We start from the raw sequence: 115,343 nt of genomic DNA, 5'->3' as shown, positions 1-115,343 counted from the left end.
TTTAGGTAATTCATAAATTCACTTTTGTATTCTGGATTTGTCGGCACTTGGTATTTGTGTTTCATACAATTATTTCCAGTTATTATATGAATATTATCTAGTTTTTCTAAGGCATAAATTGTAGATAGATAATCAATGCTTAAATTTAACTCACGCATGATTTTTTTGTTAAATCTTAGCTTATCAGTTATTCCACCCATAGCTACAAAAGATTTTACTTTTTTAGGATCCATTCCCAATGCAAGGGCTTTTTGGGTGTTGGTTGTTGATCCTAAGGATAAAATAATTATATCTTCATTCTTCTCAATCTCATTTTTTATAGCCTCTCCTGCATCATGGATATACAGGCCTCCCTTTACCAAAGGAATATCAATATTTAAATCATCTAGCATTTTTTTTGTAGCATTATAGGTTACTTCTTCATTGTTGTTACCAAAAGTGGTCGTGATTAGTCTTACATCTATCTCTGGATGGGCTATCAAATAAAGAATTGCAAAGGCATCATCAAGGTCACAACCTTTTACATCTATTGTACAATCTGTATCAATTATTACTTTTTTCATCTTTCTCATCCATAATTTCTTCTGTAATATCAATTGCAGTTGTTATACATTTGCCACAAACCCTTGCTAATAGATCATTTTCTAAAGCATAATTAAAGCCTTCATCAGTGTTAACATCTACTTTTAATAAGTCAGCACACTTTGTATGGCCCATTCTTTTTTCAAATTCCTTATCAAGTTTATAAATCATCTTTGCTAGTTCAATTTTTTCGTAAGGATCAGTAGAGCCATATTTAAGACCAAGGGCCATATAAGATGCAGTTAATGCCCCGCAGATGTCAGATTTGTACATACCCATTTCAAAAGGGGTTGAGATTTTTACTGCTATTTTTTCATCTAAGCCCAAATCGTCTGCAAAATAAGCAAAAACTGTTTGAGAGCAATTGTAGCCTTTCTCCATAAAATTCTCTATTTTTTTATTGTCCATAAAATTTCCTATAAAACTTCTCTAACATTTCTAAAAACTCTAAACTTAAAAACTTATTAATTTTTAAAAGCGTATCATCATTAGATAAAAATCTATCTTGTTCATATTCTACCTTTGCCATAGAGCACCAGGTTACACCCCTTAGGGAGTTAAACATCAAGTACTTATAAAATTTTTCATAATCTACTTTTCTATATTTTTCATAAATTTTTAAGAAAGTCAGCATCTGATCTTCAGTCAATATTGTTTCAGTTTTCCAATTTGTAGTAGTAGGTACTAAAAAGTGTGCTAAATCTTGTTCGCACTCACCAATAATTGGTTTTTCCCAGTCAATAATGACAGATTTTTCTCCAATTATAAAATTTCTATTATTTAGCTCAGTATTTATAATACATGGATTTTCAATGTTTACATCTAGACCAGATTTTTTGGCGATTTCTAAAAATTCTAAAATCTTTTCTTCAACAATAGGATCTTTATTTTCATAGTTTTGATATTGGGCAAACATATTTATAAATTCCTCATACATAGCATAAAAAGGTTTATTTGCCCACAAGAAATTATCAAAATTTACATCTAAATTATGAACTGAACTTAATAATTTTGCTGCAATATCCATATCCGTTTGATAATTTAAGTGCCTACCCTCTATATATTCCATAGTGAAAAAAGATTTAGCTAGGTACTCTCCTTTTTTAAAATAAGAATAAACTTTCGGTGTGACTTTAGATTTTTCTAAAGTTTTTAGTGCTTGAAATTCATATTCTAATTGTTGATCACCCAGTCCTATTTGAGAAGCTAGATTTATCCTAATTACTTTATCATTATATTTATAATTTAGATTATATTCACCATTACCAAGCTCTGTAATATTTTCATCGTCAAACTCAGCAATTATTAAATCCTTTATGGTATCTATATCACGAATTGGATTAAGTAAATAATATGATTTACCAAGGTTTTCTATTTTCTTGATAGTATCATCTAATACATTGGGAGTGGAGTATTGTATATCTGAAAATATATCCAGTTTTTCTTTCAAAGCTATTAGTCCATATCCTCCATCAATGCTTGGCGCTATGACTACATCATATTGATCTAATATTACAAAAGCGTTATTAACATGGTCTTTACTTAAGTTTTCCAAATCTGATCCAATTAATACAACTTTATTATATGAATTTAGTTGATCAAAAATCGCATTTCGCATTTTTTCGCCCAAATCATTACCTGATTGTTGAATTTTTTTTCCATCTATAAAATCCAAATCAGATTTTTCTCCATCATAATATATAATTGGATATTGATTTTCATTTTCTATTAAATTATAATTTTGACCAATGAGCTTTCTCATCAATTCTAATCGTTCTTTTTTAGATAGAAAATTTTTTAGCCTTGTTTTGCTATTATTTAGATTAGGTGCTTTTGTAAACAATATTACTCTATTCATTTTAGTTTTCATTACTATTTTGTTAAAAAATTTATTTATTACCTTAAAAAAAAATGCCATATTTACATATGGCATTTTTTGGTAATTAATTTTTAACCTTATTTACCAGCAAGTCTCTTATATGTTTCGTATCTGTCGTTAGCAGCTTTTTCTGCTTCAGCATATAATTCATCTGCTGTTTCAGGGAATGATCTCTTAAGTGATGAGTATCTTACTTCCCCTTGAAGGAATTCTTGGAATGATTCGCTTGGTTCTTTAGAGTCTAATTGGAATGGATTTTTGCCCTCTTCTGCAAGTCTTGGGTCAAATCTCCATAAGTGCCAGTAACCAGCTTGAACAGCTTGTTTTTCTCTAAATTGTGATTTACCCATACCAACTCTAATTCCGTGGTTGATACATGGTGCGTAAGCGATGATTAATGATGGTCCATCGTAGCTTTCAGCTTCTTTGATAGCTTTTACTACTTGGTTTTGGTTAGCACCCATAGCAACTTGTGCTACGTAGATGTATCCGTATGAAGTCATCATTAAACCAAGGTCTTTTTTACGTACTTTTTTACCTGATGCAGCGAATTGTGCTACTGCAGATAATGGTGTAGCTTTAGATGATTGTCCACCTGTATTTGAGTAAACTTCTGTATCGAATACAAGGATGTTTACATTTTCTCCACTTGCTAATACGTGGTCAACACCACCAAATCCAATATCATAGCTCCATCCGTCACCACCGAAGATCCATAATGATTTTTTGATCATATAATCTTTTAGGTTATAGATATCTTTAAGAATTGCTTTTCCTTCTTCACTGTCAACTGTTTCATTTTCTAGTGTAAGAATTTTAGCTGTTGCTTCTTTTGATGCGTTTACATCTTCTTTACCTTCTAACCACATTTTGAATGCTTCATTTAATGGTGTATCAATGTTTAATTCTAAGAATGAGTTCATTCTTGTTTCTAGAAGTAATTTATTTGATTCTGCAGCTAATTTGATACCGTATCCGTATTCAGCAGCATCTTCGAATAATGAGTTACCCCAAGCTGGACCTTTGCCTGATTCTTGGTTGATTGTGTATGACATAGCTGGTGCACTTGCTCCCCAGATTGATGAACAACCTGTAGCATTTGCAACGTACATTCTGTCACCGAACATTTGTGTAACAAGTTTTGCATATGGAGTTTCACCACAACCTGCACAAGCTCCTGAGAATTGAAGTAATGGTTGTTTAAATTGGCTTCCTTTAAGTGTTTGGTCATCCATAACATCTTCTTTGTAACCAACTTCTTCGTGAGCGTATTCCCAGTTTTCTTTTTGATTTTCAACTTGTTCTTCGAATGGTTTCATTAGAAGAGCTTTTTCTGGAGCTGGACAAATATCAGCACAGTTTCCACAACCTGTACAGTCTAGTGGAGAAACTTGAATTCTGAATTCATATTGTTCCATTCCTTTACCGATAGCTTGTTTAGTCTCAAAGCCTTCAGGTGCATTAGCCTTTTCTTCTTCTGTTACTAGGAATGGTCTAATTACAGCGTGAGGACATACGAAAGAACATTGGTTACATTGGATACAATTTTCCATTTGCCATTCTGGTACATTTAGAGCAATACCACGTTTTTCGATTGCTGTTGTTCCTGATGGGAATTCTCCATTTTCTAAGTCAAGATCAACGAAAGCAGATACTGGAATATCATCTTCTTTTTGTTCGATCATTGGTTTTAGAATGTTTTTAACGAATTCTGGCATATCTTTTTGTTCAGCTTTTTCATCATCTTGAGCGTTTGCCCATTGTTCTGGAACTTCAACTTTTTTAGCTGCTTCTAAACCTGCATCTACTGCTGCATAGTTCATGTTTACAATGTCATCACCTTTGTGACCGTAAGCTTTAACTATAGAATCTTTTAAGTATCCAACAGCTTCATCAATTGGAAGTACTTGAGATAAGTTAAAGAATGCAGCTTGCATAATCATGTTTGTTCTTGAACCTAGTCCAATATCTTGAGCGATGTGGCTTGCATCGATAATATAGAAGTTGATATTGTGTTCAGCTAAATATCTTTTTACTTTCGCTGGAAGGTGTTGGTCTAAGTCTTCTTCTTTCCATGTTGTGTTAAGAAGGAATGTACCACCATCTTTAAGTCCTTTTAGTACATCATATTGGTGTAGGTATGCTTGTTTTGAAAGTGACATAAAGTCAGCTTCGTCTAATAGGTAAGTTGATTTGATTGGTTCTTTACCAAATCTTAAGTGAGACATTGTAAGTCCACCAGATTTTTTAGAATCGTAGTCGAAATATCCTTGTGCATACATGTCTGTGTTATCACCAATGATTTTGATAGCTTGTTTGTTAGCACCAACAGTACCATCAGATCCGAATCCCCAGAATTTACATCTTGTAGTACCTTCGTGACGAACTTTGAAGTCTTCTCTTTCTAAAGATGTGTTTGTAACATCATCTGTGATTGAAAGTGTGAAGTTATCTTTTGGTTCATCTTTTTTAAGGTTTTCATAAACTGCTTTGATATCTCCAGGAACAGTATCTTTGCTTGAAAGTCCGTAGATACCGCCATAGATTTCTGGAGCATTTTCAACACCATAGAATGCTGATTTAACATCTAGGTATAATGGTTGTCCTTCAGCACCTTGTTCTTTTGTTCTATCAAGAACAGCAATTTTCTTAACTGAGTTTGGAATAGCTTTTAGTAAGTGTTCTTTTGAGAATGGTCTGTATAGGTGAACTTCTACTAAACCAACTTTGTATCCGTCTTTTGAAAGTTCATCAATTGTTTCACGAATTGTTTGGTTTACAGAACCCATAGCTACGATAATTTCTTCAGCGTCTTCTTGTCCGTAGTAGTTGAATAGTCCGTAGTTTGTACCAATTAATTCGTTGATTTGGTTCATGTAATCTTCTACAACACCAACAATATTTGTGTATGCTTGATTTCTAGATACTGTTCTTTGGAAGAAGATATTTTTCTCAGCTGTACCCATGTGTTTTGGTCTTTCTGGGTTAAGTGAGTTATTTTTAAATGCATCAACTGCATCGAAATCCACTAAATCTTTTAGTGTTTCGTAATCCCAAACATTAATTTTTTGGATTTCGTGGCTTGTTCTAAATCCGTCAAAGAAGTTAACAAATGGAACTCTTCCTTTAATAGCAGATAAGTGAGCTACTGGAGATAAGTCCATAACTTCTTGAACAGAGTTTGAACAAAGCATAGCACAACCTGTTTGTCTTGCTGCGTAAATGTCTGAGTGGTCTCCGTAGATAGATAGTGCGTGAGTAGCTACTGTTCTAGCTGCAACATGGAATACACCTGGTAATCTTTCTCCAGCAACTTTATACATATTAGGTATCATTAATAATAAACCTTGGCTTGCTGTATATGTAGTAGTAAGTGCTCCTGCTGCTAAAGCTCCGTGAAATGCTCCTGCTGCACCAGCTTCAGATTGCATTTCTTTAACCATAACTTCTCTATCGAAAACATTTTTACGTCCATTTGATGACCATACATCAATAGATTCTGGCATTGGTGAAGATGGTGTGATTGGGTAAATGGTTGCAACGTCTGTAAATGCGTATGATACGTGAGCTGCAGCGGTATTACCGTCCATAGTCTTCATCGCTCTAGTAATTGTCATTTAGACCTCCTAAAATAATTAATAAGCAATTATCGTTAACACTAATTTAAGTATAGTTAAGATGTTTACGAATGTCAAGAGCCATTAGCAAATAATATCAAAATTGTAAATATTCTTAAAATTTTCACCAATATTTCTGCAAACAAAATAAAAACGATAAACTTATTCAAAGTCATCGTTTTCATTAACTAATTCTTTATGAAATATTTTATTAGTCATTACACGGGCTGCATTATAGCCAAAATTTTTCTCCCTTTGGTTCATAGCCGCTACTTCTACAATCATCGCAAGATTTCGTCCTGCCCTGACTGGCACTACTATATGAGGAAGTTTTACATCTAGCAATTCGATATAGTGATCATCTAGACCCAACCTATCATATTCATAATCTTCTTTCCATTGTTCTAGCTCAATAACTAGATCTACTTGAGAAGATTCTTTTACTGAACCAGTTCCGTAAAGTCTTCTTACATTTACAATTCCAAGTCCCCTAATTTCCATATAATGTCTTATATTATCTGGAGATTCGCCGATAACTTTATTATCAATAGCCATAATATCAACCATGTCATCAGCAACAAGCCTATGACCACGATTGACTAAATCTAGGGCAGTTTCACTTTTTCCTACTGATGATTTGCCCATAATCAAAACACCTATACCAAAAACTTCCAAAAGTTCACCATGAACGTTACTTCTTGGTGCTAGTTGGTATTCTAGCTCATCTGAAATATCAGAAATTAATTTGGTTGTCTTTGCTGGTGACCTTAGGACGGTTTTATCATAATAGTCGGCCAAATCCAAAATATCTTGGTTAATATCTACATTATAAGAAAAAATTACAGCAGGGATACTGTATGAAAGTATACCCCTAAATCGTTCATATTGGAGCTTGCTATCAAGTCCAGTCAGATAAGTGTATTCTACTGATCCTATAACTTGTAGCCTTTTGTAGGGAAAATCTTCCAGGTATCCTGCCAATTGCAAACCAGGTCTATTGACATCAGCACTTAAAAGATTTATTTCATGGTAATCAGAAGACTGGTGGACAATTTCTAGACCTAATCTTTCTACAACTGTTTTAAGCTTTATAGTATTTTTTTCCTGACCTAACTTAAGCTCTTTAGATATAATCTCCCTTTCAACTACCGACTCAGTTCCTGCATCATCCATTATTTCTCTGTTTTCGTCCATTATCTACTCCTTTTAGCCTTTTAGCCTAAAATACTTATAAATTTCTAAGGCTTGGGCCTTTCCAACTAGGGGTACTTCCATTAATTCTTCTACACTTGCTTTTTTAATATTTGAAATGCTTTTAAAATGCTTGTATAAATTTGTTCTGGTTTTTACTCCTACACCCTTGATATTATCTAGTTCTGAAGTTTTCATAGTGTTTTGCATTAATTTTCTATGGTAGTTTATGGCAAACCTATGGGCTTCTTCTTGGATTTCATAAATTAATTTATAAACTGGATCCCTGCGGTTAATAAATATTTCTTTTCCTTGGTAGACAATAGCACGGGTGGTGTGCTTATCATCTTTTACAAGGCCAGCAATTTCTATATCTAATTTAAATTCTTCAAGAATTTCAAGAGCAGATGAAACCTGTCCCTTGCCCCCATCCATTAATATTAAATCTGGCATATTTCCAAAACCTGTTGTGGTATTACCATTTTCCATTTCTTTAATGCCATTTTTAAATCTACGAGTTAAAACTTCTTTTAAAGAGCCATAGTCATTTGGTCCTTCAATAGTTTTTATCTTAAATTTACGATATTCTTTTGGATTTGGATGACCATCTTCAAAAACAACCATTGATCCAACAGATTGAACCCCAGATGTATTTGAAATATCGTAGCATTCTATACGTTTTATCTCAGTCATTTCTAAAATTTCTTTAAGCTGATTAATGCCAGCAGATTTTTTGCGGTCTTTTTTTTCTGCTTGTTTTTCGTATTTGATACGCATATCATTGGCATTTGTAAGAGCCATATTTACCAAATCTCTTTTTTTACCTAGTTTTGGCTTGTGGATTACAACCTTACTTCCACGTTTTTGATTTAAGAATTCATTGATTGTACCTAAATCATCAGGTTCAGTTTCTAATAAAATTTCTTTTGGTATATACATAATGTCTAGGTAAAATTGCTTGATAAAAGATCCCATTATGTCCTTATCACTTTCGGCATAGTCATTTTTTATTATAAAATGCTCCCTTTCTACAATTTTTCCCTTTCTCATTAGAAAAACTTGCATGACAATTGCTGTAGTTCCCTTACTCATAGCAATTATATCCATATCTTCGCCGCTAGCTTCGGTTACTTTTTGTCTTTCTGAAATGGTCGATAAGGCCCTATAAAAATCCCTGTATTTCATAGCCATTTCAAAATTTAGTTTATCACTTGATTCATTCATTTTTTCTAAAACCCAGTCAGGGATTTTATCAGACCTATTTTCCAAAAAAAGTTTTACATCGTTTAAATGCTCCATGTAACGAGATTCATCCTCATCATGGATACATGGGCCATTACACTTTTTAATAAAATAATTTAGGCATGGCCTATCTAAAGTTTGCCCCTTTTCAAAATCTAAATTGCAAGTTCTAAAGGGATAATACATGTGGAATAAATCTATGGCATCATTTACTGCATAGGCATCTGGATAGGGTCCATAATAATTTGCTTTATCATTATAAATTTGCCTTACTTTTTGTATCCTAGGGAATTTCTCATTTGTAATTTTTATATAAGGGTATTGTTTATCATCTCTTAGGACGATATTATATTTTGGCCTGTTTTTCTTAATTAGATTTGATTCTAAAACCAAGGCCTCTACTTCATTTTCCACGATAATATATTCAAAGTGGTCGATATGGGAGACCATGGCCAAAACTTTGGCTCCCTTATTCTTATTGTTGTCAAAATATTGGCGGACTCTTTTTCTAAGAGAAATTGCCTTACCGACATAGATTATTTCATCATCGGCATTTCTCATTATATAAACCCCTGGTAAATCAGGTAGTTCTTTGAGTTTCGCCCTTAGTTCTTCTTTGCTCAAATTTGCCTACAACTCTCTTTCAAATACTCTAAATCTGCACCTTCTAGGTGTGGTGCTAAAACTTCTTGGCATTTTTTATTGTAATCATTTATCCAATTAATCTCATCATTTGTCAGCATATCAACGTTTATTGGTCTAGTGTCAATTGGAACAAATGTTAGATTTTCAAACTCTAAGAATTTTCCAAATTCATTTTCTAATGCTTTTTGGACTACAGCTTGGTTTTCAATTCTTATTCCGTGGCTGTCGGTAATATATAAACCTGGTTCGACTGATGTGAACATATGATCTTTAAATTCTATTTCTGATCCAGGCCCCATACCTAATCTTTGTGGTCCTTCATGGACTGTTAATAAATATCCAACTCCGTGTCCTGTCCCGTGGAAAAAGTCTTTGCCAGCTTGCCACAATGGATATTTAGCAATTGCATCTAATCTTGCACCTGTTGTTTTTTCTTTAAATTTAGCTAAGAATAGGGCAATATGAGATTTTAATACTAGGGTGTAGTCATCTTTTTCTGCTTGGCTAGTATTTCCAAGGGCTATAGTTCTAGTAATATCTGTGGTTCCTTCTTTGTAGTGGGCACCTGAATCTATTAAAATCATTCCTTCGGTAGTAATAGTCTTTGAACCAACATTTGCTGGTGCGTAGTGGACAATTGCAGCATTATCCTTAAATCCAATAATAGATTCAAATGATTCTTCTACAAAGCTTTCGTTTTCTGCTCTAAGTTCATGAAGTTTTTTGCTAGCTACATATTCGTTTAAAGTTCCAGTTGTAGCTCCTACTTCTAGCCAATTAAAGAATTTTACTAAAGTTACACCATCAATAATGTAAGCTTGTTTTGTATTTTCAATTTCTTTTTCACTTTTAATTGCCTTCATATTTGTAGTAATATTAGTACCTGTTGAAACTTTTACATTTGAATTTATGGCATCATAGATCGCTACATTTGTGCGTGCTGGATCGAGGAATATACGATTTTTACCTGGTATATCTTTTAAAAGTGTAAAAATATAATCATAAGAATGAAGTTTTATTTTGTTGTTGTCTAAGTATTCTTTAACTTCCCCATCAAGCTTATCTTGATCAATGCATAGATATGCCCTATCTTTTGAAATTAGCATGTAAGAAAGTACAACTGGATTGTAATCAATATCGTTACCACGAATATTTAACAACCAGCAAATATCCTCAACTGCACCGATAAAATAATAATCGTATCCATTTTTATCCATATGTTCACGAACACGGTTTAATTTTGATTCGGCACTTTCACCTGTGTATTCTTCACCAAGGACCCATACTTTATCTTTTCTTAATTCTGGGCGGTCTTTCCATAGATTTGAAATATAGTCAATATCTGAAACAAGGGTACGAGATCCCATTGATTCACTGAGTTTTTTGTATTCTTTTACTGAAAATAGATTGCCGTTAAAGGCAATTTTTCCAAATTCATTGACATTTTCATCTAGATATTCTTCAACTGTCGGATAATCTTCATCTCCCATTTTCATAAGTTCAAATTCGGATGAAGAAAGTTCCTTAGCTGCTTGTAGAAAATATCTGGAATCTGTCCATACTTTTGCCTCATTTGGTGTAATGACTGCTGTTCCAGCTGAACCTGTAAAACCAGAAATAAATTGTCTTTCCTTATAATAATCAGGCAAATATTCTGACTGGTGTGGGTCAGATGTTGGAATTATGTATGCGTCTATTTTTCTATCCGCCATCAATTTTCTTAAATTTTCTAATCTTTGATCAATATTCATATAAACTCCCTCAAATTTTTAAAAAATAACTTTATTGAAATGTTAAAATTCCTTGATTTCATACCTTAACTATACCTTTTTGGCCTCTTTTTGGTAGCATATCAGTGATTGAATTTTTTGGCAAATCAATTATAATAAATACAATCGTGTAAAAATAATAGAGGGGTGATAAAATAAATGAAACTTGGAATTGTAGGTTTACCAAACGTTGGAAAATCAACTTTATTTAATGCTATTACAAAGGCTGGTGCTCTGATTGCAAATTATCCTTTTGCTACAATTGATCCAAATGTGGGACTAGTAAATGTGCCTGATGAAAGACTTGAAGTTTTATCAAAAATCAGCGAATCTAAAAAAATTGTTCCAGCTGTAATTGAATTTTATGATATAGCTGGACTAGTAAGAGGTGCTTCCAAAGGTGAGGGTCTTGGTAATCAATTTTTATCAAATATTAGAGAAACAGATGCTATTGTTGAGGTCTTAAGATGTTTTGATGATCCAAATGTTACACACGTTGATGGATCAGTTGACCCAATCCGTGACATTGAAACAATCAATTTAGAATTAATTTTTGCAGACCTAGATATGATTGAAAAAGTATTAGAAAAACGTAGAAAAGTTGCAAGAAATGACAAGGAAGTTGCAAAAGAAGTCGAAGTTTTAGATAAAGTTAAAGCTGTTCTTGAAGAAGGGAAATCAGCAAGAGTCCTAAATCTAACTGACGATGAGAAAAAATTGCTCCGTTCTTACCAACTTCTTTCAACAAAGCCTATCATCTATGTATGCAATGTAAATGAAGAAGATGCATCAAATGATGGCGTGGACAATCCTTATGTTGCAAAAGTTCGTGAATTTGCTGCAAATGAAAATGCAGAAGTTTCTATAGTATCTGCTAAAATTGAGCAAGAAATCTCAGAACTAGACACAGATGAAGAAAAGGCAGATTTTTTAGAAATGTTAGGTTTAAACGAGTCTGGCACTGATAAAGTTATCAAAGATAGTTACAAAACCCTAGATTTAATTTCATTCTTAACAACAGGTGAAATGGAAACCCGTGCCTGGACTATAAAAGATGGTACAAAAGCAGTTGATGCAGCTGGCAAAATCCACACTGATATCTCCCGTGGTTTTATCAAAGCAGAAATAGTTTCATATGATGATTTAGTAAACAGCGGATCAATCAATGCTGCCCGTGAAAAAGGCCTTTTAAGAATGGAAGGCAAGGACTATATCATGCAAGATGGTGATGTTGTAAACTTTAGATTTAATGTATAAGGGTAAAAAATGAAAAAACAAGGAAAACTAATAGTTCATACAGGATCAATGTTTTCAGGAAAAACCACTTCCCTATGGAGAGAACTATATAGGATGCGCATTGCAAATTATAAAATAGCTGCATTTAAACCAGCCATTGATAATCGTGATGATGATAAAAAAATAGTTTCCCACGACAATTTAGAACTTGATGCAATCAAGGTTGAAAATCTTAATGATGTCCTAGATTATGCTACTAAACACGAACTTGATGCTATCGGCATAGATGAAGTTCAATTTTTCCCAAATGACCCAACAGAAGTAATCGATATTTTTAATGAGCTAATGGCAAAAAATATTACAATTGTAGTTTCTGGCTTAGATATGGATTACAAAACCAGACCATTTGAAATAATAAAAGAAATAATGCCAATTGCAGATGAACTAACAAAACACCATGCCATTTGTGCATCATGTGGAGAGGATGCTTGGGCCTCATATAGAAAATCAACAGATGAATCAAGAATCCAAATCGGTTCAAAAGATAAATATGAACCACTATGCAGAGAATGCTACAATCAAATGATGAGTGAACGCGAAAATACCAAAAATCAAATCTCACTTGAAGAATTGGGCGAATAAACCTAATTCTTTTTGTTTGTTAGCAAATAATTTATTATATTAACGTTTTAAAAGGAAAAGTACATATGAAAGTTGCATTAGTATACGCAGAATACGAAAACATGACAGAAGAAATCAGACAAGTAAATCCAAATGCTGATAGGATTATGAAAAATATGCTATCATCAATCAAAGAGGCTTTGGAATTCAATAACCATGAGGTTTTTGAAGTACCAGCTAATATCGATATGATGAGAAATATTATGGAAATTGACGGATTGGATGTAATTTTTATCCACTATGATCCATTAGAAAACTTAAAATTGCAAGGAAATGTATTTGCAGCCTTAGAATTACTCGGAATTCCAATAGTTGGAAGTGGCATGCTTGCTCAGGCTATAGCCCTTTCAAAAGAAACAGCAAATCTTATTTTAGCCTCTCATGGTTTACCAATTGTTAAATCACAAATAATATTTTCAAAAGATGATGAGCTTAAGGAAGAGTTAAAAGAATCATTCCCACTATTTGTAAAACCAGAATCTGAAGCTGTATCAGTAGGTATCAGAAATGATTCTTTAGTTGAAAATGAAGAGCAATTAGAGAAAACTTTAGAAAGAATTTTCTCAGAAGTTAACCCACCTATTATCATAGAAGAATTCTTGCCAGGTAGAGAATTTACAGTTGGTGTTCTAGAAGATATGGGTGAAATAAAAGCATTGGAAGTAACAGAAATTACTTTTGATAAAGAAAGCGGAGTAAATTTTAGGACCAAAGATGTTGTTAAGAATAAATGGACCATCAAAACAACACCAGCAGAAATTGATGAAGAATTAGAACTAGAGATGAAATATTTAGCTATAAAATCATTTAAGGCTCTGAATTGTAATACTTATGCAAGAATAGATATAAGACTAAATGCCGATGGCGAGCCATATATCATGGAAATAAATACTATGCCAGGTTTATCAAAGACCTCTTCTCCATATGTCTTAGAAGCAAATGCAACAGGCATTAGTTACGAAGAACTTATAGATATTTTAGTAAAATCAGCCTATCACAAGGGTGCTGATAAAAAAATGCTAGGTATCGGGAAATTTTAATGAATAAAGGCAGGCTTTTATTAGCCTGCTCTTTTTGTTTTAAATTATATATTTTTTAACTATAATAAATTTCTCTTAAAAATTCTTTAGGAGTAGCCTACTCCAAAGATCCGCCTCAGGAAGATCCCGCTCCTGCTGTACAACTATAACAATGATTAGCAGTAGCAATAGGCCTTTTTTCTAAATCTTTAGCAGTGATTTCAAAAATATTTTTATTTTTGGACCTTATCCCCATGCCAAGGGATAGGTTAAAATCACAATCATGTAAGTTTCCATCATAATCAACTGATAAAGTTGACCTGCACATGACATCATCTACAATTTTATCATTAAAGGCATTATAAAGCCTTTTCATATATCGGTCTAAATTATTAGACTTATCAAGCCACTTTCCAAAGTTTCCAATTGGTGAGTTTGTAATAACAAATAAATCATTAAAAACTATGCCATATTCTTCTAGTAATTTTGTTCTATATATAGCCTCTAGCTCTTGTTCTGCCTGAGGAATTATAGCACCAGATGGATTGTAAACTAGGTTTAAATTTAAATTAGGATCCCTAGCATATCCCAAATCATTTAATCGTCTTAAAACTCTAATAGAGTCTTCAAAAACCCCAAGTCCCCTCATTTTATCAGTCTTATCTTTTTCATAAAAAGGAAGACTTGCTATTATATCTACCTTGTGATTTTTCAAAAAAATAGGTATATCTTTGTATTTCTCATCATTGTATATGGTTAGATTTGACCTAATCATAACATTTTTGCCGAGCTTAGTGGACTCTTCTACTAGATATTTAAAAACTCCACTCATCTCTGGAGCTCCACCTGTAATATCTACCGTCTTAAAATTATATGACTTTAACAAATCAATACATTTATTAGCTACATCTTGGCTCATATCTTCTGTGCGATTTGGATGGCAAGATAGATGGCAGTGTTTGCAGGATAAATTACAGGTTCTTGTAATATTTAATTGTAGGGTATCGATTTCGTTTTTTGTTTTAAGTTCGTATCCTACCCTCTCATCAAAGCTAGGAACTGCTTGGTTTACTTTTTTAAAATAATCCACTTAAAATTCCAAATCATCTATCATATTTTTCATCTGAACGCCTGTTACTAGGGTAATTCCAGCTTGCATAGCACTTGCTACATGAACTGCTTCCATCATCTCTTCTTTACTTAATCCTAAATCCAAGCATTTTGTTGTATATGCATCAATACAATACGGGCATTTTTCTGCATGAGCTACTGCTAGAGCGATTAGGGCTTTTGTTCTTACTGGAAGTTTACCCTCAGCCATTACATTTGCATAATAATTTAGAAAATTATCCCAATGTTCTTTGTGTAATTGTCCTAAATCTCCATCATTAAATTTATCTAAGTCTGATTTTTTAAAGTATTCGCTCATCATAATCTCCTTATAAATTATATATTATAATAAAACTATACAATTTGGAAAACTTTTATCTAATCAAAACAACATTTAAATTTGCAATAAAAAAGACCCTAGTTAAATAATCTAAGATCTATTTTATACGTTTTATATTTTCATTTATGAAGTCTTCTTCAAATATATTTAAATAGGTATCAAAATATTCATCTAGACCCGCATCTTTGGTGGTAGACATTAATTCCATCTCAATACCAAAATAATTTACACTTGCATCCAAAACCTGATATCCGTTTTTGATATAAAATGCTTTTCTTTTATTTCTTATAGCATAATCATCAGCATCTTTAAACTTTGTACTTTCAATTTCAATTATCAAATCATCATATTTTTCTTTTAAGACCCCTAATCCAGAACTTCCATATCCCTTTCCCCTAAAAGATTTTTCGATAGCAAAATATGAAAGCAAATGAATGTTGTGATTTAAATATATGACAGCTAATCCAATATTCTTATCATTTTCTCTTAAAATATCAATTTCTATTAAATTTTCTTCTATAAGATTATACAAAGTATCTATCTCAATTCTTTCCTCAATTGGAAATGCATTTTGATAAAGTTTTTCAAAGTAGTTTTTGTCTTCTAAGGTTTCGATTGAACTTAATTGCAAAACTAAACTCCACTAAAATTTGTAATTGTTGATAAATTCCATATCTTCTTGAGTGAGAGAATATTTTCTTTGGTCCGTTATTACTTCTGGCCCATTTTCATGAATTATTAACTGGTGCTCAAATTGGCAAACATTTGATCCATCTTTTGTTTTTGCTACCCATCCATTATCCTCAAGCTCCATAGGCCAGTTACCACTTGCAATCATTGGCTCAATTGTAAAAACCATACCTGCTTGGATGCGTGGACCACGGTGAGCTTTGCCATAGTGTGGGACTTGTGGGTCTTCGTGCATTTCTTTTCCAATGCCATGGCCTATAAAATCACGAATAACTGAAAAATCATTTTCAACTTCGGCATATTCTTGAATAGCATGACCTATATCACCTATTCTATTTCCTACTTTTGCCTGCTCAACAGCTCTTTCTAAGGATTTCAAGGTTACATCCATTAGTTTTTGATCTCGTTCTGATAATTGGCCGATTGAATATGACCAGCAAGAATCAGCAAGACCTCCCTTGTATTCGATAACATTATCTATAGAAACTATATCTCCATCTTTTAGGACGTAGTCACTTGGAAAACCATGACAAATTTCATCATTTACAGATATACAAAGTGTGTATGGAAATCCTCCATAGCCTAGCTGGGCTGGTATAGCCTTTTTATGCTCTACTATAAATTTATTTGCAAAGTCATCAAGTTCTTTGGTTGTCATACCCGCTTTTATAACTGCTTGGATAGCTAGATGAGTTTGGCATAAAATTTCTGCTGCTGCTCTCATCTTTTCAAAATCATTTTCTGTGTATAATCTAATCATTTTTACCTTCCAATTAAAATAAAGCGACTAAAAGTCGCCCTATCTTTACATTTTCTTAGTAGCTATATATGTGTATTTATCAGATGAAATTTCTGGATTGATGTCCCATCCACTTGTCATTGCTAGGGATTTTCCAAGTTCATCTACATAATACATTATTATACCAGCATCGATTAGATTTACATCTCCCTTAAAGTTTTCGATGTATAATTTGATTTCATCATCTATAATTACAAATCTCCAAGGTTGTTCATTGTGAGTTGATGGAGCAAATTTTGCATAGTCAAAAATATCGTTTAATCCTCTTTGTTCTAGGTCTTCATCTGTTGCTGGTGTATCAAAATCTCCTAGGAATACTAAATCTTCAGTAGCTACCCTATCATCATATCTACGTTGACGCACTTGCTCATCTAGTGGATAGCCCACTGCTAAAAGTAAATTTACATCACCATCTGTGAAGTTAAATGCAGATTGTTTTACTGTTGTTTCTACATCATTTACTGTAATCCAGCACGATCCAAGTCCAAGTTCGTTAAGTCTTGTAATAATTTCTTCCATACCGTAAGCACCTTTTACAATCGATGCAGGATTTGTATTTAAAGAATTAAGTGCAATATATGCTGGAGCTTTTATCATGATTCCACGGTAGCCAGCTACACCTTCTAGGGCTTTATAAATAGACTCCCCATCAGTATTTACTAAAAAAGATAAATCATCTTTGCCAAGCTTTTCTGCCTCAGCATCTACGATTTCAAATAATTTCTTTCTAGTAGCTTCATCTATAGCTGTATCTTTATATTCTCTAGTTGATGTTCTTGATTTTAAAAAATTTGTTGTAAGCATTGTTACCCCCATATATGTATTCTCTTATAATTTTACCATATTTTAATAAATTTTAATATGGTATGATATTTATATGAAACTTACAGAAAAACAAATTCAAGCTGCAAACCATAAAAATGGTCCCTGCTTGGTTCTTGCAGTGCCGGGAGCTGGCAAGACTACCATGCTTTTAGAAAGAATAAAAATATTAGAAAATCAAATAGATCCTAAAAATATTTTATCACTCACATTTTCCAGGACCCAGGCCCTTGATATGAAAAGTAGATTTGAATTAGAAAATGAAAATAAATCAAATTTCATGACCATTCACGCCTTTTGCTATTTAATCATTAGAAATTACTATAAAAAATCTAAAAGAGAATTAAAAATATTGGAAAGCGATGAAAGCTACAATAAATACAATCTCATACAAAAAATTTATTTTGATATAAATGGCAAGTTAATGTCATCAGAAGATTTACGAAACTTTTTTACAGAAGTTGGTTACATGAGAAATAGCATGGCAGATCTTTCTTATCTAAAAAAATCACAGATAAAGAATGTTGAGAAAATTTATTATACTTACGAAAACTTCAAAAAAGAAAATTCTTATATAGATTTTGATGATATGCAGACCATAGCCCTAAGACTTTTAAATGAGCATCCGAATCTTTTAAATTCTGTAAAAAATAAATACAAATATATCCAACTAGACGAGGGCCAGGATACTTCTCTATTGCAATTTAAGATCATAGAAAAAATTATATATCCAGAAAATAATCTAATGGTAGTTGCTGATGATGATCAGTCCATATATTCTTTTAGAGCTGCAGAACCGGATTATCTCTTAAATTTTAAATCAATATTTCCTGATTCCAAAATAATTACCATGGATGAAAATCACAGGTCACAAGCAAATATTGTAAAAGTTTCAAATGATTTTATAAGGCAAAATAAAAAAAGGTACGAAAAAAACTTATTTACAAATAAAAAAGCAACTAGCAAGGTTCATAAAAACTATGCCAAGGATAGTATGGATGCCTTTTCTTATATATTAAAAAATATTGAAGCTAATAAAACAAATGCGATTCTTTATAGAAACAATATTTCTTCCCTAAATCTAGTTAGTTTTCTCATGGATGCTGAGATTGATTTTGCGATAAATAATGGATCTAGAGATTTTTTTGATTCTAAAATTTTAAAAGATATGGTGAATATTATTAATTTTTCCAATGATTTTTATAATGTAGAGCTTTTTACAGAAATTTATTATATGGTAAAAACTTATTTATCACGTGAGGAAATTGAAAAGCTAGTATTAAAACCAAAAAATTATACAGTCTTTGACTACCTCCACGAATACATAGATGATGAAAAGGCCTATGGACTTTTAAGAAAAGAAAAAGAATTTAAAAACTTAAGAAATATGTCTGTAGACAAACAATTTGCTTATATTTATAAGACCATGGGTTATAGAGAGTATATCAAAATGTTTTCTAATAAATATTATGAAGTTGTGATAAATAAGGATTTGTATATGGAAAGCATGATTAATTTTTCCAAAGGATTAAAAAATTTGGATGAATTTTATAGCAAAATAGAAGTTTTTGAAAAAATATTAAACAGAAGAAATAAATCAAATATTATATTATCCACCATTCACAAGTCTAAGGGTCTTGAGTATGACAATGTTTTTATCGTTGACCTAGTAAAGGGTGAATTTCCAATGATTTTTGATTTTAATAGCAAAAACGATCAATTGGAGGAAGAACGCAGAATGTTTTATGTAGCAATGACTAGAGCACGTGAAAATCTACATCTAATATCATTAAAATTTCGAAACGACCATAAGGTCGAGGCTTCAGAATTTTACAATTTTATTAAAAATATATAATTCGGGTAAATATACAATAACGTTGATTATAGAATTCTAAAAGGAGGCTTTAATGAAAAAAATAGCAATATTGGTTGAAAATAAATTTGAAGAAAGTGAATTAATTTACCCTTACCATAGATTTAGAGAAGATTATGAAGTCGTACTTGTAGGTACTGAAGCTGAAACAGAATACGAAGGAAAAGCAGGAGTATACAAGGTAAAATCTGACATAGCAAGTTCTGATGCAAAAGCAGATGAATTTGATGCAGTTTATGTGCCAGGTGGATTTTCTCCAGATGGGATGAGAAAATGTGAAGCTACAGTTAACTTTGTAAAAGAAATGAATGAATCCGGAAAAATAATCGGTGCTATATGCCACGGACCTTGGATACTAGTTGAAGCTGACATTTTAAAAGATATCAAAGCAACATCAGTTAAAACTATTAGTACAGATGTTAAAAATTCCGGAGCAAACTGGGTTGATGAAGAAACTGTAGTAGATGGCAACATAATTACAGCAAGAACTCCAGAAGATTTGCCAACTCACGTCACAACATTTGTAAGAGAACTTGAAAAATAAGATAAAATTTTAGCCCCTCTTAGGGGCTTTTTAATTTTCTAAATTTCTCTTTCAAATATAATATTGTAGTAGTTTATCATAAATAAACCAGCTTTTTCTTTAGAACAACTAAAACTTGGACCAATCTCCAACCATTCTTGGCATGATCTGCTATTGCTTTTTCTACTTGCTCCATATTATTATCTTGACTTTCTTTTAAACCATTGCTTATAACCACTTTTTCAAATTTATACTCAAACATAAGACCTCCTACTAATATTTATGTTATAATATTAGCATGGAAAGAAATTATAATCTAGATAAGTGGCGTGGTTTTACTATTATTTCCATGGTGCTTTTTCATTTAATGTATAACATAAATTATTACTGGCAAATTGATTGGTATGATGGAACAATTTTAAATAAAATATGGCAATTATCAATAGCTTGTTCATTTTTTATCATATCAGGTATCACATCAAATTTCTTAAGCCCTAAAAAAAACATAAAACGTGGAGTAAAAACAAGCCTAATTGGTTTTGCAATCACACTAATTACCTATGTTGCAGCACCAAATCAATTTATTCTTTGGGGAGTTTTAAATGGACTGGGGGCTTGCATGATAATTGTAGGGCTAATTGAAAATTATAAGGATATTTCACCAAAACGGGCTGTTATTTTTTTAATCCTTTTTATAATTTCATACAAAGTTCCAAGAGGAATCCTCTATGATAATCAATTTTTTAAAAATCTATATGACTTAAATTTTTTCTATCTTGGTTTTCCATCAAGTGATTTTCATTCAACCGATTATTTCCCGCTTATACCGTGGATTTTTATATACCTATATGGTTTTTACTGGGGTAAGTCATTAAAAAACAAAAATTTTTATGATAGACATGGCAGGGATAGCACGCTCGCAAAAATTGGTAGATACGCCATGCCAATTTATATAGCCCATCAAATAATTTTATATCCCCTTGTTACAATTATTTATAATTTTGCAAAATAAAACTAGGAGCATTTAACTCCTAGTTTTTATTTAACACTGACAGTGTAATCTTCTTCTATTATTGGATTTAGTAATAAAATATCTTTTACTGCCTTTAAGGTTTGTTCTTTTGCCTCATCAAGCAGACCCTTATCTATAGCTTCTTTTTCTACTTTTGCTTCTTCCTCTTTTCTAAAGTTTGAATAGTCCTTCATTTCTAGGGGATTAAAAATAGAATTTTTTTCATCATAAACCATTACACTATTTTCATCTATATCATGACTTAGTATTTTTGTCTCTGGTAATGTAACATTTATGGTTTTAGCCTCTTCATTTATATTTATCTTTGCCTGTTCAAGGTCAACTCCAGCATGGATTTCACCTTCATAGGTATATAAAAAGCTTTTTTTAGTAAATGGAATGGTCATTCCTTGAAATTGTTGGCTATTTTCAAATGAAGCAATATTTTTGTAATGGTATTTTAAAGTTGTCAGCTCTTTTGCTTCTTTAAGGGCTGACTCTACAGTTTCTGAAGATATTTTGGTTTCTTCTTCTACATCAAATATGCTTTTTGCATATAAAAAAGCAGCTATAATCAGTCCTGCAACAATCAAAGCACTGATTAATCCTTGCCAAAATTTATTTTTAGATTTATTCATATTAATTCCTTTATTTATTATTTAATAGTATTATACTACATCTTTTAATAAATTAAAGTTTAACTTTAATAATGTCAATATAAATTACTTAAATCTAGCTTTAGCATAATAAATAGGCTTTTGGCGGTCTCTCCATTTTCTTTCATATTCTGTGACTATAGATTCTTGTTCAGCTAAATCAAAGTTTGATTCTAGAATTTCTAATCCATATTCCTCATAATATTTTAATGAGTCTTCGAAAAATTCTAGGTCATCTGTTTTTTGTTCGATAATGCCTTGAGATTTTATAATTTTCTCATACTTTTCTAAAAATCTTGGATGACTCAATCGTCTTTTGTGGTGTTTTGTTTTTGGCCAAGGAGTGGAAAAATTAATGTAAATATAATCTACTTCATCTTTATCAAATGTTTCTGTTAACTCTTCGCCATAATCTACTAAACCGATGACATTTGTAAGCTCTTCTTCTATTATTTTTCTACTCGCAATTACAAAGGCATTTGTATTCATCTCAAGGGCAATAAAATTTATATCAGGATTAGCTTTGGCTTTTTCTATGATAAAGTCTCCTTTTCCTGCACCAATTTCTAGGTGGATAGGATTTTCGTTATCAAAAACTTCATGCCACTTGCCCTTCATATCTCTAGGGTAAAAGAATATCCTGTCATTTTCTTTCATCTCTGGAATTGCATTTGGTTTAAATCTTAATCTCATATTCTCCTCACAAAAAAGGCAAGCCTTGCTCGTTAAAGCTACTTGCCTGTAGTGTAAGTTATTTTACTTTTTTTTGTGTTTTTATCAATGATATATCCTATTATATAACCAATTGCTGCTGGTATTACCCATCCAAATCCTAATTCAAAACCTGGCAAAAATTTATTTGGCAGACTTAGAATATTTGTTACAAAGGCACTATGTGATATGCTTTCTGGCAAATTAGCCAATAAATCAAAAAATGCCGCAACAGCTGTTAGTGCTAAAGTCCATTTATATATTATTTCCCTTTTGCCCGTTTTTATTGAAAGCATAGATAAAAATATTAGGGCGATTGAAAGGGGATATAAGAACATCAAAACTGGTATGGACAGAGAAATAATTTTACTTAATCCTAGGTTTGCTATTAAAAATGAAACTATGGAAAAGATTATGCAGTACTGTTTGTAAGTAACTTTAAATGATAGCATCTCACTAAACATCTCAGAACAAGCTGAAATCAATCCAATTGCAGTTTTTAAACACGCAAGAAATACTATTAGACTTAGTAAAATATGTCCTGCTGAACCTAGATAGTGGCTAGCTATTTTTGCTAAAATTATAGCTCCATTTTCTCCCCCATCCACAATATGGGCAGAACTAGATCCTAAAAATGCTAATGATGAATAAACGATACCCATACCTACCAAGCAAACCAAACCTGCCTTTAAGGTTTCGCGTCCAATATCAGCAGCTTCCTTTACTCCAAGGTCTTTGATAGCAGCTATAATTAAAACGGCAAATGCTAATGATGCTGGTGCATCTAAGGTATTATAGCCATCTATGATTCCAACTGTAAAAGGATTAGATTGATATTTTTCAGTAGGATTTATGGCTGCTGCTGGCCCCATAGGTTTTACTAAAGCTAATATTGCAATAATTGCAAGCAAAACTAAAAAAATTGGTGTCATATATTTGCCAATTATATCTATCAAATTGCCTTTTTTTACTGCAAAATAATAAGCTAGTAAGAAAAATACTATTGAAAAGACCAGTAAATAAATAGTATCATTAGCCCCAACCATTCCCTTAAGAGCTACCTCATAAGAAACTGTAGCAGTACGTGGTATGGCAAACCCTGGCCCAATAGTTAAATAAAGCAAAATAGTGAAAAAATATGCGAAAAAATCTCCAGCAGGTTTTGCTGAGTCAAATAATGAATCGCTATCACTAAGGCCTGTTGCGACAATCCCTAAGATAGGCAATCCAATTGCAGAAATCAAAAATCCAATTGTTACAGGACCAAGATTTACTCCAGATCTTTGACCCAATTCTAGTGGAAATATTAGGTTACCTGCCCCAAAAAATAATCCAAATAGCAGGGATCCCACTAGTATAACTTCTCTAAAACTTAACTTTTTTTTCATAAAATTCCTTCCTTTATCTGAATAATTATATCAAAAAAAGCAAAATTTTACAAAATATTTTTACACTTTAAACTGCCATTAGAATGGATATATTTTTTCTTCAATCATCTGTCCAATAATCTTAAATCCATCCACCTCTGTAGCTGTAAATCTATTTTTAATGGGACTATCCAAATCTAAAACTCCATAGACTTTACCTTGCTTAAAAAGTGGTATCACAAGTTCGCTATTAGATGCACTATCACAAGCGATATGATCAGCAAAATCGTGAACATCATCTACTTTTATAATTTTCTCATCTCTAAAAGATTTTGCACAAACACCCTTATCTAAGCTGAGTCTTGTGCAGGCAGGTAATCCTTGAAAAGGCCCTAAAACTAATTCATTGTCTCTTAAAAAATAAAATCCAGACCAATTTAAGTCTTTTATACAAGCCATTATAAAACTCGAAATATTGCTCATCAATGCAAGTGGATCACTTTCATCATCAAGTTGGATTTTTACAAAATTAATTAGCTCATCCATACGTTCTTGGTCTGACAATTTATCCAATCCTCTTAGTTCAAAACTCATTTTTCCTTCTTTCCAGTATTTAACTTATTAATTAATTCTTCATTTTCCTTTATTGTTTGCTCAATAATCCTATCCAAAAAATTATCAAAGGCATCTTGGCCATAAGAATCAACCATGTAGGTTTTTAAGTCATGGATTAATTCATAGTTATTGGCTGCATTTGGATTTTTTGTAACTAGGACGTCATAAGTGATAGCTACATTGTTTTTGCTATCTTCACTATCTCTAACTTTGGTATTTACAATTTCAAATTCATTGTCTTTATAGCTAATTTTGACAGGGTTGCCCTCTTGTTGCAAAAATATTTTTACATTATCACTTATTTTTAATTCCCTGTCGGCTGGATAAGTTTTTATTAGGCCTAGTATTTTTTCGCTTGTCTTTTGATTATAAAAAAAATTATTAATAGCTTCCTTATCTTGAGCAATTATATCTGATAATTCTTTGGTTGTATCTTCTAATGATTTTATATTTTCTGAGACCATGTCATTTCTGCTTTGCCTTTGTCTAAGGGGCAGAGTTTCTACAAAATAATATAAGATTAAAAGAATTATTAGATAAAAAATATATCTTTTAGTTTTATTTTCTATTTTAAATTTCATAGACTTTCTACATATTTTTTGACATCTGGTCCTACGAAAATTTCTCCATCATCTGTAAAAAGGATTGGTCTTTTTACAAGCATGCCATCTGTTGATAGTAAGTCATAAGCTTCTTCATTAGTCATTTCTGGTAATTTATCTTTGATATTATTTTCCCTATAAATTTTGCCTGATGTATTAAAAAATCTTTTGATTGGCAATTGTGTTTTTTCGTGCCATTGTTTTAGTTCACTTGCATTTGGGTTTTCTTCTTTTATATCCCTATAATCATAAGATATATTTTTTTCTTCTAGCATTTTTTCCACACCCTTGCAGGTTGTACATCTTTTATAACAAATTAATTTCATTTTTCCCTCCTAAAAATATAAGTATATGATATCATCATACCCTTATGATCTAGATTCTTTCTATTGAGTAGTTGGTAACTTCTACTGGATAATTCTTTTCTATTCTTATTAGCAAGTTTTCTAAGAATTCCTTTGCCCTATCGTTTTGATTTGAGATAGTCACAAAGCCTAGGTGGGCAAAATTTTTAATATCATTTGCTGAAATTTCTGCTGATGATATTTTTAAGGTGTTTCTTGCATAATCAATAATTGACTTTACAACCTTTCTCTTATCCTTTAGGCTAAAGCTATCATAAATCTTAATTTCTATATCTAAAAGATAAATAAACATTAGTCTCCCTCCTTTTTTGCAAGAACTTTTTCTACAGAATTATAGGAAAACCAGGCAAAGGGTAAGGCTAGTAAAGGAGCTCCCATAAATAAAATAAGAATTGGAACTTTCATAAATATTATTTCGATTAAAACTAGGCTTGCAATTATAGAAAATAATTCTAAGGGACTGCTTAGGCTTAGGAAAAAAGCTTGCTTAAAATATTCTTTAATTTTTAAATCAAATCTTAAAATACTAATCGGTAAATGAGTTATTAATATTAACATAAAAATAATTAAAATAAGTAAAACAATTTTAAGCACACCATTTTGCAAAATTTGTTTGTTTATATAATAATCGTAGATTAATAATCCAAAAAATAATATAGTAGGCCAAGCAATTTGATTGGCTATCTTAAAATTTTCCCTATATGCATTTTGAAATTCGTATTTCATTGCATCTGGATTTTCTTTGTAAAATATTGATGTCAAAACTTTTACCACAGCTAAAAAAGAAGGGAAGACACCAAGAATGATGCCTCCCCTCAGTGAGTATCCTATAAAATATCCTTGGAGAATAAATATATCTCCCAAAAAGTTTCCTATTTTAATCAATTTATTTTTATTATACATTATTTAATAGCTTTCCATCTATCATAAGCTGCTTGATAGATTTCTATTAGTCTTTCAGCTCCGATTTTATTCATTGTATCTATATATTCTTGCCATGTTTGATCATTTATTTCTTTAGATCCGTTTATAAATTGAGCTTCGTTTTCTTTCATATATGTTTCTAGCTCAACTGTAATGTCACTAACTTCTTCGTTTTCTTCATTTGTAAGGTAAGTTAATGGGAATATTTGCTCTCCGTTTGCTAGAATTTTTTCTTCAGTTTCTTTTTCAATAAAGTCATTGAATGGATTTTCTTTTTCACCACCAATTGGATCTAGTGGTACAGAGTAAGCTGGAACTGTGATTCCGTAAGATGGGGTTACAAATCCACGATATTTTTCTGGGTCATCAGAATTTTGTGCTGCTTCAGAGTATTCTTTTGCTGTTTTATCTTCATTCCATGTCCAAAATGAACCTTCTGGTCCATAATATAAATAATCAAAGCCATCTTTTGTGTAGAATGTATCTACCCAACGAAGGGATGCTTCAACTGATGGGTTTTTGCTAGAAATTGCAAACGAACCACGTTTGATACCAGGTCCTATTGGCATAAGTGGTGTTTTCTGATATTCACTTGTTAGTGGAGCAAACATCGGATCATTTACTGCATCTGCCTCTTCACGGCCTGTTATAAAGTATGAGAACCATTCTTGGAAAACTCCAACTTTATTTTCTTGACCCTTTGCTTGTAATTGCTCTTTTGATTGGGAGAAGATTTCTTGGTCGATTATTCCCTCTGCATAAAGATCATGCATATATTCCAAATATCCTCTAAATCCAGGGTCTGTAAATGAATATGAAACTTTGCCATCTTTTTCAAATGGACCCCAGCCTTTGATACCAAATGCTGGCAAGAACCAAGGGCGTAGGCCTGAGAAGTTTACATCTGAGATAGGAATTTCGTCAGCTTCACCATTGCCATTTGGATCTTCATTTTTAAAACGCAGCATTAGTTCTTTAAATTCTTCAGTTGTTTCTGGTAGTTGTTCTACATTTAAAGCCTTTAGCCATTCACCATTATACCAAATTGGACCCATAACCCATTTTGAAGTAGGACCTTCAGTTATATATGGTAAGGCATATATGTGGCCATCTGTTGTTGTAATTGATTTTTTGATTTCTGGATTTTCTTCCATAAGCTTATTAAAGTTTGGAGCATATTCTGGAATTAAATCTTCTAAGGGAGCCAATAATCCTTGGCTACCATAGTCTACTTCTGCAGCAGCATTTAAAGTATTTGGACCACCCGCATAAATAACGTCTGGTATATCCCCACTTGCTAAAGCAAGGTTTAGTTTCGTTTTAAATTCTGATTGTGGTGGTGTAGTAATATCTAGCTTAATATTTGTTTTATCTTCGTAGTCTTTGATAAAATCCATATCATTCCACTCATTGATTCCTAGACCTGGAGCTATCATCGACATTTCTATTTGATCATCTACTATTGGATAGCCTTCTTTATTTACTTCAATATTGCTAGTTTTTGCACCAGTATCAGCCTTTTCAGCTGGTGTATCTGAATTATTCCCACATCCTGCTAGGGCAAAGACCATTCCTGCTGCTAATAATATTTTTTTATTCATTCTCTCTCCTTAACCTTTCACTGATCCAATCATGACACCCTTTACAAAATATTTTTGTAAAAATGGATAAATAATTATGATTGGAAGTGTTGAAACTATCATAACCCCATATTTTATAACTTGGGCTAATTGTTGTTGGCTATATAAAAACTTAGCCATCTCACCTGACATTGACATATTTGGATTTGAGCTCATATCCTGGATTACCAAAATCTCCCTTAGAATCATTTGAAGAGGATACTTGCTCCTATCATCTATATATAAAAGAGCTCCAAAATACTGGTTCCAATGGCCTATACCATAAAATAAAGCCATAACAGCTAGAATCGGTTTTGAAAGTGGCAATACTATTTCAAAAAATATCCTAAAAAAGCTTGCTCCATCAATGACCGCTGATTCTATTAACTCCTCTGGGATATTGGTCTGAAAATACGTCCTTACAACAATTAAGTTATAAACTGAGACTGCTCCAGGTAGGATCAAGGCCCACATGGAGTTTTTAAGACCAAGTCCTGTAATTAATAAATATGACGGAATTAATCCCCCGCTGATAAACATTGTTACTAGGATAAATTTCATAAAGAAATTGCGACCCGGTAGTTCGCGCCTTGCCAAGGCGTATCCTGCTGGAATAGTAAATACAAGATTTACCAAGGTCCCCACCAATGTATAAATAATTGTATTGAGATATCCATTCCAAATATCTTTATTTCTAAAGATTATTTTGTATCCTTCCCATGTAATATCTTTAGGGAGTAAAAGCATTTTGCCAGAATTAACCGCAATTGGGGAAGAAATCGAAGCTGATACTATATATATAAGAGGGTACAAAACTACTATCAAAACTAATATGACAATAACATGGACTATGATATCAAAAATCTTATCCGAATTTTTCTTATTCATATGTCCTCCTACCACAAACCAATATTGGTGATTTTTCTAGTAATTTTATTTACTGTGAGTAACAAAATAGCATTGATTGCCGCATTGAATAATCCAACAGCTGCAGCATATGAGTAGTTAGCATCTATCAAACCCTGTTGGTAGGTAAATGTTGAGATTACATTGCTTGATGCAATATTTAACGGATTTTGCATAAGTAATATCTTTTCATAGCCCATGGACATTATTGATCCAAAATTCATGATTAATAATATAATCATAGTTGGAATCAATGCTGGTAAGTTGATATAAATTAATCTTTGAAGTCTACTTGCCCCATCTATTGCTGCTGCTTCATGCAGCTCTGGATTAACTCCAGCTAGGGCTGACATATAAATAATGGTATTCCAGCCCGTATTTTGCCAAATACCTGATAAGACATAAATAGTTTTAAACCATTTTGGGTCTTCTAAAAATGCCTGGCGATTGCCCCCTAAGCCTGCAATTATATGGTTAATAACCCCTGTGGATGGTGATAAAAAAGAAACCAGCATTCCGACTATTACTACAGTTGAAATAAAGTGTGGTGCATAGGTTACTGTTTGTGCAAATTTCTTAAAAAAACCATTCTTAAGTTCATTAAAAACAAGGGCCAATATAATTGGCATAGGAAATCCTAAAATCAGTTCATATATGCTTATGCCCAAAGTATTTTTGATTAAATCTTGAAAATAATAAGAATTAAAAAACTTTTTAAAATGAGTAAAACCAACCCATTGACTGCCTGTAATGCCAAGTGATGGCATATACTTTTTAAAAGCAATTTGTACCCCATACATAGGCCCATAGTGGAAAACTAAAAAGTAAATTAAGGCAGGCAAAAGAAAAATATATAACTGCCAGTATCTTTTTAGATAAAATTTTATTCGCTGACCAAAAGATAGGTCTGTAATTTTTGAAGGCAATTTATTTTTTTGCTTAGATTTTGTCATAATTGCCTCCTAAAAATAAGAAATATCTTCAGTTTTTAAAATGTTAAGACCAGTTTCTTTATCAAAAATAATTATTTTTTCTAAATCGAAGTTTAGACCAATCTCCTCATTTATAGAAACATTGCGTGGCGGATTAAATCTTGCCACCGACTCATTTTTACTAGCTGGTGTATCAAAATAAACATAGGTGTCGCTACCTAATTGCTCTACTTTTTTTGCAATGACATTGATAGTGCTTTCACCCTTGCTATCAGCATAATAAATATTTTCAGACCTGATACCCAAAACTATATCTTGGTGTGAATTTTTTAAATTCAGTCTATTTTTTATAGATTCCGGTAAATTTAAAACCTTATCCCAAAGATTAACAGAAATATTATTGCCGTCATTGATTAAGCTTGCATCATAAAAATTCATCTGTGGTGATCCAATAAAGGCTGCCACAAAAAGATTTTTAGGATTGTGATAAAGATTGCCTGGTGTATCAAATTGTTCAACAATACCCTCATTCATAACCGCTATCCTATCTCCCATGGTCATTGCTTCTGTTTGATCATGGGTTACATATATAAAGGTAGTTTCCAAATTTTTATGAAGGGCAACTATCTCTCCCCTCATGGCCACCCTTAATTTGGCATCTAGATTTGAAAGCGGCTCATCAAACAGAAAAACTTTTGGATCTCGGACCATAGCTCGACCAAGTGCCACCCTTTGCCTCTGTCCTCCAGAAAGAGTGCCAGGTTTTTTATTTAAAACAGGCTCAAGCTGAAGTATTTTTGCGACTTCATCTACCTTTTTGTATCGCTCATCCTTTTTTACCCCTGCTACTTTTAATGCAAAGGCAATATTATCTCTTACAGATATATGAGGATATAAGGCATATGACTGAAAAACCATGGCTATGTCACGATTTTTTGGCTCTACTAAGTTCACTAATTCATCATCTATATATAGTTCCCCATCAGATATTTCTTCAAGCCCAGCTATCATACGAAGCGTTGTTGACTTGCCACATCCTGAGGGACCAACTAAAACAATAAATTCTTTATCATTTATATCAAGATTTATCCCATCAACAGCCTTGAAACCGTTTGGATAAATTTTAGAAATATTTTTTAATTTTACATTAGACAAAATTCCCCTCCTTTTCTAGTTAAAAACACCCAAAAACTGAGAAGGAACCAGCCTTTGGGAGTGCCCAACAAAATTATATTATTATTCTGTTACTTATATTATATAATATTAAATAGTCATTGTAAAACAATCTTTAAATATAATAAACTAGTATTAAACAAAATTAATCTATCCCCCGGGGGCTTAATTAATATATTTTATTTAACTTTTTGTTTATTTAATCTTTTTAGTCTTTTTCGTTAATATAATTAATTATAAAATTATTTATTGATTATTATACAAATAAAATATTTTTGCTTAAATCTTCATATAATCCCTATCAATCTTATCTTTTAATTTCCAAGGTAATTTACCAAATATTGAGAAGTTGCCATAGTTTGCCAAGGCTGTCCTATCTCCACAATTTATAATTTGCAGGTAATTTTTTTGGGGCTTATATGAAATAAAATTTCTTTGGTTATTAATTAGTTTTAATAAATTTTGATACAAAATAGGAGCTTGGCGTATGGCAAAAACTCCAGCCTTGGTCATGGATGGATATTTTTCTAAATTTGCCACATCCCCCATGGCTAGAACGTTTTTATCAGCAAATAAATTCTCATCAACTACTATAAAATTACAGCACCTAGTATTAAATCCATCAAAATTTATATGTGGACCTACAAATCCTGTAGTCACAAAGGCAAAATCAAAATCATATATAAAACTATTTGTATATATTTTTTTATCTTTGATAAGACTTACCCTCTCACCTTTGATAATTTCTATAGATTTCTCTTTAAAAATATTTTCTAGCTTTGATTTTGTACGATTATTGAAATTTGACAAAATATTTTTTGATGTAATTATTGAAATATCAGCTTTTGGAAAGACTGATCTAAAAGATAGGGCAAGTTCTATGCCAGAAGCACCCCCACCTACAAATCTGATTTTTAAATTAGGATTTGTTTTTGATAGAATGCTTATCCTTGATCTGGCATCCACCACATTTTTTATAGGCTTTACCAAACAAATATTTGGAGAATCAATTGGAAAATTAACCTTAGACGAGGATCCTAGATTTATGGATAAATAATCATAGGAGTACTTATTCACTTTTGTGACAACTTTTTGATTTGACTTGTCAATAGCGGTAATTTTCTCCTCTATGTATCTAACATTTGCCATTTTACAAAGTTTTGCCACATCAAAGGATATGTCATCCTCGCTGTAAATCCCCTCTATAAAAGCTGCCAGCATTCCCGAATAATACTGTCTTTTATAGTCTGTTATCAAGATTATTTCAAAGTTATTGATTGGATTTTTTATCAAGTTTTTAAGAATATTTATGTGACCGTGGCCACCGCCTGCTAAGATAATTCGCTTCATAACTACCTACCTGATTATTGCTATATTCATTATACCAGTCTTAGTTGATTAATAATTATAAATATTTTTATATCATAATACTAAAAATATTTGACAAATTAAAATTGACCCCCTATAATGAACTTAGAAATAAAAACGTTGATGAGAAAAGTAGCTTTGCTAAGACCTACCCAGAGAGGCTAAGTTTGGTGAGATTAGTCTAGGGATGGCAAGGTGAAAATGGCCTCTAAGTTGATTATCCGAATTTTTAAGATAATCCGTGTGCGCACGTTACAGCGCTAGGGTATAAATTTGTACCTGATGAGTTATTAATTGTGAGATTGATATAAAATTAAGGTGGTAACACGAGTGACCTCGTCCTTTTTAAGGACGGGGTCTTTTTTAATTTTGCTTTGGCGTTTTATTTCTAAATATTTTTAATAAAGGAGCTAACAATGAGCGAAAGATTTTTGACAGTAGGATCGTTACTAAGAGAAGAAGAGTTATTAAAATTCAAAAACGAAATAGAACACAGGGATGACATCACTTATCCATTTTACGATGACATCGATGGCTACAAAGAAACTGAGGATAAGGCTGTAAAAAATATAGTCGATGCACAAATTGACCATGGATTGCCACAAATAACTGATGGTGAATATTCCAAATCCCTATGGCATCTTGACTTTGTTTGGGGCCTACATGGAGTAAAAAGATATATCGATGAAAGTGGATATTTCTTTAGAGAAAAAGATAATGAAGAAAAATACGAAACCAGAAAAGATATAGGAATAAAATTAACTGATAAATTAAATGGCAAAAACCATCCATTTATTGATGACTTTAAAAGACTAAAAGAACTTGCAGGAGATAGAGAAGTCAAACAATGCATCCCTTCCCCATCACACATTTATGGAGAACTATCCTTATTTGGCAGACTAGATGATGGCTACTATGCAGGCAAAATTGACAAATTTGAAGAAGACTTAAAAGCATCATACAAAGAATTTTTAGATGACTTTAAAAAAGCTGGCGGTGAAATTATCCAATTTGATGACTGCTTGTGGGAATTATTTGCAGAAGATAATGAAGCTTCACCATTTTCAGCTGATTCTACAGAAGCAGAGAAAAAAGACCTAGCCTATAAATTTATAGAAATAAATAATGATGTGATAGACTATGCCCACAAACTTGGCCTAAAAGTCTACACCCACAATTGCAGGGGTAACTACGATTCTAGGTCTATGAGTGATGGATCTTATGAATCAATTGCAGATTTATTTTTAGAAAAACAAAACTACGATAGATTTTACCTAGAATGGGATGATGAACGTGCAGGATCTATAGATGCTCTAAAGGTTTTTAAAGATAAAGATAACGAAATAGTTTTAGGCCTACTTTCTAGCAAAACTAACACTCTAGATGACGAAAATAGAGTTAAAGACTTGCTTGAAAAAGCCAGCCAGATTATAGATAAGGATAGACTATACCTATCCCACCAATGCGGTTTTGCATCATGTGATGGAGGAAATGAACTAACTATAGATGAGCAATGGGCTAAGATTGACCAAGGTCAAAAAATAGCAGAAGAATTTTGGGGATAAAAAAGTGTAAGGATTTTCCTTACACTTTTAATAAAACTAGTATAGGCGGTGCTCTTCGCCCCTATCCTATACTGGTTCTTCTATTCCTTGATCAAGCTGTTTTTGATAGTCATTTAAAACTAATTTACATCCTTATATGATAAGAATAAGCAAATAAGGTTTATAAATACTACTATACCGACAAATACATCAATGAATCCCCAAATATTGGAAAGATCCATTTGTCTAGCAAATAAGAACATGATAAAGGCAATTATTCTATAAATTATAAGTGTCCATTTGTAGTTTTTGCCTAAGATTAGAGGGATATTACTCTCCCCATAAAATAAGTCGACAATTAAAGTAGTAAATCCAAATAAACTTATAGCAAAGAATACTAACCATCTACCTACTTGACCACCAACTGCTAATAATATGGAAGCAATAACATTACCCCACATCCAATTGGCAATACTGATTATATTTTCCACATAATCCTCCTTAAAAATATATTTGTATTTTTAAAATACCTGACCATTATTAATAAATAACAATCTTATGCAATAGATGAAAAACATAATAGTTTTATAGGTAAAATCTTACAAATTCAATAGTGCTAGGATTTCTTTTGCAATATAAGTTTAATAAAAATTAAAATAAATATAATAATTTTACTAATTTTTATTAATAATTTATACTAATTATGAAAGTAGTAATATGCGAAATATATTCTATAATAACTTTGTAACCATTTATTCTACAGCTATAAAAGGTATTTTAATCTATATCTTCCTAATCATAGCCCTTAGGATAACTGGTAAGCGCAGCTTATCAAAGCTAAATATATTTGACTTTATAATAACCATTGCCATAGGGTCAGTCTTCGCATCTGTGCTAACAAGCAAGGATGTAAAGCTTGCCCAGGGAACAACAGCAATCATAGTATTATTAGCAGGTCAATATATCATAAGTAGGCTAGCTTATAAGTCTGACAGTTTTGAAGAAAAAATCAAATCTGACCCAGCCCTACTCTTTTATGATGACCATTTTTTATATAAAACTATGGAAAATGAAAGAGTGACAAAAAGAGAAATCCTACAGGCAGTTAGGTCTAGTGGAATAGGCTCTCTAGAACAAGTCCAGGCCGTAATTTTAGAAAGCCAAGGGTCTATCTCAGTTATATCAAAATCAGAAGATGCATCTATTGGCCTAAATAGCCATCTAGATGATCCAGTAAAGACAAATCCCAAAGATGATTTATTGTAAGGAGAAGAAATGCAAGTAAATTTTAATAATAACAAAAAAACTAACCTAGTAAATTTTGCCTACAAAAACCAAACAGACAACCCATACTTTAAGGCAGAGCTAGGAGAAATACTCCCAAATCCAAGCGAAAGTACCATTCTTTTAGGTCTAGGCGAAAAAGATAAACTAGACAAAGAAAGTTTTAAAAAAGCTATCTACAAACTAGCAAAATCAGCTATCAAACTAGACTTGGGTGAGCTTAGCTTTGAAAAAGAAAACATAGATATAGAAGATAATGAGTTTGTAAGCCAAATAATAGAAGCAGTAAGCCTAGCTTCCTATAACTTTGACCACTACAAAGAAGAAAAATCTGGCAAGATAGAGAATATCAACTTCAAAGAAGACTTAGATGACGAAGATTTAGATGACGAAAACTCAAATGCCATCCCAGAACAACTAACAGTCCTAGATGCCCAAGCCTTTGCTCGTGATTTGGTAAACCTACGTTCAAATGACATCTACCCAGAAAGTCTAGCCCAAGCTACTAAAGAAAGACTAACAAGAAATGTAGAAGTTAAAATCTATGATGAAAAACAAATCAAAGACTTAGGCCTTACTGCATACCTAGAAGTAGGAAAAGGCTCAGACAATCCACCTAGACTTATCGTTATCGAATACCTAAACGGACCAAAAGAACAAAAACCATTAGTATTTGTAGGTAAGGGTATCACCTATGACTCAGGTGGATACTCTATAAAACCATCAAACGGTATGAAAACTATGAATTCTGACATGGGCGGAGCAGGAACAGTAATCGGAGCCCTAGATGCTATCTCATCAAACGAACTAAAAGTAAATGTTGTAGGAATAGTTGCAGCTTGTGAAAATAGTATTTCAGGCAGGTCTTACAAACCAGGAGATGTTATAAAAGCAAGAAATGGACTCACAATAGAAGTAGATAACACAGATGCTGAAGGAAGAATAACTCTAGCAGATGCAGTAAACTACGGAGTGACAGAATACGACCCAGAATTTATAGTAGATCTTGCAACACTCACAGGCGCATGCCTAGTAGCCCTTGCAGAAACCTACACAGGAGCTGTTACAAATGACCAAGAAACATTTGAAAAAGTGTTAGCAGCAGCCAATGAAGCAGACGAAAAAATCTGGCAACTACCAAATGATGACACCATAAGAAAATACAACGAATCTGAAGTAGCAGATGTCAAAAACTCAGGTGGTAGACTAGGTGGAACAATCACAGCAGGTCAATTTATAGAAAACTTCATAGAAGAAAAACCATGGGTCCACCTAGATATAGCAGGCACAGCCTACCTATCAAAATCCCAAGGCCTATACGAAAAAGGTGCAACTGGTGTCCATGTAAAAACCCTTTATAATCTTGCAAAATCTTATAGTAAATAGATATAAGCATAGAAAAAGCTACCATTTATTGGTAGCTTTTTTTGCTAAATATACTTATTTTTATTACCAAGACGGTACTTACTCAGCTTTAGATAGTTCGTCTTCTGACATCCATTTGTGATTTTCGATCTCTTCCCCAGATTCTGTATCTGTGTAAGTAACCATATAAATATTAGTTTTTTCAGCTGAATCAATAGTTGCAGTTGCCCCTTCCATACCTGGCATATGAGAAGCTTCTAAAACTACCTCATCACCTGCTTGGTATGGTTCATCTTGGGCATTTTCTAATTCTTCATGCACTACCCATTTGTGGTTAGCTACAGTTTCACCTGTCTCAGTATCATTATAAGTCACTTCATAAGCAGTAGTATCAAATACGCCTACCACTGTACCCTTAGCACCTTTCATACCTGGCATATGGTCATTTTCAATAACAACTTCGCTTCCTACTGGGTAAGCTGGATTTTCTGCTTCTTTCATTCCTTCAGGAACTTCACCAGATTCATCGTGCACCATGTCTCCGTGACCACCTTCATCATTTGAAGTTTCTTTTTCTTCCACTTCGTTAGTGTCTTGTGTTGTCTCTGTATCAGTAGTTTCCTCTGTTGTAGTTGTTGGTTCAGTTGATTCTGTCTGTCCGTTATCATCTGCTGTACCACAAGCTCCTAGCACTAATGCAGATGATAGTAAAACAGCTCCTAATTTCTTTTTATTATCTTTCATACTCTTCCTCCTCTTTTAAATATTACTTTATTCTTATACTCCCGATTGTCAATTATCATAATTTAAATTAAAAATTACTTAATTAAATTTGATAATCCCCTCCTTATTTTTTTACATAAGTATAATCTACGATATAATACACTCTTACCCTAATAAGCAGACTTACTATCAAAGTATAAGCTTGATACGTAATAGATGCAACTGGTGTACATGTAAAAACACTTTATAATCTTACAAAATTCTATAGTAAGTAAAAAAAGCTACCCCTAGAGTAGCTCTTTTATATTTACTTGAGTTTTCTTAACTTACTTTGTTTGGAGTTTGGATACAATACTTATAATTACCCTACTCAAAATAAGGACTAATCTTCTGCTTTATAAACTTATGCGTATCTTTTCTAAGCTTAGATTTAAATTTTAATAAGCTTAGATTTTCACCACTTGTTTCATTGTATAGGTCTTTGTTGGCGTTTTTTATTAGCTTATCTTCTCCCAGTGGTTTTTTGACTTCTTTTTTGTCTATTGGGTAATTTGCTATTAGAAATTCTAGGTCTTCTTTGTTTACCTTATAGTTATCTGCAAATTTGTCTATATTGGCTTGAATAATGGTGTTAAATTTGTCTTTGGCTACTTCATCTATGATAGCATTTTGGTATTTATCTGGGTTTTGGTCTATTTCTTCTATAATTTGCCTATAGACCTCTCCCTTGGCTGGGTTTTGTTTGATAAGTTCTGCTAGAGTTTTTTTTATTTCAACATTATTTTTATGATTCATCTCTCCCCTGCTATTGGCCTTTTCTTGGATAAGGCTGGTTAGGTAGGAATAGTCTATGATGTTGGTGCTAATAGAAATAGGTTGGTAGTTGATATCTAATAGGTCAAATTCATCATCTGATGGATCCCCATCAGGACCTATGAGAGCTTTTACATATTCATAGTATTCCATGTATTCTTTTAGCTGGTCCTCATCAATTATATTTTTAAAATAACTTTCTTCATCAGTATAATCACTATAAACCATCACAGCTGCATTGGCTTTATCAAATTTTTGAAAGGCTTTTAAAAACTCTTTCATGCTCTCATAGCCTACCTCTACCTCAGGATCATCTACTATTTGAAATTGTAATAAGCCAGCTGCTGCATCTTCAAACCTGCGTTTGGCTTCTTTATAATCAGGTGCAGTTACAAAATTGCCCCCACCATTGGAGTAAAGGCTAAAGGCATCTCTTATAGCATCTTGAAAGGCAAAGGGAGTTCTAAATGTTACTACCTGTCCATAAGTTTTTCTATCATCATATGTTGAGTCTCTTTTATTTTCCTTTTTCTCATATCTTTCTATGGCCTTTTTAAAGGCTAGATCCACTGCCTTTGTATCTTTTGCCTGGAAGAATACTGAATATAAGCCTGATTCCTTATTTTTCATTACAGAAAAGTTTACTCCATATCGGTTAAGTTGGTTTTTAAGTTCCTTGACTTCACCCTTTTGTAAATCAATATTTTCCAGCTGACCTTTCTTTACCATATCCTTAAGTTTCCTTGAATTAGTTTTTCCTTTTTCACTAATATAATCTGCAAGTGGTTGGCTTTTTTCAGCGGCATCTTCTATAATCTTTTTCATAGCTTTTAAAATAGCCTTTGCTGAATACTGAGCCACTTTTATCTCAATATTTATAGCCTTATTATTAACTTCATCATTTACCATATAGGTGACCTCCTTTCCGGAGAACATAAAAAAGCGGCCCAGATTTTTACATCTGAACCGCTAAAATTTTAATTCTATAGTTTTTTATTATTTTTAATTTTATTACTGTTGTGACGTACTTTATAAATTATGTGTCGCAAACTATTCTTTGCTATTTAATGCTTTATTGATGGTTTCCTGAATAAAAGGACTACAGCATCTACCCAAAGGATTGTTAATTTCGCACTTTCCATTTTTCATTGCCCCTGTAAGTCTAATAATATCTTTAATATTCTTTGCACCATCATCTAAAACAGCGTTTATAATTTGTTGCTCTGTAACTTGGTTGCAATAGCATATATATTTGGGATTTGCATTCTTTTTTAACCATATAGGAACTTTTACTTCATCCTTATAAAAAACTCTTTCATTGTTTAAGTTATAATACACGACATCACAATCTTCATTCATACATAAATAGTAAGTTTCTTCATCTACAACCTTTCCCATAAGGTTTTCTGATACCATATGCTTTACAGTTATATTCTTAACCTTTTCTCCTATTTCGTAACATTTGGGGCAATTTTCTTTTTCTTCCACGGTACCAATGGTTTTTTGTATTGGACCACAGCAAGATTGATTTATCTTATTTTCTTGACTCACTTTAATTCCTCCTGTCTAAATAAATATTATTTCTATAGTTAATCAGGATATCTAATACCTCTTTCAATGTATCTACAATATATTCTCCCTGTCGGTATCTCCTTTTCTCTACTATAACTCGAACTAGGTCCTTAGATTCAACCACATCTATTATTCTTTTAGGATATTGAACCCATTTCCCTATCTCCTGATATTATTGATTCATAATAATAAATGTTGGTGTAATAACTTTTCCATTAGGCATAAATTTACTGTAACTATCTGTATCTATTACTTTAAGTCTTATATTTTCATTATTTTTTTCTAACCAATGAACTACAGGAATATTAATTATAGAATCAATACACCAGTTTTCTTCAATCGCAAGTATATTAAATTTGCTTATTATACTACTAACCTTTTCTAAATCTCTCTCTAAATTTAAATAATTTCTTATCGCATTATTAGCATAATTCTTATATCTATCCTGAGCAGTATCGTAAAATTGTTGAAAAGTAACTCCAGAGTTAAATATTTGCTTGTATTTCAAATTGTCACTTCCTCCTAAAAAAGTAAGTTACTCCATATAATTTACTTACTCTTTATCTAACTAAATTTTACCCTTTGCTCTACTAAGATATTCAACATGAACATAATTATACTGATGCGTAACTAACTATCACCTTAAATATGATTGTATTAGATAATTATCAACTATTCAAGAGCTAATGTCCTTACCTCTCATGCACTGCTCACAGCAATTAGATTCTAATTACTCTAAGCAATGCACGAAATATATTTAGTTAAAGTTCTTGAAACCGTTGATTTATTAACACAAACTGCACCCATCACTATTATGACACGTTCCCCCATGGTCGGGTCATAGACTGTATAGCCTTTGACATCTTCTTTACCATCCATAACTATCATTTCCATTAGCTTGCTGACTTCTTGAGGTGTATAAAACTCGCCGGCTTTTTTGCCTGATTCGCTGGCAAAGTTAGATATCATATATTCATAGGCATCTCCTAGGATGTCTCCAGAATATTCTGCAAGGTTTATACCTGATATTTGTTTCATAACGTTGGCTATTCTTTTGTTTTTATCTTGCAAAGACTTGCCAAGTCTATTTGAGTCTAGGTCGACATCATCAAAAAGCCCTGCAAAGTTTTCATCTGACCTTTCTATATCATTGAAGGCTTGTTTTAGATTATCTAGCTGAAAAGTCCCCTCACTTATCTCTTTTATTAGATTTGTAAAAGTGTACTCTGCTTTGATAATAAAGCCATCTTGGTATTTGAGCTCTTCTAAGAGTAAGTCAGCATCTTCTGTTTGTAGGTAATCCTCATAGGCTACTTGGATTTGCTCTAAGTCATCTGTCTCTAGTTCTAATAAATCTCCTATCTTTTTTAGTTGTTTGTCTGATAAGTATTTATAAAAATGATCCCTAGTAGATAGTTTTTGTACTCATTGGCATCCATAAAGTTACGCAAATCATCCGATGCTGACCAGAGTTTTTGGTACAGGTTGTTTGTTGTCTCCATTGTCATCTCCTTATGTATATATTATAACATAGGCTCTATATCTATTTGATTGACCTCTTAGTATAGCATTTATAATTTCCCAATATAGGCTCTTGCTAATAGCTCAACAGTTTCTAAATTTATTATATATATTTTGAAATTAAAAAACCCCAAAATCCATATTACAGATTTTGGGGTTAAGTCAAGAAGAATTTGACATATTTATCAGTTTTTTCATATAGACCTATGCTTGATAAAGATTGGTCTTTGCTTGCTTCATTAATAAGTCTATTGTAAGTATCCTTGAAATTATATATCTATTTTTCCCTTATTATTTCTTTGGCCATTTCTCTCATCTCTTTTGTCCACCCAAAAATTCCTCCTGTATGGATAAATAAATGATTGCCATTTTTATCGAACTTGTTTTCAATATTAGAAATAAATCCTTCAAATGCTTTTCCTGTGTAACATGGATCGAATAATATGCCTGTTTTTCTTGCTATATCTAGATAAAATTCTATATCTTCTTTTCTATATTTAGCATAGCCCGGACCTATAAACTTATCATTTATATAGATTTTTGAAGTATCAATTTCATCTTCGCTGTCCTTTAAAATTTCGCTTACTTTTTTTATAAAAAATTCTTCGCTGTTATTAACAGATATGCCATGAATTTGCTTTTCACCAGCTGATAATTTTTCATTGGCATGATAAATACCTGCATATGTTCCAGCTGAACCTATTGCAAAAGTAATAGTATCAAACTTTATATTATTTTCATTTTCGTAAGATAAAATTTCTTTGTATTGATCAAAGTATCCTCTTGATCCTATATAATTGGATCCTCCCATAGGAATTATATATGGTTTTTTTCCTATGTCATAAAGCTTAGTTTCAATTTCCTCTATTGAATCTTTTACATTGTTTGTAAATATAATTTCTGCTCCAAAGGCCTCATCCAGAAATAAATTGCCTTCAAATTCTTTTTGCTCACCTTCAAGTACTAAATAACAATCTAGTCCATACATGGCTGAAACTGCAGCAGTAGCCCTGGCATGATTTGATTGAACTCCTCCACTTGTAATCAAAACATCACATTCTTTATCAATCGCATCATATACCAAATATTCCAATTTTCTTATTTTGTTTCCCGAAACTTCTAAGCCAGAAAAATCATCTCTTTTTATGTAAATATTTGTCCCATAATAATCAGACAAGCTATCTATTTTATAAACTGGTGTCGGAAAGTTTCCTATTTTCAATTTATTCATTTTTTAATTCACCTTTCTCTATCCAATCTTTTCCTTGAGCTATTCTTGCAAGCATCATAGATGATATAGTATCTTAAGATACATTTAACATTGTCGTTCCTGCACCTAGCAAAAATCCAATACTATCTATTATTGGAAAAGCTTATTGAGGAATATAATCATTTATCCAACAAGTCCTCCTCCAAAAGCTCCACTTAGTGCAAAGGCTGATACAAAAGTCCTGTTTCAAGAAATACCATTACAGCCAAGCCCAATATTTTTCCTAATCTTTTCATATTAACCATACGTCAAACAAAATATGAAATAGAAACAAAGACTAATGGACTACTATAGCAAACATTAGATTTAAAAATATATTCCCTAATGGTTTTAAAATTTGCCTTTTTCCTTAAAATAACTCCAATTATCGATCCGACAATATTCCAATTAGATTATGACTTTGTTATATTTAGTTGATCTTCCGCCACCAATTTTTTCAATCAAGTTTTTATTTATTAATCCATCTAGCAAGTTGAGAACTTTGGACCTGCTATATCCACTTATTTCTGCTATAGATTTCGTGGTATCATTACCTTTACTTATTAATGATAAAATTTGATTTTCTTCATCGGTTAAATCTATCTTCTTTATTACTGGAAGTATTATTTTAATAGAGTTTTGGCTTATATTAAACTTTGCTTTAGTGTAGTATTTTTTGTAGGATTCAATTATTCTTCTAATACCAGTACCAAATTGTTCGATAATATCTAATCTAAAGAATATATTTGCAATAATTGGATTTCTTATTACAGATAGGTCGCCTTTCAAATACTCTTGTTCACTTATTGTTTTTGGAAGCCCTCCAGGCGAGGATATTTCTATCCTATCATCATACATAGAAATTCTTATATTGGATTTGATATCCCATCTTCTATGAACCAAAGCATTTGCAACAGCTTCTCTAAAAGCATCTTCAGGTATTTGTTGGTATCTGTTGCGTTTTGATCCTTCAATTTTTTCATATTGGTAGTTGCTCTTATAAATAGCTAGGCTATCTTCAAACTGTTTTAAAATTGATTGACCACTGAGATTTTTTCTTTCACGTATAGTATTGATATCTTCGCCAAACCTAGCTATATCAATTCCAACCATATCATTGCTGTCAGAAAATAATTCTCCAGCAATTGAATAATAATCATATTCGTTACTGTATAGCTCTAATGTTTTTAGGATATCTAGATTTAATTCATTTATATTCAGTTCTTTTTTTAGTACTTTTTCTAGATAATCAAATGTAAATTCTTTTTGATTACTTTTTAGTGAATCATACGATTTATTAGAACTTTCTAATATGAGACTTTGAAGCTCTAGATTGTCCATTTCAATACTCGATGTCCCATGTCTAATATAGGCTTTTGAATTATAAAAGTATGGCTTGTGCTTACCTGCTTTTACTTTTAAAGTTAAAGTTGAATTATCATTTATTTTTAGACTATATGTAGGATTTGGGTTTATAGAATCATTTATAGTATTTTCTATATTTAAAGCAAGCATATCAGGATTTTTTAATCCCACTACCTGCCCATGATCATTTATTCCAAATATTATCTCTCCACCCTCATAATTTGCAAAGGCACTGACAGTTTTAAGAAAAGATTTGCTAAATTTTTCCTTTAATTCTAGATTTGATGTCTCTTTCATATCTACCTCTATTAATATTATATATTCATTTTATAAGAATACAAAATAATTAGACAAATTTTACGCGAATAAAAACTCGAATAGTTATTCGCGTAAAATTATTCTGTGTGATTATTTTTTTAATATCCTTTTCACTGGACAATTGGCTATAATTAGTCATTTGCCAATTTTAATAATCTCGCAAATTATTTTGTGCGAATAAGAATTAGAATAGTTATTCTCACATATCTATATTGTTATAATAATTTATAAAATCTAATTAATTTTATTAAATAAATTACAAAAGCTTTTGGAATCACATTAATAAGACTGGGTCGTTTTTGGCAAATTTAAGTAAAATATTAATCATCTTACAATAATAAAATCTATATAAGTCTCTATAAGCAAATAATTATATTTAGAGTTTCAAATTCATAAAATCAACATCAATGAGTTTATTATCTATCTGATAGTATCCTTCAAAAGTGCCAATTTTCTCGAATCCAAATTTTTTGTATAAATGTATAGCAGGTTCATTATCACTTCTGACACCTAGTGAAATAATTTTCGCTTTAGCTTCTTCTCTTCCAAATCTAATTAGATATTCCAGTAAGGAAGTGGCTATTCCCTGGTTCCAAAATTTTTTTTGAACGCATAAACCTACGCTTCCACGATGAGACAATCTTTTTACATTCGAAGTAGAGTAGTTAGCTGTACCTACAATAACTCCATTTACCTCTGCTACAAGCATAATTTGATTATTACTATTTAATAATTTTTCTAAGAATCTTTCCTCTTCTTCTACTGAAATTTGAAGCCCCTCTGGTCCATAACTCATATTATCTGTTTCAGATCCGCAGATTTTTGTGTGTTCTATTATTTGTTTTGAATCATTTGGTTGGGCTTCTCTTAACAAAAATTTCATATAACCTCCATTTAATTAATTTTATAGACTTTATTGTTCATATTACTGTTACCTTTACTAAAAAATATAAATTCATTATTAGAATAATTATAACAAAGATGTTTAAAAATGAGCAATTAAATAAGGTCAGAACTTAATTGATGGTATTAGAATATAATTAGATATATAAAAACAATGAATGAATTTAATAATAAAAACTTATATAAGATAAAATTGACTAGGTAAATTTACTTTTGATTAATATATCTTCCTAGTCAATATTTTTATCTTTCTTTCTTAAAAATATAAAAAAAGACTATAAAGGGTGATATTATAAAAATCACTGGCAATATTAATTTTGAAAATGTGAAATAATCTGTATCTTCTAATTTGTTTCCCATATTTTTCACTGCTTGTGGGAAAGCTATTACTGAGATTATTAGAAAAATGGTTAATATTAAAAATGGCATTTGTTTTGGATCTTTGTTTAAGGCTCCCTCTACTATGCCAAAGTAGTATATCAAATAGAAAATAAGTCCTATAGCTGCATACAAAATATCCCAAAATATTCTTAAGGCTTGGGAGGTATTTTCTTCTAGATCACTATCTTTTTTAAAATAGCCTATATCAACTCCGAATATTTCAGATAGTTTAACAAGATTATCCATAGATGGTTCGCTAAGTCCTTTTTCCCACTTTGATACTGCTTGTCTTGAAATATTTAATTCTTTTGCTAAATATTCCTGAGTTAAGTTCAATTCTTTTCTTTTATTTTTAATTTTTTCTCCAATCATAAAATCTCCTTTTTTCTATTGTAAGGGGATTTTTTAAAAAAAGCTAGCAACTATAGGGCAACTTGGGCACTTTTTCCTATATTTTTTAGTTTTTTATTTATATTTTGCTTATTTACCTGATTTTTTTAATAATTTATACAATCGAGATCGATGATTAATTTTTTTAATAAAATTTTATTTATAATTTTTATAATATATATTTGAGTAAAATATTAAAGTCAAATAGTAGTCCTACTTCTATCCCAGCTAGTATTCTACAAAGTTTGCCGATTGATCAAATACTCCTAAAAATCTTCTCAAACATCCAAAAAGGGCCAGCAGATTTTACTGCTAGCCCTTTTTTATAAAAGATTTTAAATATTATTTTTCTATAATCTCAATCTTGTATCCATCTGGATCTGTTACGAAAAAGTACTTATCTGAATTGTCACTTAGACCTTTGATTTCTGTAACCTCATAGCCTTTGCTGCTTAACTCTTCTCTAAAGGATTTGATATCTGGGTTAGAAATTGCTATATGTCCGTAGCCATCTCCTAGGTCATAATCTTCTTCTTGGTCGTAATTATAGGTTAATTCCAATTCATAATCGGAAGACTCAGGAAGTTTTAGGTATACGAGGTCGAATTTCTTATCTGGAAATTCCTTTCTTCTACTTTCAACAAAGCCCAGCTCTTCTGTATAAAACTTATAGGACTTATCAAGATCCTTAACTCTAATCATTGTGTGTAAAAATTTCATATATCCTCCTAATTAATTTATAAGCAAAAGCGATTTTATTACTCACTTATCTTATTTGTGTCTCTATTGTAATCTCCCTATATATATCATAACATAGCTAATTTCTTTAAAAACTGACCCTTATTAAAAATAATAAGGTCCAGCTAAGAATAAATTCTTTATTCTATTTAAAATCTGTAATATCTTTTACATCTAGTCTTGGAGACTTATGACCAGCATGGTCTGCTTTACCAATTGCAACTATCATTACAGGTACATATCTATCTGAATCTAGGCCAAAGGCTTCTGCTAGTTGGTCTTTTTCAAAACCTCCGATAGGATTGGTGTCATAGCCGTGGGCTCTGGCTACTAGCATAAGCTGCATGGCCGCAAGACTTGAGTCTATTTTTACAACATCATTCATCTCTTCCTTGCTAAAGGATTTATATACTTGATTGAAAAGTTCCACTGATTTATTTTTATCATCTTCATTCATATATCCAGCTTCTACTGCCTGGCTATAGATTTGGTCAGTCTTTTCGTAGCATTTCATATCACCGAATATTAGAATCATAGCTGAAGAGCTATCATTTTGTTTGGTATTAAATTTGATGATAGGGCGTAGTTTATCCTTGCCTTCTTCAGATTCTACTATGACAAATCTCCAAGGTTGTAGGTTTACTGAAGATGGTGCCATGGTGGCTTCTTCTAAAATTTGAAGCATTTCTTCTCTATCTATCTTATAGTCTTTGTCAAACTCTTTTACTGAATGTCTGTTAAAAACTACATCTTTAAAATCATTATTTTTCATTTTCTAACTCCTAATATATAAACTAAATTATTGAAAACTTTCTTCTATATGACTTAAAATTTTTATAAGCTTGTCCATATCTTGCTTGCCAATAGATATGGCAACATCTGTCTTTCGGTTCTTATGCTTATCTTTGCAAGCTTGCAATTCTTTTTTTGCATAGTCAGTAAGGCTGACTATTACTTCTCTTGCATTGTCCTTATTTCTATCTCTTGTTACAAATCCATCTTCTTCTAAGATTTTAAGCTGGCGGGTAATGGCTGCTGGATCTATTTCTAAGTGGTCAGCTATTTCATTTTGTAGGCACTTTTCTTTTTCATCTAGAAAAGATAGGATTTCATACCTAGTTAGGGAAAAACCTGTGCTTAGTTCAAATTCTTTAGTAAGTCTTTGCTGGATACATCGTAACTTTTGCAAGGAATTACTAAGTTTTTTTATCTCCATAGCTTCCCTTTTTACATAAGTGGCTTAATTTGATTTGCTATCCAGTTTGAGTCTTTAAATACAGCTCTACCAACACCTACTAGGTCACATACATCACGATTTAATATATCTTCTACATCTTGGCCAGTTTTTACCCCACCTGTAAGGATTACTGGTATATCTACCGCATCATAGATAGGTTTAGATAAGTAGTCGAAAAATCCTGCTTTATCATCATCTGTAAAGAACATGCACATACCACCTGAGATATCTAAGACATCGACACCTGCTTTTTCAAATTCCTTTGCTGCATAAACTGCATCTTCTTGGCTAAGTCCGCCATCCATATTATCACCTGCACCTAGCCTTAAAAAGATTGGATAGTCTGATCCAACTTTTTCCCTTACTTTTTTGATAATTTCTAGGTGGATTTTGATTCTGCCATCTATATCTCCTCCATACTCATCGGTTCTTTTGTTGGTAAGGGGTGATAAAAATTGGTCTAGAAAATATCCATGGGCTGAGTGGATTTCAACTCCATCAAAACCTGCTTTTTTAGCTCTAAGGGCAGCAGCTGCAAATTTTTCTTCTATTTCTTTTATTTCATTGACTGTGAGTTCTCTTGGTAACTCTGCATCTTTTTTTGAAGGATTTTTAAGACTAGATGGCGCTAGTGGACTTTCTCCTATAACATCCTTACTTGCAGAACTACCTGCATGAGATATTTGCACTATAGCTTGTGCGTCGTTATTTTGTATAACTTTTGCAAGTTTTTTAAGACCATCAATATCAGAATCATTTGCTATTGACATTTGATTATGGCTTGCTTTTCCAAGAGGATCTATATAATTATGTTCTACAATCACGGTTGAAAAAATTTTATCTATAGTTTTTTCATTATAATAGTCAAGTATGTCTTGGGATACATGACCATTATCATCAGCCTTGGCAGTGGCCATAGGCGGCATAATAATTCTATTTTTAAAGCTTATATTTCTAGCTTTTAATTCTTCAAATAATTTCATTTGTACCTCCCTATTCATTGCCGCATCAATAATTGACTAGTCAATTATTTAGGGTAAAAAATAATTAAGTTGATATTTGTTATTTATAAAACAATCTATTAATATTATTCTACTGCTTTTTGCCTAATTTCAAGCAATCTTATAATTTTGTATTAAAAAAGTGATATGCTGGTATATCCATATCACTTATAGGCTGGATTTTTTTATTTGTCAGTGTAGTCAATATTAGGAAAGGCCTCAATTTTATAAGCTGGGAAGTGATTTTTTACATCCTCTACTACTTCCTTTAATACTTTAAGCCTATCTTTTGCATCTAGACTTATGATCACATCAAATCTTATCTCTTTATCAACTTCATCAACATAGAGTCCATGAAGACCAATTATATACTCGTGAGAAGATATTATTTCTTTAATTTTATCTTTAACATTTATAATCTCACGGTTGCTTGGATTTATAGGATAGACTCCAACAGCGGTTAGTTCTATCCTCCCATAGCCAAAGGGGTGGTCTTTATCAGTATCCTTGCCGGCAAGTTTTACCAATTATGGTAATAACAGAGCTTAGAGCGTCTGATAAGTTATTGACTGCATCAACTAAGATAGCAATAGAATTTGCACCCATACCAATAATTACTTTAAATAGGGCTAACAGACTATTGCCAACTATTCCAAGTATGCTTGTTTTTACTATTTTGTTTTGACGTTCTTTTTGTAATTTGTCTAGTTTTCTAAAATCTTCAAACTGCTTCAAAATCTTCAACTCTCTTCTTTGCTTAAGAGTATCATCTATATAATAATAATAAATTTTTACAGCTAAAAATCGCAGTACAATATTCTGCGATTTTAATCCAATTATTGATTCAAATTTTCTAATCCTCATTAATTAGGTTTTAGAATCTTAATTTTTATTTTATATTATAGATATAATTCTCTTTTCTTTAAATCTTTTATAAGCTTTCTTGCTACTGCCTTACCTGACATTGGATTTTGGCCAGTGATTAGTCTGCCGCATTTTACTGCATTTGGTGTATATGGTAGAGTTTTTAGAAAATGAGCTCCCCTAAGCTTAGCCTCTTGTTCTGCACTATATGGGACCTTATCTTTTTTGCCTCCTAGGATTTCTTCTTGGTCGGTAAATCCTGTAATGTACCTATCATTTATAAGATAGTTGCCATTTTTATCTCTTATGTTTAATAATCCAACAACTCCATGACATACCGATAGGAGGTAACCATCATTATTGTAGATATTTTCTGCTATTTCTATAAGCTCAGTATTTTTTGGAAAATCCCATAGGACGCCATGACCTCCTGTAAAGTAGATGGCAAAGTAGTCTTTAGGATTTATATCAGATGGTTTTAGGGAATTATTTATAGCTCTTGTTTTAAAATCTAGAGAATTTAAAATGGCATAATCTTTTTTGCTAGCATAAGGCTTTTGCATAGACCTTGGATCTAGGGGTACTTGTCCACCCTTAGGACTTACATAGTCTACAGCTATACCGTTTCTTTTGACTTTATCTACAAATTCTGTAGCTTCTGCTAGCCACAGGCCTGTCTTTTCGCTATCGTTACCATAATGACCTGTATTTGTCATTACTACCAATATTTTTTTATCCATTTATTTACCTCTTTTCTTACTATATTTATAGTTACCCAAGCTTTATAAAAAAAAGAACCGCAAAGCTAACTTTACGGTTCTTGATTAAATATAGTCGATTTTTGTAAATAATCGCAAGGATATTTTTCTAAAAGTACTTTTAAATAGTCAAGTACTTCTTCTTTAACGATTATATCTTTTTGGTATTGGTCTATGAGATATAAAAACTTCTCCTTCTCATCTAGGCTAGCATCATCTTTGAAGTAGCCCCAGATGTGCTGGTAAGCATTTACAATGTCTTTAGGACTTTCTTCTAAGTCCTTGGCGTTTTTTATGAGTCTTTTTAGCTCAGCTAAGCTTACTTGGTCATTTTTAAGATATTCTCGTATATCAAGGTATATCTTATGTGATTTGCTAAGAACTAAGTATTTGTTCTTAGCCCAATGCTTTTCACATGCATTCCTCTGATTTTTACCAGTCACTTAAATCATCCAATATATCTATGACTTTGCCCAAATCATGGATGCTATAATCTATGCTGACATCTTTTTCATTTATTTTATGCTTTGGGTTAAACCAAATGCACTTTATACCAGCGTTGTTTGCACCTTTAATATCTGATGTCAGTGAGTCACCAATAACTATATATTCTCTTGGGTCTTTTGAGCCTACTTGCTTTAAAGCTATGTCAAAAAATTCCTTGTTTGGCTTATCTACTCCAAAGTCTTCTGATATGAAAACTCCATCTAGTATTTTATCTAGGCCAGAGTTTTTTATCTTAGCTTCTTGGGCAACTTTGGTGCCATTTGTTATGGCATATTGCTTATAGTCTTTTTTAAGTTTTTCTAGAACATTTTTAGCATTTTTGTGAAAGGCTACATTTATTCCCAAGTCTTTTTGAAAGTTCTCATTAAAGATTTCTACAATGTCCTGGTCGTAGTCAATGCCTTCTTGGTCAAAAAATTCCTTGAAGCGACCTAAGAGAACTTCTCTTCTTGTAATCTCGCCCTTTTCTAGTTTTTTCCAATATTTGTCATTAATTTTCTTGTAGTCTTCTAGACTGTCCTCACTGATTTTATCAATGCCTAGCCTTTTTAATCCACTTATCATGGAGGCTTTTTCTGCCATATCAAAATCTAGCAAGGTGTTGTCTATGTCCCAAAGAATATATTTAATCATTATAATTGGCTGTTACTAATGATTTCTTTAAGTGTTTTTACAGAGTGGTCAAGTTTTTCTTTCTCTTCATCAGAAAGCGGAACTTCAATGATGTGTTTTGCTCCTGTTTTACCAATTACTGTTGGCACACCAACATATATATCTTCTTGGCCAAATTGCCCATCTAGATATGATGATGTTAGGAAAACTGCGTCTTCATCATTTATTATAGCTCTTACAATAGCTGTTAAAGCTGTACCTATTCCGTAGAATGTAGCTCCTTTTCTATCGATGATTTCGTAAGCTGCATTTACTGTTTGATCAAATGCCTTATCAAGTGCTTCTTCTGTTACTTCTGGGTGTGTTTTTCTCCATTCTTCAATGTTTAGTCCACCTACGTTTGCATTTGACCATACTGGGAATTCTGTGTCTCCGTGTTCTCCCATTATGTAGGCATTTACAGATCTATAGTCAACATCTAGTAGGTCACCAATTCTTTTTTGGAATCTTGATGTATCTAGTGTTGTACCAGATCCGATAACTTTGTGAGCTGGGAATCCTGAGAATTTAAGTGTAGCATATGTTGTGATGTCTACTGGGTTTGATGCGATTACAAATATTCCATCAAAACCGCTTTCTACAACTTTACCAATCATATCTTTAAAGATTGCTAGATTTTTATCAACTAATTGTAGACGAGTTTCACCTGGTTTTTGTGGGATACCTGCTGTAATTACTACAACTTCAGCATCTGAACAATCTGAATAATCAGCTTTATATACTTTTTTTGGATATGTAAAACTTAATGCATCTGTAAGGTCCAGTACATCTCCTTCAACTCTTTGTTCATTGATGTCGATGATTCCTAATTCACGACCTACTCCTAGTAAAGATGATGAATAAGCAAATGAAGAACCTACTGCACCATCACCGATTAATATAATTTTACTGTCTTTCATTATTACTCCCTTCATAAATAAGTTATTAATATTTTTGTTATTTTAATAACTGTATTTACTATAACATTTAAAAAATTTAAAGCAAATATTAAAATGATATTTTAAATATTAGGGCTAGGAAAGTAAGAACTATTGCAAGTGGAACATAGACAAATTTGCCTATTTTATGCCATTTGTTTCCATATTTATTCTTACTAGAAAGATTAATTTCATTAAGTAGCATATCTTTTTTAAGAACATAAAACCAAGTAATAGCTCCAATTGATGCACCTATTGGGATAATATAGATCGAAATAATATCCATGTATGGACCAAATGAATCAATAGTTTCAAGATTTACTCCTAAAACAAAGACTATAATGCCCAAGGCTAGGAAAACAGATCTCCTAGATAGATTTTTAAATCTCGCTGTTATCGATTCGGTAATAACTTCAAACATATTTTGTAATGAAGAAATGCCAGCACAAATTACTGCAAAATATAAAAATATGGCAAATATTCTACCAAATCTAACATTTTTTAAAATTGTAGGCAAGGTTACAAAAAGTAATGATGGGCCCCCTACTTGTTGCATATTAAATACGCTTACTGCTGGGATAATTACAAATGATGCAATAAGTCCTGATAGTGTATCTAATATTCCCGTGTGAACTGATGAGCTAACTATATCTTCTTTTTTGCTAATATATGCACCCACAACTATCATCCCAGATCCTGTAATGGATAGGGAGAAAAATGCTTGACCCATAGCAGTTACAATAGTATTTATATTTAGGGTTTCTGGATTATATTTAAACATATTTGCATAACCCGCACTAGCATTAGGCAGGGTTGCAACTTTTATTGCAAGGACAACAAATAATATAAAAAACGCCGGCATCATAATTTTATTTGACTTTTCAATAGATGATGCTCCTCCAAGACAGGTAATTATTGTAAGGAGGATTGCAATAGCATGGTAGGTGATTACAGAATAATTCTCCATGGCAAAGGAGTTAAACCAAATTTCTGCATCCATAGCAAAAATCTGACCTGTCAGAGAATCTACAAATCCTTTTAAAATGTAGGCCACTATTACACAATAGCCAACTGCTATCAAAAATGTACCTATAAGAGGTATAAAACCAATATAGCGTCCTAGTTTTGAATTATTTTTTCTGGACTCATAGGCATATTCATAGGCTCCCAAAGTCCCTGTTTGAGCAAGTCTTCCTACTGCAAATTCACTAGATAAGCCAACATAGGAAAAAATCGATGCAAATAATATGTAAAAAATTAAAAAAACGAGTCCGCCCGCCTGAAATTTGTATGGAAAGCCCCATATATTTGCCATACCAACAGCTGATCCAACAGCTGAAAGTACAATACCTAATTTGGACGAAAATTCTTTTTTCATGCTTTACCCCTTTAAAGTGTGATTGATTATAAAAAGATTATAACACTATTTGAAATTGATGTAAAGGTGGCTTAAATTTTACTATATTAAATATCAAATTATATAGAATAACTTTAGGATAATATTTTGCATATTAATTGTCTTAACTCTGGGATAGCTTCTTCTTCAAACCAAGGGTTTTTCTTTAGCCAACCTATATTTAAGGGACTAGGGTGAACAATTGGGAAAAACTCAGGCAAATACTCCCTATAATTTTTTACAGTTTCGGTTAAATTTTTCTTGCGATTTTTACCCAGATAATATTTTTGCGAATAAGCTCCTATTAATATAGTAAGCTTGATATTTGGCATTTGCTTTAATATTTTTTCATGATAGTCTTCTGCCATAAATTTTCTAGGTGGCAAATCTCCTTGCTTGGCCTTGCCTGGATAATAAAAGTCCATTGGTAGGATAGCAATTTCTTTTGAGTAAAATTGCTCTCTTTCGATTCCCATCCATTTTCTTAATTTATCTCCTGATTTGTCATTAAAGGGAATCCCTGTTTCTTCTACCACCCTACCTGGGGCTTGGCCTATAAGCAGGATTTTTGCATTTTTATCTACTTGAAAGATTGGCTCAATACCACGTTTTGTATATTCTTCATTTCTAGGATCATCTTTAATTTCTTTTATAATATAATCTAAAGTCATTTTTCCCTCCAAAAAAACCACCAAGAATTGGTGGCTTCTCTTATTTGTATTTTTCTTTTATTTCATCTAAAAATCTATTGTCAGCAAAATAATCTATGCCCATAGCTTTTTTAACTTCGTAAACTTTATCACGTCCCACTTTCCTAGCATCATTTGTTCCTTTTTCTAGGATTTCTAAAACTAGGTCTAGATTTTTTTCATAATAGGCTCTTTTTTCTCTGATAGGCTCTAGCTCTTCTTCTAAAACTTTTATCAAGAATTTTTTAACCTTTACATCACCCAGTCCACCGCGTTTGTAGTGGTCTTTTAGTTCATCTAAGTTATTATAATCTGGCAAATATTTTTCAAAGTGTTCTTGATTTGAAAATACATCTAGGTAAGTAAATACTATATTGCCCTCCACTTTTCCTGGATCATCTATATTTATGTGGTCAGGGTCAGTGTACATAGACATTACTTTTTTCTTAACAGTTGCCGCATCATCTGCTAGGTAAATTCCATTTCCAAGTGTTTTGGACATTTTTGCTGCCCCATCTATACCTGGTAGCCTTCTAGCAACTTTATTTTCTGGTAAAACAGCCTGAGGTTCTGTAAATATTTCTCCATAGATATTGTTAAATGATCTTACTATTTCTCTAGTTTGCTCTATCATCGGCTCTTGATCAACTCCAACTGGGATGACATTTGCATCAAAGAGCAAAATATCCGCAGCTTGGCTTACTGGATAGATTAAAAATCCTGCTGGCAAGCTTGTTTCAAAATTTTTTTGCTTGATTTCTGTTTTTACTGTTGGGTTTCTCTCTAGTCTTGATAGAGTAACTAAATTTAAAAAGTAAAATGTAAGTTCGGTTAGTTCCTCAACCTGAGATTGGACAAATATTGTCACTTTTTCAGGATCAATACCCACACTTAGATAATCAAGGGCAACTTCGATTAGGTTTTCACGGATTTTTTCTGGATTTTCAAAATTATCTGTTAGGGCTTGGCTGTCGGCAATCATGACATACATTTTTTCAAAATTGCCTTCATTTTGCATTTTGACCCTATTTCTCAAACTACCCACATAATGGCCTAGGTGAAGTCTACCTGTTGGCCTATCTCCAGTTAAAATTATATTTTTTTCTTGCAAAATTATTCTCCTTTAAAAAAAGAGAGGATAAAATCCTCCCTAATTAATTTTCCTTGTGACTTTCTGCTAGATATGCATCGATAAATCCTTGTATATCTCCATCCATAACTGACTCTACATTTCCTACTTCATAATTTGTTCTGTGATCTTTGACCAAGGTATAAGGTTGGAAAACATAGGATCTAATCTGGCTGCCCCAGGCAATTTGTGTGTATTTGCCTTGGATATCAGATATTTTTTCTCTTTGCTCTTCTTCTTTTATTTGTATAAGTTTTGATAAAAGAAGTTTCATAGCAGTTTCTCTATTTAAAATCTGGCTGCGTTCTGCTTGGGAGCTTGCAACAACACCTGTTGGTATATGAGTAATTCTTACTGCAGAATCAGTTTTATTTACGTGCTGGCCACCTGCACCACTTGCCCTGTATGTGTCAATCCTCAAATCATTTGGATCAATTTCTACATCAGTATTATCAGGCAGTTCTGGGAAAATATCTACAGATACAAATGATGTATGGCGGCGCGCTCCACTATCAAATGGTGAAATTCGTACTAGTCTATGAACTCCCTTTTCACCTTTTAAATAGCCGTAGGCATAGGGTCCACTTACTTTTAAGGTTGCAGATTTAATTCCGCCTGCTTCTTCGTTATTTATATCTGTAAGTTCAAATTTAAAACCATTGTGGTCAAAGTATCTAGTGTACATACGAAGGAGCATTTCTGCCCAGTCTGTCGCTTCCAGTCCACCAGCCCCAGCGTTTATAGCCATGAAAGCGTTATTTTTGTCATATTCCCCATCAAGCTGGGTTTTTAGTTTCATTGTAGAAACTTCTTTTTTTAGCTTTTCTAAATCATTTTCTATTTGGTCTAGGGTGGCAGACTCTGGATTCTCACTCATTTCTACAAGGTCTATTAAATCTGTATTATCTGCCAAAGAAGTTGTTATTTCTTGGTATTTTTCTAAATCTTCTCTTTTGGCTGACAGGTCTGCCATAATACTTTGTGCCTTGTCGCTATCATCCCAAAAATCAGGAGCAAAGGTCTGTTTTTCCAGGTCTTTTACTTCATTTTCTAGATTTTCTGGGTCAAAGAGAGTCTCCGATTAGTTTCATAGTATCGGTTAATTCTTCAATTGTTTCTCTTAATTGATATATTTCTGCCATATTATTTCTTTACATTAGATTTTTTGCTTTCGCGTTCTAGCCTTCTGCGTTCAGCTCTATTAAGTCCTTCTGTTTGATCGGCTTCATCGCTTAATCCATCTGCTTGTTGAGATTTCACATTGCTATCTCCATCAATTTCTGGACCAAGTTCTGTTGTTGGAGTCATAACTTGTTTTCTTTGGATATTTTGTCTCATTTCTACATTCATCATGTATCTTACAGTTTCTTCTTGGATTGATTTTGTCATTTCTTCATACATATCAAAACCTGTGTTTGTATATGCACGTACTGGGTCTTCGTTACCCATTGCACGAACACCGATTTCTTTTCTCATTTGATCCATTGCATCGATATGATCCATCCATTTTTGATCGATAACTCTAAGCATGATTACACGTTCTACTTCTCTCATATTTTCAGAACCAAATTGTGCTTCTTTGTCTTCATATTTTGCAAGAGTAGCTTCTGTAATGTAGTCAATTAGATCTTGTTGGCTATAATCATTTATATTTTCAAAATGTAATTGAGTTACTGGTATCCCTAAAGCATTTAAGTGGTTTAATAGGGCCACCATTTCCCAATTTTCTGGTTTGATTTGTGGATTTGTAAAGTTATAAACACTATCTGTAATAACTTCTTTAATCATACCAATAATGGTTTCTTTCATGTCATGGCCATAAAGAACATCTTGTCTTTCATTGTAGATAATTGTTCTTTGTTTATTCATAACATCATCGTATTGTAAAACTCTTTTACGTGTTGCAAAGTTGTTTGCTTCTACACGAGTTTGTGCTTTTTCTACTGATCTACTTACCATTCTTGATACGATTGGTTCGTCTTCATCAAAATTTGCATTTTCAATAAATTTTGCTACTTGTTCCCCACCATTTAGTCTGATTAGGTCATCTTCAAGTGAGATAAAGAATCTAGAGTGTCCTGGGTCTCCTTGACGACCTGAACGTCCTCTTAACTGGTTATCGATACGACGAGATTCGTGACGTTCTGAACCAATGATATATAGTCCACCTGCTTCTTTTACTTTTTCGGCTTCTTCTTTTACACCAGGTCTAATTAAATCTTTGTAATGTCTAAATTTCTTACGGGCTTCTAGGATTTCTTGATCATCTGTTTCTGCATATGAATCTACTTCTTCAATAAGTTCTTCGCTCATGCCTTCTCTTTTAAGTCTTTGTTTAGCCATATCATCAACATTACCACCTAGCATAATGTCAGTACCACGACCTGCCATGTTTGTTGCAATTGTTACTGCACCAAGGCGGCCAGCTTCTGCTACGATAGCAGCTTCTCTTTCGTGGTTTTTAGCATTTAGAACTGTATGTTTGATGCCTGCTTTTTTAAGGGCATTTGATAATCTTTCACTGGCTTCAATTGAAATTGTACCGATAAGGATTGGTTGGCCAGTTGGGTGTACCCTGTTAATTTCATCAATAATTGCTCTGTATTTTCCATTTTCATTGATGTAAACATAGTCAACATCATCTACCCTTTGGATAGGTCTATTTGTTGGGATTTCTACAACGTCTAAATTGTAAATTTCGTCAAACTCTTCTTCCTCAGTTTTTGCTGTACCAGTCATCCCTGAAAGTTTGTCATACATTCTAAAGTAGTTTTGGAAGGTAACTGTAGCTAGAGTTTTAGATTCTGCTTTTACTTCTACACCTTCTTTAGCTTCTATAGCTTGGTGTAATCCATCTGAGAATCTTCTACCTTGCATGATACGACCTGTAAACTCATCTACAATTTCTACTTCGCCATTATTTACTACATAGTCGATGTCACGATGCATGGTTGTATTTGCTTTTAAGGCATTGTTGATATAGTGAGAAAGCTCTAAGTTTTCTGAATCAGATAAGTTTTCAATTCCAAAAAATCTTTCTGCTTTTTCTGTACCTTTTTCTGTAAGGTTTGATGTTTTTCTTTTTTCATCTACTAGGAAATCTACATCCTCTACCTTAAATTCACGGTCAAATGGATCTATGTCTGCATCTTCATTTGGGTCTAAGATTCTACCTTCAAGTGTTTGGATAAATTCATTTGCGCTTGTATAAGTATCTGTAGATTCATCACCTTGACCAGAAATGATAAGTGGTGTACGTGCTTCATCGATTAAGATTGAGTCAACCTCGTCAACGATAGCATAATTTAGGCCACGTTGTACCATATCTTCTTTGTAGATAACCATGTTGTCTCTTAAATAGTCGAAACCAAATTGGTTATTTGTACCATAAGTGATGTCTGCAGCGTAATTTTCTTGTCTTTCACTATTTGTAAGTCCATAAACAATACATCCTACAGTCATACCTAGGAAAGTAAATATTTTACCCATCCATTCTTGGTCACGTTTTGCAAGATAGTCATTAACTGTAACTACGTGCACACCCTTGCCTGTAAGTGCGTTTAAATATGCTGGACAAGTTTCAACTAAAGTTTTACCCTCACCAGTTCTCATTTCGGCAATCTGACCATTGTGTAAAACAATCCCACCAAGTAATTGGACTGGGTAGTGTTTCATACCTAAAACCCTATCACTTGCTTCACGTACAGTAGCAAATGCTTCTGGTAATAGGTCATCTAAACTCTCGCCATTTTTTAATCTTTCTCTAAATTCTATAGTTTTGTGTTGTAATTGTTCATCAGTCAATTTTTGCATAGATTCATCTAGGCTAAGGATTTTGTCAACAATTTTTTGGTTGTTATCAATTTCTTTTTGACTAAATGACTTAAATAAATTAAATATCGCCAAATTATTCACTCTCCAATTCTCTTAATTATTTATGTAAATGGTTAAAATAATTAAGTTTTACCACTATTATATTAAAGTATATTATGATTTTTGTAAACTGCAATATAAGTGGATTTTTTATAAATCTTATTTACTTAACATATAAAAAACGCAGTAGACTTAGTCACTTAAGACCCTGCGTTTAAAACTTAAGTATTTTTATAACTTTCTGCTAATAATAGTACCTTTTTAGGGGGAATTTTTCAAACAAAAAAGGTGCTAACTAAACAAATTATATTTAAATAATTTATTTAAGTCTGCACCCTAGTTTTATCTAGCTGGAACAATTAATCCATAATCTCCCTTGCGTCTTTTATAAACAACCCTTACATCCATTTCTTCTTGGTCATAAAATACAAAAAAGTCATGGCCCAATAGCTCCATTTGCATTACAGCTTCTTCTGTATTCATTGGCTTAAGTGGTATATTTTTTGTCCTAGCTATATTTATCTCATCATCATATGATTGATCAATTTTATATTCATCATCAAAAGTCTCATCGAAATTTTCAAATCTTATTGAATCATGATGGCGATTTTTAGTAAGTCGTGTTTTGTGTTTTCTAATTTGCCTTACCAAAGCATCAATTGTTTGATCGATTGCATTTTGATAAGTTTCATCATCTGCCTCAGCTCGAAGGATAGGTCCCTTATCCAAAAACATGGTTGCTTCAGCCTTAAAGCCATTGCCCTCTTTTGAAATTAGAAGATTTATTTCCTCCTCCTTAGAAAAGTATTTATCAAGTCTGTCATACTTTCTTTCTGCTTCGTATCTAATATCGTCAGTGATATTAATATCTTTGCCTGTTAAATTAATCTTCATAACATCATCTCCTCTTTCCTTTTTATATACTTACCCAATTCACAAATATGCAAACGTTTGTAATTTAAAAAATATTAAAATTAATGTATAATTAAATTAATAATTGGAGGAATTTATGACCAAGACAAAAATAAAAGATATACTAGACTACGAATTTTTATCTGGCCTTGAAATTTCAAAGGATGGATCAAAATTAGTCTACAAAAAAACCAAAGCTGATTATGATGAAAATAAATACCAAACAGATTTATGGATTTATGATACAAAAGAAAATAAAAATTATCCTATTACAGATAATGAAAAAATTTCAACATACACTTTTGATGAAGATTCATATTTAATCTATAAATCAAACTCAGGTGAGAAGAAAGACAGCTTCAAATCCTATAATGGCCATGGCATAGGCAAAAAAATCTTCGACTTAGATCTTGATGTAAAAGAAATAAAGTGGCTAAAAGATGAACTTTTTTTAATCAATGCCAGTGAAAAGGAAGATAAGAAAGCTAAGGATAAGAAAGAAAAAAATAAATATTTTGAAAAACTAGACACCCTTCCATTTTGGTTTAATGGCCAAGGTTATCTAGAAAAAAAGTCAAGTGCTTATTATTTTTATGATGCAGATGACGAAAAATTAACAAAAATAGTAGATTCAAAATTTCCAAACGAAATCCAATACCTAGCCTTAAATGATGATTTAACAAAAGCAGTCTATATAAAAGCAAATTATGATGATAACAATGTCTATGAAAAGTTAGATAGCCTAGTACTTTTAGATGTTGAAACCAAGACTGAAAAAGTTTTAATTGATAAAGTTTTTTCTTTTTATACTGCTGAATTCTTAGATGAAAAAATTATATTTATAGGTACAGATATGAAAAAAGGAGGAATTAACGAAGATTCTTTCATTTTCACTTGCGATTTTGAAGGTAACTACAAAAAAATTACTGATAGTAATTTCGATATGTCCTTTGGAAACTCACTAGGAACTGACGCAAGATTTGGGTCAGGTAAATCTTTCTTAAAGGCTAATGATAAGTTATATTTCATTGTGACCCAAAAAGAAACTACAAAACTTTATTCAATTGATAAAAAAGGCAATGTAAATCTTGAAATAGATGATCAAGTAGAAGATTTTGCTATCAATGGTGATGAAATTTATTATTTATCCATGGGTAAAGAAAGTTTATCTGAACTTAAGAAAAAAGGTCAGGACCACATCCTTGTAAAAAATAAAATCAAATCAAATGTCGGAGAAACTGAAACATTTGAATTTGAATCTAACGGAGATACACTCACTGGTTTTGTAGTATTGCCTCCAAAATTTAATAAAAATAAAAAATACCCTACCCTATTAAGCATCCACGGTGGACCAAAAACAGAATTTGGAGACATCTTCCACCACGAACACCAAATGTTTGCAAGTAATGATTACATTGTAATTTATACAAATCCACATGGTGCAAGTGGTAATGGAGTGAAATTCTCTGATATTCGTGGCAAGTATGGAGATATTGATTATTCAGATTTGATGACATTTTTAGACCTAGCAATTGAAAAATATCCACAAATTGATACTGAAAATCTTGGTGTATACGGTGGATCTTATGGTGGTTTTATGACAAATTGGATAATTGGTCACAATGATAGATTTAAGGCTGCTTGCTCTCAAAGATCTATTTCAAATTGGACAAGTTTTTATGGGGTTTCTGACATCGGATATTATTTTGGATCTGATCAAACTGATTCAAATCCTTGGGATAGCCTAGATAAAATGTGGGACCAGTCACCAATAAAATATGCAGAAAATGCAAAAACTCCAACCCTATTTATCCACGCTGATGAAGATTACCGTTGTCCTCTAGAACAAGGTTTACAAATGTATACCAAATTAAAATTAAATGGTATTGATACAAAAATGTATGTTTTTCATGGTGAAAACCACGAATTATCAAGATCAGGTAAACCTCACGGCAGAATAAAAAGACTCAAAGAAATTAAAAAATGGTTTGATGGGCACTTAAAATAATGAAAACAGAAACAAAAGTAAAATTAAAAAAAACCGCAGCAGATATGGTTTATAGGTTTAAAAATCACGAAATTGCTAACAATTCTGCAGCCCTGTCCTTTTACTTTTTACAAGCATCCATCCCACTTTTGATGGTCCTTGTATCGGTAGTTTCAAAAGTTTTAGAAAATAATGTAGATGCTATTTATTCTCTAATAGACTTTTTGCCATCAGCTTCTCAAGACATGGTCAAATGGGTAATTGATACCATGTTTATAAATACTGGATCCGCTTCAGTTACAATCATAACAGTTTTATTTGCCCTTTGGTCGGCTACAAAGGGGATGAATAATCTAATTACCTCTATAAATAAGGCCTATAGTTTAGAAGGAGAAAATAAATTTATAAAACAAAGGCTACTCTCCCTCCTATATACAATTATTTTTATAATATTTATAGTATTTATCTTAGTATCACAAATCTATGGGCCAAGTATTTTAAATTTTATAAATAACCAAGTTTTAACACGTATTTCTGATAGAGCTTTTGGCGGAATTTTTGATAGAGTAATCCAAACTTTATCATCTCCATTATTTAGACTAACAGTAATACTAATTCCAATTTTTATTATATCGGTTGTATTTGGAATTTTTTATAAATTTGCTCCAAATAATAAAGAAGACCGAGTGCCATTTAAAGATTCGCTATTAGGTGGGGTCTTTGCAACAGTAACTATTTATATAGCAACATTCATCTACTCATTCTTTTTGACAAATTTTTCAAAACAATCAGTGGTTTATGGAGCCCTTGCTGGTATATTGGCCCTCTTCATCTGGTTAAACCTTGTTTCCACAATTTTGATAACTGGTGCAGAGTTAATAGATGCAGCTAGAGAAAATTATAAATTTAAGTCAGAAGAAGAGATAAATAGATTTGCACAAGAAAATAAAACATTTAAGCAAACCTTAGAATCAACACTAGCTAGTTCAAAAAATGATCAAAACAATGAAAGTAAAAAGGAAGGTCATAGTATGAATAAAAGATCATTACGCAAAAGATTTAGAGACATCAGATACCATATGGACTATAATCAAAAAAATATGATTGACTATAGCATCTATACCAAATTTTTAAACTCAGAATTATTCCACAATGCACAATCAATATTTATCTACGTATCAGTGGCTGATGAAGTTGATACTTATGAAATCATCAAAAAATCTCTAGAACTTGGTAAGGATGTATATGTGCCATATATCACAGATGCGGATAATGCACTTATGACAGCGGTAAGAGTTTATTCCTTAGATGATTTAGGGGTTGGAGAATTTAATATCCCAACATCAAGAAATGTAAAATTTATCGAAAATCCAGACCTAACAATTGTCCCTGGCCTTGGTTTTGATAGAAATAAACACCGTTTGGGCTATGGTGGTGGTTATTATGACAGGTATCTAAACACAAACAAAACAACATCCATAGGATTTTTTGCAAGTGATGTTGAAGTAGACCAAATACCAACTAATGAATTTGACCACAAACTAGATTATATAATTACAGAAAAAGAAATTTTTTAAGGGGCTTATATAGCCCCTTTTTTTGGAGGCGAAATGAAGAAAGTATATGCTATATTGCTAATGATTTTATTTATTACAGGATGTAATAAAAATACTAATACAGCAATTCCTCAAAACGATGGAAAAAGACTTGTCTATAACAATCTATTAAATAAAAAATCAAAAGAAGACCTAAAAAGAATTATGGATGCAAGTGACTTAGATTCTAAAAACATCAATAGGTTTTTTAAACAAGTTGATTTCTTTAACAAAAATGTAAGCAAGGACCTTTTAATAGATAGGGATTACGAAAAGGCAGATAAGATAAAAGAATATGATGTGTATGCCATGCAAGATGAGCTTTTTAAAAAGCACCCAGAATTTACTGGTACAAATTGCAGAATAAATACTTTTGGTCTTATAGGTGATAAAATAATTATAGAAAATGCGAAAGACCCAAATCTTTCTGTAGTAGAAATAGACAATACAAGTTTTTCAAGTGATTTAGTTCCTACTTTAGAAAAGAATGAGATAGAAAAATTTAACAAATTTTACTCAGCCATCCCAACTGAAAATAAAAATGACCAGAATTTTCAAATCAAAAAAATAAAGGATTTTTGGAAAGAAAATGGAATTACATTTCCTAATAATAAAAATTATAGTGTAATTTCTGTTTTTGTATTTTCAAATATTGACGAAAATACAAACGAACTTTTTATAGGCCATACTGGTGTATTATTCCATATGGATGATGGCAGATATATGCTAGTAGAAAAATTAGCCTTCACAGCTCCCTATCAAGTGGTCATTTTTGAAAGCAAGGATGATTTATATGATTATCTGATGGAACTTTATGACACATCAAATGAAGAATACCCAATAAAACCCATCATTTTTGAAGATGATAAAGTTTTATAAAAAAAATTCCCCTAGCTAGGGGAATTTTTATATTTCAGTAATTGCAAAAGTTTCTTTGCTAAGCTTATCTAAATATTTTTTCATTTTTAATCTTCTGCTAATTTTTAAATCCTTTTTGTAAATTAGAGGATTTTCTGAATTTTTCTTTCTATCCTCATCTTCAAAGTCTTTTCTAAACTCGGGATCAAGATTATCTATAGTTTGTTTTAAATCTAGGTTGTAATATCTAAATTTCTTATCCCCTATTATCTCTTCTTGCTTATCAAAAATCAAATCATCAATGGCAAGTTTTGATGTATTTACTCCATTTAGGCTAGCAAAATAATGGCTGCGCCCTTGGCGAAGATTTATTTCTAAGGCATAAAATTTGCCTGTTTTTGTGTCTTTTTTGAAGTCAATATTAAATAAGCCATAGACACCAAGTTTTTCAACAATATCTCTTGCGTAATCAAAAAGGACTTTCTCATCAGAGTCTATTTTTGCAACAAAGTTTCCAATCCATTCTACACGTTTATCTAAAAGAATATTTCTTGAAATTGCCATAGAAATGGTAGATTTTGATCTGTAGCCTTCGATTGTGTACTCAGACCCATCGACTCCAGCTACAAATTCTTGGACAAGGATATTGTAGTCATAGCCATTATTAAAAATATTTGCCAAAATTTGATGAGTTTCTTCTAATGATTTAGAATGATAACCCTTTTGCCAGCCTTCAAAGTCTAAAGTTTTGTAAAATACATCATTATCTGCTTTTATAAAAACTTCTTCTGGATAATCCAAATCCAAATAATTTTGCCTATTTGCAACAAAGGTTTTTGGTGCAAGATCTAAGTCCTTTATTTTTTCATAAAAGTCGTTTTTTGTGGCAAGTCCTTTTATAACTTTAATATCTGCATATGGCATAAGAGGTTTGAACTTTAGTTTTTCAAGATTTTTCAGAGCAAAGGTCCTCATCACATCATCTGGTGCAAAGATTATAAAGTTTTCATACTTATCTTGATAGTCATCATAAATACCATTTATGACTTCTTTAAAAACTTCTGGATCCTTAGAAAAATTCTCTTTTTTATAAAAATTTATTATTTTAGAGTCCACACATGGAAGTAAGATCATAGATGTTGCTACAATTGGATATATATTATAAGCTTCGTGGATTTCTCTAGCTATTGAATATGTATTTAGGTCTGACCCTAAGATTATTGGTAAAAATTTGTTCATAAAAACTCCTATTATTTGAAAAACGGGCTAATAGTGATATATATTATATAATCGTATAATATAAAAAGCAAATCATACGAGTAAGGAGAAGATAATGAAAAAATTAGGAGTTTTAGGTGGCATGGGCCCTTTATGTACTGCAAATTTTTATCAAAAAATTGTTAAAAATACCAAGGCGGACAAAGACCAAGACCATATACCAACCATAATAATTTCAGATCCACAAATTCCAGATAGGACAGCTGCAATTTTGACTGGAAAGGATGAAGAAATTATGCTTAAAAAAGTTAAAGAAGACTTGGAAAGCTTAGAAAAGCAAGGTGTGGATAACATAGCAATTCCATGTAATACCATGCATTATTATTATGATACTTTTAAAAATTACACAAATAAAAATATTATCAATATGGTTGAAGAAACGCTTTTGTTTTGCAAAAAAAATAATGATTTAAACATTGGTGTTTTAGGTACAAAAGCAACTATGTCTTGTGGTATATATGAAAAATATGCTGAGAACCTTGGTATAAATATTATCCCGATGGATGATCATATCAAAGAATTTACCATGGATACTATTTATAAAATAAAAGAAACAAATGATACTTCACATCCTGAATTTTTGAAAATGATAGAAAAGTTAAAAAATACAAGGGTAGATGCAATAATTTTAGCTTGTACTGAGCTATCTTTAATTGATAATATAACCTCATATGATTTTGTAATAGATGCCATGGATATTTTGGCTTATGAATCTATAAAAAAATCCGGATTTGAAATCAAAAATAAGAAATAAATTACAAACTTCATAATATCTTAATAAAATTTTAACGCCAGCTTTGTTATAATTGTTCTGTTAACGAGGTGGCATTTATGAATAGCAGAAGAAAACTTAATAAAAAATATAATTATCTGACCATCCTTAGAGCAATTGCTTTTTTTGGAGTCTCTCTATTTCACACCTATTCACATTTTGTGCCGGGTGGTTACTTAGCAGTTATTATATTTTTAGTATTATCAGGATTTTTGACAGTAAAAACTGCTGATAATAAAACTTATGACATAAAAACAAAATTAAAAGTAAAATTTATTAATATTTTATCTCCAGTTTATCTAATAATGGCAACATCCCTCATATTTTCCTTTATTTTTGCGAGGACCATTTTTGATGATAGTATTAAATCTGCCCTACCAGTTGCATTAAACTTTGAAAATATCAGGAGAATCATAGCTGGAGATGATTATTTTAACCAACTTGGCAATTTTAATATGTTTTTGCATATGTGGTATGTTTCCCTATATATGCAATTTATAGTGATATTTTTAATTATAGACCAGTTTTTAAAAAATCCAAAGAAAAATAACAAAAGAATACTTATTTATGGATTTTTAACTATAATAAGTTTTGTATCGATCTTTTTATTTGGAAAATCACCAGATGATATTACAAGGATATACTATGCCATTGATACTAGATTTTCTGCATTTGGCATAGGTATACTGGCTTATTTGATTAATGAAAAGTTTGATAAAGGCAAGATAATTTCAGAATCTACTTACAAAATTGCAATATTAATTCTAGGACTTGTGCTTATCATTCCATTTTTTCTAGTCAATGGGAAAAATATATCATCCTACCATGGAGTTTTTGTTTTATATACAATAGCAGTTGGTATTTTGATAGCACTTTTATATGATTATGAAAGTTTAAGGACAAATTATCATCTTAAACATTCTTTGCCATATAATTTTTTAATTTATATTGGCGAAAGGTCTTTTCACTTATACTTGTGGCAATATATAGTGCAAATTTTTGTAGTATATCTTGCACCGAGATTAATGGATAACATATTATTAAATCTATTGGCCCAATTTTTGATTGTAATAGTTTTAAGTGAAATAAGCTTCCAATTATTAAAGTCAAAAAATTTAAGAAAATATATACTAATGGCATCACTTATTGTTTTTGTGATTTTATCAATAACTTCTCTTGTGTTAGGAAATAGCAAAAATGATGAGATAGACAATTTGCGAAATGATATAAAAGCAAGCCAAGAAAAAATTGACCTAGCCAATAAAGAAATCCTTGAGAAAAATAAAAAAGAAAATTTAAAAAAAGTTGAGAGAAAAGAAGATAAACCATTACCGGAGACCAAGAAATTAGATGATAATTTTAAAGAAAAATCCTATGATGATTTTGATTTTAGCGAAAAGGAATTAGAATATTTAAGTAATCTCAATGTAACGGCTGTGGGTGACTCAGTAATAATAAACGCTGACTCATACATTAGAAAATTTATTCCAAATTTTTACTTGGATGGTGAAGTTGGTAGAGATATGGTTTCTGGACCTGATATTCTAACACAAATCAAAAATAACTATGGATTAGGAGATATAATATTAGTTTCACTCGGATCAAATGGGTCAGCAAACCAAGCAGACCTTGAAAAAATAATGCAAATTGCAGACGGACGAGATGTATACTTTGTAAACACTTCCCACACCCAATCCTATATGGACTATGTAAATAAAAATCTAGCAAGCTTTACAGAAAAAAATGATAAGGCCCATCTAGTAGACTGGAGAGCATTTGTAAAAAACAGACCAGACCTCCTAGCACCAGATAGGACCCATCCAAATGTAGAGGGATCAGATGATTTTGCAAAACTAATAATGAGAAAAATCCTGAATGTAAATAAAGTTTCTGAATAAAAAATCCAAGCAATAAAGCTTGGATTTTTTTATTTATTTTTCAACTGGCTCGAGTTTTTCTTTACCACCCATATACATTCTAAGTGGTTCAGGAATTTTTACGCTGCCGTCTGCTTGAAGTAGATTTTCTAAAAATGCTATAAGCATTCTTGGTGGAGCAACTACTGTGTTATTTAAGGTGTGGGCAAAGTAGTTACCATTTTCTCCCCTTAGTCTGATTCCAAGACGTCTTGCTTGGGCATCTCCTAGGTTTGAACAAGATCCTACTTCAAAGTATTTGCCTTGACGTGGACTCCAGGCTTCTACGTCTACTGATTTTACCTTTAGGTCTGCCAAATCCCCTGAACAACATTCTAGGGTTCTTACCGGGATTTCTAGGCTTCTAAAGAAGTCTACAGTGTTTTTCCATAATTCATCATAAAATTTCATTGAATCTTCTGGTTTACAAATTATAACCATTTCTTGTTTTTCAAATTGGTGGATACGGTAGACCCCACGTTCTTCTATCCCATGAGCCCCTACTTCTTTTCTAAAACATGGAGAGTAGGATGTCATTTTTAGTGGCATTTTTTCTTCATCATTGATTGTATTTATAAATTTACCTATCATTGAGTGTTCAGATGTACCGATTAAATATAAATCTTCACCCTCGATTTTATACATCATATTCTCCATTTCTTCAAAGCTCATAACACCTGTTACAACTTCGCTTCTTATCATAAATGGAGGGATGTAATATGTGTAGCCACGGTCTATCATAAAGTCTCTAGCATATGAAAGAATGCCTGATTGGAGCCTTGCTATATCACCTTTTAGATAGTAAAAACCAGAACCAGAAGTTTCACGAGCTGCATCTAATTCTATACCATCAAAACTTTCCATAATATCAACATGGTATGGTACTTCATAATCTGGCACTACTGGCTCACCATACCTATCATTTTCCACATTTTCGCTATCATCTTTGCCTAGAGGTACAGAATCGTCGATAATTTGTGGGATTTTTTGCATTCTACTTTTAATTTCTTCTTCAAATTTTCTAGTTTCTTCTTCGATGTGAGACAATCTGTCGTTGATTTCTCCTACATGGGCTTTTGCAGCTTCTGCTTCATCTTTTTTTCCTTGGCCCATAAGAGCACCGATTTCTTTTGAAACTTTATTTCTTTCAGCTCTTAGATTATCTCCTTCAGTTTTTACAGCTCTTCCTTTTTCATCAAGTTCAAGAACTTCATCAACTAGGTGTAATTTTTCTTCTTGAAATTTCTTTTTGATATTTTCTTTTACTAGCTCAGGGTTTTCTCTAACTAATCTTATATCTAGCATTTTTTCTCCTTTTTTGCATAAAAATAGACCATCATCCTACATGGGACGAAGGTCTCGTGGTGCCACCCAATTTTTATGTTTGCTTACATACTCAAATTTAAAAAGCTAAAGGTAGATTCACTACTAACCACCAAAGATTTTCACCAACCATCTTCTCTCTAAAGGCTTTATAATAGTTACTAAGTCTTATCATCGCTCATATTTACTTAAGTATAGTATATAATAAAAATATATTTTATTCAATCCCTTTTTGGTTTTTTGATATTAAAAGTCCAAATATAAGAGAAATTAAAAAGACAAATACAAAGGCAAATCCAGCATCTGCCATAGGTAATTTATTGATACCATTTACATAAAAATTATTGCTAAAACCAAGGGCGCTAAGGGCATCTGCAAAACTTACAAGAGCCACAGCTCCTATTGAGATTTTATAAGCTAAGGGGCTAATATTTCCCCTATCAATTAAATTTAAAATATAAAGGCTTATTACAATAGGATATACAAAGAGCAATATTGGGATAGATATTTCCATTATTTTGTCTACTCCAAGGATTGAAAGTACAAATGATATTACTACCCCTAGTCTTACAAAAAATCTGTATGATAACTTTTTGAAATTTTCTGCAAAAATAGATGCAAAAGCTGAAACTAGCCCTATGGCTGTAGATAGGCATGCAAAACCTACTACTAGGCTTAAAGCAATTTGCACATTACGGCCTAAAAGATTTTCTGATATAGCTATTAAAAGACTAGTCCTATTTAAATCTGGATCAGCAAAAGCAATTGATTTTGCACCTACATAAGTAAGACCAGTATAGACTATTACCAATCCAAAAACAGCAATTAGTCCTGAATAAATAGTTGCCCTTATCAAATCATTTTTTTCACTTATTCCCTTATTTTTTAAATCTTCGAGGATAATTCCTGTTAAAAATATAGGGCCTAGAGAGTCCATGGTCTGGTAGCCTTCTATAAATCCAGCTGAAAACTTGTTGTCAGCTGTTGACTCTAAAACTACATCTGGGTAGAAAAATCCTTTTATAATCAAAATAGCTAATATTATTAATAATGTGGGTGTCAAATATTTTCCCACCCTATCTACTACCTTTGAACCATTTATGGTTAAAATATAAACTAGGGCAAAAAATAAAAATGAAAATAATATCTTATTAATATTTGGATAAAAAGGGCTCAATGCAACTTCATAAGTTGTCGCTCCAGTTCTGGGAATAGATAGTAGCGGACCCACTAAAGTTATACAAACTAGACTTAGAATACTTCCAAAATTATTGCTAAGTTTACTACCAAAAGACTTTAAATTCGCTGATCTAAAACTTAGTGCCAATATACCTAGTAAAATTAACAAGGAATCCGATAAGTTAAAGCCAAGGGATGCCAAAAACCAATCTTTTCCTGAATTCAATCCCAAAAATGGAGGAAAAATTAAATTACCCGCACCAAAAAATATGGCGAAAAGGGCAAGTCCTGAAATAATTATTTGTTTTGTATCTAATTTTTTTTGCTTCATCGCTTTTACCTGCTTAAGTGTTTTACTTTTTATTATACAAGTTTTATTTAAAAATAAAATAGCTTATAGAATTTAATTTTTACTTTCATTATAATTCTCCATAAGCATATCCAAAAATATTTTTACTTTTATATTTTATCCTCTTTTGTAAAAAAAATAAAGATGGCTAGTTTGCCATCTTATCTAATACATGATTTATTGCTCTTTGAGGAATGCCAATATCTTCTACAATACATTTGTTTTTATAAATTGATCTCTCATACACACCTTTTTTCATCAGCTGCATAGAAACTATCAAATCACAATCAACAATTTCACCCCAGCTGTCTCCACTTGTAGTGTCAAGACCTGAAGGTACATCAATGGAAATAATGTATTTTAAAGAACGATTTATAAGTGAAATTACGTAGGCGTAAGTTCCAGATATTGTGCGATTAAGGCCCGTTCCAAATATTCCTTCAATAATTGTAGAAACATTTGAAAGATTTTTTTCCATAAATTCTAAGTCTGCAATGGTTTCTAGACTATAAAGATTATCTGTTAGATTTTTTACAGCTTCATAATTTTTTAAAAATTCACTGCTTGCCTTTGCTATATCTCCAACAATATATATATCTACATAATATTCACGAGCTAGCAGGTTTCTAGCAATAGCAAGCCCATCTGCCCCATTGTTACCAATGCCAACTACTATAGCAAAAGTTTTTCGAACTTCTAGATTGATATTTTTTATAACAGCAAGGGCAGCTCTTTCAACCAAGGCTAGGGCAGGAATTTTTAGTTCACTAATGGCGTACTTATCAATTTCTATCATCTGTTTTTTATCTACAACTAGCATTGTCACCTCAAAAATTTCTTGTTTTAAGTCTCAAATCTTCCCCAAATATCTCAAAAACTTCACTATTTCCTATAATTCTAGAAAAAATCCTATCTCCATAAGTTTCTAATAAAGTAGATTCATCAAAATTTGTAGAAAAAATAATTGGCTTGCCGGCAATCATTCTATGGTTAACAATTTCAAATAAATTTGCGCTATCATTTTTGCTGGAAGCTTCACTTCCTAGGTCATCTATTATTAGTAAATCACATTCTAGGATAAAATCAAACTGTTCTTGGTGTTTTGCACGAGCTTCTTCAAATGCCCAGTTGTAGTCGTTTAAAAACTTAAAAAGTCTTGATGAGGTCATATAAAGTACAGAATAATTTCGATCAAGAATCTCTTTTGCAATTGCATTTAGTAAATAAGTTTTGCCACGGCCCACTTCTCCAAAAATATATAAATTATCAGTTTGTTTGTCAAAATTATTTATAAATCCATACAAGGATTTTTTTATAAGCTGGATATTTTTGTAAGGCGTTATGGGGTAATCTTTGTAAGGGTTATCAGAAAATAAAGAATCATCAAAATTTCTAAAGTTTTCTATAGAAATTAAATTCCTGATATTTGATTGGTTGTAGTTTTCATCTATTATAAGCTGCTTGCGACAAGAACACATTTGTGTACCTACAAATCCAGTATCCTTGCAAATTGGGTGATGGTACCTTATTTCCATATAATCTTTGGCAAAACCATTTTGCTCTAGGATATTAATTTTTTGCAATCTCAGATTTTTAAGGTCATTTTCTTTTTCTTCTGTACTTAGTCCTCTTAATCCATCTTGGATTATAGAATATCCTAGTTCTTTTATATTTTTATCCAAGGACTCCATGCTAGGAATTTTACTATATACCTCACTGATGCGTTTTTGTTGGTCGATTAGATTTTTCTCACGCCTTTGGGCTAGGATATTTGTCACCTTACCATTAGTTTCCATTCAAATCCTCCCCTAGCATTTTTTTAAAACGTTCCTCACGGGCTTTTTTTGCATAATCTTTTGCATGATCATTTGTAGAAGTTTTTTTTCTGTACTGTCGTGGTGAATTTTTGCGAGCAAGTTTTTGCCTTTCTTCACGCATCTTTAAATCATCTAGTGTAAAAATTCCTTGGTCACGCCATGTTTTTATGTAACCTAGGACATATTTTACATCCATATTGCCATTTACTTTTCCCTGGCGAAATGCTTCTGTCACTAGTTCTGGATCTGCCTTATAATCTGCCAATGTTTCTTGGATCCTAGTGATATCTGCTGTTGTTAGATTTCTATCAATTATTCTTTCGATGTTATCAAACATAATTGATTTTCTGCCAGCAATATCGTAGCTAATTTCATTATCTGATTTTGAATTATCCCCATAATACATTTGCCTTAGAGATATAATCTCTATATATTTTTGACCTGTTGAATCTTTTTTCTCGCGGAAAACACCCATGTTTACCCAAAATTCTATGCACTCATTGAATTTTTCTTCAGTAAAGGATAATTGTTTTTGGATTTTTTTGCTATCTACAATACCAGTATTATAAATGTCCTTGTATACTAATAAAAAAACTTTAAGGCTATCCCCATCTGCCATTTGCACATAGGTATTTAAAAACATATTTTCAAAAGCTGTAGTACCCAAATCAAGCTTTACATCTTGCATCTTAAAGTTCATAATAATCATCCTTTTTTAAGTTCATAATTAGTATCTTGGAAAATATAATATCTCTTTTGCCCTCAAAATATCTTTGATCAAAATCTATATTTTGGTTTTCAAAAACTTCTGTAGTGTGGCCGCACTCCTTAAAACCCAATTTTTTGTAAAGATTTATGGCTCTTTGGTTAAATAAATTTACTTCAAGAATCATTTCTCTAAATTTTAACTCATTAAAATAATAATCTAAAAATACGGACATGGCTTCATAACCATAGCCTAAAGAAACAAAATTCGGATCAAAAACTATACCCAGTTTTGCTTTTTTGGTCAATGGATTATAGTTTTTTAAACCCATAAATCCAATAAATCTGTCATCTTCAATCCTTTTGACTGCAAAATATCTTTTACGCGGTGTTGTTACAGAATTGTACCAAAAATTTATTTCAAAATCTGTCAGTCCACCATAATTGTATCCTGATAGCCTTGGGTCATCAAATTCTCCCCAATTTTTAAAACCAAGGGCTGTTTCACGATTTATTTTTTCGATGTAAACCCTAGCTTTTTCATTTTTACTATGCATTTTCTTCCCTATAACTTAGGTCTCTAAAAGTTGTACATGGTTTATTGAAAAATAAATCTAGGGTTCCTGTTGCACCATTTCTGTGCTTGGCAACTATGACCTTGGCAATATTGGGATTTTCTTCTTCATCGTAATAATCTTCACGATATAAAAGCATAACTACATCTGCATCCTGCTCAATGGCACCTGATTCTCTAAGGTCTGATAAGATTGGTTTGTGATCAGCTCTTTTGTCGGCCTCACGGGATAATTGGGCAAGGGATAAAATTGGGCAGTTTAATTCTTTAGAAAGTGATTTTAAACCACGAGAAATAGACGCAATTTCGTTTTGCCTATTTTCTTGGCGACCGTCTGCTTGCATCAACTGAAGGTAGTCGATAACTACAAGGTCAACACCTTCTTCAGCCTTGAGTCTTTTAAGTTTTGATCTCATTTCAGATAGGGTTATTCCTGGAGTTTCATCTACATATATGTCTTTTTGAGCAATTTCTTTTGTAGCTCTAAATAATAATTCCCACTCATCATCCTTTATCCTACCATTCATGACCTGCTCTAGGTCAATCATACTTACCATGGATAAAAGTCTGTAGTTTAGCTGGAGAGTGGACATTTCTAGAGAGAAAAAAGCTACTGATTTTCCTTCTCTGGCTGCATTCCAAGCCATAGTTAAACCTAAAGCTGTTTTTCCCATGGCAGGTCTGGCTGCAAGTAGGATCAATTGGGCTGGTTGCAGGCCTGAAAGTTTAAGGTCGATTGTTGATAGTCCTGTAGCAACTCCAGTTATATCTCCATCATTTAAGGATAATTCGTTGATTACTTGAACTGTTTCATCAAGGGTATCGGCTACTTTTATCAAACCTTCATTTAGCTTGCTTTGGGAAATATCAAAAATCTTTCCCTCAGCCATTGATAATATTGAGCTAACATCTTCATTTTGCCTGTAGCTAAGCTCCATAATATCTTCACTTGCCCCTATTAGACTTCTAAGCAATGCTTTTTCTTTTACAGTTTTTGCGTATGTATCGATATTTGGAGTATAAAATGAGGAGAGGGTAATCTCAGTGATAAACTCCTCCCCTCCAACTTCTTGTAATATATTTTCATTCTTAAGCTGGGATAATAAACTTATTTCATCAACCTTAATGTCTTTTTCAAACATTGTGACAATAGATTTATATATCCTCTGCGTCCTAGAATCATAAAAGTCTACAGGTTTTATTATTTGATTTGCCTTATCGAAAGTCTCATTTTTTTTGATAATACTTCCGATGATGGCTTTTTCTGCTAAGAAGTCGTATGGAAGAGGCCTACTTGCCTCTGTCACTATTGTACCTCAGCTACAACTTCTACTTTAAGATTTGCGTTTACTTCTGGATAAAGTCTAACATTTAGTTCAAACTCACCAGCTCCATCAATTTTTTCAACATCTTCGATTCTTTTTCTATCGATTTCGATTCCTTGTTCTGCAAGTGCTTCTGCAAGGTCTTTGTTTGTTACTGATCCGAATAGTTTGCCATCTTCACCAACATTTACTTTTTGAGTAATTGTAAGTGCTTCGATTTTTTCTTTTAATTCTTCAGCTTCTTTTCTATTTTCTGCTTCTTCAGCCTTTAATTGTGCTTGCATTTCTTCAAGCTCAGCCATATTCTTTTTGTTAGCTTCTACAGCAAGTCCTTGTGGGTTTAAGTAGTTTCTGAAGTATCCTGGTTTTACGTCTACTAGGTCCCCTTTTACACCTACTCTTACAATATTATCTGTTAGTATTACTTTCATTTTCTTCTTCCTCTCTTAAATATTCATTTATTGCTTTTCTTAGCATATCTTCGGCATTTTCCATGCTCATGTCTAATTGGGTTGCAGCCGCGGTTAAGTGGCCTCCCCCTCCGATACGTTCTAGTATTAATTGTACCGATATATCGCCTAAGCTTCTACCAGAAATGTGGATTTTGTTATTAGCTTTTGTAAGTACAAAAGATGCTTTCACACCCTTTATAGTTAGCAAATCATCAGCAGCCTGACTTGCAATTAAGCTAGAACCATCAATATCTCTATTAAAATGAGCTATGGCAATCATATCATTTACTATACTCGAATCTGCTATAACTTCCGACTTATATTTTACAATTTCAAAGTCATCTTTAAACATTCGTTTAATATAAACAGAATCAGCTCCCCAGCGTTTTAATATACTTGCAGCTTCAAAGGTACGGACACCTGTTTGGTAAACAAAATTTTTGGTATCAACAGTTATTCCTGCTAGAAGTGATTCTGCAATAGATGTCCTTGCCTTAAAGTCCTCATCAAGATAATTTAGTATTTCTGTAACTAGCTCTGATGCACTTGATGCATAAGGCTCAATATAAGAAATAGTTGCTTTTTTGATATAGTCATTTCCACGTCTGTGGTGGTCTATTATAAATATTTGATCAGTTCTTTCTATTAGGCTAGGTGCCTCAGTAGAATTTTTTCTGTGATTATCACAAACAACTACAAGCGATGAAGGTTTTATTCGGGCAAGGGCTTGATCTTCTGTTAATATATTATCTTTAAGCTCCTCAAGAGTCCCTGTCGTACTTTGATACATATTTTCAATTTGTCTTGGAACTTCATTTAAAACTATGTATGCATCTTTTCCTAAAAATCTTACACCCTCATATACTCCAAGGGATGAACCAAAAGAATCCATGTCTGGATTATTATGACCCATAATATAAACATCTGTAGATGCATTTATCATTCGTCTTAGAGCTCCAGAAATCACCCTTGATTTTACTTTTGAGGTTTTTTCTGTAGCCTTTGATTTTCCACCAAAATATTCGTAATTATCATCTATTTTTACAACTGCCTGGTCTCCTCCACGAGAAAGAGCAATCTCAATTGCAACCCTAGAATCACCATATATTTCACTTGGATTTGCTCCTGAAATACCTGCACCAATAGATAATGTTGGATTTATAGTATTTCCAGCCTCTATTTCCCTAATTTCATCCAAAATAGAAAATTTATCATCATGGATTTGCTGGTAATCTTGGTATTCCATGATTACCATATACCTGTCGTTTTCGTATTTTCTTACAATACCATTATGGCCATTAAAATATTCATTGATTTTTCTATCAACAGCTCCAAGAACCTGAGGTCTGCTTACAGAATCAGTTGAGCTTCTCAAATCTTCATAATTATCAAGATAAACTGTGAAAAATACCAGTCTCTTATCCTTAAATAATTGCTTTATAGATTCATCATATGAATTATCAATGCCATATAGAAAAGTTTCAGTAGTTTTTAATTCGTCATTAAAAATTGTTGAAAAATAAAATTGCATTGATTTTTCGTCAATTACGATTGTGATAGGTTGAATAATTTCCTTATCTTCAAAATTAATATGCTCAAAATCTGGAATTAAATTTGAAATATCAACTCCCACTAAATCTTCACCAGGAAATAAATTTCTAAAATATCCATTGTGCCATTTAATATTTGTTCCATCATTTAAAACTGCGATGGGAAAAGGCATCTCAAAAACTAAGTTTTTTGTGATACTATCAAAACTTAAATGTACATCATCTACATATCTTTGAATGGCTTTTTCATTATAATCTCTTTGGTTTTGCAAATAAAAATACAGGGCTCCACATGCTAAAATAGCTATGGCACCAGCTATTTGGTTATAATAAAAAACAAATACCGAAGTGATAACTGGCAGGATCATAGTATAAAAAATATTTTCATTAGCCTTCTTAGAATTATTTTCCATCTATCCTCCTTATCTTTTTCCTAAAATCAATAAATATATCACTTATGCCTAGCAAAATAAAGATAAACATAAAGAAATAGAAAAATATTATGATAAAAAACCATCTCATACTACGGGATAAGGCCCCAGCTTTTCTCATTGTTAGGTAATCATAGGTCAATATACCATTTAAAATTAAAAGTATGGCAAAAATACCAATAATATTTGCAAATATATAATTTGCTGGCACACTTATAGCAAAGCTTAATACAAAATAGATTACTAAAGCAATTGCAATAAGGCAGATAGAATCTTTTTTGCTAATTCTAATGGTATTTAGATTTTTAATATCTTCACCTTTATTTTTGTAGGCCAAAAAGTTTCTAACTATTTTTAAGGAAAACAAACTATAAATTATAGCAAGCCCTGACAAAATAGATGGATAAAGGGCAAAAGACAGTTCATAAATATTTTCTGGAATATCATATTCTAGATTTGTAGAAAAAACTTCTTTCATTTCATTTGCCATATCTGTGATAGTTATATTTTCGTTAATCATCTGATATTTATATATTCCAATAAATAACAAGCTTGCTAGGGCAAAGTTTATGAATATCTGATCTTTATCAGATAAATTTGATTTTACTAATCCTATTTGTATTAAAGATAAAAGTAAAATCGGGATAAAAAACAAGATATTTTGTTTAAAATCTCCAAATATTAGCCCAATTAAAAACGAACTGGCAAAAACTATTAAAAATTCACCAATTCCCTTATCTAGGCCAATAGCAGAAAAAATAATTGGTATGCTAGCAAGCAATAAAAAACTATCTCCTGCTGTGATAGTTAAAATACTGACTAGGCATATGTAAAATAAAATATTGACTATCTTATTTATATTTTTACTAATGTCCATAAAATTCCTTTCACTTAATTTTAGCACAAAGGTTCAAATCGAACAATTTGATTTATATATTTTACTTCTTCCTTGCCAAGTATCAATTTTTAAGACCTGGTCTATAAATTATATTTTGATAAATTTTACAATATAAAAAGCACTAATTAAATTAATAATTAGCACTTTTTTCTATTATATATCAAGTGTTTCTAACAATTCATTTCTATAATCAGTAAATTCCTTGCTAGTTCTTTTTCTAGGATATTCTAAATCAATTGGAACTATTTTTTTAACCCTGCCTGGGCGAGGTTCCATGACAATAACTTTTGTTGACATATAAACTGCTTCGTCAACATCGTGGGTTACCATTATTGTCATATTTTTTTCTTCATTCCATAATTTTAAAATTTCATCTTGCATATTCATTCTGGTAAAGGCATCTAAGGCTCCAAGTGGCTCATCTAGCAATAGAACTTCAGGTTTATTTATTAAAGTTCTAATTAAGGAAACCCTTTGAGCCATGCCACCTGATAGGTTTGATGGATATGAATTTTTAAAATCCAATAGCCCAACCTTGTTTAGCATATTTTCAATTATTTCTTGGCTTATTTTTTCTTTATTTTTTAATTCGCCAGAAAATCCTACATTCTCACCCACTGTCAGCCATGGAAATAGGGTTGATTTTTGAAATACCATTCCCCTCTCGCTAGAAGGACCTACAATTTCCTTATCATCTAATAATATTTCTCCTGTGGTTGGGAAAATTAATCCTGCTATCAATCTTAAAATAGTTGATTTACCACAACCAGAAGGCCCAACTATACTTACAAATTCACCATCATGGATTTCAAAATTTATGTCATCTAGGGCGTTTGTGATGCTATTACTATCTGATCTTATAAAAGATTTTGATACATTATTAAATTCTAATTTACTCATCTTACACCACCAACTTTCCATTTTAAAGCTCTATTGCTTATTTTTTTGATAATTATATTTACAAGGATAAATGTTAGGGCTAGTAAAATAATCGCACCATACATTGCTGAATAATCAGCCCATGAGGATTTCCAAGTAATATACCAACCAAGTCCACTTTCTACTCCCAGCATTTCGGCTACGATTAACGCATTACAAGCTGCACTCATACCTGCAATTAACCCTTGGAAAATATTTGGAGTTGCTGATTTTATTGCAATTTTACGAACCAGTTCCGAATTTGTCGCTCCTAGAGTTTGTGCTGCCTCATAATAAGATGGCTCTACATTTCTAATACCTGTTATAGTTGCTAGAGTTGTTGAAAACCAAACTCCAAGGGCAATTATAAATACCGCTCCTTGGAAAAGGTTGATTGCAAGAACCATTACAACTGGTAGCCAAGTGGTAGTAGGAATTGGTCCCAAAAGTTTTAAGAAGGGATCTACCCAGTAATTTACTTTTTCAAAGTATCCTGCCAAAATACCTGTAATTATTCCAAGTATTGCTCCTATTATATAACCTGTGAATAGTAGTTTTAAGGAACTAAATACAGAATCTGCCAAGAAGCTTGTATCTTCTTTCATCGAATTAAAAATCATATCAAGCCATGGGAAATATGGCAAGTCTAATTTTCCTGTTTTAAGAGTTGCAATATCATATAAGATTAATACTACAAATACAAAAGTATAAAAGTTTGATTTGTATAAGAGCCTATCTCTTACTTTTTCATTTTTTAATCCTATTAGTAAGGCGATTATATATACTGCAAGTAGGATTGCCAAAAATCCTGGGTAAAGATTTGTTTTTACTACTGAAGGATCGTAATCTGGCATAAAGAAATATTCCAAAATTGCAAGAATACCTGCAATTATTGGTAATATCAATTTAAAACGCTCTTTGTTTTTATTTCTTGGTTTAGATTCCAGTTTTATAAGTTCATCACGGGTTAAGTTTCTAGTGGAGTTTGGTCTTTTATTTATTTCGGCAGTCGGTTTTTCATTATTAATTGCCATTTTTTCTCCTTAACTATTTTCTAACTACTTCTACTTCTCCATTACCTAATGGTCTCCAGAATTCTTCCATTAATTCATCTGTTGTTTTGTTTTCTGGGATTAGTTTTAATTTTTTGTAGTCATCAAAGTATGTTCTAAGTGTTTCTTCACCATCTTTGTTTGTTAGTGTGTAGTCATATGCTTTTAATAAATCAGCTGCTACTTCTGGATCACCTTCTGCTAAGTTTTTATCTTGTAAAACTTTTATTGCATCTTCTGGATTTTCTGCTGCGTATTGGTTTCCTTTTTCAATTGCTTCTGCTACTAATTCTGCAAGCATTGGGTTATTATCTACGAATTCTTTGTTAAATGCAGTTACACAGCAAACTTCTTTACCAAAGTCTTCATCACTTGTAAGAGATCTAATTGGTCTGATAATATCTCTTTGTAAGAATTCTTGAGCAAATTGATCATCAAGAACTGCACCTTGAATTTCGCCACTTTCTAGTGATTGGATAACTGCAGCGCTATCTACTGGTTTGATGTTGATATCATCTGGATTTACATCATCGTGGATTAAAAATCTTAAAAGTGTGTTGTGTCCACTATTTCCAATACCATTTGTTACTGCTACAGATTTTTTAACTAGGTCTGAAGTATTTTGGTATTCGCTATCTTTTAGGACATATAGTGATTTACATCCTGAGTGTGATGCTGTTGAGAAAACATATTTTAATCCTTTTGTTGCTGGAACTAGTAAACCACCAAATTCTCCTGTCATAGCATCAAGTTGTCCACTACTTAGAGCATCTTTACCACTTTTTGTGTTAACAAACTCAACATCTACTCCAGCTTCTTTGAAATAACCATTTATTTCTGCTAAGTTTTGACCAGCTATACATAAGTCACCATCAAAACCAATTTTAACTGGTGTACCATATCTTGGTTCTTCTTCAAGACTTGCTGCCTTAGCCACATTTGTATTTTCTTCTTTTTCTTCTACAGCTTCATTTTGTGTTTGAGTTTTTGTTTCTATTTGATTTGCATCTTGATTTCCACATCCTGCAAAAGTAAGTCCACCTAATAAAAGTACTGCTAATAATTTATTTTTTTTCATATTTAAAAACTCCCTATTTATTCATCGCAACAACTACGTTGTTCTATTTGTGACATGTCAAAATCTTTATCCATAAAGTCAACTTTTTGTAAATCATCGACTAAAACTTCTTCTTGCTTGCTATTTTCATTAACCTTTTGATTTGTACCTGCATCGGCGCTACTACAGGCAGAAAGGCTTATACTCATAGCCAATCCTAGTGATAGAAAAGCAATTTTTTTCAATACACATATTCCTTTCTTAAACATATTACATGAATATAAAAAATCCCCGCCCAAAAAAGGACGAGGTTATCGTGGTTCCACCTTAATTTATTTTAAGAAAATCTTAAAACCTTAATGTGCTTAACGGGCACAAACGTCATAGCCTACTTTACTTTCGGTATGAAACTCAAAGATGCACTTCCATAAGTTCTTCAAGGATTTTTCTCAGCTAACAAATCTCTCTGTACTTGAAAATAAATATGTACTCTTCTTTTCCTAGTTATTCATGTAGGATAAGTATACCACCCTAAAAATATATGTCAATATTTTTTTGTAATATTTTTATAATCTAATAAATTTATAAAAACATTTTCCCTTATATTTTGTTTAAAGAATTTCATTTGCTGGTATATTATTTATGACAAAGTTTTTAAGAGGTAAAGATGAATTTACAAAAATTTGACGAATTTGATATATCAATCATCAGCGATCCCCATGTGCTTGCTTATGATTTGATAGCAGATACAGAAGATTTCGAAAAAGAAATCAAAATAGACAGAAAGCTTTTGGTAGAAAGTGAATCCTTGCTGGACCAAGCCTTATCAATGGTTGATAAAGTAAGTAGCCAGTTTCTTTTTTTGCCAGGAGATTTAGTAAAAGATGGTGAATATAAATCACACGAAATTGTAAAAAAATATCTTTGTGATTGGAAAAACTCCGAAGAAGGCCGCGAAGTTTTTATGATTCCTGGCAATCATGATTTAAACAATCACAGGTCCTACGATTTTAAAAATGCTAGAAAAACCAAAAATACTACACCAAAAGAGTTCTATGAGCTTTATTCTTTTATTTATGAAAATCCCTATGTCCTTGAAATGTACAAGGATTCTGAGATTTTTAAAAATTATTTAGCTAGGGTCAATAAAGAATATGACAGAGAAGAAAAGTACCAATATTATGCCCACGGATATTTTTCATATGTAGCAAGGATACCTAGCCAGATTAATAATAGCGGTCTTACATTAATTTGCTTAGATTCATCAATTTATTCTGCGGATACTGAACAATCTCACAGAGATGGAAGAGAAAATGTTCCGGGATCATTAATTCTTGAGCAAATGAAATGGACAGTTGAAAAAATAGAAGATGCCAAAAAACGTAATGACATGGTTTTTGTTATGGCCCACCATGCCCTTATGCCAAACTTTAGAAACCAAGAATTAGTTTTCTCACCATTTATAATAAAAGAATGGAGAACAAAATTTATTGACGATGATCCAAGGATAAATAACAAAACCCCAATCGAAGTTTTGGCTGATAATGGTGTAAAATTTGTCTTTACAGGGCACTTGCACGAAAACGGTACAGCAAAATACGTTTCAGAAATGGGCAATGAAATTTATGATGTGCAGACAGGATCTACGGTTACCTATCCTCTGCCAATTAGGCATATAAAAATAATCAATAAATTAGAAGAAAACAGTGGCTTTGAAGTATATATAAAAACTGAGCTGATAAAGCAATTTACCTACAGAAACTTGGCTAATGAAATAGAAGTTGTAAATGATGCAATTAACTATACAATTGAAAAACAACTTTCACTTAGAGATGTACTCCATAATTACATTAGAATTCAGGCCAACAACCCAAAATATGCCCACATAAACCTCCAAACCCTACTCATAGAAAAAGCAAGTGCTTTTCTTAATGAGGATGTTCCAGAGCATGGCTATATGAATAAAATTGTTTTTCCAATGATTTATAAATACTTCCCTATTTCTAAAAAATATTTTGGAAATGTTGATATTGCAAAAATTGACCACGAATACGAATTTCAAATTAGGTCTATAAAAAATTTATTGCATATTAAGGCTACAAATATTGAAGAAGCTATTGATGTTATTTTTGACCAAATTGAGGATAAAATTTTAATCCCTTATAAAATTGTAAACTATTGGGATAGGATAATTAATAAGGCTTGGCAAATGCCAATTGATGAAGAGGGTAATACTTTTTATGATTTTGCCAACTACATTTATCAATATAGGCCATTGGGAGAGGACGAACGCCCTACTTATGTTTCAAGGATGATTGAGAATTTAAATAATCCTAATTACAATCTAATAAATATTGTTATAGAATATTGTGGGGATGAAATAAACGAAATATTTGATACATTTACAAGCTCTATTAAGCTTGAAAAAGATGGAAGCAAAGAAAAATTCTTTAGAGATTTAATTCAAACGGAAGGTTTTACTTCAGGTCTTGCCTATAGATTCTTAATAAAAAGAGTAAACAATCTAAGAGATTTATTAGACTTTTTCTCAAGATACCTAACCAAGAAAAAAGATTTGACAGGTGTGGACCTTGCAAAAAGAATTTTAAATACAAAATCAGCTAGGATTGCTAAAGAAACTTTCTCAAACCATATGTTTGGTCAAACTAGTCTAAGAAAATTTGTAATTGACGTTGTAAATTCAATGAGTGATGAAATGGTAGAAGTTTATCAAAATGAAGATTTAAATGAGTTAGAAAAATATTTTAACTATATCGAATACGATGACACAAATAATTAAAAGACTTTTAGTAAATCTAAAAGTCTTTCTTTTTTTTAATATCCGCTATCATCCCCAAAAACTGCATCTTGGGTAAAGTTAAAACCTAGTTTGCGAAGTTCGCTTTTTTCACTGTCATTTAAAATGACTGTGGAGTGGGCATCTAAATTTTTTAAATTTTTAATCTCCTCCATGGCCATATGGGTCAGTGGATTTGTTGTTGCTGAGATTGCAAGGGCAATTAGCATTTCATTTATAGATAGGGATGGCTCTATTTCTCCAAGTGCTTTTGTTTTAAGATTTGAAACTGGTTCTATAATATGAGGACTCAGTAAAAGTATTTCATCATCTATTTTTCCAAGTATTTTTAAGGTATTTAAAATAGCAGCAGCTGGAGCTGAAAATAGATTTGATTTTTTGCCTGTAATTATTTGCCCATCGTCCATTTCTATTGCAAATGATTCTTTGCCAGTTCTTTCTCTTTTTTCTCTGGCAGCTAAGGCAACTTTTCTATCTTCTGCCTTTATATCCAAATTACTCATTAGGTTTTGGATTTTTTCTATAGAGGTGTAGGATTCTTTGGCAAATCTGAAATCTACTAATGCATTATAATAACGACGGATTATTTCTTCCTTGCTAGCTTCAATTGCAGCATCTTCATCTGTTATGCAAAATCCAACCATATTTACACCCATATCAGTTGGCGATTTGTATGGAGCCTCTCCCATTATTTTTTCAAGCATTCTTTTTAAAACTGGAAATGCCTCCACATCACGGTTATAATTTACCGCCAATGTACCATAGGCTTCTAAATGGTAGGGATCTATCATATTTACATCATTTAAATTTGCAGTAGCAGCTTCATAAGCCATATTTACTGGATGCATTAAACCTAAGTTCCAAATTGGAAATGTTTCAAATTTGGCATAGGAAGATCTTTGACCTTTATTGTGGTCTAAGTACATTTGTGAAAGACAGGTTGCCATTTTTCCAGATCCTGGGCCTGGTCCTGTAACAACAACCAATGGCCTGCTTGTTTTTATATAATCATTCTTGCCAAAACCATCTTGTGAAAGTATGTGTTCGATGTCATTTGGATATCCGTTTATATTATATGTTCTGTAATGATTTATGTTTAGATTGTCCAAATATTTTTCAAATCTTATAGCCTTTTCTTGGTGAGAAAATTGGGTGATTACGATACTATTTACTAAAAATCCCTTTTGTTCGAAGGCTTGTTTTAGTCTTATAGATTCTGTGTCATAGGAAATATCATTATCTCCCCTAATTTTGTTATTTTCTATGTCGTTGGCATTTATTGTAATTATTATTTCTGCCTTTTCCTTGATGCTATCTAGCATTCTTAGCTTACTATCTGGCAAAAATCCTGGCAATACCCTTGAAGCGTGGGCATCATCAAAAAGTTTGCCGCCAAATTCTAGATATAATTTATCAAAGTGGCTTATGCGTTCTAATATTTTTTCAGATTGAGATTTTATGTATATTTCATTATCAAAGGCTATCTTCTTCATAACTCCTCCATTTGCTATTTTAATTATAACAGATTAAATTTTAAAAATAAAAAAATCGGAAGTTTTATTTTTCCGATTTTTGTTCTAATTTTCCGTAGCCTTCTGTCATGTAATAGTTATCTTCATAATCTATCCAAAGTACATCTGCTCCATATTCTTCAGCAACTTTCATACCAGTTTCAAAATCTACTGTAAATAAATAAGTGCTTAGGGCATCCGATAATGCTATATCAGGATGTACCACTGATACTGATTTAAAATATTTTGATGGATAGTTTGTGTCTGGATCTATGATGTGATGGTAAACTTCTCCATCGACTTTGTAAAATCTTTGGTAATCACCACTAGTTACTACTGTGGTATCTTCAAGGCCAATTATGCTTGCATAAGGGTTTTTGGATTTTAAATCCGGGTTTTGGATGGCTATTCTCCATAGGCCATCTTCTCTATCTGGGTTTTTGCCTATAAGTACATCATCACCACCAATTGAAAGTATACCGTGTTCTAAACCAGCTTCCCTTAATTTTTCTTCAATTTTTTTGATAGCATAGCCCTTACCCTCAGCTCCAACATCGATTTGAACATTTGGATCTGTTATATACACAGTATTTTTTTCATGGTCGATTTCAATTTTATTTATATCACTGTGGCTGGCTGCTTCCTTTAATTCTTCTTCACTAGGAATTTTTGCATTTGCCTCATCAGCAAGGCCTTCTTCCCTATAATCATGCCATAGGCTTATTAAATTTCCTAAGGCCATATTTATTTTTCCATCAGTATAGTCATAAATTTCTTTACTATAATCTAATAGTTCAATAATAGCTGGATCTACTTCTACTGGCTCTTTTCCTGCATTTTCATTTATGGTTTTTACGTTATTCACACCTTCAAAATCATAGTATGTATTAAAGAATTTGTGGTATTTAGATAGTTCATCCTCTAGTATATTCTTGTATTTTTCAAATTCTTCTTCATCTTTTGCATATACTAAAAATTCTGTTACTGTATCAAAATAATCATAGAAAACTGAATTGTATTTTTGTAAGTCTGTATTATTTACAGTACTTTCTTCTTTTGTAGCAGTCTGACTTGCTTGCTCTGCCTGGTTTTCACCATTGCAAGAAGTTAAGCTAACTGCAATTGCCAGGGCCATTAAAATCTTTTTGTAACTCATAATTTATTTATATTTATTGTCTCCATATCTTTTTTTATTTGAATGCCTTCATCATCTGCCCAGTATAATAAAATATTTCCCGCAGCTTTCGATCTAAAATCGTAATAGCTATCTTCAAGTCCTAGGGCATAAACTGTATCTAGAAACTCTTCACTTGGTGAAAATCCGTCATATTGGTCTATAAATTGATCTTTTTGAAATCTATCTAGGGTTTCTAAAAATGCTTCACGAATATTTGCCCTATCAAATTCATCACGACTTGGCATTAAAACATAATGTTCTATATCATTTTCAATATCAACATAATCTTTTATAATATCTTCTTCTGTTTGTCCTTGGTTGATGCGGATAATGTCTAAACTTTCTGTATTTAACCACATAGCTTTTAGATAAGAATCCTCATCTAGCAATGTCCATTTTTCTACCAACCAAGATAAATTAATTGGTTTTTTCATCTTTTTTTAATATTTCAAAGACCGCCGCCTCATATTCCCAAAGCTCTAGCCTTAAAACTTCTCCCTTTCTAATTTCAATTTCTCTATAATCATTCTTTGCACCACCATATTTAGGATTGAAAGAATTTATTTTTTCAACAAATATCAAATCTTCATCATAGGCAAATTCATATCCACCATGATACATATTTGCCATATTTAAAACAACTAAGAATCTAGAATTTTCTGCTCTTCTCTCATAGGCAAAAACTGAAGTATTTGCATCATCTACAATTATCCATTCAAATCCGTTTTCATCATAGTCATTTGCAAAAAAAGCAGAATTATTTTTATAAATGCAGTTTAAATCTTTTATAAATCTATTAAAATCATCGTGGACTGGATAATTTTTTATATCCCAATTAATAGATTCATTTTCATTCCACTCGTCAAAAGTGGCTATTTCATTGCCCATAAAATTTAATTTTTTGCCAGGATGGGTCATTTGATAAGTATTTAAAACTTTTAATTGTTTAAATCTGTTTTCATAGTCCCCATTCATTTTATTAATCATTGGCTTTTTAAGATGGACTACTTCATCATGACTTAGGGGTAATAAAAATCTCTCATTATAGAAATAAAACATCGAGAATGTTATTTTATTATGATACATGGACCTATTAAAAGAATCAACTTCAAAATATTTTATAGTATCATTCATCCAACCCATGTCCCATTTGTAATCAAAACCTAAACCCTGATCAGAATTTTTATTTGTCACAAGAGGATATGATGAAGAATCTTCTGCAATCAACATTACATTTGGATATTTTTTTGCTAGTGTCTTATTTAAATCACTGATAAATTTGATATTATCTTCATGGACTCCACGATTTTCATTTCCGTTATAATAAATCATATATGAAACAGCATCCACCCTTATGCCATCTAGGTGAAATTTTTCTATCCAATAGGCAAAGCTTGATTTCATAAAACTTCTTACATGGCCTTTTGAGTAGTCAAAATTAATTGATCCCCACTCAGAATAAGTAAGCCCCTCATAAGGAGATTCGTACAAATGCGTCCCATCAAAGGTTTTTAGTCCATAATAATCATTTGCAAAATGAACTGCCACCAAATCTAGGATGACTCCAATGCCATTTTGATGCAAGATGTCTACAAATTTTTTAAAATCATCTGGCCTTCCATAGCGAGAACTTGTTGCAAAAAAACCTGTAGATTGGTAGCCCCAAGAAGGATAAAATGGATATTCTGTAACCGGCATAATTTCTACATGGGTATAGTTCATTTCTTTAACATGAACAATTAATTTATCTACTATATCTAAAAAATTAACATTTTGCCCATATCTTAACCAAGAACCAATATGTATTTCATATATATTCATTGGCTTATCAAAATTTTTGCTGCGATTTTTTACAAATTCATCGTCATTAAAATTATAATTTTCATCTACAATTAATGAAGCAAAGTCTCCTTCATGGTCCATGGCTCTTGCAAATGGATCTGTATGCTCTACCCAATTGCCATCTTTAACTACAATTAGCTTATAAAAATCCCCAATTTTTGCATTTTCGTATATATAAAAATATCCATATTCTGGATTTTTGCTCATTTGATGATTTTCCCAATTTGTAAAATCACCTTTTATAAACATTTGATCTGCATTAGGAGCATAGACTCTAAATATATATCCATCTTCATAAGGGATGGGACCAAATATTTCATGACCATTGCTGGCATGACCATTAATATAATTTTCGATTTGTTCATGGTCTGTTTCAATAATATTTATTTGCATTGTTTTTAATTATCCTCAATCATGTCAGTAATGTGTCTTAGTAAGATTTCAATCCCTTTTGTATTTTTTGCTCCTCTAGGGATGATAATATCTGCATATTTTTTAGTAGGCTCAACATATTTTTCATGCATAGGTTTTACTTGTTTTATAAATTGTTCCAAAACAGAATCAAGAGATCTACCGCGTTCTTTAGTATCTCTTAAAATCCTTCTTTGCAGTCTAACATCGCTATCAGCATCTATAAAAACTTTTGTGTCTGTTATATTTCTAATTTTTTTGTTTTCTAAAACTAAAATTCCTTCAATAAGGATAATTTTTGTCGAATTGATTGTTATAGTTTTATCGCTTCTAGTGTGTATTGTGTAATCATAGGTAGGCATTTCAATTGATTGGCCATTTTGTAGCCTGAGTAAGTGTTCATGAAACAAATCATTATCAAATGCACCAGGATAATCGTAATTGAGCTTTGCCCTTTCTTCAAAAGAAATATCATCATGGGCCTTGTAATAATTATCATGGCCGATAACTATCAAATCATCTTTAAAATATTCATCTATATGTCTGACAATTGATGATTTTCCAGATGCTGATCCACCCGCTACTGCAATAATTTTAATGTCTGTCATAGTTTTATCTCATTAATTATATTTCCATCTAAATATTCATAAATATTGTTAAATACTATCTCAGCACGATTAGCCATAGCTTCTTTTGTATAAAAGCCAACGTGGTTTGTAAGTACAACATTATTTGCATTTCTTAATGGATAATCTTCTGGAAGTGGTGGTTCCATATCAAAAACATCAATTCCAGCACGGATTTTATCTTCATTTAAAAGTTTTGCTAAGTAATCATTGTCCACAACAGGCCCTCTAGCACAATTTATAAGAATTGCATTTTCTTTCATTTTATCTAATTCTTCTTTGCCTAGGAAATTTTTGGTCTCATTATTGTTAGGAATGTGTAGGGAAATTACATCAGATTCTTTTAAAAGTGTATCCAAGTCCACATAGGTCACACCAAGATTTTTTATATCTTCTTTTTCAGTTCTAGAGTAAGCAAGGACCTCGCAGCCAAAGGCTAGCAAAATACCGATTAATTTTGTACCAATATTTCCAGTCCCAATTATTCCAAACTTTTTGCCTTGGATGGTTTCTCCCATCAAATTGTTATTTTGACCTTCAAAAATATTTGCATTGTTTTCATTAAATTTTCTCATAACTGCAATTGTTAGACCAATTACAAGTTCTGCTACAGAATCATCAGAATATCCACTAGCATTTAAAAGGGTAATATCATTTTCTTTGACAGCATCTAAGTCAATATGATCTACACCGGTAAAAGCAACATCAATTAATTTTAGATTTTCTGCTGCAACAATGACTTCTGCTGATAGTGGTTTATTAGTTACAATTGCAATATCAGTATCTTTAAGTCTTTCAATAAGCTCATCATCATCTTTTGCATTATCATCATAAAATATGAATTCATGTCCCATTTCTTCTAATTTTTCTTTATGGTTTTGAATTATTTTTTCGTCTACTTCTAATGGATTAACTAAAGAAATTTTCATTACACTCTCCTTAATTTAAATTCTAAAATGATTATACTATAAATAACTCAATTTTTGAGATAAAAAGAGACTTCCATCATAAGGAAGTCATAGAATTATTTGTTTTCTTGTTCTTTTAAGGCCAGCTTTTTTTCCTTACTTCTAGCCCTTAGCATTTTAAAAAAACTTTGGAGTTCAAAAAGACATTCATCTGCCAATAAGCCAAACTCGGCATCTAAAAAATGTAATTGCGACCTATCTCCAGTAATGTTTGTATTTGACCCACAAGCACCTCTTTTGTGATCAGGAATACCAATTACAAGTCGATTAATTCGAGAATTTATAATTGCTCCAGCACACATAGAACAAGGTTCCATAGTGACATACATGGTAGTATTTTCAAGTCTGAAATCATCAAAATATTCGTTAGCTTCTTTTATAGCTATCATTTCAGCGTGCAAAAGCCCAGACTTACCTTTAAATGTAAAATTGTGGCCACGTCCAATTATCTTACCATCATAAACAATCACACAACCAACTGGCACTTCCTCCACAAATCGAGCTATTCGTGCCTCATAAAGAGCCTCTTTCATAAAAAAATAATCATCATCAGAAAAGTCTTTTTTCAAAATCTCAGTCATATAAAATCCTTAAAATAAATACAAAAAAAATATCTTTATAAAAAGATATTTTAAAATTAATTATAAATGGTGTTCCAGAGAGGATTCGAACCTCCGACACCCGCCTTAGGAGGGCGGTGCTCTATCCAGCTGAGCTACTGAAACAAAAGCATGGATGGCTTCCAATAAGCTTCGTGCCATAAGCACGAAACTAGTAAAGGAAGCACAGCGGCCGAGGAAAAAGTCCCCGATCTGTATGAGAAGTCGAGCTAAAATCCCGATATATTAAGTCATTATAAAATAAAGTTGAAAGGTCCTCGAGCTTTGCTCTGCGGTTTCTCATCGCCTATTGGGCGATGGTGCTCACTAAGCCGCACGGGCTTATTACCTTGCAATCAATACCTTTAGAAGAAAGTCAGCTGCATCCTCACTAGATCTAATAATCTTAGCAAATAGTGATGCTTCTTTCAAGTCATTTTTTGAAACCAGAGGCACTTTGTATTCTTCGTCCTCATATGTCACATAAGCCTCACCAAGGACTTCTCCAGCCTTAAGTGGAGCTTTTATTTTATCTTTCAAATCATATTTTACGGATGCTTTTTTTCCATCTTTTATGATTATATTTACATTTTTACTTGGGAAGACATCTACATAACCTTGGGTCGCTGTATTTGTTTTTATAGAATCTACCGCAACATTTTGATCAAGAACACTTTCAAGATTGTAATAGCGACTTACATAGTAAATCAAATCGCTCATTACACTATTTCTAGTATCTTTTTGATCGGCTCCCATTACAACTCCGATGGTCCTAAAGTCATCTTTGCTATCTAGCTTTTTCATATCGGTTGTAGAAATCAAACAAGCTCCAGCTTGGTCAGTTGTTCCAGTTTTTAGCCCATCTACTCCATCAATTTCGCCGATTAAAGGGACTGTAGATTCTACATTTATATTGCGTCTTGGATCTACAATTTCACGGACACTTCCATATTCCAATATTTCTGGATATTTTTCTATTATATGTTGGGTTAGCTTAAATAAATCTCTGGCTGAAGATGAATTTTCTTGTCCATCTTCAGTGTCTACCCCACTGGCATTGTAATATATTTGACTATTTAGACCTAGCTCTGAAGCCTTCATTGTCATATTTCTAGCAAATTCTGTTTCAGAATCATCAACAGTAAGGGCAAGTTGGTAGGCACAGTCATTGCCAGAAGCTACAATTAGGCCTTCTAAAAGTTCTTCAACTGTGTAAGTTTCGCCTTCTTCTAAGCCCAGGGCAGAATATTCCCAACTATTAAATTTGGCAGCTTCCTCGCTTGCTATCACTTCTTGGTCTAGGGAGATTTTACCCTCATCAATAGCTTCTTTGGTAAGTAGATAGGTCATTAATTTACTTAATGAAGCCATTGCTAATGATTCATCAGCATTTTTTTCGTAATAAATATCCCCTGTTTTTTCATTACCTATAATGTAGCTTTTTACATTTTCATCTAGGCCTACAATTTTATTTTGATTGGCTGCAAAAGCAGGAAATGGAACTAGAATTAGGATTAATGATAAAATCAAGGATAAGATTTTTTTGTTTTTCATAAATACCCCTAACTTAAGAATGACTCAAGTTTTTTGTAATTGCTTCTTAAAATCTTAAGACTTTCTACATCTATTTCTTTTGGATAAGAGTACCCTAGAATTTCACACATTTTCATGGCTAGTTTTCTAAATAAAACACAAGCCTTAAAAAGTGAATTATAAATATCCATCAAATCTTCATGATGGTAAGTCAAAAGAAAATTTTCCTTTGTATCTAGGTCTAGGGTACTTTTTAATTTTTGCCCGTCATAGCCCTTATCCATGGTGTAGGCGTACTTTTCTTTTACATAAAAATCTATCATAGATAATAAATAGCCTCTAAGCTCTTCCATCTTTAAGCTTGCTGCAATTTCATCTTTTTCACTTATATATAAGGAAACCTCGATAGCATTTGCAAAAAAATTTCTGATTGTTGATAAAAATTCATATTCTTTTGGAGATTCATACCTAAAATTGTTATTGGTATCTAGCCTATCCACTCCTGGTTTGTTGTAGATAAAATCTATATCACTTGGTAATTTTTTGATAAAGACATCTGCATAATCAGTAGAAATAATGCTTTCTGTGATTTTAGTATTATCTTTTTTATAAATATTTATGGATGTAAAAGGTACCTTAGCCTTATCAATTGTAAATTCTTCTTTTATTCTATTTACTAGAACAACATCATCAAATAAACCCACTAATTCCTCTTCAAGTTTTCCAATTATAATTTCATTTACAATTGTATAAACCTTATAAAATGAATCATAGTTTTCGTTTTTGATGCAAAACATAGATTCAATTGCATCATTAGTTTTGGCATATGAGATGAGTTTGTTATTAATATCATTTCTCATATTAATCTAAACTTTCTATAAAATTTTTTAAAAGTTTTGCAGTCAGTCCCCATATTACAGGGTCAGTATCATAAAAATAAACATCATTAAAACCAGTCCGAAAATTATATTCCCTGCCATTTGGAATTTTATCAAAGGGAAAATCTTCAGGAAAATCCCATCTATATGGTGTGTGGTAGGATTTTGGCCTGTTTTCTTTTAAATAATCTATGTCTATTGCAAAAACTTTTTCCACTTCTTCATTATACTTTATTTCTTCAATTTTTTTATGTATTCGCCCATAAAAAGCTTTAACGTGCATATATGAAGTATTTAAAATCATTGAAGAATAGCCCTGATATTCTATATCATCATAATCTAGCAAAAGTTCTTCCATGGTTTCTCTTACTGCAGCTTCTTCAAAAGTCTCTCCCATTTCTACTCTTCCACCAGGAAAACTAACTTCTCCAGGCTGGGGAATATTTTGAGATCTAACTTCAAAAAGTATATGGTCTTTGCCATTGATTTCAATAATTGGTATAAGCACGGCATAATTTCTTATTTTATCATAAAACTCATCATCAACCAATAAATTTTTCATAATAACCTCTGTTACTTTATCTTATAAAAATATCTTATTTTAGTCAAATCAAAATATTGTTTAGTTTATTCATTTATAGGTATAAGAATAATGTCTGATGACAAATATTTGAAAGGAGAATAATTATGTGGAAAGAATTTAAAAACTTTATCCAAAAGGGTAATGTTCTTGACATGGCTGTTGGTATCATAATGGGTACTGCATTTACAGCAATAGTAAATTCAGTTGTAGAAGATTTATTAATGCCAATCATTACTGGTTTAACAGCAGGAGTAGACTTCCAAGACTTAGTAGTTAATGTAGGTGGTGCAACACTTAAATTTGGTAACTTAATTAACGCTATTATCACATTCCTAATCATTTCATTAGTGCTATTTTTAATTTTAAAATCTATGCACAAAATTGAACCAGTTAGCGATGAACCAACTACAAAAGAATGTCGTTACTGTAAATCAGAAATTGCTATTTCTGCAACAAGATGTCCAAACTGTACATCAGAACTAGAAGGATACCACAACGAACACGCTCATACTCATAGTGAAAATGTAGTTGTAAAATAAGACTTTTAGTTAGAACCACGTAAGTGGTTCTTTTTTTTTTTGCTATATTTAACTTTACATTTTTAATAAACCTGTTATACTGTTATATATACAGTTGTACAATTATAATAAGGAGTTATAAAAACTTAATGGATATACTAATAAATGCGCAAAGTGAAGATCCAATTTACATTCAAATTAAAAATCAAATAATTAAGGCAATTATTGAAGGCAATTTAAAAAACAATGAACAGTTGCCTTCCCTAAGAAGCCTTGCAAAGGAATTAAAGGTAAGCATATTAACTGTAAATAGAGCATATGAAGAACTTGAAAATGAAGGCTTTGTAGTAGGTGTACAAGGAAGCGGATTTTTTGTTGGAGATACTCAGTCACTAATTGTTAAAGAACGATACATTCGTGAAATCGAAAACTTATTTTCCCAAGCTGTAAATCTTGCTAATATTTCTAATCTAGATTTAAAAGATTTAACACAATTACTAGAAATGATATATAAGATTGAAATTAATGATTAGGAGGAAATATGGATAGTGTAATAAGAATTGATAAGCTAATTAAACAGTACAAAAATTTCGAATTAAATGTATCTGCAGACTTCCCAAGGGGATATATAACTGGAATTATTGGTGGAAATGGTGCTGGAAAAACTACATTAATTAATTCTATATTAAATATTATAAAAGCTGATAGTGGGTCTATATATGTGGATGATAATAAAATAAATGACGAAAGCTTCATATATAAGGATAAAATCGGGGTCGTACTAGATTCAAACTTTTTTCCTTCCTTTTGGACATCAGAAACACTAGAAACAGCTATAAGTCCATTTTACAATAACTGGTCTCATAAAAAATATATGAATTACATAGATATATTTAATCTAGATAAAGAAAAAACTATATCTTCCTTGTCAAAAGGCATGCAAATGAAACTGATGCTAGCAGTTGCTCTAGCTCACAATTCAGAAACTCTTATACTTGATGAGCCTACTTCTGGGCTTGATCCTATATCTCGCAATGAATTACTCGAAATACTACAAGAATTTGTACAAACTGAAAGAAATAGTGTTATATTTTCAACTCATATTACCAATGATTTAGAAAAAATAGCTGACTACATTATATACTTAAATGAAGGAAAAATTGATTATAGTGGTTCAAAAGAATTGTTTCTAGAAAATTACCGAATTGTACAAGGACCTAAATCAAAATTAAGCCAAAATATAAAAAAATTTATGATAGCTAATGAAATTTCTTCTTATGGTTTTAAATCATTAATTGAAACAAAAAATATATCGAATTTTAAAAATGATGATTTTCAAATATTAAGTCCTAGTATTGAAGAAATAATGATTTTTAAAAATAAGAATAAATAAAGGAGATACGGATGTCTACAATTAAAATTCAGTGGCAATTAATAAAATCATATCTTTTGCCAATTTTATATTATATGTTAATAGCATCAATTATGACCATACAATCAAGTAGCATAATATTTTCTGCTTTATTAGCAGCTACACTTATGGCTATGAAACTAACATCCCTCCCATTTGAAGTTGATACAAATGAAAATCTAGATAAATTTTATGGATCACTTCCTGTATCGACAAATGACCTTATTAGTTCAAGATATGGTTTGATGATTATAATTGGTTTAATAGGAATTATACTTAGTGTATTTCTAAGATTGATATTAGTACTAATTATTAAAAAAACAATTTCAAGCCCATCAGAAATAATTATCGCAATTATTTTAGGTATGGTGTTCTATGTAATATTAATCTCTATACAACTTCCTTTGTACTATAGATACGGCACTATTAAGGTTAGATTATTTTCTATAATTCCCGTTATATTTTATGTTTTAGGAGTTTCCTTATATATATACACAGATATTTTAAACAATTTAATGAAAATTATTGGCTACTTTAAAAATAATATTTGGGTCTCTATCATACTTATTTTAATAGTAACCTTACTTGTAGGTTATATCTCATTTGCGATTTCAAAGAATGTAGTTAAGCAAAAGGAGCAATAAAAATGGATAATAAGACAAGAAAAAATTTAAATTTTGTAGGTAAATTTATAGCAATCTCGGGAGCCATTCTAGGAATACTCCACATAATTCCTATAAATGGAATTATTCAATTATCATCACTGGGCTTTGGCCTTATACTAATTATTGTAAGCCACATTGATAATAACGATTTATAAAAGAACTATCAATTAAGATAGTTCTTTTTTTTTTTGCAAAATTAAGTTGACAATTAAAAATAAGCTGTTATAATTAAATTAAGTTAGTTAGTCACTTAAGTAACTAACTGATAAGGAGGCTGTATGAATGGATTCTAATAAACTTATTTTTGAACAAGTGGCAGAAATGGTTGAAAATCAAATTCTAGATGGACTTTTAAATCCAGAAGACCAATCCCCATCTACGACGGATTTTGCTAATATATATGGTATAAATCCAGCTACTGCTAGGAAAGGTCTTAATATTTTGGTAGATGAAGGAATACTTTATAAAAAAAGAGGAATGGGCATGTTTGTAACAAGTGATGCAAAAAAAATTATAAGTGAAAAAAGAAAAAATGAATATTTGACTAATATCCTACCAGATTTAATAAAAAATATTCAAATGCTTGGCATAAGTCAAGATGAGCTAATTAAAGAAATTGAGAAAAATTATAAGGAGCTATCTAATGATTGAAGTTAGAAATCTAAAAAAATCCTATAAGGACAAATTAGTCCTTGATCGAATAAATTTAACTTTGGAAAATGGAAAGATTTTTGGACTTGTTGGCAGAAATGGTGTAGGTAAAACTACCTTGATGAAAATCCTATCAAATCAAATATGTGAGTATGAGGGCAATGTAAAAATTAATGGTGTTGACATTAAAAATGATAAATCATTTAAAGAAGACATAGCGATAATCAGTGATGATTTTATAAGTGAAAATCAAAATGGGGAAAAATTAAAAACTCTAATATCTAGTTTCAAAACCCTATCTCCTAATTTCAATCAGAAAAGATTTGATGAGCTGATGACTTTATTTAATATTGATAAAAAGAAAAGATATGATAAATTATCATTTGGTAATAAATCTCTATTTAGGACAATAATTGGCCTATCATCCGGAGCAAAATACTTATATTTAGATGAACCTGCAACAGGACTTGATGAAATAAACAAAGATATGCTTTACAAAAAGATTTTGTCTTACCAAGATCATGACAATTCTACAATCATCCTATCATCTCATCTTTTAAAAGATATAGAAAAAATCGCTGATGATGTCATAATTCTTAAGGGTCAAAAAGTAATTATCAATGACTCTGTAGAAGCACTTTCAGAAAGTTCTCTAAAAATAACTCTAGATCCTAATGACCTTAGCTTGCTAGATGGTAAGAATATCATACATACAAACAATATTGGCGGACAAGTTATAGCATATGTTTATGATCGATTTACTAGAGCTGAACTTGAAAACTTGAGGGCAAAGTCTGTCGTTCAGCCAATGCCACTTGATGAATTATTTAAGTCATTGAATATGGAGGTTTAATATGAATGGAATTACAAAAGTTATAAAAGCTTCCTTGAAGCTAGATTTAAGAGGACTACTCGGTGCCTTTATAGGTATTATTTTTGGCAGTTTGGTAGCATATTTTGGTTTAGGCAAAGAAATCATGAAAGAAATTGGAACTAGTGGAATTAATACAATTTTGCTGATTTTAAGTGGAATGATGATAATAGCCATAGTTGTTATAGTAGCAATGTCCCAGGCCCAATCCATGGGCGATATTCTCCCAACTGCTAGCAAACTAGGTAATAAGAGAAATGATATTGCTTGGGGATTGCTTTTAAAGGATATTATAATCACGTTAATAGCTGTAATAATGTTAAAGCTAATTGTAGATTTTATAGTGGGAGTATATATAAATAGTCCTAGTTTTGAGGATGATTCTTTAAGCAAAACAATTATGAATCTGTCATTAAATGAAGCATTATTGAAATTTGTTTTAAATTTATTAAGCATATCAGTAATTGCATCTGTAATTTCCTACTTATTAAAAGTAAACCCACTTATTGGATGTGTTATAGGACTTGTACTTTCAAGTGCATTCAACTCAAGCTCCCTTACCTTTGATGCTATTACTAATAATTTATGGTTAAGCCTTCTACTAGTAATTATCAGCCAAGCATTTAGATTTTATGTAATAAAAAAAATAGATGTAAGATTTTAAATTAATAGAGATGAGAAATTATTCTCATCTCTTCTTTTCTTTTATATAATCACAGTTAGCACATCTTATCTCATCGACTCTTCTATTTTTCTTATGAACTAAAAGGTCACCACATTCTGGGCACTTTTCTCCTGTTGGTGGATCCCATACTGCATATTCGCATTTTGGATAATTATCACAGGCATAAAATCTTTTACCCTTTTTGCTAACTTTTTCGATAATTTCTCCAGTTTTGCATTTTGGACAAGTAACTCCAGTAGTTTTTACTATTGATTTTGTAAAATTACATTCTGGAAAATTGGTACAACCGATAAATTTACCATTTCTGCCGTGTTTTATAGCTAGAGCATGACCGCATTTTGGACATTTTTCATCTAAAACTTCATCTTTGACCTTATAATCTGTATCATCTTTTTTGACATTTTTCATGTCTTTTTCAAAACCAGTATAGAAATTGCCCAATACGTCTTTCCAATATATTTTATGTTCGGCGATCTTATCCAATTGATTTTCCATATCTGCGGTAAATTCTACATTTATTATGTCATCAAAATTCTCTTGCAAGAAGTCATTTACAGTAAAACCAAGTTCTGTTGGATAAATAGACCTGCCCTCGTATTCTACATAGTTTCTATTTACAATTTGGTTTATTGTTGCTGAATAAGTTGAAGGACGTCCAATGCCAAATTCTTCAAGGACCTTTACTAGACTTGCTTCAGTATATCTTGCTGGTGGATTTGTAAAGTGTTGGTCTTTTTTTATTTTTGTAGCAGATATTACATCTCCCTCTTTAAGCTCTGGAAGGATATTTTCATTTTCAAGGCCCCCACTTATTTTGTTAAATCCTTCAAAAATAGTGATTTTACCATTTGATTTAAAAATTAAGCCATTATTATCAAAATTAATTGTAGTTGAAAGGTATTCATAATCTGTCATTTGTGATTGAACAACCCTTGTCCAAATCAATTTGTAAAGCTTATATTGTTGGTCTGATAAATAAGGTTTTACTGAGATAGGGTCTCTAAAAATTGATGTTGGACGTATGGATTCGTGGGCATCTTGGCTGCCTTTTTTCTTGCCCCCATGATTATTGCCCTTTCCAGCATACTTATCTCCATATTTATCTTTTATATATTTTAAAGACTCTCCCACAATTTCTGATGAAATTCTTGTAGCATCAGTTCTCATATAGGAAATCAAACCAACAGATCCATCTCCTACATCTATACCTTCAAAAAGTTGTTGGGCCAATTGCATGGTATATTTTGTAGAATATCCCAATTTATTTGATGCATCTTGTTGGAGGGTTGATGTTGTATAAGGTTTTGGTGGTTTACGAGATTTTTTTGTCTTCTTAACTTCTACTACCTTAAAATTGTCCTTATCTATAGCATCTAATACCTTATTAGCACCAGATTCATTTGAGATTTTTATCCTTTTACTAGGCTTACCATAAAATTCTGATATAAATTTTGTATTATCGTGGTTATGGTCAGCAGTTATAGTCCAGTATTCTTCTGGTACAAAGGCATCTATTTCTTTTTGTTTTTCTACAATTAGTTTTAGCGCAACTGATTGAACACGGCCAGCTGAAAGACCAGATTTTACTCGCTTCCACAAAATAGGACTTATTTCATAACCTACTATCCTATCCATAACCCTTCTAGCTTGTTGGGCATCTACTAAATTTTGGTCGATTTGCCTTGGAGCTTTGATGGCATTTTTTACATTTTCCTTTGTAATTTCATGAAATTCTACACGATTTTTATCTTTTGGATCAAGACCCAAAAGATATTCTAAATGCCAGCTAATGGCTTCACCTTCCCTATCCGGGTCAGTTGCCAAGTAAACTTTATCTGCCTTATCAGCTTCTTTTTTAAGTTCATTTATAGTTTTTGCCCTGCCCCTTACTTTTATGTATTCAGGTTCAAAGTTATTTTCTATATCTACACCAAATTTTGACTTTGGTAGGTCACGCAAGTGTCCTATGGTCGCCATTACCTTATAATTGCTACCTAGCATCTTGCCGATCGATCTTGCTTTTGTTGGGGATTCTACTATCACTAAATTTTTAGCCAAGCTTTTCACCTCTTTGTTGTAAATTCATTATTTCCAATATTTTCTATATAATCTCTAAGTTCGAGCGATGTTAAAAGATAATTAATTTCATCTATATTATATGATAAATTTGCTGCAAGTAAGTCTGCAGTAGTATTTGGATTTTCTTCGATATATCTTACTATTTCTAGCTCATCATTTGCAAGTGATGAGTAATCAGTAATTGATTTTATTTGATTTATATCCAATAGATAATCAAGTTCTTCTAGGATATCATCAGCACTTGTAATTAATTTGCTACCCTCTTGGATAAGTTTATTTGTACCCTTAGAATAAATAGAATTTATATTTCCAGGCACTGCAAAGACTTCTTTGCCTTGCTCTAAAGCACACCTAGTTGTAATCATGGTTCCAGATTTTTCTTTTGCTTCAATAACTACTGTTGCAAGCGAAATACCGGATATAATTCTATTTCTTCTTGGGAAATTATAGGGTTTTGGTTCAGTTCCTAGGGGGAATTCTGATAAAATTAGTCCATTATTTTCTAGTTGTTCATACAAATTGCGGTTTTGTTTGGGATAAATTTTATCTATGCCACATCCAATAATACCAATACTCCTGCCAGCAACTTCCAAAGTTGATTTATGGCAAATTGCATCTATCCCATAAGCAAGTCCAGATACAGTTGTAATTCCCTCAGCAGAAACCCCTTGACTTAAAGTTTTACAAGCCCATTTACCGTAATCAGTGCATTTTCTTGCACCTACAAAGGCGATGGAGTTTTTATCTTTTTCGTGGTTTAGTTCACCCTTATAAAATAATATAGCAGGCCTATCTTCAATATATCTAAGGTTTTCTGGATAATCTTCATCTAAAATAGTTACGTAATTATATCCATATTTACTAACTTTTTCATGGTAATCTTTAAAATCTTCAATGGATTTAGCATTAAATATTTTTTCATATATCTTATCTATTAAAAAATCTAAATCTATCCTAGATTTGTCAAAGAAATTATCAAAACCTATGGTTTCATTAATCTTTAAAATGACACGATTATCTAAAAATATGTAGTTTAAGTATAATATTATTTCTCTATTTGTGTATTTAGAATGCATTTTCAATATAATTTATCTTTCTACTTTCAGTAAATACTTCCGCCACATCAAATCTCATTATATAATTTGTAAGATTGTTCTCAATTAGATAAGTTTGGCTAGCCTTTGCGATGCGTTGTTGCTTATAAAAGTTTACTGCTTCTCTGGGATAGCCAAATTTTACATTTTTTCTAGCCTTTACTTCCACAAAACAAACTATATCATTTTTCATAGCAATTATGTCAATTTCCCCATAGGGTTTTAGGTAGTTACGGTCTAGGATTTCATAGCCATTTTCTATTAGAAAGCTAACAACTATCTCCTCACCAAGGTCACCTATTTTTCTTTTTTCACTCATAAAAAACTTTCCTGTTTGGCATAATATTTTTTCAAAAAACTTAGTCTATGGATGGGAGTAATTCCATTGTTATCAATAGCCTCGTAATGTTTTTTTGTCCCGTAGCCTACATTTGTATCAAAAGAATATTCTGGATAGATTTTTGAAAAATTAATCATAATATCATCCCTACGGATCTTTGCTAAAATCGATGCACAGGAAATAGCATATTCATTTAAATCTCCCTTTACAATATTTAATTGAGGAATATTTGAGTCAATTCTTTCTGCATCTATTAGCAAAATTTCTGGCTTTATATTTAAATTCTCAACTGCATTTTTCATTGCAAATAGGGTTGCCTGCCTGATATTTATCTCATCTATCAAATTATTATTGGCATAGCCATAAGAAACCGCAAGGGCATCATCTATGATTTGCTCTTTTAATTCTAACATTTTTTTACGACTTAGCTTCTTAGAATCAGTTACCCCTTCGATTTTAGAATCTTTTTTCATGATTACGGCACAAGTTACCACAGGTCCTGCCAAGGGTCCGCGGCCTACCTCGTCCACTCCTGCTATTAATGAATATTTTTCATATATTTGTTTTTTTATTTGATCATTATATTCTGAATATTTCATGGGCGCTCTAATGTAATTTTTCCAAGTTTGCCTGACCTAAAATCTGTTAAAATTATATTTGCAGTTCTAGTATAGTCAAAATCTCCACCCTTTGTGACTGCTCCACGTTTTCTGGCTATATCTTCATAGATTTCTAGGGCTGGTTTTTCTGGATCTACACCGTATCTTTCATTTAGACTTTGTGGATAATCTTCTTTCATTTTTTCTAAAAATTTAAGAGTTAAATCTTCAATATTTAAAATTTCATCTTTTATGGCATGGGTGTAGGATAAGTTTAGTCCGGTTTCTTCGTCAAATTTTGGCCAAAGTACTCCTGGTGTGTCTAGAAGTTCTATATTTGCATTTGTTTTTATCCATTGCTTGGTTTTTGTAACACCTGGTCGGTTTCCTACGTTTGCAGATTTTCTTTTTGCAACATTATTTATAAAGGTAGATTTGCCTGCATTTGGAATACCTACTATCATCATTCGAATGACTTTATTTTCAATGTTTTTTGCCTCTATTCGCTCAAATTTTTCAGAAAGCTCTGCCTTTGCCATATCATAAATTCTAGATACATTTATTTTTTCCTTAGAATTCATAAGTGTGGCAGCTATTCCCTCTTCTTTAAATTTATTAATCCACATTTTATTTACCTTACTATCGGCTAGGTCTGATTTGTTCATCACTATTAAACGCGGCTTATCTCCCAAAATCTCATCAAGCATAGGATTTCTGGATGATTCTGGTATGCGGGCATCTATTATTTCTAGGACTATATCTACTAGTTTTAAGTTATTTTGGATCTCTTCCTTGGTCTTTTTCATGTGACCTGGATACCAATTTATATTCATTGCCATATTTATCTCCCTCTAGACATGCTAGCTTTATTATATCAAAATTTTTGTAATAAAAAAGCTGCATATTAAATATACAGCCTTAATTTTAGTAGTTTGTTTTTTCTTTTACTTTTGTAGCTTTACCTTGACGACCACGTAGGTAGTTAAGTTTTGCACGACGTACTTTACCGTGTCTTGTTACTACAAGTTTTTCGATTCTTGGTGAGTTGTAAAGGAAAGTTCTTTCAACACCTACACCGTAAGAAATTCTTCTTAGTGTGAATGCTTTGTTTACTCCACCTTCTTTGATTTTGATAACTGTACCTTCAAAGTCTTGAAGTCTAGTTTTTTCACCTTCTTTAATTCTATAAGATATTCTAACTGTATCTCCTACGTTAAAGTCATATTGATCTTCACGTAAGTTTTCTTGTTCAATTTTTTTAATTAAGTCCATTTTCATTCTCCTCTCTTAGGAATTTTTCATATAAGTCTGGTCTGACTCTTTTTGTTTTTTCTATTGCACTTTTTTTATTCCAAGCTGCAATTTTTTTATGGTCACCACTTAATAAATCCTGTGGCACCATGTATCCATTAAATTCGCGTGGCTTGGTAAATTCATCTTGCTGCAATAATGTATTGTAATGTGAATCTGTAACTAGGGATTCTTCCTTACCAACTACACCTTCTATAAATCTTGCCATAGAGTCGATTACAACCATAGCTGGGATTTCACCACCTGTTAGGACATAATCGCCAATTGAGATTTCATAATCTACATAGTGGTTGGTTATTCTTGCATCTATGCCTTCATAGTGGCCACAAATAAGTATAAGATGTTTAATTTCTGCAAAGTCGATTGCTAATTTCTGATTGAATTGAGATCCTGCAGCAGACATATAGGCTACCTTGGATCCTGGTTTTTTTACAGACATTAAAGCATCATATATAGGTTGTGGTCTCATAAGCATTCCTGCTGCTCCACCATAAACGGTATCATCTACATGATTATGTTTATTATTTGAAAAATCTCTTATATTTACAAATTCAAGTTCTAATAATCCTTTTGAAATAGCCTTGCCTATGACTCCATAAGTCTTTAGAAATTCAAAACTTTCTGGAAATAGGGTCAGGATGGTTATTTTATTCATAGTCACTAAAGTTTTCTACTTCTATAAAGCCATTTTCTATATCAACATTTTTTACAGTAGCATTTAAGGCTGGAAAGTAAACTTCATCTTTTTCTGTTTTTATGACATAAACATCATTTGGGTAAACGCCTGTGATGACATCTGTGATTTTGCCTACTGTTTGCCCATGGCTTTTCACATCTAGTCCAACTAACTCAAAAACATAATACTCATCTTCATTGAGCTCTCCAAGCTCAGAATCTTCTATGGTTATATCTTTGCCCACAAATTTAAGAACATCATTTATATCGTCATATTCGTTAAATTTGATAACCTTTAAACCTTTTTGATCAAAGGATGATTCTACTGTAAGCTCCTCATCTCCGATTAGTAATTTTGCCCCGTTTTCAAATCTTTTTTCATAATCACTTAGGCTTTTTACTTTCAGATTGCCACGTACACCGTGGGTAGTTACTATCTCTGCTACTGTTATTCTCATATTTTTATATTAACCTTAACATTTTCTTTTATAGCTGCTGATCTTGCGATAGTACGGATTGAGTTTATAATATTTCCTCTTACTCCTATCACTCTGCCCTTATCAGACTCAGCTACATGGATTATGATATTAACTTCACCGTCATTGCGGCTTTCTTCGATTTCTACTTGATCTTTTTCTTCTACAAGTTCTTTTACTATTGTTTCTACAAGTTCTTTCATAATTCTTAAGCTAGTACATCATTGTCATTGAAAAGTTTTTCAACGATTGATGTTGGTTTTGCACCAGTGCCAACCCAATATTTTGCTCTTTCATTATCGATTTTAAATTCTTTAGGTTCGCTTACTGGATTGTAATATCCGATTTCTTCGATGAATTTACCATCTCTTGGGCTTCTGCTATCTGCTACAACAACTCTGTAGAATGGTCTTTTCTTTTGTCCCATTCTTTTTAATCTAATTTTTACTGCCATTTTTACTTCCTTTCATTTTGACGTTTTAGAAACAAATTTAATATTTATTAATAGTTTGTCTAGCTATTAAAAAGGAAATTTAGGCATTTTTGGCATTCTCATGCCTCTTCCTTTTTTGCCTTTTCCTTGCATATTTGAAACTTGTTTCATCATTTTTTTCAGTTCTTTAAACTGTTTTAAGAGTTTGTTTAACTCTTTTACATTAACTCCAGATCCTTTTGATATACGATCTTTGCGGTTTTTGCCGATTATTTCTGGTTTTTCACGCTCTGCTGGTGTCATGGAGCTTATAAGTGCTTCAATTCTTTCAAAACCTAAGTCATCTACGTTGATTTGTTTTAGCATTTTGTTATTTACACCAGGTATCATTGCAAGTAAGTCTTCTAATGGACCCATATTCCTGATTTGGTTGATTTGTTCCATAAAATCATCTAGGGTATAGGTTTGATTTCTCATCTTTTCTTCAAGCTCTTTGGCATTTTGAAGATCGATTTGGGCTTCTGCTTTTTCTATTAAAGATAAAACATCTCCCATTCCTAAAATCCTATTTGCCATCCTATCTGGATAAAATGGCTCTAGGTCTTCTAGTTTTTCACCTACACCAACAAATTTTATTGGTTTTCCAACTACTTGTCTTATGGATAGGGCTGCCCCACCTCTAGCATCACCATCAAGCTTGGTGAGTATTACACCGGTGATGTCTAGGTATTCATCAAAAGTTTTTGCAACATTTACTGCTTCTTGTCCTGTCATAGCATCTACTACTAGGAGGATCTCGTCAGGTTTTGTTGCTTCTTTGATTGCTTTTAGCTCTTCCATCAAATCAGTATCTATTTGAAGACGTCCTGCTGTATCGAGGATGACTGTATCATAATTATTTGCCCTTGCAAAATCTTTTGCATTTTGAGCTGTAATTACTGGGTCTTGTTTGCCCTCTTCAAAAACTGGAACTCCCGCTTTGCTACCAACTACTTTTAATTGGTCAATAGCTGCCGGCCTATAAATATCTAGGGCTGCTAGCATTGGATTTCTGTTTTCGCTTTTAAGTTTATATACTAATTTACCTGAGTGAGTGGTTTTACCAGAACCTTGAAGCCCAACCATCATTACCATATGTGGTGTGCTTCCTTTAAGATCTAGTTTGGAGTTTTCTTTTCCCATCAAATTGGTTAGCTCTTCATTTACGATTTTAACTACCATTTGACCTGGGCTTAGTGACTGCATGACATCTTCGCCTAGTGCGCGTTCTTTAACTGTTTTTACAAATTCTTTTACGACTTTGTAGTTAACATCAGCTTCAAGAAGTGAAAGTCTTATCTCTCTCATTGCACTATCGATGTCTTTTTCTGTTAATTTTCCTTTTCCGGTTAGTTTTCCAAGGGTTTCTTGGAGTCTGTCGGATAGGCCTTCAAACACCATATTATCACTCCCTAAATTTTTTCAATTTCTTCTGTTATTTTTTCAATTGCTTGTTCATAATTTGAACTTTCCATCAGCTCTCTTATACTCATAAGAGCATCCTTGAGCCCCTCTTTTTTTTCTAGCAAAGAAAGCTCATCTTCAAACTCAAATAATTTGTCAACTGAACGAGTCATCATATCTGAAATTGCTTGCTTGGATTTGTTATTATTATCCGCAATCTCTTGTAGGGACAAGTCTTCGTTGTAATAGCAATTTATAACATCACGTTGTTTTTCATTTAGTAGCGGTCCATAAATGTCGAATAGTTCGGCCACTTTAACAATTTTTTCCATAATGCTCCACTAATTTTTTTGTAATTTTCAACAAATTACCTTGTCAAGCTTTTTACTTGACTTATGCATTATACAACGTATTCAAAGTAGTGTCAAGGATTTTTCTTGACATATAAAAAGAAGACCAATTGGCCTCCTTTTAATGCTTATTAATTATGTTTATAACTTATTTTTCTGCTACTATTGCAACATATGATCCCTTGTCATATCCTTCTACCGCTTCTTCTACATAGTCATCTGAATATGCTGGATCTGTTGTAAGAGTTTGATAATATTTGAAGTCTTTAAATCCAATATTTTCTAAAATATCACGTTTTTCTGGTGTAGTTGTCATTACTGTTGATGTAATTAATTCTATTGGATATGGTGATTTTGGTAAAATACCATCGAAATTTGGCAAATCAAATGTTTTTGCGTGGCTTGCAAATTGGTAAAGAATTCCAAATGAACTTTCTTTTGGCACATCGATTACTACAATGTGTCCGCCTGGTTTTAGTGCTTTATAAACTGTTTTGTAAGCACTTTCTAAGTCTTCTATATATGTTGATGAACCATTAAGGTAAATACAGTCGTAGTGATTTTCTTCTAGTTTGGAATCTTCAATTATGCCAACAATTACATTTAAACCTCTTTTTTCAGCTATGGCAGCCATATCTTCTGATGGTTCTAGTCCGTCTGTGATTGTAATTCCCCTATCTTTTAGAGAAACTTCAAACAATCCACTACCACAGCCAACTGATAATGATTTTTCTGTATTTACACTTTTTAGAGCCATTTCTACAACATTTAGCTCTGTTAAATACATATTTTCATTTTCCATAAACCATTCATCATATTTATTAGCATAACCGTCAAACTTTGCTTTCATTACATTCTCCTTTATTATATCCAAATTCACAATTAAAAAATAAAAAACTCTTTTTTCTTATATTCGGAAAAAAGAGTTGTCATTGCCTTTTTATTTCCCTACGAAACTATTATGTTTATCAGGTTTGCGGGTATAATCTCAGCACTTGGCACCCCGAATATAAAAGTAATATTTAATTGTTACTTATACTATATCAGTTATATAGAAAATTTAAAGTAATATCGGGTATGGTCTATGTATTGGAGGATTTATGAAATTTATTGACTATTTATACGAAAAAACTGAGGACATTTGGCAAGAGCTTTACAACCATCCTTTTATACTAGGTTTGATTAATGGGGACCTTGAAGTATCTAAATTTAAATATTATCTTGAAGAAGACTACATTTACCTATGGGACCATGTCAAGATTTTTGCCATTGGTATTACAAAAACAAATAATAAGGAAATCATCCGCAAGTTTTCCTATCTATTAAATAATTGCATGGAAAATGAGATGGCTATCCACCGTGGGGTTATGCGTGATTTTGGTATAGATGTGGATGAAATTGAAAAAAGACCTTCAAATCTTACTAATCTTTCTTATTCAAATTATAGGATTTCTCAATCATTAATTGGTGGCTATGAAGAAATCTTAATGGTCCTTATGGCTTGTGATTTGGGTTATGTAAATATTTTTAGATATATTGATAAGGTAAATCCCGAAGCCAAAAACCATGATATCTACGGAAAATTCATAACTGGATACCTAGATCCTGTTTATCTTTCATATGTAGATGGTACGGTTGATGAGATTAATGAAATTGGCATGGATATGACTGATACAAAAAGAGATATTTTGATAGATATTTTCAAAAACTGCCTGCTCTATGAACTTAAATTCTGGGATATGGTTTATAACGAGGGCGATTTATTTTAAGTAAAAAAGCTTGCTAAATTTAAGCAAGCTTTTATTTTTATGGAAGATTATAAAATGGATTTGATCTTTCCCTATCCTCTTCATTTTTTTCTATTTTATTTTCTGGACTGGCTTGTTTATATTCATCTACATTTGATGAATCTATAGAAAATGTAAAGTTAATCTTTTGCTCTTTTCCATCTCTTATTAATGTGATTTCTGCACTTTGACCTATTTGATAATCAAGAAGAACTTTTCTTAGTGATGCCATATCTGTAACTTTTTTGCCGTCAACAGCAGTGATTACATCTCCTTTTTGGAAAATTCCATTTTGATCAAAGTTATTAAATACATAAACTCCTTCTACATCTTCAAGTGCTCCCATATTTGCTTGTGGGAATTGTTTAAAGTAGTCTAGAGATTGGCCAGTTATTCCTAGATAAACTGACTTATATTCTCCATTTTTTATAATTTGATCAATTACATTTTTTACTGTATTTATTGGTATTGCAAAACCAATCCCATCACTGTTACCAGCTTTTGCAGAGTTGATACCGATTTGTTGGCCCTTTGAGTTTAGCAATGCACCACCAGAGTTTCCTGAGTTTATAGCTGCATCTGTTTGCATTAAACCATCCATTTGTGCCCCGGTTTGAAAACTTACTGTACGATTAAGTCCTGAGATTATTCCACTAGTTACTGTGGATTGGAGTTCAAAACCAAGTGGATTTCCAATAGCTACAACCCTATCACCTACTCCAACCTTATCACTATCAGCTAGCTCCATTACTGGCAGGTTTTTCTTTTCTACCTTAATAATAGCAAGGTCAAGAGTTGAGTCATTCCAAACTAATTTTGCAGGCGCTGTTGTCCCATCATTGAAAAGCACACTTATTTCACTAGCTTCTCCATTACTTATAACATGGGAGTTAGTTAGGATATATCCATCGCTGCTAACAATAGATCCTGATCCGATACCTTCCACATATCCAGATTGTGGACCCCAAAAAGTATTTTGGGTTACTTGAGACTTAGTTGTAATACCAACAACGCTATCTATAGATTTTTTCACAACCTTAGATTCCATAGAAGAATCACTTTCATCATCAAGGTTTCCTATACTTTTATCTATTTGATTTTTAGAAACATTTGCTTGTTCAGCCTGGGTTTGTGGAGGATCTACCGCCTCTGTATTAGAATCATTACTCATGGCTCCTAATCCGCCTGTTAAGAAAAATATTAAAAGCCCACCTACCAAAGCTCCCGTTAGGCCTGATAGAAAATATGGCAAAGAAGAATTTTTATTTGAAGGTCTTTTAGACATAATTAATTCCTTTCTATAATTTTTATTTGATTATATCTATATGATACTCCATTAGTAGTTAAGATATTATAAAGAAATTAATCTATATCAAAATTTTTCAATAAAAAAGGAGCCAAAAGGCCCCCTATAATTTTTTCTTACTTACTTTCTTCTAGTAATTTTAAAGTATCTTCAGTGCTTAATACATAAGTATAAATCACATTCATTATTTTTAGTTCTGCATCGTGGAGTTCTTCTGATGCTGCAATACAGGCATCATGAACAGTGATAACATTATAGCCTGCATCAGCAAGTCCTCTTACAGTTGAAGCTACACATTGGTCAGTAACCATACCACATACAACTACAGTTTCAATATCCATATTGTCTAGTAGATGTAGGTAATTAGTTCCTGTTGTTACTGAATCAGTTGTCTTATAAACAACAATTTCATCATCGATTGGTTTTAGAGGGTCAACCACCTCTGCCGCAAATGAATTAACTGGCATAAGCATATTATTCCAGCCCTCAGATTTTTGAACTGGAGATCTATCTCTACCATCTTCTCTTTGGCAAGCGATTAGACCATATGAAACTAGCAAATCATTGTCTCTAAAATAATTTAGAACTTTTTCAGTATTTGGAAGGGCAACTTCATGCATTTTATCAAAATATGGTTTCCAAGATTCCCACATGCCCTGTTCTTTAAATTCTTTAGCTTCACCAAAATCAGTTAGGCAAAACTCATTTTGATAGTCAACAATTAAAAGAATTGTTTTTGAAAGATCAATGTCTAAATCAGGAAAATCTTCTACATGCTCATAATATTTAGATACAAACTTTCTGTCTAATTTCATATTATCCTCCATAATTATATTCTAGCTATTGAATTACACCATTGTGTTAAAGTTTTGTCTTTATAGTTATTATAACATAATTAAAACATTTTCCAATATCAAACATTGATCGGTCGTAGTAAGTCTCGTAACAAATAAAAATAACCCCTCGTAAAGATTGAATTTACAAGGGTTATAATAAAAGTGGCGCGTCATTGAGGATTCGAACCCCAGGCCTTCTGGTCCGTAGCCAGACGCTCTATCCAGCTGAGCTAATGACGCAAAAATTTAGTTTTTTGTGCGCTCAAGAAGCTTATGCTTCTCTCGCTTAGTTCTTCGGATTCGCTACGCTCATCTCGAAGATTTCAGATGCTATGCATCTGAAACACTACAAGTGATTTGGAGCGGGTGAAGGGAATCGAACCCTCGCAACCAGCTTGGAAGGCTGGGGCTCTACCACTGAGCTACACCCGCATATTAAAAAATCACCAAACCAAACATCGGTTGTTCGGGATATCTGGTGATATAGTGGAGCGGATGACGAGATTCGAACTCGCGACCCTCGCCTTGGCAAGGCGATGCTCTACCACTGAGCCACATCCGCATAAATATATAATAGTATTATAAAAAAATCAATTTTTCCTAAAATTTTGGTAATAAAAATTTAAATGGCGACTCGGATGGGATTCGAACCCACGACCTCCGCCGTGACAGGGCGGCATTCTAACCAGCTGAACTACCGAGCCATTAAACAGCCGATATTATTTTATTCTCTCGGCTAAAGCCTTCTTACATTACATGAATCCAAATAAAAATGTTGAACAGACTTATTTGGAGCTGATGATAGGACTTGAACCTACAACCTATTGATTACAAATCAATTGCTCTGCCAATTGAGCTACATCAGCGTACCTATGTAAAGGGTTGGGCTAGGGTAATATTTACCCTAGTAAATAAATTCACTAACTTTTCTAGCTTAAATCTTAAACTTCTCAATAGAAAATCTTTTATAAGCCATCCATGCTAGCATTATGGTGGAAGTAACAGGGCTCGAACCTGTGACCCCCTGCTTGTAAGGCAGATGCTCTCCCAACTGAGCTATACTTCCATATTTTACCTAATAAATAAGATGAAGATTCTGTAAAACGGAGTCTGGGATTCGTAACCCAGTCCCTTGTAGGGTGAAAAGTACAAAGTACTTTTCATTTTCGAGATGAATCAAAGCGTAAGCTATTGATGAATCCGAAAAACTTACCACCGTCGGTGGTATCCCCGTTAAACGAAGACTATCTCTTTTATATAAAGGCAAAAATAATAGTGGTGACCCTACCGGGATTCGAACCCGGGATACCACCGTGAAAGGGTGGTGTCTTAACCGCTTGACCATAGGGCCATATAAAAATTATTATATATGTAAGATATTTAATTTAACCGCTTTACGAACCTAACTTAGCGAACGTTAGTGAGCTTTAGTAGGTTCTATGCAACTCATTTCCCAAGAGGCTTTTGCCGATTGGCTAGAAATGATCTGCTGACCATAGGGCCTTATTAAAATAGTGGTAGCGAAGGACGGACTTGAACCGCCGACACTCCGGGTATGAACCGAATGCTCTAGCCAGCTGAGCTACTTCGCCATATAAATTAAATGGTTGCGGGAGCAGGATTTGAACCTACGACCTTCGGGTTATGAGCCCGACGAGCTACCAAACTGCTCCATCCCGCGATATATTAGTCCTCGGCTCCGCCTGCGGTATTTAGTGCTTAGGCACGACTCCTCTAGAAGCCGGAGGGGCTAATTATGGCGCTCAGGGTGGGACTCGAACCCACAACCTACCGGTTAACAGCCGGGTGCTCCACCATTGAGCTACCTAAGCATATATTTTTTATACTTAACATATTTTTTTAGTATACATTTAATACTTTACTAGCCATAGTGGCTAGTATGTATTAGATGTTTAGCAACTTCCTACTCTACCGGGAGGTCACCCTCCGAGTACCATCGGCGTTAGTAAGCTTAACTTCTGTGTTCGGTATGGGAACAGGTGTATCCTTACTGCCATCGTCACTATATTCTTGACCTAACCCAAAAACTTGTTTTTGCTGGTAGGTCAAATGTCGCGAAATAGAAATCTCTGATTTCGTTCTGTAGCCGACCTGCCAATTTTAAAATTTAGGTTAGTATTTTCGAACCTTCTAAATAGCCGCTCAGTTAAACTTACCATCATACGGATTGATTGTCCATACGATTGGTTCGTAAGTGTCTACCAAGCTTAAGACCTACGGCCTTAACCATTGGGACACTCTGAACGAGGTCCTTCCATCATTTTAGCTTTGCTAAAATGGGATAGGACTCTCAACAATATTTCCAGTCAAGATTTAAAGTTTAGTATCCATTAGCTTAATGCATTACTGCACTTACACCTTGGACCTATCTAACGTATTTTCTTTACGTACTTTTAGAAATCTTATCTTGAGGGTTGCTTC

116 protein-coding genes, 11 tRNA genes, 2 rRNA genes, 1 pseudogene, 1 riboswitch and 2 other annotated features (1 of these 133 running past the window's edge) are annotated in these 115,343 nt (G+C 32.1%); of the genes and pseudogenes, 24 read left to right on the top strand and 106 right to left on the bottom strand.

The genetic code is table 11. The features are described from left to right. The 7 genes from OC526_RS03005 to OC526_RS02975 form a co-directional block, all read right to left on the bottom strand. Positions 1-563, bottom strand: the 5' portion of a protein-coding gene (locus OC526_RS03005) for a nucleoside hydrolase (RefSeq protein ID WP_262122109.1). The gene continues 256 nt to the left of window position 1, outside the view; 563 of the gene's 819 nt are visible here — the first part of the coding sequence; it begins with the start codon at positions 561-563; its stop codon lies beyond the left edge, outside the window. Beyond that, entirely contained in the window at positions 544-990 is a 447-nt protein-coding gene (locus OC526_RS03000) for a C-GCAxxG-C-C family protein (RefSeq protein WP_262122108.1), read from the bottom strand. The genes OC526_RS03005 and OC526_RS03000 overlap by 20 nt, the downstream gene beginning before the upstream one ends. Continuing rightward, positions 980-2,440 carry a TIGR04282 family arsenosugar biosynthesis glycosyltransferase gene (locus tag OC526_RS02995; RefSeq protein WP_262122107.1) on the bottom strand — a complete coding sequence of 487 codons (1,461 nt, stop codon included), beginning with the start codon at positions 2,438-2,440 and terminating at the stop codon, positions 980-982. Before OC526_RS02995 ends, OC526_RS03000 begins: the two co-directional genes overlap by 11 nt. 98 nt (positions 2,441-2,538) lie before the next feature. After that, positions 2,539-6,078 carry a pyruvate:ferredoxin (flavodoxin) oxidoreductase gene (gene nifJ / locus OC526_RS02990; RefSeq protein WP_262122106.1) on the bottom strand — a complete coding sequence of 1,180 codons (3,540 nt, stop codon included), beginning with the start codon at positions 6,076-6,078 and terminating at the stop codon, positions 2,539-2,541. 162 nt (positions 6,079-6,240) lie between these two features. Then, positions 6,241-7,272: an HPr(Ser) kinase/phosphatase gene (gene hprK / locus OC526_RS02985; RefSeq protein ID WP_410050266.1), complete on the bottom strand. Its 1,032-nt coding sequence runs from the start codon at positions 7,270-7,272 to the stop codon at positions 6,241-6,243. 12 nt (positions 7,273-7,284) lie between these two features. After that, the gene (gene uvrC, locus OC526_RS02980; protein WP_262122105.1) at positions 7,285-9,135 is read right to left on the bottom strand and encodes an excinuclease ABC subunit UvrC; all 1,851 of its coding nucleotides are present in this window, start codon (positions 9,133-9,135) and stop codon (positions 7,285-7,287) included. Then, positions 9,132-10,907 (bottom strand): aminopeptidase P family protein, encoded by a 1,776-nt coding sequence (locus tag OC526_RS02975; protein ID WP_262122104.1) that lies wholly within the window; start codon positions 10,905-10,907, stop codon positions 9,132-9,134. The genes uvrC and OC526_RS02975 overlap by 4 nt, the downstream gene beginning before the upstream one ends. A 177-nt stretch (positions 10,908-11,084) precedes the next feature. On the opposite strand from OC526_RS02975, the gene ychF reads away from it, so the two are divergent. The 3 genes from ychF to OC526_RS02960 all read left to right on the top strand — a co-directional run bounded on the left by ychF (position 11,085) and on the right by OC526_RS02960 (position 13,882). Continuing rightward, positions 11,085-12,182 (top strand): redox-regulated ATPase YchF, encoded by a 1,098-nt coding sequence (ychF, locus tag OC526_RS02970; protein WP_262122103.1) that lies wholly within the window; start codon positions 11,085-11,087, stop codon positions 12,180-12,182. Between the two features lie 9 nt (positions 12,183-12,191). Further along, entirely contained in the window at positions 12,192-12,803 is a 612-nt protein-coding gene (locus OC526_RS02965; protein ID WP_262122102.1) for a thymidine kinase, read from the top strand. 65 nt (positions 12,804-12,868) lie between these two features. Then, positions 12,869-13,882: an ATP-grasp domain-containing protein gene (locus OC526_RS02960; protein WP_262122101.1), complete on the top strand. Its 1,014-nt coding sequence runs from the start codon at positions 12,869-12,871 to the stop codon at positions 13,880-13,882. A gap of 115 nt (positions 13,883-13,997) precedes the next feature. On the opposite strand, the gene arsS is transcribed toward OC526_RS02960, so the two are convergent. The 5 genes from arsS to OC526_RS02935 form a co-directional block, all read right to left on the bottom strand. Next, entirely contained in the window at positions 13,998-14,951 is a 954-nt protein-coding gene (gene arsS / locus OC526_RS02955; protein WP_262122100.1) for an arsenosugar biosynthesis radical SAM (seleno)protein ArsS, read from the bottom strand. Further along, positions 14,952-15,290, bottom strand: coding sequence for an arsenosugar biosynthesis-associated peroxidase-like protein (locus OC526_RS02950; protein ID WP_262122099.1), 339 nt, complete (start codon positions 15,288-15,290; stop codon positions 14,952-14,954). Between the two features lie 118 nt (positions 15,291-15,408). Next, positions 15,409-15,942 (bottom strand): GNAT family N-acetyltransferase, encoded by a 534-nt coding sequence (locus OC526_RS02945; RefSeq protein WP_262122098.1) that lies wholly within the window; start codon positions 15,940-15,942, stop codon positions 15,409-15,411. Positions 15,943-15,954: 12 nt separating this feature from the next. Next, entirely contained in the window at positions 15,955-16,761 is an 807-nt protein-coding gene (gene map, locus OC526_RS02940; protein ID WP_262122097.1) for a type I methionyl aminopeptidase, read from the bottom strand. A 45-nt stretch (positions 16,762-16,806) separates the two neighbouring features. Further along, positions 16,807-17,604, bottom strand: a complete 798-nt coding sequence (locus tag OC526_RS02935; protein ID WP_262122096.1) for a nitroreductase family protein — start codon at positions 17,602-17,604, stop codon at positions 16,807-16,809. Positions 17,605-17,677: 73 nt separating this feature from the next. Between OC526_RS02935 and OC526_RS02930 the strand changes: the two genes are divergently transcribed. Further along, positions 17,678-19,477, top strand: a complete 1,800-nt coding sequence (locus tag OC526_RS02930; RefSeq protein WP_262122095.1) for an ATP-dependent helicase — start codon at positions 17,678-17,680, stop codon at positions 19,475-19,477. A gap of 52 nt (positions 19,478-19,529) precedes the next feature. Then, complete coding sequence (locus OC526_RS02925) at positions 19,530-20,039, top strand: type 1 glutamine amidotransferase domain-containing protein (protein WP_262122094.1); 510 nt, start codon at positions 19,530-19,532, stop codon at positions 20,037-20,039. Positions 20,040-20,115: 76 nt separating this feature from the next. Here the strand turns inward: OC526_RS02925 and OC526_RS02920 are convergent, their stop codons facing one another. Beyond that, positions 20,116-20,280 carry a DUF4177 domain-containing protein gene (locus tag OC526_RS02920; RefSeq protein WP_262122093.1) on the bottom strand — a complete coding sequence of 55 codons (165 nt, stop codon included), beginning with the start codon at positions 20,278-20,280 and terminating at the stop codon, positions 20,116-20,118. Positions 20,281-20,316: 36 nt separating this feature from the next. Here OC526_RS02920 and OC526_RS02915 point away from each other — a divergent pair, with 36 nt between their 5' ends. Continuing rightward, positions 20,317-21,030, top strand: a complete 714-nt coding sequence (locus OC526_RS02915; RefSeq protein ID WP_262122092.1) for a DUF1624 domain-containing protein — start codon at positions 20,317-20,319, stop codon at positions 21,028-21,030. Between the two features lie 26 nt (positions 21,031-21,056). Here the strand turns inward: OC526_RS02915 and OC526_RS02910 are convergent, their stop codons facing one another. The 13 genes from OC526_RS02910 to OC526_RS02850 form a co-directional block, all read right to left on the bottom strand. After that, positions 21,057-21,668: a DUF4230 domain-containing protein gene (locus OC526_RS02910; protein WP_262122091.1), complete on the bottom strand. Its 612-nt coding sequence runs from the start codon at positions 21,666-21,668 to the stop codon at positions 21,057-21,059. 84 nt (positions 21,669-21,752) lie between these two features. Further along, on the bottom strand, positions 21,753-22,379 hold the full coding sequence (gene trmB, locus OC526_RS02905) for a tRNA (guanosine(46)-N7)-methyltransferase TrmB (RefSeq protein WP_262122090.1): 627 nt from the start codon (positions 22,377-22,379) through the stop codon (positions 21,753-21,755). 38 nt (positions 22,380-22,417) lie between these two features. Beyond that, positions 22,418-23,785 (bottom strand): branched-chain amino acid transport system II carrier protein, encoded by a 1,368-nt coding sequence (gene brnQ / locus OC526_RS02900; protein WP_262122089.1) that lies wholly within the window; start codon positions 23,783-23,785, stop codon positions 22,418-22,420. Between the two features lie 78 nt (positions 23,786-23,863). Further along, positions 23,864-24,358, bottom strand: coding sequence for a GAF domain-containing protein (locus OC526_RS02895; RefSeq protein WP_262122088.1), 495 nt, complete (start codon positions 24,356-24,358; stop codon positions 23,864-23,866). Further along, the gene (locus OC526_RS02890; protein WP_262122087.1) at positions 24,355-24,960 is read right to left on the bottom strand and encodes a hypothetical protein; all 606 of its coding nucleotides are present in this window, start codon (positions 24,958-24,960) and stop codon (positions 24,355-24,357) included. The genes OC526_RS02895 and OC526_RS02890 overlap by 4 nt, the downstream gene beginning before the upstream one ends. Beyond that, positions 24,957-25,307 (bottom strand): Spx/MgsR family RNA polymerase-binding regulatory protein, encoded by a 351-nt coding sequence (locus OC526_RS02885; RefSeq protein ID WP_262122086.1) that lies wholly within the window; start codon positions 25,305-25,307, stop codon positions 24,957-24,959. Before OC526_RS02885 ends, OC526_RS02890 begins: the two co-directional genes overlap by 4 nt. A 49-nt stretch (positions 25,308-25,356) precedes the next feature. Continuing rightward, a complete protein-coding gene (locus OC526_RS02880) occupies positions 25,357-25,638 on the bottom strand; it encodes a DUF503 domain-containing protein (RefSeq protein ID WP_262122085.1) in 282 nt (93 codons plus the stop codon). Further along, on the bottom strand, positions 25,638-26,210 hold the full coding sequence (locus tag OC526_RS02875; protein WP_262122084.1) for a YesL family protein: 573 nt from the start codon (positions 26,208-26,210) through the stop codon (positions 25,638-25,640). The genes OC526_RS02880 and OC526_RS02875 overlap by 1 nt, the downstream gene beginning before the upstream one ends. Before the next feature lie 38 nt (positions 26,211-26,248). Then, positions 26,249-27,871 (bottom strand): extracellular solute-binding protein, encoded by a 1,623-nt coding sequence (locus OC526_RS02870; protein ID WP_262122083.1) that lies wholly within the window; start codon positions 27,869-27,871, stop codon positions 26,249-26,251. A 9-nt stretch (positions 27,872-27,880) separates the two neighbouring features. Beyond that, positions 27,881-28,777, bottom strand: a complete 897-nt coding sequence (locus OC526_RS02865) for a carbohydrate ABC transporter permease (RefSeq protein WP_262122082.1) — start codon at positions 28,775-28,777, stop codon at positions 27,881-27,883. A gap of 8 nt (positions 28,778-28,785) precedes the next feature. After that, positions 28,786-29,748 (bottom strand): ABC transporter permease, encoded by a 963-nt coding sequence (locus OC526_RS02860; protein ID WP_262122081.1) that lies wholly within the window; start codon positions 29,746-29,748, stop codon positions 28,786-28,788. A gap of 9 nt (positions 29,749-29,757) precedes the next feature. Beyond that, positions 29,758-30,882, bottom strand: a complete 1,125-nt coding sequence (locus OC526_RS02855; protein WP_262122080.1) for an ABC transporter ATP-binding protein — start codon at positions 30,880-30,882, stop codon at positions 29,758-29,760. A gap of 297 nt (positions 30,883-31,179) precedes the next feature. Beyond that, complete coding sequence (locus OC526_RS02850) at positions 31,180-32,250, bottom strand: FAD-dependent oxidoreductase (RefSeq protein ID WP_262122079.1); 1,071 nt, start codon at positions 32,248-32,250, stop codon at positions 31,180-31,182. Positions 32,251-32,379: 129 nt separating this feature from the next. Further along, positions 32,380-32,615, top strand: a binding site (T-box leader). A gap of 69 nt (positions 32,616-32,684) precedes the next feature. Here OC526_RS02850 and OC526_RS02845 point away from each other — a divergent pair. Then, positions 32,685-33,833, top strand: coding sequence for a 5-methyltetrahydropteroyltriglutamate--homocysteine methyltransferase (locus OC526_RS02845; protein ID WP_262122078.1), 1,149 nt, complete (start codon positions 32,685-32,687; stop codon positions 33,831-33,833). Positions 33,834-33,952: 119 nt separating this feature from the next. Here the strand turns inward: OC526_RS02845 and OC526_RS02840 are convergent, their stop codons facing one another. Then, on the bottom strand, positions 33,953-34,303 hold the full coding sequence (locus OC526_RS02840) for an alanine:cation symporter family protein (protein WP_262122077.1): 351 nt from the start codon (positions 34,301-34,303) through the stop codon (positions 33,953-33,955). A 226-nt stretch (positions 34,304-34,529) separates the two neighbouring features. Between OC526_RS02840 and OC526_RS02835 the strand changes: the two genes are divergently transcribed. Beyond that, positions 34,530-35,078 carry a DUF421 domain-containing protein gene (locus tag OC526_RS02835; protein WP_262122076.1) on the top strand — a complete coding sequence of 183 codons (549 nt, stop codon included), beginning with the start codon at positions 34,530-34,532 and terminating at the stop codon, positions 35,076-35,078. 9 nt (positions 35,079-35,087) lie between these two features. Continuing rightward, positions 35,088-36,482 (top strand): leucyl aminopeptidase, encoded by a 1,395-nt coding sequence (locus tag OC526_RS02830; RefSeq protein WP_262122075.1) that lies wholly within the window; start codon positions 35,088-35,090, stop codon positions 36,480-36,482. 78 nt (positions 36,483-36,560) lie between these two features. On the opposite strand, the gene OC526_RS02825 is transcribed toward OC526_RS02830, so the two are convergent. The 26 genes and pseudogenes from OC526_RS02825 to hpf form a co-directional block, all read right to left on the bottom strand. Then, positions 36,561-37,205, bottom strand: coding sequence for a YdhK family protein (locus OC526_RS02825; RefSeq protein WP_262122074.1), 645 nt, complete (start codon positions 37,203-37,205; stop codon positions 36,561-36,563). A 345-nt stretch (positions 37,206-37,550) separates the two neighbouring features. After that, a complete protein-coding gene (locus OC526_RS02820) occupies positions 37,551-38,906 on the bottom strand; it encodes a type I restriction endonuclease subunit R, EcoR124 family (protein ID WP_262122073.1) in 1,356 nt (451 codons plus the stop codon). Positions 38,907-39,047: 141 nt separating this feature from the next. After that, a complete protein-coding gene (locus OC526_RS02815; RefSeq protein ID WP_262122371.1) occupies positions 39,048-39,530 on the bottom strand; it encodes a Csac_0668 family 2Fe-2S cluster-binding (seleno)protein in 483 nt (160 codons plus the stop codon). A gap of 211 nt (positions 39,531-39,741) precedes the next feature. Further along, positions 39,742-40,077, bottom strand: a complete 336-nt coding sequence (locus OC526_RS02810; protein ID WP_262122072.1) for a thioredoxin family protein — start codon at positions 40,075-40,077, stop codon at positions 39,742-39,744. Between the two features lie 227 nt (positions 40,078-40,304). Next, positions 40,305-40,607 carry an SAM-dependent methyltransferase gene (locus OC526_RS02805; RefSeq protein ID WP_262122370.1) on the bottom strand — a complete coding sequence of 101 codons (303 nt, stop codon included), beginning with the start codon at positions 40,605-40,607 and terminating at the stop codon, positions 40,305-40,307. 48 nt (positions 40,608-40,655) lie between these two features. Next, positions 40,656-41,008, bottom strand: a pseudogene (locus tag OC526_RS02800) (type I restriction-modification system subunit M N-terminal domain-containing protein); the annotation flags it as partial. 359 nt (positions 41,009-41,367) lie between these two features. Beyond that, positions 41,368-42,321, bottom strand: coding sequence for a D-cysteine desulfhydrase family protein (locus tag OC526_RS02795; RefSeq protein ID WP_262122071.1), 954 nt, complete (start codon positions 42,319-42,321; stop codon positions 41,368-41,370). A 426-nt stretch (positions 42,322-42,747) separates the two neighbouring features. Further along, positions 42,748-44,001 (bottom strand): ATP-binding protein, encoded by a 1,254-nt coding sequence (locus tag OC526_RS02790; RefSeq protein ID WP_262122070.1) that lies wholly within the window; start codon positions 43,999-44,001, stop codon positions 42,748-42,750. A gap of 397 nt (positions 44,002-44,398) precedes the next feature. Continuing rightward, a complete protein-coding gene (locus tag OC526_RS02785; protein ID WP_262122069.1) occupies positions 44,399-44,905 on the bottom strand; it encodes a GNAT family N-acetyltransferase in 507 nt (168 codons plus the stop codon). 263 nt (positions 44,906-45,168) lie between these two features. Beyond that, a complete protein-coding gene (locus tag OC526_RS02780) occupies positions 45,169-45,678 on the bottom strand; it encodes a helix-turn-helix domain-containing protein (protein ID WP_262122068.1) in 510 nt (169 codons plus the stop codon). Positions 45,679-46,038: 360 nt separating this feature from the next. Then, entirely contained in the window at positions 46,039-46,416 is a 378-nt protein-coding gene (locus OC526_RS02775; protein ID WP_262122067.1) for a VOC family protein, read from the bottom strand. A 163-nt stretch (positions 46,417-46,579) separates the two neighbouring features. After that, on the bottom strand, positions 46,580-47,206 hold the full coding sequence (locus OC526_RS02770; RefSeq protein WP_262122066.1) for a nitroreductase family protein: 627 nt from the start codon (positions 47,204-47,206) through the stop codon (positions 46,580-46,582). Positions 47,207-47,233: 27 nt separating this feature from the next. Next, entirely contained in the window at positions 47,234-47,650 is a 417-nt protein-coding gene (locus OC526_RS02765) for a MarR family winged helix-turn-helix transcriptional regulator (protein ID WP_262122065.1), read from the bottom strand. Between the two features lie 11 nt (positions 47,651-47,661). Beyond that, positions 47,662-48,654 carry an NADH:flavin oxidoreductase gene (locus OC526_RS02760; RefSeq protein ID WP_262122064.1) on the bottom strand — a complete coding sequence of 331 codons (993 nt, stop codon included), beginning with the start codon at positions 48,652-48,654 and terminating at the stop codon, positions 47,662-47,664. Between the two features lie 203 nt (positions 48,655-48,857). After that, entirely contained in the window at positions 48,858-49,199 is a 342-nt protein-coding gene (locus tag OC526_RS02755; RefSeq protein WP_262122063.1) for a hypothetical protein, read from the bottom strand. After that, positions 49,171-49,536 carry a cation transporter gene (locus OC526_RS02750; protein WP_262122062.1) on the bottom strand — a complete coding sequence of 122 codons (366 nt, stop codon included), beginning with the start codon at positions 49,534-49,536 and terminating at the stop codon, positions 49,171-49,173. Before OC526_RS02750 ends, OC526_RS02755 begins: the two co-directional genes overlap by 29 nt. A gap of 35 nt (positions 49,537-49,571) precedes the next feature. Then, positions 49,572-50,276 carry a type 1 glutamine amidotransferase domain-containing protein gene (locus tag OC526_RS02745; RefSeq protein ID WP_262122061.1) on the bottom strand — a complete coding sequence of 235 codons (705 nt, stop codon included), beginning with the start codon at positions 50,274-50,276 and terminating at the stop codon, positions 49,572-49,574. A 71-nt stretch (positions 50,277-50,347) separates the two neighbouring features. Further along, positions 50,348-50,737, bottom strand: a complete 390-nt coding sequence (locus OC526_RS02740) for a YbgA family protein (protein WP_262122060.1) — start codon at positions 50,735-50,737, stop codon at positions 50,348-50,350. After that, a complete protein-coding gene (locus OC526_RS02735; protein ID WP_262122059.1) occupies positions 50,727-51,434 on the bottom strand; it encodes a YjjG family noncanonical pyrimidine nucleotidase in 708 nt (235 codons plus the stop codon). Before OC526_RS02735 ends, OC526_RS02740 begins: the two co-directional genes overlap by 11 nt. Further along, on the bottom strand, positions 51,434-52,372 hold the full coding sequence (locus OC526_RS02730; RefSeq protein WP_262122058.1) for an L-lactate dehydrogenase: 939 nt from the start codon (positions 52,370-52,372) through the stop codon (positions 51,434-51,436). Before OC526_RS02730 ends, OC526_RS02735 begins: the two co-directional genes overlap by 1 nt. A gap of 88 nt (positions 52,373-52,460) precedes the next feature. Then, complete coding sequence (locus OC526_RS02725; RefSeq protein WP_262122057.1) at positions 52,461-53,768, bottom strand: sodium-dependent transporter; 1,308 nt, start codon at positions 53,766-53,768, stop codon at positions 52,461-52,463. Between the two features lie 113 nt (positions 53,769-53,881). Next, complete coding sequence (locus OC526_RS02720) at positions 53,882-54,457, bottom strand: uracil-DNA glycosylase family protein (protein ID WP_262122056.1); 576 nt, start codon at positions 54,455-54,457, stop codon at positions 53,882-53,884. 40 nt (positions 54,458-54,497) lie between these two features. Further along, positions 54,498-55,586, bottom strand: a complete 1,089-nt coding sequence (gene trpS, locus OC526_RS02715; RefSeq protein WP_262122055.1) for a tryptophan--tRNA ligase — start codon at positions 55,584-55,586, stop codon at positions 54,498-54,500. 43 nt (positions 55,587-55,629) lie between these two features. Further along, positions 55,630-56,746, bottom strand: a protein-coding gene (prfB, locus tag OC526_RS02710) for a peptide chain release factor 2 (protein WP_262122054.1) whose coding sequence is annotated in 2 segments (ribosomal slippage) — positions 55,630-56,670 and positions 56,672-56,746 — 1,116 coding nt in all. Because the reading frame shifts where the segments join, the coding sequence is not laid out codon by codon here. A 1-nt stretch (position 56,747) separates the two neighbouring features. Next, positions 56,748-59,510 (bottom strand): preprotein translocase subunit SecA, encoded by a 2,763-nt coding sequence (secA, locus tag OC526_RS02705; RefSeq protein WP_262122053.1) that lies wholly within the window; start codon positions 59,508-59,510, stop codon positions 56,748-56,750. A gap of 309 nt (positions 59,511-59,819) precedes the next feature. After that, positions 59,820-60,371: a ribosome hibernation-promoting factor, HPF/YfiA family gene (gene hpf, locus OC526_RS02700; protein ID WP_262122052.1), complete on the bottom strand. Its 552-nt coding sequence runs from the start codon at positions 60,369-60,371 to the stop codon at positions 59,820-59,822. Positions 60,372-60,486: 115 nt separating this feature from the next. Between hpf and OC526_RS02695 the strand changes: the two genes are divergently transcribed. The 3 genes from OC526_RS02695 to OC526_RS02685 are packed head-to-tail and all read left to right on the top strand — an operon-like array spanning position 60,487 to position 64,850. Then, complete coding sequence (locus OC526_RS02695; RefSeq protein WP_262122051.1) at positions 60,487-62,397, top strand: alpha/beta hydrolase family protein; 1,911 nt, start codon at positions 60,487-60,489, stop codon at positions 62,395-62,397. Further along, complete coding sequence (locus OC526_RS02690) at positions 62,397-63,953, top strand: 5-formyltetrahydrofolate cyclo-ligase (protein WP_262122050.1); 1,557 nt, start codon at positions 62,397-62,399, stop codon at positions 63,951-63,953. The genes OC526_RS02695 and OC526_RS02690 overlap by 1 nt, the downstream gene beginning before the upstream one ends. 33 nt (positions 63,954-63,986) lie before the next feature. Next, a complete protein-coding gene (locus OC526_RS02685) occupies positions 63,987-64,850 on the top strand; it encodes a DUF4300 family protein (protein ID WP_262122049.1) in 864 nt (287 codons plus the stop codon). A 27-nt stretch (positions 64,851-64,877) separates the two neighbouring features. On the opposite strand, the gene OC526_RS02680 is transcribed toward OC526_RS02685, so the two are convergent. Continuing rightward, positions 64,878-66,068 carry an ATP-grasp domain-containing protein gene (locus OC526_RS02680; protein WP_262122048.1) on the bottom strand — a complete coding sequence of 397 codons (1,191 nt, stop codon included), beginning with the start codon at positions 66,066-66,068 and terminating at the stop codon, positions 64,878-64,880. 94 nt (positions 66,069-66,162) lie between these two features. On the opposite strand from OC526_RS02680, the gene OC526_RS02675 reads away from it, so the two are divergent. Together OC526_RS02675 and OC526_RS02670 are read left to right on the top strand one after the other, a co-directional pair. After that, positions 66,163-66,861, top strand: a complete 699-nt coding sequence (locus OC526_RS02675; RefSeq protein ID WP_262122047.1) for an aspartate/glutamate racemase family protein — start codon at positions 66,163-66,165, stop codon at positions 66,859-66,861. A gap of 77 nt (positions 66,862-66,938) precedes the next feature. Continuing rightward, positions 66,939-68,777: an acyltransferase family protein gene (locus OC526_RS02670; RefSeq protein ID WP_262122046.1), complete on the top strand. Its 1,839-nt coding sequence runs from the start codon at positions 66,939-66,941 to the stop codon at positions 68,775-68,777. Between the two features lie 33 nt (positions 68,778-68,810). On the opposite strand, the gene serS is transcribed toward OC526_RS02670, so the two are convergent. From serS to OC526_RS02600, 14 genes are all read right to left on the bottom strand, one after another. After that, complete coding sequence (gene serS / locus OC526_RS02665; RefSeq protein ID WP_262122045.1) at positions 68,811-70,100, bottom strand: serine--tRNA ligase; 1,290 nt, start codon at positions 70,098-70,100, stop codon at positions 68,811-68,813. Between the two features lie 235 nt (positions 70,101-70,335). Beyond that, positions 70,336-71,628: a branched-chain amino acid transport system II carrier protein gene (brnQ, locus tag OC526_RS02660; protein WP_262122044.1), complete on the bottom strand. Its 1,293-nt coding sequence runs from the start codon at positions 71,626-71,628 to the stop codon at positions 70,336-70,338. 166 nt (positions 71,629-71,794) lie between these two features. Further along, positions 71,795-72,466 carry an NAD(P)H-hydrate epimerase gene (locus OC526_RS02655; RefSeq protein WP_262122043.1) on the bottom strand — a complete coding sequence of 224 codons (672 nt, stop codon included), beginning with the start codon at positions 72,464-72,466 and terminating at the stop codon, positions 71,795-71,797. A 7-nt stretch (positions 72,467-72,473) separates the two neighbouring features. After that, entirely contained in the window at positions 72,474-73,442 is a 969-nt protein-coding gene (locus tag OC526_RS02650; RefSeq protein WP_262122042.1) for an ATP-binding protein, read from the bottom strand. Further along, on the bottom strand, positions 73,432-74,163 hold the full coding sequence (locus tag OC526_RS02645; protein ID WP_262122041.1) for a DnaD domain-containing protein: 732 nt from the start codon (positions 74,161-74,163) through the stop codon (positions 73,432-73,434). Before OC526_RS02645 ends, OC526_RS02650 begins: the two co-directional genes overlap by 11 nt. Then, positions 74,153-74,725 carry a GNAT family N-acetyltransferase gene (locus OC526_RS02640; RefSeq protein WP_262122040.1) on the bottom strand — a complete coding sequence of 191 codons (573 nt, stop codon included), beginning with the start codon at positions 74,723-74,725 and terminating at the stop codon, positions 74,153-74,155. Before OC526_RS02640 ends, OC526_RS02645 begins: the two co-directional genes overlap by 11 nt. Then, positions 74,718-76,049 carry a replicative DNA helicase gene (gene dnaB / locus OC526_RS02635; RefSeq protein WP_262122039.1) on the bottom strand — a complete coding sequence of 444 codons (1,332 nt, stop codon included), beginning with the start codon at positions 76,047-76,049 and terminating at the stop codon, positions 74,718-74,720. The genes OC526_RS02640 and dnaB overlap by 8 nt, the downstream gene beginning before the upstream one ends. Beyond that, on the bottom strand, positions 76,049-76,498 hold the full coding sequence (rplI, locus tag OC526_RS02630; RefSeq protein WP_262122038.1) for a 50S ribosomal protein L9: 450 nt from the start codon (positions 76,496-76,498) through the stop codon (positions 76,049-76,051). Before rplI ends, dnaB begins: the two co-directional genes overlap by 1 nt. Further along, a complete protein-coding gene (locus OC526_RS02625) occupies positions 76,476-78,482 on the bottom strand; it encodes a DHH family phosphoesterase (RefSeq protein WP_262122037.1) in 2,007 nt (668 codons plus the stop codon). Before OC526_RS02625 ends, rplI begins: the two co-directional genes overlap by 23 nt. Next, on the bottom strand, positions 78,472-79,377 hold the full coding sequence (locus OC526_RS02620) for a hypothetical protein (protein ID WP_262122036.1): 906 nt from the start codon (positions 79,375-79,377) through the stop codon (positions 78,472-78,474). The genes OC526_RS02625 and OC526_RS02620 overlap by 11 nt, the downstream gene beginning before the upstream one ends. A 174-nt stretch (positions 79,378-79,551) precedes the next feature. Then, positions 79,552-80,298, bottom strand: a complete 747-nt coding sequence (locus OC526_RS02615; protein WP_262122035.1) for an ABC transporter ATP-binding protein — start codon at positions 80,296-80,298, stop codon at positions 79,552-79,554. Further along, positions 80,295-81,350 carry an ABC transporter permease gene (locus OC526_RS02610; RefSeq protein WP_262122034.1) on the bottom strand — a complete coding sequence of 352 codons (1,056 nt, stop codon included), beginning with the start codon at positions 81,348-81,350 and terminating at the stop codon, positions 80,295-80,297. The genes OC526_RS02615 and OC526_RS02610 overlap by 4 nt, the downstream gene beginning before the upstream one ends. Before the next feature lie 13 nt (positions 81,351-81,363). Further along, positions 81,364-82,446, bottom strand: a complete 1,083-nt coding sequence (locus tag OC526_RS02605; protein WP_262122033.1) for an ABC transporter substrate-binding protein — start codon at positions 82,444-82,446, stop codon at positions 81,364-81,366. 17 nt (positions 82,447-82,463) lie between these two features. Next, a complete protein-coding gene (locus OC526_RS02600; protein ID WP_262122032.1) occupies positions 82,464-82,634 on the bottom strand; it encodes a hypothetical protein in 171 nt (56 codons plus the stop codon). Positions 82,635-82,723: 89 nt separating this feature from the next. Continuing rightward, positions 82,724-82,936, bottom strand: a binding site (T-box leader). Between the two features lie 156 nt (positions 82,937-83,092). Here OC526_RS02600 and OC526_RS02595 point away from each other — a divergent pair. Next, positions 83,093-85,225 carry a metallophosphoesterase family protein gene (locus OC526_RS02595; RefSeq protein WP_262122031.1) on the top strand — a complete coding sequence of 711 codons (2,133 nt, stop codon included), beginning with the start codon at positions 83,093-83,095 and terminating at the stop codon, positions 85,223-85,225. 35 nt (positions 85,226-85,260) lie between these two features. Here OC526_RS02595 and OC526_RS02590 read toward each other — a convergent pair whose 3' ends face one another. The 11 genes from OC526_RS02590 to OC526_RS02540 all read right to left on the bottom strand — a co-directional run bounded on the left by OC526_RS02590 (position 85,261) and on the right by OC526_RS02540 (position 95,350). Beyond that, positions 85,261-86,736, bottom strand: coding sequence for a DUF1846 domain-containing protein (locus OC526_RS02590; RefSeq protein ID WP_262122030.1), 1,476 nt, complete (start codon positions 86,734-86,736; stop codon positions 85,261-85,263). 64 nt (positions 86,737-86,800) lie between these two features. Further along, positions 86,801-87,889 carry an FAD:protein FMN transferase gene (locus tag OC526_RS02585; RefSeq protein WP_262122029.1) on the bottom strand — a complete coding sequence of 363 codons (1,089 nt, stop codon included), beginning with the start codon at positions 87,887-87,889 and terminating at the stop codon, positions 86,801-86,803. A 17-nt stretch (positions 87,890-87,906) separates the two neighbouring features. After that, positions 87,907-88,365 carry a UPF0158 family protein gene (locus OC526_RS02580; RefSeq protein ID WP_262122028.1) on the bottom strand — a complete coding sequence of 153 codons (459 nt, stop codon included), beginning with the start codon at positions 88,363-88,365 and terminating at the stop codon, positions 87,907-87,909. Next, positions 88,349-90,166, bottom strand: coding sequence for a 1,4-alpha-glucan branching protein GlgB (gene glgB / locus OC526_RS02575; RefSeq protein WP_262122027.1), 1,818 nt, complete (start codon positions 90,164-90,166; stop codon positions 88,349-88,351). Before glgB ends, OC526_RS02580 begins: the two co-directional genes overlap by 17 nt. A 5-nt stretch (positions 90,167-90,171) precedes the next feature. Next, positions 90,172-90,792 (bottom strand): uridine kinase, encoded by a 621-nt coding sequence (gene udk / locus OC526_RS02570; RefSeq protein WP_262122026.1) that lies wholly within the window; start codon positions 90,790-90,792, stop codon positions 90,172-90,174. Then, complete coding sequence (locus tag OC526_RS02565; RefSeq protein WP_262122025.1) at positions 90,789-91,739, bottom strand: NAD(P)-dependent oxidoreductase; 951 nt, start codon at positions 91,737-91,739, stop codon at positions 90,789-90,791. Before OC526_RS02565 ends, udk begins: the two co-directional genes overlap by 4 nt. Before the next feature lie 95 nt (positions 91,740-91,834). Next, positions 91,835-92,359, bottom strand: a complete 525-nt coding sequence (locus tag OC526_RS02560) for a nucleoside deaminase (protein WP_262122024.1) — start codon at positions 92,357-92,359, stop codon at positions 91,835-91,837. 67 nt (positions 92,360-92,426) lie between these two features. Next, positions 92,427-92,503, bottom strand: a tRNA-Arg gene (locus OC526_RS02555). 219 nt (positions 92,504-92,722) lie between these two features. Beyond that, positions 92,723-93,931 (bottom strand): D-alanyl-D-alanine carboxypeptidase family protein, encoded by a 1,209-nt coding sequence (locus OC526_RS02550; RefSeq protein WP_262122023.1) that lies wholly within the window; start codon positions 93,929-93,931, stop codon positions 92,723-92,725. An 8-nt stretch (positions 93,932-93,939) separates the two neighbouring features. Next, the gene (locus tag OC526_RS02545) at positions 93,940-94,770 is read right to left on the bottom strand and encodes an aminoglycoside 6-adenylyltransferase (protein WP_262122022.1); all 831 of its coding nucleotides are present in this window, start codon (positions 94,768-94,770) and stop codon (positions 93,940-93,942) included. Position 94,771: 1 nt separating this feature from the next. After that, positions 94,772-95,350 carry an NUDIX hydrolase gene (locus OC526_RS02540; RefSeq protein WP_262122021.1) on the bottom strand — a complete coding sequence of 193 codons (579 nt, stop codon included), beginning with the start codon at positions 95,348-95,350 and terminating at the stop codon, positions 94,772-94,774. 125 nt (positions 95,351-95,475) lie between these two features. Between OC526_RS02540 and mscL the strand changes: the two genes are divergently transcribed. The 8 genes from mscL to OC526_RS02500 all read left to right on the top strand — a co-directional run bounded on the left by mscL (position 95,476) and on the right by OC526_RS02500 (position 100,151). Then, complete coding sequence (gene mscL, locus OC526_RS02535) at positions 95,476-95,910, top strand: large conductance mechanosensitive channel protein MscL (RefSeq protein WP_262122020.1); 435 nt, start codon at positions 95,476-95,478, stop codon at positions 95,908-95,910. Positions 95,911-96,038: 128 nt separating this feature from the next. Next, positions 96,039-96,422 (top strand): GntR family transcriptional regulator, encoded by a 384-nt coding sequence (locus tag OC526_RS02530; RefSeq protein ID WP_262122019.1) that lies wholly within the window; start codon positions 96,039-96,041, stop codon positions 96,420-96,422. Between the two features lie 8 nt (positions 96,423-96,430). Beyond that, positions 96,431-97,282 (top strand): ABC transporter ATP-binding protein, encoded by an 852-nt coding sequence (locus tag OC526_RS02525; protein ID WP_262122018.1) that lies wholly within the window; start codon positions 96,431-96,433, stop codon positions 97,280-97,282. Between the two features lie 11 nt (positions 97,283-97,293). Then, positions 97,294-97,944, top strand: coding sequence for an ABC-2 transporter permease (locus OC526_RS02520; RefSeq protein ID WP_262122017.1), 651 nt, complete (start codon positions 97,294-97,296; stop codon positions 97,942-97,944). A gap of 2 nt (positions 97,945-97,946) precedes the next feature. Continuing rightward, positions 97,947-98,120 (top strand): hypothetical protein, encoded by a 174-nt coding sequence (locus tag OC526_RS02515; RefSeq protein WP_262122016.1) that lies wholly within the window; start codon positions 97,947-97,949, stop codon positions 98,118-98,120. Positions 98,121-98,247: 127 nt separating this feature from the next. Continuing rightward, entirely contained in the window at positions 98,248-98,616 is a 369-nt protein-coding gene (locus tag OC526_RS02510) for a GntR family transcriptional regulator (RefSeq protein ID WP_262122015.1), read from the top strand. Continuing rightward, the gene (locus OC526_RS02505; RefSeq protein ID WP_262122014.1) at positions 98,609-99,469 is read left to right on the top strand and encodes an ATP-binding cassette domain-containing protein; all 861 of its coding nucleotides are present in this window, start codon (positions 98,609-98,611) and stop codon (positions 99,467-99,469) included. Before OC526_RS02510 ends, OC526_RS02505 begins: the two co-directional genes overlap by 8 nt. 1 nt (position 99,470) lies before the next feature. Beyond that, a complete protein-coding gene (locus OC526_RS02500) occupies positions 99,471-100,151 on the top strand; it encodes a hypothetical protein (protein ID WP_262122013.1) in 681 nt (226 codons plus the stop codon). A gap of 24 nt (positions 100,152-100,175) precedes the next feature. On the opposite strand, the gene topA is transcribed toward OC526_RS02500, so the two are convergent. The 13 genes from topA to OC526_RS02435 all read right to left on the bottom strand — a co-directional run bounded on the left by topA (position 100,176) and on the right by OC526_RS02435 (position 109,822). Further along, complete coding sequence (topA, locus tag OC526_RS02495) at positions 100,176-102,230, bottom strand: type I DNA topoisomerase (RefSeq protein WP_262122012.1); 2,055 nt, start codon at positions 102,228-102,230, stop codon at positions 100,176-100,178. Between the two features lie 5 nt (positions 102,231-102,235). Beyond that, positions 102,236-103,327: a DNA-processing protein DprA gene (dprA, locus tag OC526_RS02490; protein ID WP_262122369.1), complete on the bottom strand. Its 1,092-nt coding sequence runs from the start codon at positions 103,325-103,327 to the stop codon at positions 102,236-102,238. Then, a complete protein-coding gene (locus OC526_RS02485) occupies positions 103,317-103,664 on the bottom strand; it encodes a YraN family protein (protein ID WP_262122011.1) in 348 nt (115 codons plus the stop codon). Before OC526_RS02485 ends, dprA begins: the two co-directional genes overlap by 11 nt. Beyond that, positions 103,661-104,284 carry a ribonuclease HII gene (locus tag OC526_RS02480; RefSeq protein WP_262122010.1) on the bottom strand — a complete coding sequence of 208 codons (624 nt, stop codon included), beginning with the start codon at positions 104,282-104,284 and terminating at the stop codon, positions 103,661-103,663. The genes OC526_RS02485 and OC526_RS02480 overlap by 4 nt, the downstream gene beginning before the upstream one ends. Further along, the gene (ylqF, locus tag OC526_RS02475) at positions 104,281-105,117 is read right to left on the bottom strand and encodes a ribosome biogenesis GTPase YlqF (RefSeq protein WP_262122368.1); all 837 of its coding nucleotides are present in this window, start codon (positions 105,115-105,117) and stop codon (positions 104,281-104,283) included. Before ylqF ends, OC526_RS02480 begins: the two co-directional genes overlap by 4 nt. A 91-nt stretch (positions 105,118-105,208) precedes the next feature. Next, positions 105,209-105,556, bottom strand: coding sequence for a 50S ribosomal protein L19 (gene rplS, locus OC526_RS02470; protein WP_262122009.1), 348 nt, complete (start codon positions 105,554-105,556; stop codon positions 105,209-105,211). Next, positions 105,543-106,250 (bottom strand): tRNA (guanosine(37)-N1)-methyltransferase TrmD, encoded by a 708-nt coding sequence (gene trmD / locus OC526_RS02465; protein ID WP_262122008.1) that lies wholly within the window; start codon positions 106,248-106,250, stop codon positions 105,543-105,545. The genes rplS and trmD overlap by 14 nt, the downstream gene beginning before the upstream one ends. Further along, positions 106,243-106,728 (bottom strand): ribosome maturation factor RimM, encoded by a 486-nt coding sequence (rimM, locus tag OC526_RS02460; protein WP_262122007.1) that lies wholly within the window; start codon positions 106,726-106,728, stop codon positions 106,243-106,245. The genes trmD and rimM overlap by 8 nt, the downstream gene beginning before the upstream one ends. Then, the gene (locus tag OC526_RS02455) at positions 106,725-106,949 is read right to left on the bottom strand and encodes a KH domain-containing protein (protein WP_262122006.1); all 225 of its coding nucleotides are present in this window, start codon (positions 106,947-106,949) and stop codon (positions 106,725-106,727) included. The genes rimM and OC526_RS02455 overlap by 4 nt, the downstream gene beginning before the upstream one ends. 5 nt (positions 106,950-106,954) lie before the next feature. After that, complete coding sequence (gene rpsP, locus OC526_RS02450) at positions 106,955-107,200, bottom strand: 30S ribosomal protein S16 (RefSeq protein WP_101540903.1); 246 nt, start codon at positions 107,198-107,200, stop codon at positions 106,955-106,957. A gap of 66 nt (positions 107,201-107,266) precedes the next feature. After that, entirely contained in the window at positions 107,267-108,619 is a 1,353-nt protein-coding gene (gene ffh / locus OC526_RS02445; RefSeq protein WP_262122005.1) for a signal recognition particle protein, read from the bottom strand. An 11-nt stretch (positions 108,620-108,630) separates the two neighbouring features. Beyond that, positions 108,631-108,954, bottom strand: a complete 324-nt coding sequence (gene ylxM / locus OC526_RS02440) for a YlxM family DNA-binding protein (RefSeq protein WP_115594946.1) — start codon at positions 108,952-108,954, stop codon at positions 108,631-108,633. Positions 108,955-109,120: 166 nt separating this feature from the next. Continuing rightward, positions 109,121-109,822 (bottom strand): class I SAM-dependent DNA methyltransferase, encoded by a 702-nt coding sequence (locus OC526_RS02435; RefSeq protein WP_262121992.1) that lies wholly within the window; start codon positions 109,820-109,822, stop codon positions 109,121-109,123. Positions 109,823-109,900: 78 nt separating this feature from the next. Continuing rightward, a riboswitch (TPP riboswitch) is annotated at positions 109,901-109,988 on the bottom strand. A gap of 84 nt (positions 109,989-110,072) precedes the next feature. Here OC526_RS02435 and tenA point away from each other — a divergent pair. Beyond that, the gene (gene tenA, locus OC526_RS02430; protein ID WP_262121991.1) at positions 110,073-110,741 is read left to right on the top strand and encodes a thiaminase II; all 669 of its coding nucleotides are present in this window, start codon (positions 110,073-110,075) and stop codon (positions 110,739-110,741) included. 37 nt (positions 110,742-110,778) lie between these two features. On the opposite strand, the gene OC526_RS02425 is transcribed toward tenA, so the two are convergent. The 14 genes from OC526_RS02425 to OC526_RS02360 all read right to left on the bottom strand — a co-directional run. Beyond that, positions 110,779-112,044, bottom strand: a complete 1,266-nt coding sequence (locus tag OC526_RS02425; RefSeq protein ID WP_262121990.1) for a S1C family serine protease — start codon at positions 112,042-112,044, stop codon at positions 110,779-110,781. A 137-nt stretch (positions 112,045-112,181) separates the two neighbouring features. After that, positions 112,182-112,880 carry a cysteine hydrolase family protein gene (locus OC526_RS02420; protein WP_262121989.1) on the bottom strand — a complete coding sequence of 233 codons (699 nt, stop codon included), beginning with the start codon at positions 112,878-112,880 and terminating at the stop codon, positions 112,182-112,184. A 184-nt stretch (positions 112,881-113,064) separates the two neighbouring features. Continuing rightward, positions 113,065-113,141 (bottom strand) — tRNA-Arg (locus tag OC526_RS02415). A gap of 118 nt (positions 113,142-113,259) precedes the next feature. Continuing rightward, positions 113,260-113,333: transfer RNA gene (locus tag OC526_RS02410), tRNA-Gly, on the bottom strand. A 55-nt stretch (positions 113,334-113,388) separates the two neighbouring features. Further along, positions 113,389-113,463: transfer RNA gene (locus tag OC526_RS02405), tRNA-Gly, on the bottom strand. 65 nt (positions 113,464-113,528) lie between these two features. Beyond that, positions 113,529-113,605, bottom strand: a tRNA-Asp gene (locus tag OC526_RS02400). 86 nt (positions 113,606-113,691) lie between these two features. Continuing rightward, positions 113,692-113,767: transfer RNA gene (locus OC526_RS02395), tRNA-Thr, on the bottom strand. A 124-nt stretch (positions 113,768-113,891) separates the two neighbouring features. Continuing rightward, positions 113,892-113,967: transfer RNA gene (locus tag OC526_RS02390), tRNA-Val, on the bottom strand. Positions 113,968-114,177: 210 nt separating this feature from the next. Beyond that, positions 114,178-114,252 (bottom strand) — tRNA-Glu (locus tag OC526_RS02385). A gap of 164 nt (positions 114,253-114,416) precedes the next feature. Further along, a tRNA-Met gene (locus tag OC526_RS02380) sits at positions 114,417-114,493 on the bottom strand. 12 nt (positions 114,494-114,505) lie between these two features. Beyond that, positions 114,506-114,582, bottom strand: a tRNA-Met gene (locus tag OC526_RS02375). 76 nt (positions 114,583-114,658) lie between these two features. Next, positions 114,659-114,733, bottom strand: a tRNA-Asn gene (locus OC526_RS02370). Between the two features lie 79 nt (positions 114,734-114,812). Further along, positions 114,813-114,929: ribosomal RNA gene (rrf, locus tag OC526_RS02365) — 5S ribosomal RNA — on the bottom strand. A 295-nt stretch (positions 114,930-115,224) separates the two neighbouring features. Continuing rightward, positions 115,225-115,343: ribosomal RNA gene (locus OC526_RS02360) — 23S ribosomal RNA — on the bottom strand; the annotation flags it as partial.

The organism is Anaerococcus sp. Marseille-Q5996 (assembly GCF_946893725.1).
Taxonomy (GTDB): Bacteria; Bacillota; Clostridia; order Tissierellales; family Peptoniphilaceae; genus Anaerococcus; species Anaerococcus martiniensis.
The sequence above is the reverse complement of the archived record's forward strand: the minus strand, read 5'-3'. Positions and strand labels throughout refer to the sequence as shown.

Bases quoted from the DNA above. Each gene is read 5' to 3' on its own strand.
- OC526_RS02510 (WP_262122015.1), top strand. From the start codon at position 98,248: ATGGATTCTAATAAACTTATTTTTGAACAAGTGGCAGAAATGGTTGAA.
- OC526_RS02860 (WP_262122081.1), bottom strand. From the start codon at position 29,748: ATGACAAAATCTAAGCAAAAAAATAAATTGCCTTCAAAAATTACAGAC.
- OC526_RS02865 (WP_262122082.1), bottom strand. From the start codon at position 28,777: ATGAATAAGAAAAATTCGGATAAGATTTTTGATATCATAGTCCATGTT.
- OC526_RS02835 (WP_262122076.1), top strand. From the start codon at position 34,530: ATGCGAAATATATTCTATAATAACTTTGTAACCATTTATTCTACAGCT.
- mscL (WP_262122020.1), top strand. From the start codon at position 95,476: ATGTGGAAAGAATTTAAAAACTTTATCCAAAAGGGTAATGTTCTTGAC.
- OC526_RS02910 (WP_262122091.1), bottom strand. From the start codon at position 21,668: ATGAATAAATCTAAAAATAAATTTTGGCAAGGATTAATCAGTGCTTTG.
- ylxM (WP_115594946.1), bottom strand. From the start codon at position 108,954: ATGGAAAAAATTGTTAAAGTGGCCGAACTATTCGACATTTATGGACCG.
- OC526_RS02920 (WP_262122093.1), bottom strand. From the start codon at position 20,280: ATGTTTGAGTATAAATTTGAAAAAGTGGTTATAAGCAATGGTTTAAAA.
- OC526_RS02435 (WP_262121992.1), bottom strand. From the start codon at position 109,822: ATGAAAGCAAAGTTTGACGGTTATGCTAATAAATATGATGAATGGTTT.
- OC526_RS02935 (WP_262122096.1), bottom strand. From the start codon at position 17,604: ATGCTTACAACAAATTTTTTAAAATCAAGAACATCAACTAGAGAATAT.
- glgB (WP_262122027.1), bottom strand. From the start codon at position 90,166: ATGCAAATAAATATTATTGAAACAGACCATGAACAAATCGAAAATTAT.
- OC526_RS02725 (WP_262122057.1), bottom strand. From the start codon at position 53,768: ATGAAAAAAGAATTTTCGTCCAAATTAGGTATTGTACTTTCAGCTGTT.
- OC526_RS02565 (WP_262122025.1), bottom strand. From the start codon at position 91,739: ATGAAAATTTCTTTAGTTAATCCATTAGAAGTAGACGAAAAAATAATT.
- OC526_RS02795 (WP_262122071.1), bottom strand. From the start codon at position 42,321: ATGAATAAATTGAAAATAGGAAACTTTCCGACACCAGTTTATAAAATA.
- OC526_RS02595 (WP_262122031.1), top strand. From the start codon at position 83,093: ATGAATTTACAAAAATTTGACGAATTTGATATATCAATCATCAGCGAT.
- OC526_RS02420 (WP_262121989.1), bottom strand. From the start codon at position 112,880: ATGAAATTAGACAGAAAGTTTGTATCTAAATATTATGAGCATGTAGAA.
- ychF (WP_262122103.1), top strand. From the start codon at position 11,085: ATGAAACTTGGAATTGTAGGTTTACCAAACGTTGGAAAATCAACTTTA.
- OC526_RS02995 (WP_262122107.1), bottom strand. From the start codon at position 2,440: ATGAATAGAGTAATATTGTTTACAAAAGCACCTAATCTAAATAATAGC.
- OC526_RS02530 (WP_262122019.1), top strand. From the start codon at position 96,039: ATGGATATACTAATAAATGCGCAAAGTGAAGATCCAATTTACATTCAA.
- OC526_RS02610 (WP_262122034.1), bottom strand. From the start codon at position 81,350: ATGGCAATTAATAATGAAAAACCGACTGCCGAAATAAATAAAAGACCA.
- OC526_RS02745 (WP_262122061.1), bottom strand. From the start codon at position 50,276: ATGGATAAAAAAATATTGGTAGTAATGACAAATACAGGTCATTATGGT.
- hprK (WP_410050266.1), bottom strand. From the start codon at position 7,272: ATGGACGAAAACAGAGAAATAATGGATGATGCAGGAACTGAGTCGGTA.
- OC526_RS02500 (WP_262122013.1), top strand. From the start codon at position 99,471: ATGAATGGAATTACAAAAGTTATAAAAGCTTCCTTGAAGCTAGATTTA.
- tenA (WP_262121991.1), top strand. From the start codon at position 110,073: ATGAAATTTATTGACTATTTATACGAAAAAACTGAGGACATTTGGCAA.
- rpsP (WP_101540903.1), bottom strand. From the start codon at position 107,200: ATGGCAGTAAAAATTAGATTAAAAAGAATGGGACAAAAGAAAAGACCA.
- trmB (WP_262122090.1), bottom strand. From the start codon at position 22,379: ATGAGATTAAGATTTAAACCAAATGCAATTCCAGAGATGAAAGAAAAT.
- OC526_RS02950 (WP_262122099.1), bottom strand. From the start codon at position 15,290: ATGAGCGAATACTTTAAAAAATCAGACTTAGATAAATTTAATGATGGA.
- ylqF (WP_262122368.1), bottom strand. From the start codon at position 105,117: ATGAATATAAATTGGTATCCAGGTCACATGAAAAAGACCAAGGAAGAG.
- OC526_RS02765 (WP_262122065.1), bottom strand. From the start codon at position 47,650: ATGGAGATAAAAAAACTTAGTAATTCCTTGCAAAAGTTACGATGTATC.
- OC526_RS02750 (WP_262122062.1), bottom strand. From the start codon at position 49,536: ATGAGGATTAGAAAATTTGAATCAATAATTGGATTAAAATCGCAGAAT.
- OC526_RS02930 (WP_262122095.1), top strand. From the start codon at position 17,678: ATGAAACTTACAGAAAAACAAATTCAAGCTGCAAACCATAAAAATGGT.
- serS (WP_262122045.1), bottom strand. From the start codon at position 70,100: ATGCTAGATATAAGATTAGTTAGAGAAAACCCTGAGCTAGTAAAAGAA.
- OC526_RS02455 (WP_262122006.1), bottom strand. From the start codon at position 106,949: ATGAAAGAACTTGTAGAAACAATAGTAAAAGAACTTGTAGAAGAAAAA.
- OC526_RS02680 (WP_262122048.1), bottom strand. From the start codon at position 66,068: ATGAACAAATTTTTACCAATAATCTTAGGGTCAGACCTAAATACATAT.
- OC526_RS02770 (WP_262122066.1), bottom strand. From the start codon at position 47,206: ATGAAAAATAATGATTTTAAAGATGTAGTTTTTAACAGACATTCAGTA.
- OC526_RS02645 (WP_262122041.1), bottom strand. From the start codon at position 74,163: ATGAACTTTAAGATGCAAGATGTAAAGCTTGATTTGGGTACTACAGCT.
- dprA (WP_262122369.1), bottom strand. From the start codon at position 103,327: ATGCATTCTAAATACACAAATAGAGAAATAATATTATACTTAAACTAC.
- OC526_RS02730 (WP_262122058.1), bottom strand. From the start codon at position 52,372: ATGAAAGACAGTAAAATTATATTAATCGGTGATGGTGCAGTAGGTTCT.
- OC526_RS03000 (WP_262122108.1), bottom strand. From the start codon at position 990: ATGGACAATAAAAAAATAGAGAATTTTATGGAGAAAGGCTACAATTGC.
- OC526_RS02520 (WP_262122017.1), top strand. From the start codon at position 97,294: ATGTCTACAATTAAAATTCAGTGGCAATTAATAAAATCATATCTTTTG.
- OC526_RS02850 (WP_262122079.1), bottom strand. From the start codon at position 32,250: ATGAAGCGAATTATCTTAGCAGGCGGTGGCCACGGTCACATAAATATT.
- OC526_RS02600 (WP_262122032.1), bottom strand. From the start codon at position 82,634: ATGAGTATAAGCCTTTCTGCCTGTAGTAGCGCCGATGCAGGTACAAAT.
- OC526_RS02880 (WP_262122085.1), bottom strand. From the start codon at position 25,638: ATGTTTATTTATCTTTTAGATATAGAAATTAAGATTTATGATAGCTTT.
- OC526_RS02825 (WP_262122074.1), bottom strand. From the start codon at position 37,205: ATGAAAGATAATAAAAAGAAATTAGGAGCTGTTTTACTATCATCTGCA.
- brnQ (WP_262122089.1), bottom strand. From the start codon at position 23,785: ATGAAAAAAAAGTTAAGTTTTAGAGAAGTTATACTAGTGGGATCCCTG.
- OC526_RS02870 (WP_262122083.1), bottom strand. From the start codon at position 27,871: ATGAATAAAAAAATATTATTAGCAGCAGGAATGGTCTTTGCCCTAGCA.
- OC526_RS02480 (WP_262122010.1), bottom strand. From the start codon at position 104,284: ATGAAATATTCAGAATATAATGATCAAATAAAAAAACAAATATATGAA.
- OC526_RS02895 (WP_262122088.1), bottom strand. From the start codon at position 24,358: ATGAGTTTTGAACTAAGAGGATTGGATAAATTGTCAGACCAAGAACGT.
- OC526_RS02760 (WP_262122064.1), bottom strand. From the start codon at position 48,654: ATGAAATTATTTGAAGAATTAAAAGCTAGAAATATAAGCTTTAAAAAT.
- OC526_RS02515 (WP_262122016.1), top strand. From the start codon at position 97,947: ATGGATAATAAGACAAGAAAAAATTTAAATTTTGTAGGTAAATTTATA.
- ffh (WP_262122005.1), bottom strand. From the start codon at position 108,619: ATGGTGTTTGAAGGCCTATCCGACAGACTCCAAGAAACCCTTGGAAAA.
- OC526_RS02775 (WP_262122067.1), bottom strand. From the start codon at position 46,416: ATGAAATTTTTACACACAATGATTAGAGTTAAGGATCTTGATAAGTCC.
- OC526_RS02960 (WP_262122101.1), top strand. From the start codon at position 12,869: ATGAAAGTTGCATTAGTATACGCAGAATACGAAAACATGACAGAAGAA.
- OC526_RS02650 (WP_262122042.1), bottom strand. From the start codon at position 73,442: ATGGAAACTAATGGTAAGGTGACAAATATCCTAGCCCAAAGGCGTGAG.
- rimM (WP_262122007.1), bottom strand. From the start codon at position 106,728: ATGAGAATAACAGTAGCAGAGATAGTAACTACCCACGGTGTACGTGGC.
- OC526_RS02885 (WP_262122086.1), bottom strand. From the start codon at position 25,307: ATGAAATTAATTTGTTATAAAAGATGTACAACCTGCAAGGGTGTGGAA.
- udk (WP_262122026.1), bottom strand. From the start codon at position 90,792: ATGACAGACATTAAAATTATTGCAGTAGCGGGTGGATCAGCATCTGGA.
- OC526_RS02560 (WP_262122024.1), bottom strand. From the start codon at position 92,359: ATGACTGAGATTTTGAAAAAAGACTTTTCTGATGATGATTATTTTTTT.
- OC526_RS02735 (WP_262122059.1), bottom strand. From the start codon at position 51,434: ATGATTAAATATATTCTTTGGGACATAGACAACACCTTGCTAGATTTT.
- OC526_RS02425 (WP_262121990.1), bottom strand. From the start codon at position 112,044: ATGTCTAAAAGACCTTCAAATAAAAATTCTTCTTTGCCATATTTTCTA.
- OC526_RS02805 (WP_262122370.1), bottom strand. From the start codon at position 40,607: ATGAAACAAATATCAGGTATAAACCTTGCAGAATATTCTGGAGACATC.
- OC526_RS02690 (WP_262122050.1), top strand. From the start codon at position 62,397: ATGAAAACAGAAACAAAAGTAAAATTAAAAAAAACCGCAGCAGATATG.
- OC526_RS02695 (WP_262122051.1), top strand. From the start codon at position 60,487: ATGACCAAGACAAAAATAAAAGATATACTAGACTACGAATTTTTATCT.
- OC526_RS02550 (WP_262122023.1), bottom strand. From the start codon at position 93,931: ATGAAAAACAAAAAAATCTTATCCTTGATTTTATCATTAATCCTAATT.
- OC526_RS02785 (WP_262122069.1), bottom strand. From the start codon at position 44,905: ATGAAATTTTTGTTAAGAGAAGCCCAACCAAATGATTCAAAACAAATA.
- OC526_RS02890 (WP_262122087.1), bottom strand. From the start codon at position 24,960: ATGAAATTTAAAATAGAAAATAAAACTAAAAGATATATTTTTTATCTA.
- OC526_RS02820 (WP_262122073.1), bottom strand. From the start codon at position 38,906: ATGGTAAATGATGAAGTTAATAATAAGGCTATAAATATTGAGATAAAA.
- hpf (WP_262122052.1), bottom strand. From the start codon at position 60,371: ATGAAGATTAATTTAACAGGCAAAGATATTAATATCACTGACGATATT.
- OC526_RS02845 (WP_262122078.1), top strand. From the start codon at position 32,685: ATGAGCGAAAGATTTTTGACAGTAGGATCGTTACTAAGAGAAGAAGAG.
- OC526_RS02655 (WP_262122043.1), bottom strand. From the start codon at position 72,466: ATGCTAGTTGTAGATAAAAAACAGATGATAGAAATTGATAAGTACGCC.
- OC526_RS02830 (WP_262122075.1), top strand. From the start codon at position 35,088: ATGCAAGTAAATTTTAATAATAACAAAAAAACTAACCTAGTAAATTTT.
- OC526_RS02915 (WP_262122092.1), top strand. From the start codon at position 20,317: ATGGAAAGAAATTATAATCTAGATAAGTGGCGTGGTTTTACTATTATT.
- OC526_RS02640 (WP_262122040.1), bottom strand. From the start codon at position 74,725: ATGCATAGTAAAAATGAAAAAGCTAGGGTTTACATCGAAAAAATAAAT.
- OC526_RS02925 (WP_262122094.1), top strand. From the start codon at position 19,530: ATGAAAAAAATAGCAATATTGGTTGAAAATAAATTTGAAGAAAGTGAA.
- nifJ (WP_262122106.1), bottom strand. From the start codon at position 6,078: ATGACAATTACTAGAGCGATGAAGACTATGGACGGTAATACCGCTGCA.
- rplS (WP_262122009.1), bottom strand. From the start codon at position 105,556: ATGGACTTAATTAAAAAAATTGAACAAGAAAACTTACGTGAAGATCAA.
- OC526_RS02670 (WP_262122046.1), top strand. From the start codon at position 66,939: ATGAATAGCAGAAGAAAACTTAATAAAAAATATAATTATCTGACCATC.
- OC526_RS02505 (WP_262122014.1), top strand. From the start codon at position 98,609: ATGATTGAAGTTAGAAATCTAAAAAAATCCTATAAGGACAAATTAGTC.
- OC526_RS02585 (WP_262122029.1), bottom strand. From the start codon at position 87,889: ATGGCCCTGGCAATTGCAGTTAGCTTAACTTCTTGCAATGGTGAAAAC.
- OC526_RS02605 (WP_262122033.1), bottom strand. From the start codon at position 82,446: ATGAAAAAAAATAAATTATTAGCAGTACTTTTATTAGGTGGACTTACT.
- map (WP_262122097.1), bottom strand. From the start codon at position 16,761: ATGATTAGATTATACACAGAAAATGATTTTGAAAAGATGAGAGCAGCA.
- OC526_RS02790 (WP_262122070.1), bottom strand. From the start codon at position 44,001: ATGAAAGAGACATCAAATCTAGAATTAAAGGAAAAATTTAGCAAATCT.
- rplI (WP_262122038.1), bottom strand. From the start codon at position 76,498: ATGAAAGTAATACTAACAGATAATATTGTAAGAGTAGGTGTAAAAGGG.
- OC526_RS02525 (WP_262122018.1), top strand. From the start codon at position 96,431: ATGGATAGTGTAATAAGAATTGATAAGCTAATTAAACAGTACAAAAAT.
- OC526_RS02780 (WP_262122068.1), bottom strand. From the start codon at position 45,678: ATGATTGGAGAAAAAATTAAAAATAAAAGAAAAGAATTGAACTTAACT.
- OC526_RS02685 (WP_262122049.1), top strand. From the start codon at position 63,987: ATGAAGAAAGTATATGCTATATTGCTAATGATTTTATTTATTACAGGA.
- OC526_RS02485 (WP_262122011.1), bottom strand. From the start codon at position 103,664: ATGAGTGAAAAAAGAAAAATAGGTGACCTTGGTGAGGAGATAGTTGTT.
- OC526_RS02965 (WP_262122102.1), top strand. From the start codon at position 12,192: ATGAAAAAACAAGGAAAACTAATAGTTCATACAGGATCAATGTTTTCA.
- trmD (WP_262122008.1), bottom strand. From the start codon at position 106,250: ATGAATAAAATAACCATCCTGACCCTATTTCCAGAAAGTTTTGAATTT.
- OC526_RS02540 (WP_262122021.1), bottom strand. From the start codon at position 95,350: ATGAAAAATTTATTGGTTGATGATGAGTTTTATGATAAAATAAGAAAT.
- OC526_RS02720 (WP_262122056.1), bottom strand. From the start codon at position 54,457: ATGACTTTAGATTATATTATAAAAGAAATTAAAGATGATCCTAGAAAT.
- OC526_RS02615 (WP_262122035.1), bottom strand. From the start codon at position 80,298: ATGAGTAAATTAGAATTTAATAATGTATCAAAATCTTTTATAAGATCA.
- OC526_RS02625 (WP_262122037.1), bottom strand. From the start codon at position 78,482: ATGGAAAATAATTCTAAGAAGGCTAATGAAAATATTTTTTATACTATG.
- OC526_RS02590 (WP_262122030.1), bottom strand. From the start codon at position 86,736: ATGAAGAAGATAGCCTTTGATAATGAAATATACATAAAATCTCAATCT.
- OC526_RS02675 (WP_262122047.1), top strand. From the start codon at position 66,163: ATGAAAAAATTAGGAGTTTTAGGTGGCATGGGCCCTTTATGTACTGCA.
- OC526_RS02620 (WP_262122036.1), bottom strand. From the start codon at position 79,377: ATGGACATTAGTAAAAATATAAATAAGATAGTCAATATTTTATTTTAC.
- brnQ (WP_262122044.1), bottom strand. From the start codon at position 71,628: ATGAAGCAAAAAAAATTAGATACAAAACAAATAATTATTTCAGGACTT.
- OC526_RS02580 (WP_262122028.1), bottom strand. From the start codon at position 88,365: ATGAAAAAACCAATTAATTTATCTTGGTTGGTAGAAAAATGGACATTG.
- OC526_RS02975 (WP_262122104.1), bottom strand. From the start codon at position 10,907: ATGAATATTGATCAAAGATTAGAAAATTTAAGAAAATTGATGGCGGAT.
- OC526_RS02545 (WP_262122022.1), bottom strand. From the start codon at position 94,770: ATGAGAAATGATATTAATAACAAACTCATCTCATATGCCAAAACTAAT.